The sequence below is a fragment of the Pantoea jilinensis genome, assembly GCF_019104105.1.
Taxonomy (GTDB): Bacteria; Pseudomonadota; Gammaproteobacteria; order Enterobacterales; family Enterobacteriaceae; genus Pantoea; species Pantoea eucalypti.
The window spans coordinates 1-115,343 of record NZ_CP077747.1; the positions used below are offsets into that span (position 1 = coordinate 1).

The 115,343-nt window shown below is 51.8% G+C and carries 98 protein-coding genes and 4 pseudogenes (1 of these 102 running past the window's edge); 43 read left to right on the forward strand and 59 right to left on the reverse strand.

Annotation, left to right across the window (positions count from 1 at the left end):
• The gene (locus tag KTJ90_RS18880) at positions 1–1,074 is read left to right on the forward strand and encodes a RepB family plasmid replication initiator protein (RefSeq protein ID WP_008926788.1); all 1,074 of its coding nucleotides are present in this window, start codon (positions 1–3) and stop codon (positions 1,072–1,074) included.
• Between the two features lie 1,329 nt (positions 1,075–2,403).
• Here KTJ90_RS18880 and KTJ90_RS18885 read toward each other — a convergent pair.
• The 4 genes from KTJ90_RS18885 to KTJ90_RS18900 form a co-directional block, all read right to left on the reverse strand.
• On the reverse strand, positions 2,404–3,591 hold the full coding sequence (locus KTJ90_RS18885; protein ID WP_003850648.1) for a diguanylate phosphodiesterase: 1,188 nt from the start codon (positions 3,589–3,591) through the stop codon (positions 2,404–2,406).
• Positions 3,592–3,842: 251 nt separating this feature from the next.
• Positions 3,843–4,049 carry a DUF1471 domain-containing protein gene (locus tag KTJ90_RS18890; protein ID WP_008926787.1) on the reverse strand — a complete coding sequence of 69 codons (207 nt, stop codon included), beginning with the start codon at positions 4,047–4,049 and terminating at the stop codon, positions 3,843–3,845.
• 197 nt (positions 4,050–4,246) lie between these two features.
• On the reverse strand, positions 4,247–6,031 hold the full coding sequence (locus KTJ90_RS18895) for a GGDEF domain-containing phosphodiesterase (protein ID WP_003850652.1): 1,785 nt from the start codon (positions 6,029–6,031) through the stop codon (positions 4,247–4,249).
• Between the two features lie 542 nt (positions 6,032–6,573).
• A complete protein-coding gene (locus KTJ90_RS18900; protein ID WP_499026665.1) occupies positions 6,574–6,774 on the reverse strand; it encodes a DUF3606 domain-containing protein in 201 nt (66 codons plus the stop codon).
• A 367-nt stretch (positions 6,775–7,141) separates the two neighbouring features.
• Between KTJ90_RS18900 and KTJ90_RS18905 the strand changes: the two genes are divergently transcribed.
• Together KTJ90_RS18905 and KTJ90_RS18910 are read left to right on the forward strand one after the other, a co-directional pair.
• Entirely contained in the window at positions 7,142–7,381 is a 240-nt protein-coding gene (locus KTJ90_RS18905) for a hypothetical protein (RefSeq protein WP_008926786.1), read from the forward strand.
• Between the two features lie 175 nt (positions 7,382–7,556).
• Positions 7,557–8,045 carry an Hsp20 family protein gene (locus KTJ90_RS18910; protein WP_187513449.1) on the forward strand — a complete coding sequence of 163 codons (489 nt, stop codon included), beginning with the start codon at positions 7,557–7,559 and terminating at the stop codon, positions 8,043–8,045.
• 71 nt (positions 8,046–8,116) lie between these two features.
• Here KTJ90_RS18910 and KTJ90_RS18915 read toward each other — a convergent pair whose 3' ends face one another.
• The 3 genes from KTJ90_RS18915 to KTJ90_RS18925 form a co-directional block, all read right to left on the reverse strand.
• Positions 8,117–8,881: a MerR family transcriptional regulator gene (locus KTJ90_RS18915; RefSeq protein WP_499026671.1), complete on the reverse strand. Its 765-nt coding sequence runs from the start codon at positions 8,879–8,881 to the stop codon at positions 8,117–8,119.
• A 198-nt stretch (positions 8,882–9,079) separates the two neighbouring features.
• Positions 9,080–9,289, reverse strand: a complete 210-nt coding sequence (locus KTJ90_RS18920; RefSeq protein WP_003850662.1) for a CsbD family protein — start codon at positions 9,287–9,289, stop codon at positions 9,080–9,082.
• A gap of 174 nt (positions 9,290–9,463) precedes the next feature.
• Positions 9,464–10,681, reverse strand: coding sequence for a diguanylate phosphodiesterase (locus KTJ90_RS18925; protein WP_499026728.1), 1,218 nt, complete (start codon positions 10,679–10,681; stop codon positions 9,464–9,466).
• A 962-nt stretch (positions 10,682–11,643) separates the two neighbouring features.
• Here KTJ90_RS18925 and KTJ90_RS18930 point away from each other — a divergent pair.
• Positions 11,644–11,877: a hypothetical protein gene (locus KTJ90_RS18930; RefSeq protein ID WP_039661933.1), complete on the forward strand. Its 234-nt coding sequence runs from the start codon at positions 11,644–11,646 to the stop codon at positions 11,875–11,877.
• An 82-nt stretch (positions 11,878–11,959) separates the two neighbouring features.
• Here the strand turns inward: KTJ90_RS18930 and KTJ90_RS18935 are convergent, their stop codons facing one another.
• Positions 11,960–12,289, reverse strand: a complete 330-nt coding sequence (locus KTJ90_RS18935) for a hypothetical protein (protein WP_008926782.1) — start codon at positions 12,287–12,289, stop codon at positions 11,960–11,962.
• A gap of 625 nt (positions 12,290–12,914) precedes the next feature.
• Here KTJ90_RS18935 and KTJ90_RS18940 point away from each other — a divergent pair.
• Positions 12,915–14,573 (forward strand): methyl-accepting chemotaxis protein, encoded by a 1,659-nt coding sequence (locus tag KTJ90_RS18940; RefSeq protein WP_008926781.1) that lies wholly within the window; start codon positions 12,915–12,917, stop codon positions 14,571–14,573.
• Positions 14,574–15,162: 589 nt separating this feature from the next.
• Positions 15,163–17,088, forward strand: coding sequence for a methyl-accepting chemotaxis protein (locus KTJ90_RS18945; RefSeq protein ID WP_008926780.1), 1,926 nt, complete (start codon positions 15,163–15,165; stop codon positions 17,086–17,088).
• Between the two features lie 59 nt (positions 17,089–17,147).
• Here the strand turns inward: KTJ90_RS18945 and KTJ90_RS18950 are convergent, their stop codons facing one another.
• The 3 genes from KTJ90_RS18950 to KTJ90_RS18960 form a co-directional block, all read right to left on the reverse strand.
• On the reverse strand, positions 17,148–17,948 hold the full coding sequence (locus KTJ90_RS18950) for an MBL fold metallo-hydrolase (RefSeq protein ID WP_003850675.1): 801 nt from the start codon (positions 17,946–17,948) through the stop codon (positions 17,148–17,150).
• A gap of 77 nt (positions 17,949–18,025) precedes the next feature.
• A complete protein-coding gene (locus tag KTJ90_RS18955; protein WP_499026677.1) occupies positions 18,026–19,141 on the reverse strand; it encodes a metallophosphoesterase in 1,116 nt (371 codons plus the stop codon).
• 242 nt (positions 19,142–19,383) lie between these two features.
• Positions 19,384–21,711, reverse strand: a complete 2,328-nt coding sequence (locus KTJ90_RS18960; RefSeq protein ID WP_499026680.1) for an FdhF/YdeP family oxidoreductase — start codon at positions 21,709–21,711, stop codon at positions 19,384–19,386.
• A gap of 340 nt (positions 21,712–22,051) precedes the next feature.
• On the opposite strand from KTJ90_RS18960, the gene KTJ90_RS18965 reads away from it, so the two are divergent.
• Positions 22,052–22,495 (forward strand): cyclophilin-like fold protein, encoded by a 444-nt coding sequence (locus tag KTJ90_RS18965; RefSeq protein WP_499026684.1) that lies wholly within the window; start codon positions 22,052–22,054, stop codon positions 22,493–22,495.
• A gap of 173 nt (positions 22,496–22,668) precedes the next feature.
• Here the strand turns inward: KTJ90_RS18965 and yajD are convergent, their stop codons facing one another.
• The gene (yajD, locus tag KTJ90_RS18970) at positions 22,669–23,016 is read right to left on the reverse strand and encodes an HNH nuclease YajD (RefSeq protein ID WP_003850685.1); all 348 of its coding nucleotides are present in this window, start codon (positions 23,014–23,016) and stop codon (positions 22,669–22,671) included.
• Positions 23,017–23,512: 496 nt separating this feature from the next.
• Here yajD and KTJ90_RS18975 point away from each other — a divergent pair, with 496 nt between their 5' ends.
• Entirely contained in the window at positions 23,513–26,614 is a 3,102-nt protein-coding gene (locus tag KTJ90_RS18975; protein WP_499026688.1) for an efflux RND transporter permease subunit, read from the forward strand.
• 59 nt (positions 26,615–26,673) lie between these two features.
• Here KTJ90_RS18975 and KTJ90_RS18980 read toward each other — a convergent pair whose 3' ends face one another.
• Entirely contained in the window at positions 26,674–27,699 is a 1,026-nt protein-coding gene (locus KTJ90_RS18980) for an alpha/beta hydrolase (protein ID WP_499026693.1), read from the reverse strand.
• Between the two features lie 65 nt (positions 27,700–27,764).
• Positions 27,765–28,889 carry an MFS transporter gene (locus KTJ90_RS18985; RefSeq protein WP_499026732.1) on the reverse strand — a complete coding sequence of 375 codons (1,125 nt, stop codon included), beginning with the start codon at positions 28,887–28,889 and terminating at the stop codon, positions 27,765–27,767.
• 202 nt (positions 28,890–29,091) lie between these two features.
• Here KTJ90_RS18985 and KTJ90_RS18990 point away from each other — a divergent pair, with 202 nt between their 5' ends.
• Positions 29,092–29,988, forward strand: coding sequence for a LysR family transcriptional regulator (locus tag KTJ90_RS18990; protein ID WP_499026696.1), 897 nt, complete (start codon positions 29,092–29,094; stop codon positions 29,986–29,988).
• A gap of 74 nt (positions 29,989–30,062) precedes the next feature.
• Here KTJ90_RS18990 and KTJ90_RS18995 read toward each other — a convergent pair whose 3' ends face one another.
• A complete protein-coding gene (locus KTJ90_RS18995) occupies positions 30,063–30,239 on the reverse strand; it encodes a con-10 family general stress protein (RefSeq protein WP_008926846.1) in 177 nt (58 codons plus the stop codon).
• A gap of 575 nt (positions 30,240–30,814) precedes the next feature.
• Between KTJ90_RS18995 and KTJ90_RS19000 the strand changes: the two genes are divergently transcribed.
• Positions 30,815–32,788 carry a methyl-accepting chemotaxis protein gene (locus KTJ90_RS19000; protein WP_008926845.1) on the forward strand — a complete coding sequence of 658 codons (1,974 nt, stop codon included), beginning with the start codon at positions 30,815–30,817 and terminating at the stop codon, positions 32,786–32,788.
• Between the two features lie 104 nt (positions 32,789–32,892).
• Complete coding sequence (gene ahr, locus KTJ90_RS19005) at positions 32,893–33,909, forward strand: NADPH-dependent aldehyde reductase Ahr (RefSeq protein WP_039661912.1); 1,017 nt, start codon at positions 32,893–32,895, stop codon at positions 33,907–33,909.
• Between the two features lie 207 nt (positions 33,910–34,116).
• On the opposite strand, the gene KTJ90_RS19010 is transcribed toward ahr, so the two are convergent.
• The 3 genes and pseudogenes from KTJ90_RS19010 to KTJ90_RS19020 form a co-directional block, all read right to left on the reverse strand.
• Positions 34,117–34,584, reverse strand: coding sequence for a hypothetical protein (locus KTJ90_RS19010; RefSeq protein ID WP_033762109.1), 468 nt, complete (start codon positions 34,582–34,584; stop codon positions 34,117–34,119).
• Positions 34,581–34,943, reverse strand: coding sequence for a tlde1 domain-containing protein (locus KTJ90_RS19015; protein WP_072040395.1), 363 nt, complete (start codon positions 34,941–34,943; stop codon positions 34,581–34,583). The genes KTJ90_RS19010 and KTJ90_RS19015 overlap by 4 nt, the downstream gene beginning before the upstream one ends.
• An 11-nt stretch (positions 34,944–34,954) precedes the next feature.
• A pseudogene (locus KTJ90_RS19020) lies at positions 34,955–35,446 on the reverse strand (Hcp family type VI secretion system effector).
• A 459-nt stretch (positions 35,447–35,905) separates the two neighbouring features.
• On the opposite strand from KTJ90_RS19020, the gene KTJ90_RS19025 reads away from it, so the two are divergent.
• Positions 35,906–36,685 (forward strand): MBL fold metallo-hydrolase, encoded by a 780-nt coding sequence (locus KTJ90_RS19025; RefSeq protein WP_033762145.1) that lies wholly within the window; start codon positions 35,906–35,908, stop codon positions 36,683–36,685.
• Between the two features lie 90 nt (positions 36,686–36,775).
• Positions 36,776–37,780: a GlxA family transcriptional regulator gene (locus tag KTJ90_RS19030; RefSeq protein WP_003850525.1), complete on the forward strand. Its 1,005-nt coding sequence runs from the start codon at positions 36,776–36,778 to the stop codon at positions 37,778–37,780.
• 79 nt (positions 37,781–37,859) lie between these two features.
• On the opposite strand, the gene KTJ90_RS19035 is transcribed toward KTJ90_RS19030, so the two are convergent.
• A complete protein-coding gene (locus tag KTJ90_RS19035; protein ID WP_499026701.1) occupies positions 37,860–38,261 on the reverse strand; it encodes an H-NS family histone-like protein in 402 nt (133 codons plus the stop codon).
• A 473-nt stretch (positions 38,262–38,734) separates the two neighbouring features.
• On the opposite strand from KTJ90_RS19035, the gene KTJ90_RS19040 reads away from it, so the two are divergent.
• On the forward strand, positions 38,735–38,878 hold the full coding sequence (locus KTJ90_RS19040; RefSeq protein ID WP_003850528.1) for a hypothetical protein: 144 nt from the start codon (positions 38,735–38,737) through the stop codon (positions 38,876–38,878).
• A 341-nt stretch (positions 38,879–39,219) separates the two neighbouring features.
• Here KTJ90_RS19040 and KTJ90_RS19045 read toward each other — a convergent pair whose 3' ends face one another.
• A complete protein-coding gene (locus KTJ90_RS19045) occupies positions 39,220–39,621 on the reverse strand; it encodes an H-NS family histone-like protein (protein ID WP_003850529.1) in 402 nt (133 codons plus the stop codon).
• Between the two features lie 1,156 nt (positions 39,622–40,777).
• Here KTJ90_RS19045 and KTJ90_RS19050 point away from each other — a divergent pair.
• Positions 40,778–40,966 carry a DUF2256 domain-containing protein gene (locus tag KTJ90_RS19050; protein WP_072040393.1) on the forward strand — a complete coding sequence of 63 codons (189 nt, stop codon included), beginning with the start codon at positions 40,778–40,780 and terminating at the stop codon, positions 40,964–40,966.
• Positions 40,967–41,023: 57 nt separating this feature from the next.
• On the opposite strand, the gene KTJ90_RS19055 is transcribed toward KTJ90_RS19050, so the two are convergent.
• The 4 genes from KTJ90_RS19055 to KTJ90_RS19070 all read right to left on the reverse strand — a co-directional run bounded on the left by KTJ90_RS19055 (position 41,024) and on the right by KTJ90_RS19070 (position 44,303).
• The gene (locus tag KTJ90_RS19055) at positions 41,024–41,329 is read right to left on the reverse strand and encodes a hypothetical protein (protein ID WP_008926834.1); all 306 of its coding nucleotides are present in this window, start codon (positions 41,327–41,329) and stop codon (positions 41,024–41,026) included.
• A 108-nt stretch (positions 41,330–41,437) separates the two neighbouring features.
• Complete coding sequence (locus KTJ90_RS19060; protein ID WP_003850534.1) at positions 41,438–41,980, reverse strand: YfaZ family outer membrane protein; 543 nt, start codon at positions 41,978–41,980, stop codon at positions 41,438–41,440.
• Positions 41,981–42,041: 61 nt separating this feature from the next.
• A complete protein-coding gene (locus tag KTJ90_RS19065) occupies positions 42,042–42,278 on the reverse strand; it encodes a YgdI/YgdR family lipoprotein (RefSeq protein ID WP_003850536.1) in 237 nt (78 codons plus the stop codon).
• A gap of 1,548 nt (positions 42,279–43,826) precedes the next feature.
• Positions 43,827–44,303, reverse strand: coding sequence for a WbuC family cupin fold metalloprotein (locus KTJ90_RS19070; RefSeq protein ID WP_003850539.1), 477 nt, complete (start codon positions 44,301–44,303; stop codon positions 43,827–43,829).
• Positions 44,304–44,626: 323 nt separating this feature from the next.
• Between KTJ90_RS19070 and KTJ90_RS19075 the strand changes: the two genes are divergently transcribed.
• Both KTJ90_RS19075 and feoB read left to right on the forward strand, forming a co-directional pair.
• Complete coding sequence (locus KTJ90_RS19075; RefSeq protein WP_008926832.1) at positions 44,627–44,851, forward strand: FeoA domain-containing protein; 225 nt, start codon at positions 44,627–44,629, stop codon at positions 44,849–44,851.
• Positions 44,851–47,179: pseudogene (feoB, locus tag KTJ90_RS19080) on the forward strand (Fe(2+) transporter permease subunit FeoB). Before KTJ90_RS19075 ends, feoB begins: the two are co-directional and overlap by 1 nt.
• A gap of 435 nt (positions 47,180–47,614) precedes the next feature.
• Here the strand turns inward: feoB and KTJ90_RS19085 are convergent.
• A complete protein-coding gene (locus KTJ90_RS19085) occupies positions 47,615–48,652 on the reverse strand; it encodes a tyrosine-type recombinase/integrase (RefSeq protein WP_008926830.1) in 1,038 nt (345 codons plus the stop codon).
• A gap of 624 nt (positions 48,653–49,276) precedes the next feature.
• Here KTJ90_RS19085 and KTJ90_RS19090 point away from each other — a divergent pair.
• Entirely contained in the window at positions 49,277–49,747 is a 471-nt protein-coding gene (locus KTJ90_RS19090; protein WP_312041309.1) for an SgcJ/EcaC family oxidoreductase, read from the forward strand.
• Positions 49,748–50,043: 296 nt separating this feature from the next.
• Here the strand turns inward: KTJ90_RS19090 and KTJ90_RS19095 are convergent, their stop codons facing one another.
• The 5 genes from KTJ90_RS19095 to ssuD form a co-directional block, all read right to left on the reverse strand.
• Positions 50,044–51,255: an acyl-CoA dehydrogenase family protein gene (locus tag KTJ90_RS19095; RefSeq protein ID WP_499026708.1), complete on the reverse strand. Its 1,212-nt coding sequence runs from the start codon at positions 51,253–51,255 to the stop codon at positions 50,044–50,046.
• On the reverse strand, positions 51,248–52,708 hold the full coding sequence (locus KTJ90_RS19100) for an MFS transporter (RefSeq protein ID WP_499026711.1): 1,461 nt from the start codon (positions 52,706–52,708) through the stop codon (positions 51,248–51,250). Before KTJ90_RS19100 ends, KTJ90_RS19095 begins: the two co-directional genes overlap by 8 nt.
• A 263-nt stretch (positions 52,709–52,971) precedes the next feature.
• Positions 52,972–54,384 (reverse strand): LLM class flavin-dependent oxidoreductase, encoded by a 1,413-nt coding sequence (locus KTJ90_RS19105; RefSeq protein ID WP_003850548.1) that lies wholly within the window; start codon positions 54,382–54,384, stop codon positions 52,972–52,974.
• A 69-nt stretch (positions 54,385–54,453) separates the two neighbouring features.
• Positions 54,454–55,866, reverse strand: a complete 1,413-nt coding sequence (locus KTJ90_RS19110; RefSeq protein ID WP_499026716.1) for an FAD/NAD(P)-binding protein — start codon at positions 55,864–55,866, stop codon at positions 54,454–54,456.
• A gap of 27 nt (positions 55,867–55,893) precedes the next feature.
• Positions 55,894–57,066: an FMNH2-dependent alkanesulfonate monooxygenase gene (ssuD, locus tag KTJ90_RS19115; RefSeq protein ID WP_008926825.1), complete on the reverse strand. Its 1,173-nt coding sequence runs from the start codon at positions 57,064–57,066 to the stop codon at positions 55,894–55,896.
• A 276-nt stretch (positions 57,067–57,342) separates the two neighbouring features.
• Between ssuD and KTJ90_RS19120 the strand changes: the two genes are divergently transcribed.
• From KTJ90_RS19120 to KTJ90_RS19135, 4 genes and pseudogenes are all read left to right on the forward strand, one after another.
• Positions 57,343–59,232 (forward strand): sigma-54-dependent Fis family transcriptional regulator, encoded by a 1,890-nt coding sequence (locus tag KTJ90_RS19120; RefSeq protein ID WP_499026718.1) that lies wholly within the window; start codon positions 57,343–57,345, stop codon positions 59,230–59,232.
• Positions 59,233–59,351: 119 nt separating this feature from the next.
• Positions 59,352–60,278, forward strand: coding sequence for a sulfonate ABC transporter substrate-binding protein (locus tag KTJ90_RS19125; protein WP_262405305.1), 927 nt, complete (start codon positions 59,352–59,354; stop codon positions 60,276–60,278).
• 22 nt (positions 60,279–60,300) lie between these two features.
• A pseudogene (locus KTJ90_RS19130) lies at positions 60,301–60,715 on the forward strand (MDR/zinc-dependent alcohol dehydrogenase-like family protein); the annotation flags it as partial.
• 200 nt (positions 60,716–60,915) lie between these two features.
• The gene (locus KTJ90_RS19135; protein ID WP_008926822.1) at positions 60,916–61,611 is read left to right on the forward strand and encodes a haloacid dehalogenase type II; all 696 of its coding nucleotides are present in this window, start codon (positions 60,916–60,918) and stop codon (positions 61,609–61,611) included.
• Between the two features lie 37 nt (positions 61,612–61,648).
• On the opposite strand, the gene KTJ90_RS19140 is transcribed toward KTJ90_RS19135, so the two are convergent.
• The 8 genes from KTJ90_RS19140 to arnB form a co-directional block, all read right to left on the reverse strand.
• On the reverse strand, positions 61,649–63,178 hold the full coding sequence (locus KTJ90_RS19140) for a Fic family protein (RefSeq protein ID WP_110412136.1): 1,530 nt from the start codon (positions 63,176–63,178) through the stop codon (positions 61,649–61,651).
• Positions 63,179–63,327: 149 nt separating this feature from the next.
• Entirely contained in the window at positions 63,328–63,693 is a 366-nt protein-coding gene (gene arnF / locus KTJ90_RS19145) for a 4-amino-4-deoxy-L-arabinose-phosphoundecaprenol flippase subunit ArnF (RefSeq protein WP_140915796.1), read from the reverse strand.
• Positions 63,690–64,010, reverse strand: a complete 321-nt coding sequence (arnE, locus tag KTJ90_RS19150) for a 4-amino-4-deoxy-L-arabinose-phosphoundecaprenol flippase subunit ArnE (protein ID WP_003850557.1) — start codon at positions 64,008–64,010, stop codon at positions 63,690–63,692. The genes arnF and arnE overlap by 4 nt, the downstream gene beginning before the upstream one ends.
• Positions 64,011–65,678 carry a 4-amino-4-deoxy-L-arabinose lipid A transferase gene (gene arnT, locus KTJ90_RS19155; RefSeq protein ID WP_499026724.1) on the reverse strand — a complete coding sequence of 556 codons (1,668 nt, stop codon included), beginning with the start codon at positions 65,676–65,678 and terminating at the stop codon, positions 64,011–64,013.
• Complete coding sequence (arnD, locus tag KTJ90_RS19160; protein WP_003850559.1) at positions 65,678–66,580, reverse strand: 4-deoxy-4-formamido-L-arabinose-phosphoundecaprenol deformylase; 903 nt, start codon at positions 66,578–66,580, stop codon at positions 65,678–65,680. The genes arnT and arnD overlap by 1 nt, the downstream gene beginning before the upstream one ends.
• Positions 66,580–68,559: a bifunctional UDP-4-amino-4-deoxy-L-arabinose formyltransferase/UDP-glucuronic acid oxidase ArnA gene (gene arnA, locus KTJ90_RS19165; RefSeq protein ID WP_003850560.1), complete on the reverse strand. Its 1,980-nt coding sequence runs from the start codon at positions 68,557–68,559 to the stop codon at positions 66,580–66,582. Before arnA ends, arnD begins: the two co-directional genes overlap by 1 nt.
• Positions 68,556–69,539, reverse strand: coding sequence for an undecaprenyl-phosphate 4-deoxy-4-formamido-L-arabinose transferase (gene arnC, locus KTJ90_RS19170; protein WP_003850561.1), 984 nt, complete (start codon positions 69,537–69,539; stop codon positions 68,556–68,558). The genes arnA and arnC overlap by 4 nt, the downstream gene beginning before the upstream one ends.
• A 1-nt stretch (position 69,540) precedes the next feature.
• The gene (gene arnB / locus KTJ90_RS19175; RefSeq protein WP_003850562.1) at positions 69,541–70,677 is read right to left on the reverse strand and encodes a UDP-4-amino-4-deoxy-L-arabinose aminotransferase; all 1,137 of its coding nucleotides are present in this window, start codon (positions 70,675–70,677) and stop codon (positions 69,541–69,543) included.
• A gap of 687 nt (positions 70,678–71,364) precedes the next feature.
• Between arnB and KTJ90_RS19180 the strand changes: the two genes are divergently transcribed.
• On the forward strand, positions 71,365–71,934 hold the full coding sequence (locus tag KTJ90_RS19180) for a YceI family protein (protein WP_003850563.1): 570 nt from the start codon (positions 71,365–71,367) through the stop codon (positions 71,932–71,934).
• 35 nt (positions 71,935–71,969) lie between these two features.
• Here the strand turns inward: KTJ90_RS19180 and KTJ90_RS19185 are convergent, their stop codons facing one another.
• The 4 genes from KTJ90_RS19185 to KTJ90_RS19200 all read right to left on the reverse strand — a co-directional run bounded on the left by KTJ90_RS19185 (position 71,970) and on the right by KTJ90_RS19200 (position 74,976).
• Positions 71,970–72,749: an anti-sigma factor family protein gene (locus KTJ90_RS19185; RefSeq protein ID WP_499026599.1), complete on the reverse strand. Its 780-nt coding sequence runs from the start codon at positions 72,747–72,749 to the stop codon at positions 71,970–71,972.
• Complete coding sequence (locus KTJ90_RS19190) at positions 72,746–73,195, reverse strand: sigma-70 family RNA polymerase sigma factor (protein ID WP_499026602.1); 450 nt, start codon at positions 73,193–73,195, stop codon at positions 72,746–72,748. Before KTJ90_RS19190 ends, KTJ90_RS19185 begins: the two co-directional genes overlap by 4 nt.
• A gap of 87 nt (positions 73,196–73,282) precedes the next feature.
• Positions 73,283–73,819 (reverse strand): tetratricopeptide repeat protein, encoded by a 537-nt coding sequence (locus KTJ90_RS19195; RefSeq protein WP_499026604.1) that lies wholly within the window; start codon positions 73,817–73,819, stop codon positions 73,283–73,285.
• A 143-nt stretch (positions 73,820–73,962) separates the two neighbouring features.
• Entirely contained in the window at positions 73,963–74,976 is a 1,014-nt protein-coding gene (locus KTJ90_RS19200) for a Gfo/Idh/MocA family oxidoreductase (RefSeq protein ID WP_008926818.1), read from the reverse strand.
• Between the two features lie 104 nt (positions 74,977–75,080).
• Between KTJ90_RS19200 and KTJ90_RS19205 the strand changes: the two genes are divergently transcribed.
• Entirely contained in the window at positions 75,081–75,206 is a 126-nt protein-coding gene (locus KTJ90_RS19205; protein WP_003850568.1) for a LacI family DNA-binding transcriptional regulator, read from the forward strand.
• Positions 75,207–75,454: 248 nt separating this feature from the next.
• Entirely contained in the window at positions 75,455–75,892 is a 438-nt protein-coding gene (locus KTJ90_RS19210) for a PACE efflux transporter (RefSeq protein ID WP_105100072.1), read from the forward strand.
• A 485-nt stretch (positions 75,893–76,377) separates the two neighbouring features.
• On the opposite strand, the gene KTJ90_RS19215 is transcribed toward KTJ90_RS19210, so the two are convergent.
• The 6 genes from KTJ90_RS19215 to KTJ90_RS19240 form a co-directional block, all read right to left on the reverse strand.
• Entirely contained in the window at positions 76,378–76,626 is a 249-nt protein-coding gene (locus KTJ90_RS19215; RefSeq protein ID WP_003850570.1) for a putative hemolysin, read from the reverse strand.
• 239 nt (positions 76,627–76,865) lie between these two features.
• On the reverse strand, positions 76,866–77,501 hold the full coding sequence (locus tag KTJ90_RS19220) for a helix-turn-helix transcriptional regulator (RefSeq protein ID WP_140915801.1): 636 nt from the start codon (positions 77,499–77,501) through the stop codon (positions 76,866–76,868).
• Positions 77,502–77,533: 32 nt separating this feature from the next.
• Positions 77,534–78,124 carry a helix-turn-helix domain-containing protein gene (locus KTJ90_RS19225; RefSeq protein WP_008926814.1) on the reverse strand — a complete coding sequence of 197 codons (591 nt, stop codon included), beginning with the start codon at positions 78,122–78,124 and terminating at the stop codon, positions 77,534–77,536.
• Between the two features lie 712 nt (positions 78,125–78,836).
• A complete protein-coding gene (locus tag KTJ90_RS19230) occupies positions 78,837–79,328 on the reverse strand; it encodes a FidL-like protein (RefSeq protein WP_140915802.1) in 492 nt (163 codons plus the stop codon).
• A 103-nt stretch (positions 79,329–79,431) separates the two neighbouring features.
• A complete protein-coding gene (locus tag KTJ90_RS19235) occupies positions 79,432–79,596 on the reverse strand; it encodes a hypothetical protein (RefSeq protein WP_499026609.1) in 165 nt (54 codons plus the stop codon).
• A complete protein-coding gene (locus KTJ90_RS19240) occupies positions 79,593–80,270 on the reverse strand; it encodes a winged helix-turn-helix domain-containing protein (RefSeq protein WP_499026612.1) in 678 nt (225 codons plus the stop codon). Before KTJ90_RS19240 ends, KTJ90_RS19235 begins: the two co-directional genes overlap by 4 nt.
• 194 nt (positions 80,271–80,464) lie before the next feature.
• Between KTJ90_RS19240 and KTJ90_RS19245 the strand changes: the two genes are divergently transcribed.
• The 3 genes and pseudogenes from KTJ90_RS19245 to KTJ90_RS19255 all read left to right on the forward strand — a co-directional run.
• A complete protein-coding gene (locus KTJ90_RS19245) occupies positions 80,465–81,079 on the forward strand; it encodes a TetR/AcrR family transcriptional regulator (RefSeq protein ID WP_039661988.1) in 615 nt (204 codons plus the stop codon).
• Positions 81,080–81,316: 237 nt separating this feature from the next.
• Positions 81,317–82,600 carry a beta-ketoacyl-[acyl-carrier-protein] synthase II gene (fabF, locus tag KTJ90_RS19250; protein ID WP_499026617.1) on the forward strand — a complete coding sequence of 428 codons (1,284 nt, stop codon included), beginning with the start codon at positions 81,317–81,319 and terminating at the stop codon, positions 82,598–82,600.
• A gap of 164 nt (positions 82,601–82,764) precedes the next feature.
• Positions 82,765–82,932 (forward strand): annotated as a pseudogene (locus tag KTJ90_RS19255) (family 1 glycosylhydrolase); the annotation flags it as partial.
• Between the two features lie 70 nt (positions 82,933–83,002).
• Here the strand turns inward: KTJ90_RS19255 and KTJ90_RS19260 are convergent.
• Entirely contained in the window at positions 83,003–83,125 is a 123-nt protein-coding gene (locus KTJ90_RS19260; protein WP_255348852.1) for a hypothetical protein, read from the reverse strand.
• 8 nt (positions 83,126–83,133) lie between these two features.
• Entirely contained in the window at positions 83,134–83,922 is a 789-nt protein-coding gene (locus KTJ90_RS19265; RefSeq protein WP_003850580.1) for a MipA/OmpV family protein, read from the reverse strand.
• Between the two features lie 128 nt (positions 83,923–84,050).
• Between KTJ90_RS19265 and KTJ90_RS19270 the strand changes: the two genes are divergently transcribed.
• From KTJ90_RS19270 to KTJ90_RS19285, 4 genes are all read left to right on the forward strand, one after another.
• Complete coding sequence (locus tag KTJ90_RS19270) at positions 84,051–84,746, forward strand: response regulator (RefSeq protein WP_008926808.1); 696 nt, start codon at positions 84,051–84,053, stop codon at positions 84,744–84,746.
• Positions 84,743–85,912, forward strand: a complete 1,170-nt coding sequence (locus tag KTJ90_RS19275; protein WP_499026620.1) for a sensor histidine kinase — start codon at positions 84,743–84,745, stop codon at positions 85,910–85,912. The genes KTJ90_RS19270 and KTJ90_RS19275 overlap by 4 nt, the downstream gene beginning before the upstream one ends.
• Before the next feature lie 93 nt (positions 85,913–86,005).
• Positions 86,006–87,139, forward strand: coding sequence for an efflux RND transporter periplasmic adaptor subunit (locus KTJ90_RS19280; protein WP_499026622.1), 1,134 nt, complete (start codon positions 86,006–86,008; stop codon positions 87,137–87,139).
• Positions 87,136–90,180 (forward strand): efflux RND transporter permease subunit, encoded by a 3,045-nt coding sequence (locus tag KTJ90_RS19285; RefSeq protein ID WP_499026626.1) that lies wholly within the window; start codon positions 87,136–87,138, stop codon positions 90,178–90,180. Before KTJ90_RS19280 ends, KTJ90_RS19285 begins: the two co-directional genes overlap by 4 nt.
• Before the next feature lie 59 nt (positions 90,181–90,239).
• Here KTJ90_RS19285 and KTJ90_RS19290 read toward each other — a convergent pair whose 3' ends face one another.
• Positions 90,240–90,485 (reverse strand): hypothetical protein, encoded by a 246-nt coding sequence (locus KTJ90_RS19290; RefSeq protein ID WP_003850587.1) that lies wholly within the window; start codon positions 90,483–90,485, stop codon positions 90,240–90,242.
• An 83-nt stretch (positions 90,486–90,568) separates the two neighbouring features.
• A complete protein-coding gene (locus KTJ90_RS19295; protein ID WP_110412146.1) occupies positions 90,569–91,462 on the reverse strand; it encodes a LysR family transcriptional regulator in 894 nt (297 codons plus the stop codon).
• Between the two features lie 104 nt (positions 91,463–91,566).
• Here KTJ90_RS19295 and budA point away from each other — a divergent pair, with 104 nt between their 5' ends.
• The 7 genes from budA (at position 91,567) to KTJ90_RS19330 (ending at position 98,756) form a co-directional block, all read left to right on the forward strand.
• Positions 91,567–92,349 (forward strand): acetolactate decarboxylase, encoded by a 783-nt coding sequence (gene budA / locus KTJ90_RS19300; protein ID WP_499026629.1) that lies wholly within the window; start codon positions 91,567–91,569, stop codon positions 92,347–92,349.
• A 14-nt stretch (positions 92,350–92,363) separates the two neighbouring features.
• On the forward strand, positions 92,364–94,043 hold the full coding sequence (gene alsS, locus KTJ90_RS19305; protein ID WP_039661976.1) for an acetolactate synthase AlsS: 1,680 nt from the start codon (positions 92,364–92,366) through the stop codon (positions 94,041–94,043).
• A 23-nt stretch (positions 94,044–94,066) separates the two neighbouring features.
• Positions 94,067–94,840, forward strand: a complete 774-nt coding sequence (locus tag KTJ90_RS19310; protein ID WP_003850595.1) for a (S)-acetoin forming diacetyl reductase — start codon at positions 94,067–94,069, stop codon at positions 94,838–94,840.
• 205 nt (positions 94,841–95,045) lie between these two features.
• Positions 95,046–96,497 carry a flagellin family protein gene (locus KTJ90_RS19315; protein ID WP_499026634.1) on the forward strand — a complete coding sequence of 484 codons (1,452 nt, stop codon included), beginning with the start codon at positions 95,046–95,048 and terminating at the stop codon, positions 96,495–96,497.
• A 339-nt stretch (positions 96,498–96,836) separates the two neighbouring features.
• On the forward strand, positions 96,837–98,150 hold the full coding sequence (locus tag KTJ90_RS19320) for a CitMHS family transporter (protein ID WP_033762133.1): 1,314 nt from the start codon (positions 96,837–96,839) through the stop codon (positions 98,148–98,150).
• 103 nt (positions 98,151–98,253) lie between these two features.
• The gene (gene yefM / locus KTJ90_RS19325; protein WP_003850602.1) at positions 98,254–98,505 is read left to right on the forward strand and encodes a YoeB-YefM toxin-antitoxin system antitoxin YefM; all 252 of its coding nucleotides are present in this window, start codon (positions 98,254–98,256) and stop codon (positions 98,503–98,505) included.
• Positions 98,502–98,756 carry a Txe/YoeB family addiction module toxin gene (locus KTJ90_RS19330; protein WP_003850603.1) on the forward strand — a complete coding sequence of 85 codons (255 nt, stop codon included), beginning with the start codon at positions 98,502–98,504 and terminating at the stop codon, positions 98,754–98,756. The genes yefM and KTJ90_RS19330 overlap by 4 nt, the downstream gene beginning before the upstream one ends.
• 117 nt (positions 98,757–98,873) lie before the next feature.
• On the opposite strand, the gene KTJ90_RS19335 is transcribed toward KTJ90_RS19330, so the two are convergent.
• The gene (locus KTJ90_RS19335; protein WP_105100085.1) at positions 98,874–101,408 is read right to left on the reverse strand and encodes an excinuclease ABC subunit UvrA; all 2,535 of its coding nucleotides are present in this window, start codon (positions 101,406–101,408) and stop codon (positions 98,874–98,876) included.
• 743 nt (positions 101,409–102,151) lie between these two features.
• Between KTJ90_RS19335 and KTJ90_RS19340 the strand changes: the two genes are divergently transcribed.
• Both KTJ90_RS19340 and KTJ90_RS19345 read left to right on the forward strand, forming a co-directional pair.
• Positions 102,152–102,355: a hypothetical protein gene (locus KTJ90_RS19340; RefSeq protein ID WP_499026640.1), complete on the forward strand. Its 204-nt coding sequence runs from the start codon at positions 102,152–102,154 to the stop codon at positions 102,353–102,355.
• A gap of 685 nt (positions 102,356–103,040) precedes the next feature.
• Positions 103,041–103,487, forward strand: a complete 447-nt coding sequence (locus KTJ90_RS19345) for an SgcJ/EcaC family oxidoreductase (RefSeq protein ID WP_003850608.1) — start codon at positions 103,041–103,043, stop codon at positions 103,485–103,487.
• Between the two features lie 221 nt (positions 103,488–103,708).
• Here the strand turns inward: KTJ90_RS19345 and KTJ90_RS19350 are convergent, their stop codons facing one another.
• From KTJ90_RS19350 to KTJ90_RS19360, 3 genes are all read right to left on the reverse strand, one after another.
• Positions 103,709–104,305 carry a cyclic nucleotide-binding domain-containing protein gene (locus tag KTJ90_RS19350; protein WP_499026645.1) on the reverse strand — a complete coding sequence of 199 codons (597 nt, stop codon included), beginning with the start codon at positions 104,303–104,305 and terminating at the stop codon, positions 103,709–103,711.
• 502 nt (positions 104,306–104,807) lie between these two features.
• Positions 104,808–106,280 (reverse strand): DUF2382 domain-containing protein, encoded by a 1,473-nt coding sequence (locus KTJ90_RS19355; protein WP_499026647.1) that lies wholly within the window; start codon positions 106,278–106,280, stop codon positions 104,808–104,810.
• 291 nt (positions 106,281–106,571) lie between these two features.
• Positions 106,572–107,141, reverse strand: coding sequence for a pyridoxamine 5'-phosphate oxidase family protein (locus tag KTJ90_RS19360; RefSeq protein ID WP_003850614.1), 570 nt, complete (start codon positions 107,139–107,141; stop codon positions 106,572–106,574).
• A 264-nt stretch (positions 107,142–107,405) separates the two neighbouring features.
• Here KTJ90_RS19360 and KTJ90_RS19365 point away from each other — a divergent pair, with 264 nt between their 5' ends.
• Positions 107,406–107,972 carry a GNAT family N-acetyltransferase gene (locus KTJ90_RS19365; RefSeq protein WP_078805282.1) on the forward strand — a complete coding sequence of 189 codons (567 nt, stop codon included), beginning with the start codon at positions 107,406–107,408 and terminating at the stop codon, positions 107,970–107,972.
• A 61-nt stretch (positions 107,973–108,033) separates the two neighbouring features.
• Here KTJ90_RS19365 and KTJ90_RS19370 read toward each other — a convergent pair whose 3' ends face one another.
• Positions 108,034–110,163: a putative bifunctional diguanylate cyclase/phosphodiesterase gene (locus KTJ90_RS19370; protein ID WP_499026650.1), complete on the reverse strand. Its 2,130-nt coding sequence runs from the start codon at positions 110,161–110,163 to the stop codon at positions 108,034–108,036.
• A 1,080-nt stretch (positions 110,164–111,243) separates the two neighbouring features.
• Positions 111,244–112,626, reverse strand: a complete 1,383-nt coding sequence (locus KTJ90_RS19375) for a methyl-accepting chemotaxis protein (protein ID WP_008926796.1) — start codon at positions 112,624–112,626, stop codon at positions 111,244–111,246.
• 346 nt (positions 112,627–112,972) lie between these two features.
• On the opposite strand from KTJ90_RS19375, the gene KTJ90_RS19380 reads away from it, so the two are divergent.
• Positions 112,973–114,754 (forward strand): sensor domain-containing diguanylate cyclase, encoded by a 1,782-nt coding sequence (locus tag KTJ90_RS19380; RefSeq protein WP_008926795.1) that lies wholly within the window; start codon positions 112,973–112,975, stop codon positions 114,752–114,754.
• Between the two features lie 24 nt (positions 114,755–114,778).
• Here KTJ90_RS19380 and KTJ90_RS19385 read toward each other — a convergent pair whose 3' ends face one another.
• On the reverse strand, positions 114,779–115,343 hold the end of the coding sequence (locus tag KTJ90_RS19385) for a sensor domain-containing diguanylate cyclase (protein ID WP_192378215.1). It continues 1,019 nt past the right edge of the window; the window shows 565 of its 1,584 coding nt (coding positions 1,020–1,584); the start codon falls outside the window, past its right edge — the gene reads right to left on this strand; its stop codon occupies positions 114,779–114,781.

Below are 115,343 nucleotides of genomic sequence, written 5' to 3' on the forward strand. Positions count from 1 at the left end.
ATGCCAAGAAAAGAACCAGATATCCTGAACATAGCCGATGCGTTTAGCGAAACAGACAAACGCACAGGTGAAGTTGTTACTCTTACCCCCAACAGTAACAACACCGTGCAGCCGGTAGCGCTGATGCGGCTCGGCTTATTTGTTCCGACGCTCAAATCTACGGCGCGCAGTCAGAAAAACCAGATGAATGCCATGGATGTGACACAGGATCTTAAGCAGTTATCCCTGGTCAGGTCAGAAGGCTATGACAACATTAAGATTCTGGGTGCCCGGTTGGATATGGATAATGATTTTAAAACCTGGGTCGGGATCATTCGAGCATTCGCCACGCATGAGTGTCTGGGAGACACTGTAACGCTCTCTTTCGTTGAATTCGCAAAACTCTGTGGCATACCTTCGGTACGACTCTCCTCGAAGCTCAGGAGCCGCCTGGACGCGTCCTTGACGCGTATCGCATCGAATACTCTGACCTTTACCAGTAAAGGCGGAGAAAACTACACGACGCATCTGGTGCAGTCGGCTAAATACAGCATCAAGAAAGATACGGTAACGCTGCAGGCTGACCCCAAAATCTTTGAGTTGTATCAGTTCGACAGAAAGGTTTTGCTGCAGCTGAAAGCTATCAATGAGCTGGCCCGCAAAGAATCCGCTCAGGCACTCTACACCTTCATTGAAAGCCTTCCTCCTAAGCCTGCCCCGATATCAATGGCGCGTCTGCGTGCCAGACTAAACCTGACGTCACGCGTGATTACCCAGAATGCGACTGTCAGAAAGGCCATGGAGCAGTTAAAAGAGATTGGTTATCTTGATTACACCGAAACACGGCGGGGCTCGTCAGTCTACTTTTGGGTGCATTATCGTCATCCTAAGCTGCGTCCGGCCGAACTGCCACTCAGCAACTCTGACCTGATCGATGATGAGATCGACGATTATGACGATCTTGATCTTGACCCCGGCGTTATTGATGTCAGCCTGCCTGAACCGATGATCGAAGAGGAGAACAGTGAACTGGTCATGGTGTCTCGTGAGGAAAAAGAATTACTCAACAAAATCAGAAAGCAGAAGAAGCTGTGACAGATTCGCTGTGTCGCTCTCGCCATTTTGCAGGGATAGGCTTCTTTAAAACGGTAACCACTGTAGCGAGTACTGCTACTCGCTACAGTGGTTAGTGAACAGTGATTAACAACAGATATCTTGTCTTAATAGCGTCGCTGCCAGCATGCTCACTTGTCATTTACTCTTTTTCTGAACTGAGTCCGGTGATTTTCATGCTCGCTACAGTGGTTACTCACTGTGTATAGGGACCTGTCTGTTAAAGCCAGATAACCAAACAATGGCCTGTTATTCACTCGTTACAGTGGTTACTACGTCTGCTTCAGACTGGCGATCGCTGGGTTAGAGAGACCAGATGCGCTACCGGGATAAAATTTGAGTTTTTATGTTACTCGCTACAGTGGTTAGTCCCTCCTGATTTCTGCTTAATCCTCTGATTTTCCTCTCCGACGCGCTCAGGCTTTACTCGCTATAATGGTTATCAGGCTAATTTTTCGTAAAAACGGCCAGTTAATGCTCAGATAACAACGATCAATAATGAAATGTTCTCGCTACAGTGGTTATTAATTGGGAGCAGAATTGTTTAGCTTACTCTCCATAGTGGTTGTTATTGTCAGGGACTTTTATGCCTGGCAATGAATCCCTGATTAAAGTGATTACTCACTATCATTTAATGCCTCTCCAGGTAAGGTTTTTGTTAACAGCTTCAATTAAACCTCTCCCTGAATTGTTACTCGTTACAGCCGTTAATAAAGATACCCACCTTTAGAATTTCGCTGACAAAATGCTTTATCGCATCCTTAAAAGCTCTTCTGTAAGGCCGCAGACTGCGACAATTGATGCAATCAAGAGTCAACTTTCATTATTGTGAAGGGGATTCGTCTTTTACTCTCTACAGTGGTTAGGGCATGACTAACGTGCACGGGTGCTGTTGAGGTGTGTTTAAAGCCAGAGTGGTTGAGTTGCCCTGAATGCTTTTTTCATTTACTCGCTATAGTGGTTTCCGAAAATCTGCATGAGGCCTGTCTACTCGCTACAGTGGTTAGCTGATGGATTTTGATACGAAATAAGGATCTGCTATCGCTGATTTCTCAATGCAGATGTTAAAAGGTGAGCTTTTCTCACTACAGTGGTTGCTCTGAGATCTTAGCGAGAATGAATAGTGAGACCAGAGATTTATCAACAATTGCAGTAAGAAGTGGCCGGGTTTCCCGATATCACAACACGGAGGGCAGTGGGGGAGGGCATGTTCAGAGGGATGAGGTTAAAGCGCTGAATGACTCTTTAAAGGACAGTTATCAAAGCGGCCGCACCCGGGCGCACCGCTTGATACTGTTCAGGCAGCTTGCCCTATATCGCTTCCCGATATTCGGGCCAGGCGACAGACTGGGCTTCGTAGCGGCCTGCAGCAGCGAACAGCGTGCCCTGGAAATTAATCACACCTGCGGCCTCCAGCCACATCCACTCTTCAGCCTGTACGATCCCTGCGGCAATCACATTGATCTCCAGTGCTGAACAGCATTTGATGATCGCCTGCACAACGGCCTGCTTTGGCCCACTGCGATGGACGTCACGAGTGATACCAGCATCTATGCGAATGCGGTCGGGCTGAATATGAGTCAGTAATGACAATCCTGCGGAACCGTCACCAAAATTGTCGATGGACAGACTAATTCCAGCCGCTTTTAGCGTGCGTACTGCCTCAGAGAAATCTTCCAGCTGCGAGATAACTGCGGTTTCACTTACGCCGATAACGACCTGCTCAGGAACCAGCCCCGCCTGATGAATGGCGGTTACAATCTGCTCAACAGCCTGAGGTATCACCACCAGTGTCATCGGTAACAGACTGACGTAAAGCGTCATACCGTCCGGGCAGACCAGCCCTGCATGGGCAAATGTCGCTTTAACGGTTTCCAGATCGTTAGCATAAAGCTGGTCCCCTGTTGCGTCATCAGCATGCGCAGGCCTCAGTGTGGTTGCTTCAATGGCCGTGACCTGACGAGCCAGGGGATCGACCACTGGACGGAAACTGACGCCTTCTGTCTCGGGACGGGAGTCAGGTACATCATTGTGTTCGGAAATAAACTCCCAGTAACCTGGCGGGAGAACTTCGTAGTAATTCTCTTTTTCACGTGACTCTACGAACGTGCGCAGGAATTGCAGTGCCCGATCATCATAGGTCAGGCGATATTTTGACGTCCCTTTATCCAGCACAGCCTGCAGCAGTGATGAGCGATCGTGTTCACGCAGGTCAAAGAGCGCCATACCCGCGTTACCAAAGCGGCGGTAAGGTGCATAATCGCGCATCAGCTCGACTACATTATGGTGTCGCCGATCGGCGCAAATTCGCTGATAGACAGCCTGAATGCCCGCTTCCGGACCTTCAAGCAGTTGAAAAAAATGGGTACCATTAAATAATAAAATGCCGGTCACGTCGTGAGCCGTATTTATTCTGTTGGCGTTGTCGACCATCGCGGGAATGGTTCTGATCGGAAAATCATCAGAAATATGGCTGCGATAAATTATGGTAGTCAGCATGTGCAGCTCAGCTTTATATGAATGTTGGGTACACGCTAACATTGTTCAATAAATGTTTCATCACTACTTATTCAGTGTCGCACAGACTGCACCAGAGCAGATGGCAGTAAGCGTAACGGCAAATTGATGGAGCGATTTCAATAATCGCTGACAGTATTAAAGACACGGATACTGAACAGACAACTGCATGCCTGCTACATAGTAAAAAAGGCCGCCATAATGGCAGCCTCGTCGTATTAACCTGATAAACGTTATTTAATCAGCTCAGCAGAGACGTAGGCACGGTTATCAACGCGTGCGCCGGTGATTTTATAAGATGCACCAGCATCTTTGGCCAGCGACGCGACTTTCGCTTCAGCAGCATCCAATGTCGAAGCAGTAGCGGTAATACTCTCTGCAAAACTACTAAAAGAAATCAGTAGTGCGGTAACAGCAACGAAATTTTTGATTGTTTTCATGGGCAGAATCCTCAGCATTTTCATTCAGGGAGAGGCGTTTTGCCTCGATGTAATGAATCATAGGCAAGATCATGCCGGACTAAAATAGCTAATATTTGCTGAAGTAATTCAATTATTTTGAATAAATGAATGTGAGGGTGTTTGAGAGGACCAGATGTGCGAAACGCGATCTGATATCAGATCGCGTTCAGGCCAGTTTAATGGCACTCGCCACGTAGCTTCCAGTGAAGCCAGTGATCGAGAGCTTCTTCGCGTAGCGGCTTTGAATAGAAATACCCCTGAGCCTGATCGCAACCATATTCAGTCAGGGATGACACCGCGTCCGGACACTCTACCCCTTCAGCCACCACGGTATAATCCAGCTCTTTGAGCATCGCGATAATGCTACGGGCAATGATGCGTGAAGCGGTATCTGAGGACAGTTCACTGATCAGGGAGCGATCCAGCTTAATCACATCCAGCGGCATACGGCGCAGATAACTGATGTTACTGTAGCCGGCGCCAAAATCGTCGAGTGAAATTTTGAATCCTCGTTCCCTTAGCATCTCCAGCCCGCGCAGAGCGGTGGGGCTTTCGAGAATACGTTCGGTCTCCAGACATTCGATGCCCAGCAGAGAAGTCGGAAGTTTAGATTTCAGCATCTTGCTTTCCAGCGCTGAAGCGAATCCCTCACGCGCAAAGTCGCGCACACTAACGTTTATGGTCAAGGGCAACTGGATACAGTTATTACGCAGCCTGCTGAGACGTTCGACCGCTTGATCGATAATCCAGATGGTCAATACAGAGAGTAGATCGGTCTGTTCAGCCAGCGGGATAAATGCAGCGGGTGAGAGCTCTCCCCGGCTGGGATGTTGCCAGCGGATAAGTGCTTCCAGACCCACCGGTTTACCACTTTGCAGACAAATTTTCGGCTGATAGACCATGTAAAGCCCGGTATTTTCACGTAACGCCGTTTTAAGATCGGTCATCAGCATGAAATCTTCTGAACGCTGGGTTTCCGATGCAATATTAAAGCACTGAGAAGGCAGCCCACGGCCAACAGCTTCATTCAATGCACTAACCGCGCGACGTAATATTTCTGATGCTGGCAGATGGCCGGCAACAAATCCCGTTTCACCAGTATGGGGAGTCAGTGCGACCGACAGACCTTCATCCATGTCTGCGCTGATACCCTCCAGACGACCGGCTACCCAGGCAGCACTGAGCCGGCTGTCCGCTCGCGTCAGGATAGCAAACCGGCCCGTTGCCACGGTATAGATCATCTCGCCAACTGCCGGGCGCAGGCGCAGCGGTAATAGGGTAGCCATATCTTTTAGCAGACTTTCGACCGGTGTCATTCCCATGGTCCGGGCCAGTTCGTAAGCGCGTGACATATCAATGCAGTCAATCAGAACCAGACGGCGTGGCGTCGTATCGCCGGCCAGGGCCAGATACTGCAAATCCCGTATCAGGCGTTGACGATTGGGCAGTCCGGTCACCGGATCGGTAAAACCCGCCGAGTGCCAGGCTTCCAGGAATGACATCACCAGTGTGGAGAGCAACGTCAATATCGTCACTTGCTCACTCGCAAATGCCTGTGGCTGGGTGTCGGTAACACAGAGTGTGCCCAGAATCATACCGTCGCGGGTTTTCAGTGGCACACCGGCATAAAAGCGAATAAAGGGCGAGCCCGTAATCAGAGGATGGGTGACAAAACGCGCGTCATGATACGTATCAGGCACAATAACGGCACTGTCACTGTCAACCACGTGGCGGCAGAGTGAATCTGCGCGGGTTGAGCGTTGCAGATCAAAATTGTGTGATGCCTGTACTGTTTGAAATTCATCATCCAGCACCGAGATAAAGCTGCCCGGGATACCCAGGGCCTGACTGGCTAGCCGGACAAACTTCCGCAGAACCTCGTCGCGGCTTTCATCTGGGGCGCGCAGAGCCTGTAAAGCGCGTCCTCGGCGCTCGTTGTCGCCGTCTGGATTGTTAAGCATGTGTGTAGAACCCCCGCACCGGCTGATTACAGTGCGAAAAAAAGAAAACTGTCCGGAACGAAATGTGATTCGGGCGGCAGGAAATAGAGTGTGATTTTTATTTTCAACTTAATGATAAGGGACTATGCACTGGGTGTCTCTTAATATTTTCTTTAACGCATTAAAAGCGTGTTTACGATTTGAAAATTTAATCGAAGAGGCATGAGACTATTTGAGATTCTTCATTTTATAAATAAAAAAGGTAATTTTAAGAAGGGCTAATGTTTATCTGTCATCATGAGATGAATAAGCATTCAGGATGGTTAATATTATTTAAAAGGCAATTTTACACCGAAGCACAACGTTTACATGCAGAGCAATGGCAACTTGCGGGTCGAAGGACAGGTAACCGCATAAAAACACTAAGCAAAAGCCAGGATGTGATTTTGAACGGCAGATGTGACCTGTCAGCATAACGCTGTCTGATGCAGGTCAACCCACCGCATGGCTGGCGGAAAACCAGCGCTTCAGTCAGGATTTATTAAACTTTTAGCCCTCTGGGATTATGTTGGACGGCGTGGCGGCGGATTTTGCTCAAGCCAGTCCCGGACCTGTTCTGTCTGCGCCCCCCCCTCCCGGATAGCGCGCGTCAGCCTTTCCTGTGTTGTACCTAATTCCTGGGTCCAGTAAGTGATTTGCCACTGTTCGCGAATTTCCACCTGTGACAAATCATCAGGCGAGCGACGCTGGATAGGATTTTTCATTTATTATCCTCCTCTGGTTTCAATGAAGCAGCCTGAACATAATTCTCAAGCTAAGCATCTATCCTGATGAAGAAAGGCGTAATGAGGTAGCGGATTAATCCCTGAATGGACCTTAAGGCAAATAACAGGATAATTCCTGGCGGGAAGAATAAAGCACTCTAACGAAATAGAAAAATCGCCGATGAGCTGAAATATGCCGCTTCGCTTAAAAAATTTATGTCTGAATCTTAAGTCTGAAAATTTGACATTTATTCAAAATAGTCAATTATTCTCTGGTCTTGTCGTCCTCACCGCTTTCAGATCGCTTCGCTCAGTCAATCGCGAAGCGCTGTGCGTTTTCGTTTCATCGTGTTGAAGGAGTCTTTGTTTGGTTAACCGTCCCCCCCAGTCGCCTGTGGTTGTCCAGAGTAACGTGCGTGAACTTCGTCTTGCCGCCGGCCTGTCGCAGCAGAGTGCTGCTGAGCGTTTTGACCTTAGCCTGAGAGTCTGGCAAACCAAAGAAGCTGCAGGCAATCCAACGTTATTAAGTCAGGGCGAATATGAGTTGCTATTATTATTGGCTGGCCGCCATCCCCATTTCGTTCTTTCACCCCAGAGTAAGAAATAGACGCTGTGTTATCGCCCTTAGTGTTATTCCCTGCAATAACCGGCTGTATGATAACAATAAAAAAATCCAGTTTCTGGCTTGAAAACTGACTTAACAACCCTATTTCGGAAGTTGACTGGGAGTGTGTTACCGGTCAGATGAACTTTTGGATGAACCTGTTCAGGAGATTATCACTATGTCAGTACAACACGTTTCTGTTTTCCCCTCCCTGTCTGATTCAGTTTTTTCAGACCGCTTTAATCGCATCGATAAGTTGTTTAGTCAGCTTACTGGCGACAGTCCGGTAAGCTCTGTTCCTGCTTATGATCTTAAGCATGTTGAGGAAAACCGCTATGCGTTGACCGTTAGCGTACCGGGCTGGAAAGAGCATGAACTGGAGATTGAGTTACGTGGCGATCTGCTTTCAGTCGCGGGGCACAGAGAACAAGCATCTCAGCACGCATCCGATGAGGCCGACAAAGAGAGTGGCCGCTGGATACATCGCGGCATTTCCCGGCACGATTTCCAGCTGAGCTTTTCTATTCCGGAGCATATAAAAGTGACTGAAGCCAGCCTGGCGGAAGGATTGCTCAATATCGATCTGCTCCAGGAAATACCAGAGAGTGAGAAACCGCGACGTATCCCGATTGCAATCGGCGGTCAGCGTACGCTGGAACATCAATAATATGAACAGGGCGGAGACGGCAAAGGCTGTTTCCGCCTTTTAAGTGCCGGCTGGTGAAAAGGTGACGGTGCTCAGGCGCTGGCAAAGATAAGATTATTTTGCGACTGCAAATCGATGTTAGTGCCAGTCAGCATGATGGGTTTACCCGCTTCAAGACTGGTATTGAATGCCGCCTTCATTGAGGCACTAATCCCATCACCACACCACATCAGATGATGTTCAAAACGACATTGTGCCACGGCGGGTTGACCAGAAGCGACTGCGGCCACTTCAACCCGAAAACCCTGTCCATTAAGCCGTATCGCCTCCATCCAGATCTCTGTTTCATCTGTAACGCTGACCGCTTCCAGGAACAAGGGAACCGTGCTGCGTCGACGGGCTGCCAGAGACAGGCGCTCCCATTGCGCGACAACCGCGGCATGAAAGCGTTGCAGACGCATATCCGCTCCATCACTCAGGTCAGCGCGCAGCCAGAGGTTAAGGGGTCGCAGGTAGCAATTAACGTAATCGTCACCACAGTAGTCGGTGTTCATCATTTGAAGTTCGCGATCGATATCAGCATCTGGATTATTGGCCAGCAACTGCAAAATATCCTCTTCGCGACAAGCCCACCCGCCTGACAGTGCCACGTTGGGCCAGTTAATTGCCGTATGGATATCGAACAACGTATGACCTCCTGACGTCATTTCACGCACACATAGCGCACGCGTGAGCTGATTATCTGAGTAGCCAGCAGGACCCGGTGGCGTGATTAGCCCGGCACGGCGCCAGCGACGCAGAGTTTCAGGAAGAACACCGACAAGGCCACATACGGTGTCGGTAGTGTGGTGAGGCATAGGTAATATCCGGACGATTTTGAGGTCCCATGTTCAGGGACGAGAGTCGCAGTATGCGCTTCATCGGCAAATAAAGAAATAATCATTTCCATAATCACTGCCCGCATCAGGCGCAGTTGACATTAAGTCGGGTGAATAAAGATTGAGGGAAATCAAAGCAGGTGCCGGGCGCTGTAACGCCCGGCGATTCAGAACGCATTACCAGTGATACTTATTGGAGTCTTCCCAATCTTTCACTTCTTTTTCAGCACGATCTTTTTCGTAGCCATAGCGTTCCTGAATTTTACCGACCAGTTGATCACGCTTCCCTTCGACAACGGTCATATCATCATCCGTAAGATCACCCCATTTTTCCTTAACCTTACCTTTGAACTGCTTCCAGTTACCGCTGATGCGATCTTCGTTCATGGTGATTCTCCCAATTTCGGTTGTTATCCAGGGACGTGATGAATATCTGTTTTGCCTGTTGGCTGCCAGATGAATAAAGCATGGCACAGCTTTTGCAATTTGCAGCGGGGAGGTGTGAGCCGGGTCAAACTCTGAGTAAAAGAGGAGAGATAAAAGGAACGCTCTCCTCTTTAGTCAGTCCGGGCGGCGCGATGGCCAGCTTACTGCAGGCAGCGCATTCAGGGCCGGGCGGGCAAACAGAAACCCCTGGTAATAGCGAACGCCAGCACCTTCCAGCCAGAGCCACTCTTCAATTTTTTCTACTCCTTCCGCGATGACCGTGATCTCCAGCGCCTGGCAGCATTTAAGAATGGCCAATACTATCGCCTGGCGAGGGCCGCTACGGTGAATATCGGTGATGAGTTTGCGATCAATTTTAACTTTGTCGGGCTGAAAATCGGCTAACAGTGACAGGCCTGCGAAACCGGCGCCAAAATCGTCCAGCGCCAGACTGATTCCGGCAGCTTTAAGTTGCTGTACGGCAGACTGAAACTCGTCAAAGCGCGAAATGATCTCATCTTCCGTCACCTCAATCACGACCTGCTCAGGTCGCAATCCTTGCTGAATGATTTGCTGGATAAGATGGTCTACCGCATGATCGATCACGACCAGCGACATGGGCAGGAGATTGACGGAGAGCGTCAGCTCCCGCAATCCCAGGTGTCTGGCCAACTTGAAAGCGTAGGCTTTAGAGTGCAGATCGGCCTGGTATCGCTCGTTCTCCTGCAATTGTGAAAAATAGTCGGCGGGTGGGGCGCCATGTGGGCCGCGTATCAGGGCTTCACAGGAAACAATCTGACGATTTGTTGCATCGACAATTGGCTGGAGCGCAAATTCACAGCGCTGCCCGGAAGTCTGTTGCCCGGCGGGCTGAACGTCTTGTTTAAGAGGTAAAGTCAGCGTCCATAGACTGGCGGGATCGATCTGAATAAACGTCGCTTTATCACGTCCTTCGACGAAAGAACGCAGGAACTTTACTACCCGGTCTTTTTTGATGCGCTCATCACTCAGAGTCACTCGCTTAAGCAGGGCATCCACCACGGTATGTTGCGGATAGTCACGTAAATCAAACAGGGCCATACCAGCATTTCCAAAGCGACGTGCGGGCGCATAATCTCGCATCAGCTCAATCAGATTAAAGTGTCGATCATCCTGACAGATACGCTGGAAGACAGTCTGGACATTATCGACTTTTCCTTCCAGCACCTGAAAAAAGTACTGCCCATCATAGAGCAGGATTCCAGTGACCTCAGCCTCGGCATTTTTAATACTGGCGCGTTCCACCAGCGCCAGTAATCTCTCTGGCGAGACAGAAGCCACAAGCTGGCTGCGATATATAAGGGTGGAGAGCATAAGCAAACTCATATGGCCAAACATTACTGATTAACCATATCACAGAAAAATTGATGGCTAAGGGCACAACTGTAGCCATTATGACCTTTTGCTTACAGCATTAATCGGGCTATCAATTTATGGCGTGGTCAGGATTGTGAGGAGTGACGTATTGCATCGCTCAGGAGCGGGAAGGTGATAAAGGAATGAGTAAAATAAAAAGCCCCCGCAAAAGCGGGGGCGAATATCGGATATAGCGCATTATTATAACGTTACGACATCCCTGGTGAGGCGCCGGTCAAAACAATAGTAATAGTGACTGATTATTACGCGTTTTTTGTTCTCCTTACCATGGTGATTTGGCGAGCTTTTTTAGCAGATAAGAGTTGTTCTTTAGATATTTCATAAAAAATACCTTTAAATTCAAACAACTGTTTTTAAGTGTTGATAATTTAAGCCCGGCTGATGAATCATCAGGTTACAAATACACCATTTTTCCAGACAGCGCATTAACGTAGTCACCACATTTTCGCTAAATACACGCATATTACCCGTCAGCATAAACTCGCGAATGTCGTCACCTGTGTTATCTGAAAAAGTGCCCCCTGTAAAAGGGGGCAAGGGTAGGAGTCAAATCACTCTGTAAAAGAAGTGGATTTCATTACAGAGCCATTTAAAGATAGGGCAAAACCAACTTTCATGCCGCTGTGTTTAACAGTTTTTTTATTTAGATATCAAATAATTAAAATGCTACTTATGGTACTTGTTTTTTTTATCAATGACTTAATCTGATGTGAAAACGATTTCTAAGATTTGGATTAAAGTCCCCCTCAAACCTGCCGCTTCTGCTAAAAGTGGCCGGAACAGTGATGTCTCACAGTGTCTGAATCAGGCTTTTCACGAAGACTTGACCGCATCAAAAACAAATTGTACTGTTTGTATATACAGTTATTTTGGGCCTGAGCCAGAGCGGGGTAAATGTGATGTCACAGGATGATGAGGTCTGGACAGCATTCAGGGATGCGATGAGGCAGGATGATGTCGGTCAGTGCACAGTAAGCACCCGAGATTTTGTCGCTGAGCTTGAACAGCGAAATGCCTCTTACACATTTCGCGCCGCGAACACCTGGATTGAAATGCATATAACCACTTTCAGCGATATTTCGATTGAGGATGGTGATTGTCGGCTGTTTCAGGTGCCCGCGGCGCGCACTTAAAACGTGCCGCAGAATCGTTATACACAACAGACAAGAGAGCGTTTAAGCCTGCCCGCGTTAACGCTTGCAGGCTGAATAAACATCAGAGCCTTGACGTGTTGTGGCGCAAATCTGACCGATCCTGAAACTTAGGATTGGCGGAATAACTTTTGTCGCACGCCATGCGAGCCAGATTCAAAGCAACTTTGCGTTTTTTAAGCTTTAACTTCGGTAGCCACTCTTTGAACTGGGCTGTCAGTGACGCAGCCTGCTGCTCGTTGGCGACACGGCAGATAAACAGCTTGCTTTTAGTCTGACGGCTGACGTCAATGGCGTAGATTTCAACGCCAGCGCTGCAAAAGTCATATTCAACATCCGTAAACTGCATGTGTGGCCAAAGACCCGTTCTGGTTTCAAATGTGGCTAAATCCATGATCACTACCTTTTTTATTTTAAGCGATATTGCTATCTGACAGACTAAAGCCTGGTCGGGCCAGTGAGCATAGACCAGAATCAGCATTCCGCCAGTCATTTCACTGATTTAATCTGGGCCTGCCACGAATGGCTAAAATCCTATGCCTTCTCCTTTAAGCCTCTTGACAGTCAATAACACATACATCAGTGCCACTGATGATAAACAGAGGTTGTGATTTTGGCTCTCAGTCTTCGCTTAGTAATCCCTTTCCTATTTTTACTGGGTCTGTAGCAAGATTTCTCTGGGGTTGCCCTCCTTCTGACAGATGATTATTGTCAGTCAGGCTGTTGAATTAGCTCGCTAATCATTAGGATCAAATGAATGGCTGATATGTAACAAAGATGACCTTGCTGCATGTAAAAAAACACCATTCTGAAAAAGAGGAAATTATGTAAATACGACTAAATGTAAAACTTTATGTCCTGATGGTAAGCATCATTTTGATAGATAGTGCATTCTCTGAGATTCGCCAGAACAATTAAAAAAATATATTTACCCCAATTAATTAAAGCACTGCTGACCAGAGCCGATAAGAACGATCCAGCTTTCGATATATTCAAATTACTCTTTTTTAAGGGCTCGTATGACTATTACACAGCGTCTCGTACTGATTTTTTCACTGCTGGCAATGTCACTGATTGCGCTGGTTATTATCTCATTGTCTGTGATCTCGGGTTTTCAGTCGCGATTTGAATATGTCCAGGTCAACGCGATACCCAGCATTCGTGATCTCAATAAATCAATCAGCGTGACCAATCAGCTAGGTATTGCACTTTATCGCCATCATAGCACCAGTGATGCGACGAAATTCTCCGCGGCAGAAGAGCGCATTGAGAGTTTGCTTTCGCAGATTAAGTCACTCAATGATTATTATATGGCGAACGACATCTCGAGCGATGAAGATAAAGCGATGACTGAGCAGGCCGATAAAAATCTGGATGCAGTCCGTAACGCATTGCCGGCCTTTATTGCTGCATCACGCGCCCACAATGATGCGGTCACACTGCCGTTATTACAGAGTGAGAATGGGATTGGTGCTGCAGCGCGTAAGATGGAGGCAGATTTCACCCGTCAGATTCAGCTGAACATCGATATTGGCGAACAGCTTAGAACTGAGAATAAGCGTGTTTATAACAAGACGCTGTGGATGATGTCTGGCGGGTCCTTGCTGCTTATTCTGATACTGGCCGCTTTTTCCACGAAGGTGATTCTGGGCATCAAAAAGAGCCTCTCAGGCATGGTGAATACCATGACCCAGGTCAGTCATACGCTTGACCTGACCCACACCGCTGAAGTCCGCAGTAAGGATGAGATCGGTAAAACGGCAATGGCATTTAACCAGCTGCTGGCACGCGTTTCTGGCACGCTTCTGTCGGTCAGTCATGCCGCACAATCGGTCAGTACCGGGTCAACGCAGATTGCCGCAGGCAATGAGGATCTCTCTGCGCGCACGGAAGAACAGGCTGCTTCACTGGAGCAGACGTCTGCCAGTATGGCCACACTGAGTGAAACGGTGCGTCAGAACTCAGAAGGTGCGCATCAGGCCAGCAGCCTGGTGAATAATGCCAATAACATGTCAATCCAGAATGGGTCAGCGGTGAAGCAGATGCTCAGCACTATGGATGAAATCCGCGGCAGCTCTGCCAAAATCTCTGAAATCACCGGCCTGATTGAAGGCATTGCGTTCCAGACCAATATTCTGGCACTGAATGCGGCCGTTGAAGCCGCACGTGCCGGTGAGCATGGCCGCGGCTTCGCCGTTGTCGCCTCAGAAGTGCGTAATCTGGCGCAGCGCTCCTCTTCTGCTGCCCGGGAAATCAAAGATCTTATTTCAACGTCTGTTTCGCAGGTTGAGCACGGTTTAGCGCAGGCCAGCGGCGTTGGTGCAAACAGTGAAAATGTCCGCCAGGCGATTCAGCAGGTGGCCGATCTGGTCAATGAGATTGCCGCAGCAACCTCTGAGCAGAGCAAAGGCATTGAGCAGGTTCATCAGGCAATTGGCCAGATGGATGAAGTGACGCAGCAGAACGCCTCGCTGGTGGAGGAGGCATCATCTGCTTCTAAGTCGCTGCAGGAGCAGGCAGAGACACTGGCAGGGTTGGTGGCGACCTTTACGCTGGAGAGCAATCACCGTGTCGCTCAGCCGCAGCAGGCCGCAGCTCTGCGTCGTCCGGTATTGCAGGCAAAGCAGCCTGAGCGCCAGGCCATCGACATGACGAAGGCGAACTGGGAAAGTTTTTAACAGTTTACCAATAGCATAATGGCCTCCACACTGTGGGGGCTTTTTTTTAGCATTAATCAATAAAATAACTTCTTTTAAATAAAATGAAATCGATTTCATTACTAAAACAAAAGTAACTCTTTAGAGTTATATGATTAGGTTTGTTTTTTTCGTGGTTTTTATATTCGGCTAATAGCGTAATGATAATTAATCAGATAGGGTGCGGATATTTGTTATCGGCGATTTCCGAGTCGACTTTAATTTCTTTATTTTCAAAACAATAATGCTGAAGACACGCTAACGGCTTAAGGTGTCCGCCGAAGGGTTTGTTTTTTATCTTTATGATAAATATGGTTATTTTTAAGTTTGAGTTAGGTTAATCTTGCAGTAAATATCGTCATTTTATTCACTGAAAAATAACGGAACGCAATCTATACTCCTTTCTGTTGTTATATGTATTTCTGAATTTCATACAAAACTCATCTCTTCATACCAATACTGTGCTGCATGAAGCACGTCTGGCTATGTAAAAGAAGAAGTAAAAATAAAATTACAAACCTTATTTTGTCCAGGGCTCACCTGCACGCCTCATACATCAGAGCGGAAAAGAATGAAAAAAATACTCGACCGAATTAATCTGCCAGCGAAATTCCTGTTACTGGGATCTTTTGCGCTGGTCCTGTTTATATTACCTACATTTTTGTTTATTCAGACAGGCAATCAGCTTATCGATACAAAAAAAGTTGAGCTCACCGGTATTCCGGTTGAGAAAAAAGTCCTTCAGTTACTGAACCTGCTACAGCGTCATCGGGCTGAAAGCGCAATCGCAATCGGTCAGAACAAACCGGATAATCCGCCGCGTATGGCGTTGGTGACCCAGATTAACAGTTTGTCTGAGAGCATTGCTGACGATTTGCGTCAAAGCGATGAGCAGGCACAGCCATTAAAGCGACTTGAGAAGGTTAATCAGGAATGGCGTCAGCTGCAAGAGGAGCTCAATGGTGGCCGACTGACGCTGGCGAGCAGCCTGGTGCAGCACACTCATCTGATTCAGGTGCTGCTGGACACTAATCAGGATGTGCTGGATTTCTATCAGCTGTCGCTGGATGCTGACTTAAATACCTATCAACTGATTGTTAGCATTTTTGGCCGACTGCCGCTGCTGACTGAAACGCTGGGTCAGATTCGCGGAAATGGTGCTTCATTGATTGCCAGCGGTAAAGCCTCTGATGCTGATCGCAGCCGGCTGGCATTTCAGATTGATAATGGCAAAACGGTACTGTCGCAGTTCAGCAGTAATATGGATAAGGTGTTTATGATTGAACCTGATCTAAAGGCGACTTTTGGTGACCTTGCGCAGAATGCAAAACAACAGGCCCTGAGTGCATTACAGCTGGCTGAAGGTGCCATCATAACCGGACAGGTCAGTATTACGCCGGTTGAATATGTGAGGGTCTTAACCGAGGCGATTAACCGCTACGCCATGCTGGGCAATCAGAGTAGTGGTCGACTGCAGGAACTACTGCAATCTCAAATTGATGAACGTCGTCAGGCGCAATACCTGCTGCTGGCAGGCCTGCTCACCGTCGCGCTGCTGGCTATTCTGCTGGCTGTCATGATCACCCGTTCAGTCACCCGTCCGGTCAAAGAAGCGGTCGAAGTTGCCAGCCGTGTTGCGGCCGGCGATCTGACGGCAGCGCTGACTGTTTCCGGCAGCAATGAAATGGCTGAACTATTGAATGCGCTGATGCGGATGCAGCAGCGTCTTGCCCAGCTGGTTTCGGATATCAAAGGTAACGCAGCCACTATCGCCAATTCCTCTGAAGAGATTGCTCGTGGCAATGGCGACCTTTCATCACGCACCGAACAGCAGGCTGCATCTCTGGCTGAAACAGCGGCCAGTATGGAACAACTGGCATCAATCATTCAGCAGAATGCGGATAACACCCGCTTTGCCTCTGATCGCGCAGAATCAGCCACTCAGGCGGCACTGTTAAGCGGTGCGGCGATGGATTCCGTGATGCAGACGATGCAGAAAATCCGGGGCAGTTCTGGACAGATTGAAGAGATCACCTCCGTCATTGACAGCATCGCTTTCCAGACCAATATCCTGGCACTGAATGCGGCCGTTGAAGCGGCACGTGCGGGTGAGCAGGGCAAAGGCTTTGCGGTTGTCGCGTCGGAAGTGCGTGCGCTGGCACAACGTTCAGCCAGTGCAGCGAAAGAAATCAAGAGCCTGATCGAGCAGTCGGTGACGCATGCGCATGAAGGGATCGCGATGGCCCAGAACGCAGGCGACAAAGTGAAGCAGAGCGTCAGCGCGATTGAACAGACCTCTCAGCTGATGCGCGATATCTCTGCTTCATCTGAAGAGCAGAGCAGCGGTATTTCGCAGGTTAATATTGCGGTGAACCAGATGGATCAGGTGACGCAGCAGAACGCCGTGCTGGTCGAAGAGTCTGCCTCCTCTGCAGAGGAGCTGGCTTCGCGCGCAGGTCAGTTGCGTACGATGGTCGCGGTATTCCAGACCGCATAAGTGAGTTAAAACAGCCGCCACCTGTGGGCGGCTGTTCTCTTCTCCGTGTTTATCGTCCGCTACGCCTGATGTTCCTGCAGACAGGCCAGATACTTCTCTCCTGACCGCATCACTTTCTCTTTTGCCTGATGATGAATATCCTGACCTTCGAACGCGCCATAAAGCTGTCCGAACGTCACGCCGGAAAGCCGATGCATGATGTCACTCACGGTGGCGGCTGACAGTGGCAGCATATTCGGGTAGCTCCACAAAAACGACACGCCATGCGCACCCGGCGTGACCTGAATAATATCACCCGCCAGCATCACGCCTTCGCCTTCATCCCAGTGCAGCACGCAGCCGCCGGGAAAATGACCGCCCAGCCGTAACAGCGTCACACCGGGCATCAGCGTCAGCGACTCACCCTGCCAGAGCTGGATATGCGGACTCTGCCGCACAATCCATTGCCTGTCGCGGGCATGCAGATGAATAGGCGCGTTAAAGACCTCAGCCCACTCCTGCATGGTGGTGTAGTAATGCGGATGTGAAATCGCGATAGCATCAATGCCACCCAGCGCGGCAATAAGCGTATAAGTTGCATCATCCAGGTTGGCAATACAGTCCCATAGCACGTTGCCATGCGGCGTACGCAGCAGAAAAGCGCGCTGGTTGATGGCAAACTCAGGCACAGTTTTAAGGCTTAATAGCGCATCGCTATGGGCCGTCCACTTATTGGCGTGGCTGCCGCGCAGTTCATCAAATGCGATCCAGCGCTGACCCGCAGCCGGAACATACTGGCGTTCATCCTCACAGATTTTACAGTGCTCATCAGGGGCAGCAGAGGGATAAGCGGTTCCACAGGCGGTACATAACATCGTCATAGTGATCTCCTTTGTTTCACTCAAGCTTATGCACACCTGCGAAAACCGCACTTTCGTGAGGCTATTTCGTCACGCGATTAGGGCTGGCGGCGCAGGGTAATCCGGGTCAGTTCGGAGGGACGACCCAGCCTGACCGCCATGCCTGGCCAGAGCGCCGTGCCGTTATTCACATAGAGCTGCATTCCGTCGACCTGATAAAGCCCGGACACAAAACCGCCATTGGGTTTAGCAAACAGCCGGTCCAGCCCGATAATCAGTCCGCCATGCGTATGGCCGGAGAGCTGCACATCTACCCCCTGCGCCGCGTTCTGGCGGGCATTTCGTGGCTGATGATCCAGCAGAATCACCGGCGCGCTTTCAGGTGCCTGTTCCAGTGCGCGGGCCAGATCCGGACCGGTCGCGTTCCTGCCTGGCGCGGAGGCGTCCGGCAGGCCAGCAATCACCAGCTTTGCGGCTCCGCGCTCAATAACGGTATGGTTGTTGAGCAGAGGCTGTAGCCCCAGTGAGGCCAGATGCGCCGTCCAGATTGCCTGATGGAAGAAATATTCGTGATTGCCGGTGATGGCCCATACGCCGTCGCGCGCGGCCAGCTTCCGCAGCGGCGCGACGTCATGCCGACGATGCTCCAGGCTGCCATCGATCACATCGCCTGTCACCACAATCAGATCGGCTTTAAGAGACATCGCTCTTTCAACCATCCTGGCGGTCCAGGCGGCATTAAATAACCGGGTGATGTGAAGATCGGTCAGCTGAAGCAGCTGATAGCCATCGAACTCTGGAGGTAGGTTGGGTAGCACCAGCGTCACCTCTTTGACCGGGGGCACCCGTATCGCCTGCTGAACACCAAAGGCAGCCAGCGCCATTGCCAGCACGACGGCCAGATAGCGAATACCGGGAACCAGCTCCAGCGGATGCCGTAACAGCAGGGCAATCAGCATGACCGCATCCATCAGCATCTGCAGCAGCGCCAGTAAAAGTACGGTGCTGTATGCCCAGTTAAACAGGATGATGATGATGCGGGGCATTTCGGCGGAAAAAATTCCGCCTGAGGTAAAGCGGCTTACCAGCAGATACTGTGAAGCCAGCAGCACCAGTGTGGAGAGCAGGATCTTGATGGCCAGAGGCATAGATAATGGAATAATGACGCGCGCAATAACATACCAGCTGGGTAAGCTGAAAATCAGGTGAAACATGGCATTTTTCCGGTAGGGCGCTGAATATCCGCGCAGGCAAAAAAGAGACAAGGGTTTATAGAGCCGTTTTCAGCACTGTAGTGTATACGATGCTGCCGTCAGGGTTACTTCACGCCAGGTGCTTTAACGGGGATAAAGCAGAGAGAAAGGATGAGCAAAAATATCTCTGCAGGGCGGAAAAACAAAAAAGCGTGACCGGTGCACCGGCCACGCTGACAACATTCATATTCAGACATGTCCGATTAGCGTAGAACGCCTGAGGTCGTCTGCGTCTCGTCGGTGACGCGCGTCATGGAGATAGGAATGCTTTTATAAGCGGGGATACCGCTTTTGGTATCGTGGCTGTCGAGCGGAACCATCACATTCGCTTCCGGATAGTAAGCGCCAACCGAACCTGAGGCCATATCGATAATCACGATAGTCAGGTTTTTCATCTGGCGAGAAGTGGGATTGCCATCCGGGTCCAGCGCCATCAGATCGACCCGGTCACCCACCCGCAGCCCTCGTTTCTCTGCCTCTTCGGCATTGATAAACAGCACATCGCGTCGGCCTGTCACGCCCCGATAGCGGTCATTCAGGCCGTACAGCGTGGTGTTGTACTGGTCGTGACTGCGCAGGGTGGTGAGTACCAGATCATGGCATTTCAGCGAGCGGGGATCTTCATTGATGCCCTGCATCACCTTAAACTGAGCACGGCCAGATGGCGTCAGCCAGACGCGTTCTGACGCAGCGTTATGAAGCCGGAATCCTCCCGGATGCTTAATCCTCTCATTGAAGTTTTCAAACGCCGGGAACACCGCTTCAATGGCATCACGGATGCGGCTGTAATCGGCCGCCATGGCTGACCAGTCAACCATGCTGTCTGGCAGAGTTGCCCTGGCAAGGGAGGCCACCAGCGCCGGTTCAGATTTGAGATGAGGCGAAGCCGGGTCCAGCGAGCCGCGTGAGGCATGCACCATCGACATTGAATCTTCAACAGTCACGCTTTGAACACCGGTAGCCTGAACATCGCTTTCAGTACGGCCCAGTACTGGTAGCAGATAGTTGTGCTTACCGAGTAACAGGTGTGAGCGGTTGAGTTTGGTGGCCATATGCACCACCAGATCCAGTTTGCGCATCGCCGGGAACGTGACCTGTGGGTCGGAAATCGCCTCTGCCAGATTGCCGCCCAGACAGAGCAGCGCTTTAGCTTTGCCGTCGCGCATCGCCTTAATCGCCTCAACTGCGCCGTGACCATGCTTCTGCGGCGGTTGGAACCCAAACACCTTCTCTATGCCATCCAGCAGCGACTGCGGCGGGATCTCCGTGATGCCCACCGTGCGATCGCCCTGCACATTGGAGTGACCGCGTAACGGACAAATACCTGCGCCAGGCTTACCGATGTTGCCGCGCATCAGCAACAGGTTGGCAATTTGCTGCACGTTCTGGGTGCCATACTGGTGCTGGGTAATCCCCATGCCGTAACAGATGATGGTGCGTTCAGCACTAGCGTAGAGCCGGGCGATATGCTGGATCTCTTCGCGCGCCATGCCAGAGACTTTCAGAATATGCTCCCAGTCGGTACTCTCCAGGTCGGCTTTCAGGGCGTCAAAACCTTCGGTGTGTTCAGTGATAAAGGCTTCATCAATGACGCCGGGTTCGCCTTTGCTCAGCGCCTCCTCGTGCATAGTGAGCAGGATCTTCATCACCCCTTTCAGCATTGCCGCGTCGCCACCCACCCGCACTTTGTAGTAGGTCGAAGCCAGCTCAGTGGAGCTCATTGACAGCATCTCAATCGGGCTCTGCGGTGAAGTAAAACGCTCCAGCCCGCGTTCACGCAGTGGGTTAATCGCCACGATAGTCGCACCGCGCTTAGAGACCTCACGCAGCGTGCCCAGCATGCGCGGATGGTTGGTACCTGGGTTGTGGCCGATACAAAGCACCAGGTCGCAGTGATCAAAATCTTCCAGTTCTACCGTGCCTTTGCCGACACCAATTGATTCCGGCAGCCCGACGCTGGTCGGTTCGTGACACATATTTGAGCAATCGGGGAAGTTATTGGTGCCATATTCGCGGGCGAAAAGCTGCCACAGGAACGCCGCTTCATTCGAGGCGCGACCCGAGGTATAAAACTCCACGCTGTCCGGATCGTCATAGCTGCGCAGATGCTCACCAATTTCCCGGAATGCCGTATCCCATTCAATAGGCTGATAGGTGTCGGTAGCGGCATCGTACTTCATCGGATGGGTCAGCCGTCCTTCGCCCTCCAGATGGAGTGCGCTGCGCTCCCACAGTTCAGTCACGGTATGAGCCGCAAAGAACTCTGGCGTGGTGCGCTTGCTGGTCGCTTCCCACGAGACGGCTTTTGCGCCGTTTTCGCAGAACTCAAAGGAGGAAGCATGTTGCGGGTCGGGCCAGGCGCAGCCCGGACAGTCGAAGCCCTGCGGCTGGTTGACTTTAAACAGGGCAATCACATCCTGCTTCACAGACATCTGGCCACGGATCGCATCCGCAACCGCCTTTAGTGCGCCCCAGCCACCGGCAGCCCCCCCATAAGGGGCGATGCCATTTGTGCGATTTTGCTCTTTCATAATGCTCCACAGTGTCTCTATTGTTATCCGATAAGCCTGGTACAGAAACAGTGGCAACAACGCGGAAACTGGCTGTAATTCAGGGAAATTATTTCTCAAAATGTTTCGACAGCCCGAAACGTAAGCCGCACATCAGATGAAGCGCAGCGCATCCGGGCTGTTGCAGAGTAAGCGGCGCCCGAGTTCCGCCGACAGGATGATGAGGCAGGGAAAGGAGGAAGGATAAATCTTTACCATCAGGCAACGGCGGGTAAGTGAGCCCGTTTATTATGGCTGGACGGCGATTGCAGTAACGCACGCCATGTCTGAATAGATCCACCATAATCCGGAGAGCAACCTTATGAAAAGAGCCTTACTTTTGCTGGTTTTACTTTCCATTTATAGTCTGATGCCCGTTAAAGCCAGTGGCCCGGATCGGGCTGGAGAGCTGCGTCCCATGAAGATTATTATGACGATCAACCATCAGTCGTATGAGATTGCGCTGGCGGATAACCCCACCGCGAAAGCATTTTTACAGCAACTTCCGCTGACCATGACGATGGAGGAGCTGAACGGCAACGAGAAGTTTGCAGACCTGCCTGCTGCCCTTAAAAACGATCCGCATAAACCCGGCACGATCCAGCAGGGCGATGTGATGCTGTATGGCAATAAGACGCTGGTGCTTTTTTACGAGACATTCCAGACCTCCTATAGTTACACGCCGATAGGAAAGATGCTGTCGACAGGTAGCCTCAAAAAGAGTGTCGGTGAGGGGGGGATTGATGTACGGTTCACCCGGTCATGACGGATATCAAAATCTGAAATAACCGGCTGGTACAGGATTCATATCGCGCTGAGTCTGGTGAGGGTGGCATCTGGCATGACGGACTACGGTGCGTTGTGGCCGCGGCCAGACGTTGAGATCCTCTTCGGGAAGCGAGACTGTCGGGCCGATCGGCCAGCCTGACAGTTAAGCCATTACTTCTTCTTATTCAGCATCGACTTCAGGTCAGCAAAGGGGTTGTAGGTAGCCTCACCGACATCTTTTTGTGCATCCTCGCCTGCCACTACGCGGGTGCCATACTGGTCAGCCTCGGTGTACTTTGAGTGCTCATGGTCATGACAATAGAGACACAGCAATTCCCAGTTACTGCCATCTTCCGGATTGTTGGTGTGGTCGTGATCGATATGGTGAACCGTCAGCTCGCGCAGGTTTGAATAGACAAACTCGCGTGAGCAGCGTCCACACACCCATGGATAGATTTTAAGTGCTTTCTCACGATAGCCGCTTTCCAGCCGCGTATAGTTTTTGGGGATCAGAGCCATTGCCGGGAATACCTGTTATTCAGAGTAAATGTCACGAGAGTGCAGCTAATATATCCCACAACGGAACCGAAGGAGAAATCATCGTGTTCCGCGTGAAGGGAAGCGATATAATCCGGTATGACTATGCCACCTGGCTAACGAGGCCTGTTTTTAATCTTTATGCGCTTAAGCTCCACCGCCAGCCTGATAATCATCCCTTTGCATGCGTCTTGCTTTCCTCTCATTCAGCGTCTTACCCGCTGCAGTTCATCATCTCCAGTCCGGGATAAAAGCGACGGTTTTATACGGCTGCTCAGATCAGCTCAGAGAATCACCATCCTGCCAGCGCTAACCTGGCTTGTCAGCAGCAAAGGGGCAGAATATCGCTGCATTCAGCCTGGTGTAAGAAAAGGTAATGTCAGGATGTTTATCCGAAAGGTACAACCTATAATCAACGCAGTTTGTTGGCCCGCAGGAATGCAGGTCTTGCCCCCGCCCAAAGGAAGAGATCCCTCTGATGTTTTCTCGTTTTTTTATTTATCGTCCCGTCTTTGCATGGGTTGTTGCCATTTTAATTATGCTGCTTGGCGCACTCTCTATCACCCTGTTACCGGTGGAACAGTATCCCGATGTTGCACCGCCCTCAGTGAATATCAGCGCAACTTACACCGGGGCGTCAGCGGAAACGCTGGAGAACAGCGTCACGCAGGTGATTGAACAGCAATTGACCGGGCTGGATAACCTGCTCTATTTCACCTCCAGCAGCAGCTCGCAGGGGAACGTGTCAGTCACTGTAACGTTCAGCCAGGGCACTGATCCCGACACCGCTCAGGTGCAGGTACAGAATAAGGTGCAGCAGGCGCTCTCCCGTCTGCCCAGCGAGGTGCAGCAGCTTGGTGTCACCGTGACGAAATCGCAGTCAAATTTTCTGCTGGTGATGGGGCTGTATGACACCACGGGTAAAAGCAACAGCACAGATATCGGTGACTGGCTGGTCAGTAATATGCAGGAGCCGCTGGCCAGGACCGAAGGGGTCGGCGACATCCAGGTGTTCGGCGGTCAGTACGCGATGCGCATCTGGCTCGATCCTTTCAAACTAAACGCTTATGCGTTGCAGCCGTCTGACGTGTCGGCGGCGATACGCTCGCAAAACATTCAGGTCTCAGCCGGTAAAATCGGCGGCCTGCCATCACCCGATAATCAGCAACTCACCGCCACGGTCAGAGCGCAGTCGCGACTGCAGACGCCAGAGCAGTTCCGCAATATCATCGTCAAAAGTGATAAAAGCGGCGCGATCGTGCGGGTGGGTGATGTGGCGCGGGTGGAACTGGGCGGCGAATCCTATGACATGACCACACGACTTAACGGGCATCCTGCGGCCGGGGTCGGGGTGATGCTGGCACCGGGCGCGAATGCGCTGGCCACCGCGACGCTGGTGAAAAACAAAGTTGAAGAGTATCGCCACTCAATGCCGCAAGGCTACGAAGTGGCCTATGCGCTCGACAGCACCGATTTCATCAAAATCTCCGTTGAGGATGTGGTGATCACCCTGATCGAAGCGATCGCGCTGGTCGTGGTAGTGATGTACCTGTTTCTTCAGAATATTCGTGCGACGCTGATCCCGGCGCTGGCGGTGCCGGTCGTGCTGCTCGGCACCTTCGGTGTACTGGCGTTATGCGGCTACACCATCAACACCCTGACGCTTTTTGCCATGGTGCTGGCCATCGGGTTGCTGGTGGACGATGCAATCGTAGTGGTCGAGAACGTCGAACGCATCATGCATGACGAAGGTTTACCGGCACGTGAGGCAACTGAAAAGTCGATGAAAGAGATCTCGGGCGCGCTGGTGGCTATCGCGCTGGTGCTTTCGGCTGTATTTCTGCCGATGGCCTTTTTCGCCGGATCGACCGGTGTGATCTATCGACAGTTTTCTATCACCATCATTGCGGCTATGACCTTCTCCGTGGTGGTGGCGCTGACCCTGACGCCCGCGCTGTGTGGCATGCTGCTAAAGCCGATATCACCGCACAGCAAAGGATTTTTTGGCGGTTTTAACCGCTTTTATGCCGCCACCGAGCGCCAGTATCGCCACAAAGTGGTCAGCACCTTGCGTCGTCCACTAATCATGGTATCGCTTTATGCGGCAATGGGTGTGGTGCTGTTTGTGATGTTTACCCGCCTGCCAGGCAGTTTCCTGCCGACCGAAGATCAGGGCAGTATCATGCTTCAGGCTACATTGCCAGCGGGCGCTACGGCCAGTCGTACAGAGGCCGTCAACCAGCAAATAGTTGACTGGTTTCTGACTGAAGAAAAACAGAATGTTGATGTGATCTTCACCATCAACGGCTTTAACTTCAGCGGTGCTGCGCAGAATGCCGGTATGGCGTTTATCAAGCTTAAAAACTGGGACCAGCGACCCGGCAGTGAGAACTCCGCCGAGGCGATTGCCGGACGCGCGACCTATGCGCTGGCGTCGATTCGGGATGCGCAGATCTTTGCACTGACGCCGCCATCGGTGCCAGGTCTGGGACAGAACAACGGCTTCACCTATGAGCTGCTGGCCAGCGGTGGCACCACGCGTGAGCAACTGGGTAACCTGCGCGATCAGCTATTACAAAACGCCGCGCAAAGCCCGGAGCTGATCGGCGTGCGGGCGAATATCCTGCCGCAGACCCCGCAGTTGCAGGTTGACATTGATACCAGCAAAGCGGTGGCGCTGGGACTGAATTTGGATGATGTGACCGATACGCTAACCAGCGCCTGGGGTGGTGCTTATATCAATGACTTCATCGATCGTGGACGGGTGAAGCGGGTCTATGTGCAGGGCGACAGTCAGTATCGTTCAGCACCGTCAGATCTGAATAAGTGGTACATCCGGAACAGTGAAGGCACCATGACGCCATTCTCGGCCTTTGCCTCGACCCGGTGGACCATGGGACCAGAAAGCCTTGATCGTTATAACGGCTCTGCCGCCTATGAAATTCAGGGTCAGAATGCCGAAGGGTTTAGCTCCGGCGATGCCATGAATACGATTGAGCGGCTGGCTAATCAATTACCTGCAGGCACGACGGGCGCGTGGAGCGGGCTTTCGCTGCAGGAAAAACAGGCGGGCGGGCAATCGACTACGCTTTATGCGATCTCGATTCTGGTGGTTTTCCTCTGTCTGGCTGCGCTGTATGAAAGCTGGTCGGTGCCGTTCTCAGTGCTGCTGGCGGTGCCGCTTGGTGTGTTGGGTACCGTGCTGGCAGTGGCGCTGCGGGGATTGAGCAACGATATCTATTTCCAGGTGGCGTTGCTGACCACGGTCGGACTGACCTCTAAAAACGCGATATTAATCATCGAATTTGCAGAAGATGCAGTGCGCCGGGGCAGTTCGCTGAGTGCAGCTGCATTGCAGGCAGCACGAACCCGCTTGCGGCCGATTATGATGACGTCACTCGCCTTTATTGCCGGCGTGATCCCGCTGGCGGTGGCAACCGGTGCGGGTGCTAATAGCCGCATTGCCATCGGGACCGGCATCATCGGTGGCACGCTGGCAGGCACGGTCCTTGCATTATTCTTTGTTCCGCTGTTCTTTGTGCTGGTGAAACATTATCTGACACGCCATCGCAAAGGCTAATCACGCAGACAGCCCGTCTGCAGTTTTCTGCAGACGGGCTGGAGTCGATGAGCAGAAGATTACAGATTCTGTTTAAAGAAAGCCGTCAGTTTCGCGAACGGGATCAGATCAGTGCGATCATAAAGGTCGACATGACCTGCATCAGGTACGATATACAGCTCTTTGGGCTGAGCTGCGCGCTGGAAAGCATCTTCACTGAACTCGCGTGAGTGCGCTTTATCACCAGTGATGAAGAGCATTGGGCGCGGAGAGATGGTCTCAATATCATTGAATGGATAGAAGTTCATGAACTTCACATTGCTGGTGAGCGTCGAGTGCGTGGTTAGTGCAGCTGACGAGCTTTTTGGGGTGAACTCGCCCCGAGGTGTCCGGTAGAAATCATAAAACTCTTTAGCAACTGGCGGTGAATCAGCATCAATTTTGTGTGGTGTACCGCCTGTGTAAGCGATTTTACCCCCGGTAAATTCCGCATAACGTTGCTGTGCCGCTGCTTCAATGATCTGCTTGCGCTGAGCCAGCGTCTGGCTTTTATTCAGCGCATTACGGTTGGCTGAACCCATGTCATACATGCTGACGGTAGCTATCGCCTTCATGCGGGGATCGATCTTTGCCGCGCTGATGACGAAACTGCCACTTCCACAGATGCCCAGCACACCAATTCGATTGCGGTCGACAAATTCGCGTGTCCCCAGGTAATCGACTGCGGCACTGAAGTCTTCGGCATAGATATCCGGAGAAACCGCATTACGTGGCTGGCCTTCACTTTCGCCCCAGAATGAGAGATCGATTGCCAGGGTAACAAAGCCCTGCTCAGCCATCTTTTGCGCATAGAGACTGGCGCTCTGCTCTTTGACTGCGCCCATCGGATGCCCCACCACTATCGCCGGAAGATGCGCTGTTTTACTCGCTTCTTTAGGTCTGAACAGGGTGCCGGTGACGCCCATCTGATACTGGTTTTTAAACGTCACTTTTTCGCGGGTCACTTTATCGCTTTGATAAAAGTTGTCGGCGCCGCGTGACATATCGGCAGCGCTGGCTGCAAATGAACTGATCAACAGTCCAAACATCAGGGTTAATGCTCTCATGAAAGGATCCTCAGGGTTGACGAGAAGTGGGCAACAGGCTGCCCGGTTAAACAATGAATTTGCTATCAGGCGGCGCTTTCTTTGCGCGCAGTGATCAACGCCAGTCCAGCGGCAGCGATGAGTAATGTGGCGCTGATGGCAAAGGTGATCTGCCAGCCTGCATGGTCAAAGGCCAGACCGCCCAGCGTCGATCCCAGAGCAATCGACAGCTGGACAATGGCAACCATTAATCCGCCACCCGTCTCCGCATTATCCGGGAAGGTTCTGGCGACCCAGGCCCACCATCCGGTGGGTGCGGCAGTTGCCACCAGTCCCCAGATGCCCAGCAACGGTGCCACCAGCCACAGCTGATGACCGAATACCATGAGCAGCCCTGCGACTGACGCCATGATCAGTGGAATAATCATCAGGGTGAGATAAAATCCACGCTGCAGAACAACCCCGACGATCAGTGTTCCGATAAAACCGGCAACGCCAATGGTCAGCAGCACCAGCGATAGCGTAGAAACGTCAACCTGCGTGACGGTTTCCAGAAACGGACGGAGATAGGTAAAGAGGGTGAATTGCCCCATAAAGAGCAGTCCGCAGGCGGCAAGACCTATTGTTACCAGCGGTGAACGCAGCAGCTGCAGGAGGTTTGCGCTTCGCTGCCGTGCTTTATCGACGGGCATTGACGGCAGTGTAAATCCTTGCCAGAGCAGGGCGAGCAAGGCCACCGGCACCAGGCTGAAAAAAGCCCCGCGCCAGCCGATGACAGAACCGAGATAGCTGCCCAGCGGTGCCGCGATAACTGTCGCCAGCGCATTGCCGGCGTTGAAAATAGCCAGCGCGCGCGGTACCTGATCGGTGGGGACCAGACGGATAGCTACCGCCGCGGACATCGACCAGAACCCGCCAATCACCACGCCAATCAGTGCACGGCCCGTCATGTAAGCCAGATAGCTGGAAGCCATCGCCACCATCAATCCGGACAGCGCCATTAGCAGCGTTAGTGTCAGCAACAGAATTTTGCGGTCGAGATTCCCGGCGATGCGGGTTATCGAGAGGCTGGTGATCACTGCGAGCGCGCCAGAGATAGCGATACCCTGTCCGGCCAGACCTTCGCTGACCAACAGATCACGTGATAATGGCGATAACAGGCTGACCGGCATGAATTCAGAGGCGGTCAGCGCGAATACGCAAAGCGTCATCGCCCAGACGCCACCCCAATGAGCGACGTTGTGCTGAGGGGAATATGCTGTTGTTTCCGGAGAAGTCATGCTGAATCCTGTTTCATTGGTGGTGGTCATGATGAACTCAGGAAATTTTACGGTTTAACTTTATATTGACTAGCTAATGAATCCTCAATGGGGTTATAACCAGCGATTATGAATTCATCGACGGGAGCGCAACATGAAGCGCAACATGAATGATCTGCAGGCTTTTATTACCGTAGCGCGTGAGGGCAGCTTTACCCGTGCAGCGGCACTGCTGGGCGTTACGCAGCCCGCGCTGAGTCAGACGATTACTGCCCTGGAAAACCGGATGGAAATTCGGCTGCTGACCCGCACGACGCGAAACGTCTCACCGACCGCAGCAGGTGAACGGTTAATCCTGGCGATTGGCAATCGATTCGATGAAATTGAGGCGGAGCTGGATATGCTGACCGCGATGCGTGACAAGCCCGCCGGCACGGTACGCATCACTTGTGGCCCGCATATTCTCAGTTCACTCCTGCTGCCAAAACTGACGCCACTGCTGGAGGCTTATCCGGATATCCGACTCGAATTCGATGCGAATCATGGCTTGCGAAACATCGTGGCCGATCGGTTTGATGCCGGAGTCAGAATGGGTGACACAATTGATAAAGATATGGTGGCGATGCCCATCACCCCACCGTTACGAATGGCTGCGGTGGCGGCGCCAGACTATTTTCGTCGTCATGCTGCGCCTCAGGTCCCACACGATCTGCTGCATCACAACTGCATTAATATGCGACAGGCAACAGCGGGTGGGTTGTATGTCTGGGATTTTGACGGAGAAGAAGGGCCGGTGAATGTGCGGGTAAATGGACAGTTAACGTTCAACACTTCGGCACACATTGCAGAAGCGGCAGTGGCCGGTTTGGGAATTGCTTTTCTGCCTGAACAGGAAGTCGCAGAAGGGCTGGAGCAGGGCACGCTGATCCGGGTACTGGAGCGCTGGTGCGAACCGTTTCCCGGTTATTATCTCTATTATCCCAGCCGCAAGCAGCATTCACCGGCTTTTAATCTGGTCAGAGAGGCGTTGAGGCTAAAAGAGGGGGAATGATGAACAGATTCAGAGTGTTGATGGAAGAGATGCCACTCCATGGCGTAATACGTCCTAAAGCGCTTTATTCAGAATTACTTAGAAGGACGTCGACTAATCTTGCCTCCTTTCCGACCGGCTTCCCTGGCCTTTTCAGGATCGTTTCTGAAGTTGCCCCCACTGACCTTGCCTCCTGCACTGCCAGCTTCACTCGCTCGTTCTGGATCGTTGGCAAAATTGCCGGCACCACCTCTGTACTTCTGTTGTGTCATAGGAAGACCTCATATCAATGTTCCATTAGATAAAAAGGACTAGCTAGTCACACCAGGAAGCATAGTCGTCCGCTTCGTTTATGCAAATGCACAGACTGAAGTTGTTGATAATGCTGACATTAATTTTTAATAAAGCGCTGTCGTCGGCATGGTAAGGAGAGATGAACTGCGCATAAAGGCCTGACGAAAAAGGAGAATGTTATGAGTAAAGCGACCTTGCTCGACACGCGGGGAGATTGGCGGGGATCTGCCCGCCGTAGCACGCAAACGCTGCGAAAAGCAGAGGCAACAGATGAGTGACAGATAAACAGGAATAGTGCCAGGCCCTCATTCTGGCTTATTTTATGCTACTAAAATGTAACAACTTCATTCATTAAACCAACTACAGCAATTGCTAAAGGTTTTCCCGCTAGTGGCGATAACCCAATGGCGTTGAGCGCGCCGATCAATGATGAACCCGGTACTCAGCGACGAGTTCTGAACGCGAACGGACCTGCATTTAGCCCTCCTTTTAAAAAACACCAGCAAGCGCGAGTTTAAGCGCAACCTACTCTGATAAAAGCGAAAATAATAATATGTCGATCATTAAGACGATCAAAAGTCGCCTGCCTGTTGCCCGTCTCAGGCGTAGCAGCCAGCCAGCGAATGGCACCTGGGATTGTCGTGCGCTGCCGGAATCACTCTCTTCCATCGGGTTAAGCTCGCGCGCGGGCGGGATCCTGATGACTTTTGTTCCGCCTGAAGCCGATTTTCAGCGGGTCAGTCAGGCCTGGCAACGCTTTAATTCCGCCGATTTGACCGTGCTGACACTCTCTTCCAACGGTGCGCTGAGCAGCAGCCGATCGCAAAGTACTTACTGTGATGGCAATGGCCCGGAGGGAAGTTATCTCTGGCTGCCTGACACGCTGATCGCCAGCCATGAGACGCACATTGTCGACCTGCATGTCGCGGACACTCAGACTGCCAGCCAGCGTATTACCGCCATCCAGCAGGAACTGATGCGGTTGCAGGTGCGGATGCCACTTTCGGCAGACCGTACTTTCGCGATGATTTATTGCGACGGATTGTCCGCGTCCGAAGGTTTTCTGATGCAGGCCTGGTACAACTGCGGACGTTTCCCATGCCTGGCGATTGGCGGTTCAGCGGGCGGTAAAATTACCTTTGATGGCACCTGGATCGGTACTGGTGGCAAGGTGCTGCAGGGCAAAGCTGTGATTATGTTCTGTCAGATGGCACCCGGAAAATCATTTGCTCCGTTTAAAAGTCAGAACTTTACGCCACGCGAACAGAGCTGGCTGATTGCCGAAGCCGATCCGGTTGCGCGCACCGTCACCTCTGTGTTTAATCGCCAGGGTCAGCAGCAGCCGTTTGTCGCATCGCTGTGTGAACACCTTAACTGCACTGAAGCGCAGCTGACCGAACGGCTGAAAGGGTTAACCTTTGGCGTTAAAGTCGGCGGGGAATACTTCATTCGCTCGATCGCCAGAATTGAATCGGGTGGCGTGCAGTTTTTTTGTGACCTCGAGTTTGGTGACCGGCTGTTCCTGATGGAGGAGAAAGACTTCAAACAAGCGACGCAGCAGGAGTGGCAGGCTTTTACCGCGCAGCATGGCAAACCGGCGGCGATTCTGATGAACGACTGTATCCTGCGTCGTGTCGGTAATGCTGATAAGCTTCACAGCGCCCACTTTTTTAAAGGCATCGCTGCCGCCGGCTTCTCCAGCTTTGGCGAAATTCTGGGCGTGCCAATCAATCAGACGCTCTCTGCACTGGTGTTCTTTAATCATGACGTTAAAGCGATGAGCCAGTTCCCGGTGGAGTATGCCGGTTACGCCGCACATTACGCGCAGCGTGCGTTGCGTCGCTGGGAAGCGCTAAACAGTATTCAGACGCGGGTCCTTGATCGGGTTATCAACTATCAGCAGGCATTGACGCCGCTGATGGAAGCGTTGCCAGTGCTGGAAACGGCTACCCAGAGCCAGGGTGAAACGTTGAGCCTGGCAGAAAGCAGCATCCGTAATATCAGCAATATCGCCACTGAGAGTCAGCAGGCTCAGGGACGACTGGACGATGGGTTGGACGATCTGGAAAAAATCTCCAACGGCATCAATGAGATTACGCATGGCATCAGCAATATTGCTTTCCAGACCAACATTCTGGCGCTGAATGCCGCAGTAGAAGCAGCTCGTGCGGGCGAGGCTGGCCGCGGATTTGCCGTGGTCGCGGGCGAAGTCCGGCGTCTGGCGCATTCATCGAAAGAGCAGGCTGAAGCCACAGCCAGTAACATTGGTGAGGCGGTCAGCACCATCTCACGCATCCGGCTGGTGGCCAGTGATTCGGCGCAGACCGCCGCGCAGATGGCAGAGCGCAGTATTTCAGCAGCCGATACGCTGGCGGCGATGAACCAGCAGACGCGTCATGAGCGCGCCGACATCGCGAAGCACCTCGGCAGCCTGCGCGAACTGACGCAGGGAATGGATGCGATGCAGGAAGCCGTCGCGCAGCTCAAGGTGTTACAAACTCTTTCAGGTGCGCAGGTTAAAGGCTGAATTATCTGAATAAAAGACAAAAAAGTGCGGTGTAAGCGCAACGGCCAGGCAAGGCCGGCTTTCAGTTGTTACACTTGTCTGTGATTAATCACGCAGAGGTATGAATGAAAATTAAAAGTTATGCAGCCATGCAGGCTGGCCAGGCCCTTGAACTCTATGAGTACGATGCCGCCGAGCTGGCAGCCGAAGAAGTCGAAGTCCAGGTCGAATATTGTGGCGTCTGCCACTCAGACCTGTCGATGATCGATAACGAGTGGGGCATCTCTCAGTTCCCAGTGATTGCAGGACATGAAGTGATTGGTCGGGTTTCTGCCCTGGGCGAAGCGGCCAAAAATAAAGGTCTCTCAATCGGCCAGCGTGTAGGAATCGGCTGGACAGCAAAAAGCTGTCAGCACTGCGATGCCTGTATTAACGGCGAGCAGGTGAACTGTCAGCAGGGCAGCATCCCGACCATCATGAACAAAGGTGGTTTTGCCGAGAAGCTGCGCGCCGACTGGCAATGGGTTATCCCGCTGCCGGAAAAACTGGATGTAGCAAGCGCCGGTCCGCTGCTGTGTGGTGGTATCACCGTGTTTAAACCACTGCTGATGAGTAACATCACGGCGACCAGCCGCGTAGGTGTGATCGGTATCGGTGGGCTGGGTCATATTGCCATCAAAATCCTGCACGCGATGGGTGCAGAAGTCGTGGCATTCAGCTCAACGCCAGATAAGAAGCAGTCAATCCTGGATATGGGCGCAGATGAAGTGGTAAACAGCCGCGATCCTGAAGCCCTGAAGCAGCAGGCGGGTCGCTTTGACCTGATCCTGAGCACTGTGGCGGTCGATCTGGACTGGAAACCTTATTTCGCCGCGCTGGCACCTCAGGGTAAATTCCACACCGTGGGCGCAGTGATGAAGCCGATTGAAGTGAGTGCTTTTGATCTGATTCTGGGCGACAAAGCGGTAACCGGTTCATCAACCGGCTCACCAGGTCAGCTGCGCTCGCTGCTGCGTCTTGCTTCCCGTGCAGATATCGCCCCACAGGTTGAGTTCTTCCCGATGTCGGACATCAATAAAGCGCTGGATCACGTCCGCGCCGGTAAAGCCAATTACCGTGTCGTACTGAAAGCCGATTTCTGATGGGAATCTAAATGATATGCCGCAGCCTGCTGCGGCATTTTTTTTGCCTTTATTTTGTCAGCAGTCCATCAGACAGGCCAGCCGCAATCACGCTGATTGGGTTTAAGGGTCAACAGTTTAAAAAACCACGCTAAGATTATAATGTATTGTTTTTATTAACAAGTATTCGTTCAGAAAACCCGGCAAGCGCCAGGTTTGTTCTGAGGATTAATGTCCTGAATTTTTTGCGGTTTCTTGTCTGACTTCGTCAATCGTGTCACGCATATTGCTCAGACATTTTGCAGCAGCAGCTCCAGCTTTTTCCAGCACGGGTTCTGCCTTCGCGAAATACTCCTCAATTTTCATCTGATTTGCATGTGTGATTAAAGGTATACCGCATACCATTGATGTGCCAAATCGCTGCTTTAAGGCGTCGGTACTTTTGTCCAGCGAGTTGGTTGCGTTAATTACAGATATTGGATCTTTAATTAACGCCATGCTAAGAGCTGTGGTCAATTCCTCTGTATGAGCAGCGTCAAGGGTATCACCAATACTGTCAATTTTTCCCGGAAACGCATGGAGCGTTTTGTTGTCTGCCTGCTCAATCAGTTGGATATAAGCTTTCCATTCATTTGATGATGCTATGCAGGAGGACGGAATAGTGCAGGCGATCAGCAAGATGATTCGCAAAATCATCTCACTACCTCCAGCGTTTTATCTGTTGACTGAATGATTTTTGTGCGAATAACCGGCCCAGGGATTATGCAACCCTCAGAAGCGAATCCAGGTACTTTCGGCGGCTTCCTTTCACCGTGTATACGAAATAAAGAGCGGCCATAACTTTCGCCAGAGGTTTGTGTCAAAATTATGGTAAATGGTCCCTTTGAACTGGTATGTCCGCCAATATGCCAGGTACCGCGAGGAATTGGCCCCATACCTTTAACGTGTTGACGATCCGGGTTGTTTTTGTTGGTCAGGCTCCCTGAATAACCTTTACCCATTAACTTACCGCGGTGCCACAGTTCGCCGATACTCTGGTGATATATCCATGCCATATGTTGTTCTCCTATGCCGCGCTACGCTCTTTCCAGGAATCAGAGTGAATAATATTGCCGTCCAGATATTTCCAGGTGATTTTTTCATACGTCATTTCGAGCACTTCAAGGTGATCGTGACGTTCGTAATCCCGGTCCTTAACATCTTCCATAAAGGGTACGACACAGGTAATGCGGACATTTTCAATAAATACGTTAAAATATTCTTCTTTCTGTCCGGCGTAATTAATGCGATAGAATTTAAGCTCGGCAGACTTTAAAAGCTTTCCAGCGCTGACGAACTGATAAAGGTATGGACTTGAAGAGTCCAGCGCTTTGGTCAGCATAAAGGGCGCATGCTCGCGAGTGGCCGTTATCTTACCGGACAGATTATCCGTAGGGAGTCATATGCCGTGAGCCAGTGCGGTTATTTCTATACTTCCTTCTCGTTGCTGCACATCAACAGAGCCTTTGACGGGATTTCCACCATCATCCTTCAGCCATAAGTAAACAGGTATAGCCATTCTGTGAACTCATGTTTCGTGATTAAAGAGCAGGGATTATCGCCTTCTGTTCCTTTATGGCGGAAATGCCAATTGAGTTTTTATTGATTTAAATCAATGGAATGAATTGCTTTTAATTTTCGTTTCGGACGGAAATATGTGGCGTGGGATATGCCCGTTTTCTCTGCCGCTGTTTTAAATGACTGCCCCGGGCGGATCAATCTCAGTGCTGATAATGTCGCACTATGTGGTTTTCAGCCGAACTTCACAGCGGACTCCCTTGCAGCAGCCCGACCGTCATTGGTCCGCTCTTTGAGACCAGTTCTCACACCTGCCAAAAGATAATTTCACATTTTGGCCCGATCCCATCGAATGCTGACCTTTGGGCCTGTCATGCACACGATGAACAGTGACGTAAAGTAATCGCATAAGCGTCAGTAAAGCTGGCTGATTTTACTGAAACTGTTTATGGAGCCTGGCATGAAGCTAACCCAAATTCGCAACGCTACGCTGTTACTGGAGTATGCAGGAAAAAAATTCCTTATCGATCCTATGCTGGCCGAAAAAGAGGCCTGGCCAGGCTTTGCCGGCAATGCCCGACCTCACCTCAGAAATCCGATGGTAGATCTGCCAGTCCCGCTGGACGAACTGCTGGCAGTAGATGCGGTCATCATCACCCACACCCATGCCGATCACTGGGATGAAGCTGCGCAACAGCAGGTGCCAAAGAATATGATGATTTACAGCCAGAATGAAAGTGATGCTGCGCTGCTTCGTTCACAGGGTTTTGAAAACGTGCGGATGCTGCAGGATGAAAACCGTTTCATCGATGGTCTCATTCTATATAAAACCGATGGGCAGCATGGCAGTAATGCATTGTATGCTGACAAAGCAATGGGCGAGATTCTGGGTGATGCCTGTGGTCTGGTGTTTACTCATCCGGCAGAAAAAACGCTGTATGTTGCTGGCGATACGGTGTGGGTCAAACCTTATGTCAGAAGTCTGCAACGTTTCCAGCCGCAGGTTGTGGTGTTAAATATTGGCAATGCTACCAACGATCTCTATGGTCCGATTATTATGGGCAAAGAGGATACGCTGCGTACCCTGAACATCCTCCCTGGCGTGATAATTGTTGCTTCTCATATGGAAGCCATCAACCACTGCCTGTTGACCCGTGCTGAACTGCGCGCCTATACCTCAGAACAGGGTATTGCTGACAAAGTGCTGATCCCGGAAGATGGTGACTCCATGACGTTCTAATCGACCCTTCACTGAAGCGAAGGCGCTTTGTGAACGGCTTATGCTTTACAATCGGTTTCCACCGGCATGCTTGTACAGTGAGGGAAGATAATGGCTGGGCTCAGAGTCGCAGTGCTGGCAACCGCAGGTTTTAGTCCATTTCACTTTTCAGTTCCCTGCATTTTATTTGGATCGGCTATGCCCCAGCAGGCGCTGTTTCAGGTTGATGTTTTTGCAGAAAAACCTGGCGTGGTTCGTTCCGATATGGGACTGTCAATCACCGTAGAATATGGCCCAGAACTCCTTGATCAGGCTGCGATTATTATAGTTCCCTACTGGCACAATCTGGCTGAACAACCGGCGCAGGTGCTGCTTAATAAGCTGGTAGCGGCCTGGCAGCGTGGTGCGGAAGTCGTTGGACTGTGTCTGGGCACATATGTACTGGCTTATGCAGGTTTACTTGATCAGCGCCGGGCTGCCACACACTGGGAATTTGAGCAGGACTTCAGTTCCCGCTTTCCGGCCGTTCAGCTCGATAGCAACGCGCTCTATGCCCGTGACGATCGTCTGATAACCTCTGCTGGTACCGCTGCAGGGATCGACTGCTGTCTGGATATCATCCGTCATCACTATGGTAGTGCCATTGCCAATCGGGTAGCGAGACGAATGGTGGTGCCGCCCTACCGTGAAGGCGGTCAGGCGCAGTTTATTGAGCGTCCGGTTCCGGAAACAACGCGTGACAGTAAGATTAATGCACTGCTGGCGTCACTGCGGGAGAATCTGCATAAGCCGCAGAATCTTGATTCCCTCTCGCGCAGGCTCAGCATGAGCCGGCGAACGCTGACCCGTCACTTCCAAAGAGCAACGGGTATGTCTCTGGGTGAGTGGTTGACGGCTGAGCGCCTTCAACGCAGCCAGTGGCTATTGGAAACAACCACTATGAATATTGAAAGTGTGGCCGAAAAGGTGGGTTTTGAGTCGCCGGTTTCATTTCGTCAGCGTTTTAAATCGCGGTTTGGTGTTTCACCCAGCGAGTGGCGTCGAACGTTTCGTGGTTCTGAGCCAGTGATGGCCAATGATAACGTGGAAAAGAAGGACGCCAGGACACCAGGATAAATATCTGTGCCATGGGACTCTGCGGACCGGAATATTGCCGCCCATTGGCGGTCAACACTCCGGCAAGAAATTAGCGCGATTAAATCAGGAAATCATCCAGTGACTGGCCATTTTCGATCGCAGTTTTAATGGCTGAAGGGGTTCGGCCCTGACCCGTCCAGTAACGAACCTGACCGTTTTCATCATTGTAACGATATTTAGCCGGACGCTTCGCCCGTTTCTTTTTGCCGGTTACCAAAGGAGAAGCGCTATTTACCAGTTCCAACGGATTAATTCCTTCTTCCATCAGCAACTCCTGATAAAACGCCAGCTTTTCAGCTTTCTCACGGGCTTCTACCTCTCGTGCACTTTCCTCTTCACGACGCTCATTTACCACTGTTTCTAATTTCTGGTGTAGCTCTGCCAGCAGATCCAGCGTCATATTGCGTGCCTCAGCACGCATTGTGCGGATATTATTCAGGCTGCTCAGATTCTTACTCATACCAATCCTCAAATACTCAAGTTAATCAATAAAGTGCAAATTATTCAGCCAGCAAGGGTAACATTTCCGTACGCGGCATTTGAAGGGCCAATGTGGTTTTATTCGCTGTTTATCAGGTGAGAATGGTGGTATCTAATCCAGTAAATCGTACAGTTTAAGCGTAATCTGCTGGCTAATGCCTGGTTTTCGTTATAGAAGCGGCGCTGGGTTTAGAATTTTCTTTTTTATTAACTGTGCGTGAATCAGAAATGAGGTTTTATTCAGGACAGGCATGATGCCTTGCCATGATAGTGGTTGGCCATCGCCAGAAATTCGTCGTGGTTTTGAAGCATTATCCTTTGAGATGTTCTGCTCAACGTGGCGGCAACAGGTTTAAATCTGAGGACGAGGCAAAAACCGGAAGAAGGTCGATAACGCGAAAAATATGGCGACAAAGATCCTGCTCATCATCTTGCAGTGTTGCGCTGGTGCGGGTGCAATCTGACAACAGTAAAGATACGCCGCCGGGTCCCTTTGGTTATATTGGTGTGGCCTTTACCCGTCGTGAAGGGATAGATGTCAACGTTGCCCGCGCACGGCTTGACGGTGTTTTGCCTAAGGGACGCTCAGCAATCTGATGCACCAATGGGTAACCGGGCGTTTTTTCCGACCCTGATGGCAATACGCGTGAACTCTCTTATAGTCAGCAGATCGGCCTGGAAATTATCAGCGCTCGTAACATGTAAGCGCTGAATAAATAAATCAGCTCAGGGGAAGAATGAAGCCGGGTGTCTGTTGCGGAAGATGTTCAGCAACTAAGTGTAGTGAAACGCCTGGGAAGAACTGTAGATTGACGGATGAAACAAATTGCAGAAGGGCGGGGTAAGGGCCGACGGATAATGTCAGAGCTACTACCGGATGTCGATGTGATATAAAACAGCCTGCTTAAAGCAGGCTGTTTTCATGTATGCAGACTGAGTTAAATCAGGAAATCATCCAGTGATTTACCTGCATCAACGGCTGATTTAATAGCTGAGGGTGTACGGCCCTGGCCAGTCCATTGCTTAACTTCACCATTTTCGTCGGTGTACTGATATTTAGCTGGTCGAGGTGCGCGTTTTTTCTTCTCAGCGGGTGCAGTTGGCATACCATTTAACAGTTCATTAGGATCGATACCCTCCTGCAACAGTAACTCGCGATATTTTGCCAGTTTCTCGGCTTTTTCACGATTAGCTGCTTCCGAAGCCTGAGCTTCTTCCCGACGCTCACTCACTACAACTGACAGTTTTTCCAGCATTTCTTCCAGGGCAGCCAGGTCAAGCTCGCGAGCGTTTGCGCGAAGGGTACGGATATTATTCAAGCTGTTGAGAGTGTCACTCATCAAAGTCACCATAGTCATGTTCAGATAATAAAATACAGAGCGGGTTCACGCTGATGCTTTTCGTCAGACCTGCTTTTTTAGAATGCTTGCCTTCGAAGAATCAAAATACAGAACCGATAGTTCAACGCTAACATATTAATCGCTTTCTACAAGAGTTTAAACTGTAATTACCGTATCACCCTTAAATTGAAGCAGAGTTACTCTTTGCGGTGCTCTTAGCTCAAAATGTCAAAAAAAACGACATCTGAAAAGTTAGTTAATTGGGAGCGGGTATAGGGAAATTGTGCTTTAACGCTGTTTTCAGCAAAGTCGCTTCGCAAATCCTGTACACGCATTGCTCTGAAAATTAAAGGTAATGATTCAGGGCAGACAGCTAAAACTGGATAAGATCATGATGTTAATCGTAATTTTGTTGAATGACTGGCACGGTGACGCTTTAAATAATTAGCCCACTGATTAACTGTGGTTATTTGTAACGCCATGATAATGGGTTGTTTTTTTCTTATGCAGCGCATAGGGTTATTTAAGAGCGGGCCGGCCTGCGTTATGGCTGATTTAAGCGTTTGCATCCACCTACAGCCATCAAATAAATGGATACAAACTCGTCAAAACGAGAGCCACCCGTTGTGGGCTAAAGTCAATTATTTACAAGAGTCATGATTTTTGAAGCTCTGTAAAGATTCAAAGAGGGAGGTAGTTTACAACGTAATCATAGACAGCATTATTTCCCCACGTTATTACCCTGTTGTCATTGATGCTGATAACGGAAGCGATAGCATTTTTCATCGATATTCATTCAGCTCAGTCCGTGAACCATGTGATTTTGCAATCACCTCGCCAGCCTGTCCCAAAACACATCGATGGACATGCTGCCAGACACTGAACTGAAAACGGTGTGCCAGGAAGCGGCTATTATTAACCTGGCTAATTAATTCGTCGTCAGCAGCGCATAATGCCAAAAACCTGTAATAGATATTTCACAGTACAATGTCAGAGCAAATGGGGTCGTCGAAGAATAATCATAGAACAAGAGAGTATGAAAAAAAGCAGTCTGCTAACTTTGTCGCCCATTGTCATCAGTTATCCAGTGCGACGGTTAGCTATACTGTATATGGCATAGGCTTTGTCAGTGTCCTGGGTTTTCTGGAGGATTGACGTGTTCAAAGGCAATAAAAAGTCACTACCGGTGCGCTACTGCAAAACGTGTAACAAACCGATGTCATGGCGAAAAAAATGGGAAAGGTGCTGGGAAGAGGTTCTGTATTGCTCGGAACGGTGCCGTCGGCAGCGTACTGCACAGCAGCAGCAGGATGATGCCCGAATAAATTCCGGCCACAATCGATAAAACCTGTCGGGTCAGTGCTGGCCAGGATTTTACCTGGCCTCTGACAGTTCAATGTCGTTAGTGCTGAATCTCAATCTGTTGCCAGCCTTGTTTGAACATACAGTCTTTCACCAATATGTCTCGCTGACTTTCATTAGCATCGCTGGTTGAGTAATTCGTATCAGTTGTCTTGTGTTTCTTGTCTTTTGAGGTGTATTTACCGCTAACGACATTGTCTGGCGGTAAATCCCTGAGTGCCTGAGCTTTACAGGCTGTTTCTGCCACGAACTCCTGCTGCTCAGATGCGTCAGGCTTGACCCATTTATACTGGACACATCCTGTCAGACAAAGGGTAAATAACATCAACATGAGTGGTTTCATCATCTGTTTCTCACTGCTTTCCGTCAGAGTCATAACGAAAAATGGGTAAAGAAACCGATCAGTCAAGCTGGCTGGTTTCCTCACCCTATAGAAGAGGAGCGTTATCTGATATTAAAATGTCAGGCCGCCACCAATGTAAGGCCCATCGATCAGGGTATGGCCCGGGCGTCCATCTTTGCCATCAACACCTGCATAACGGTAGCCGGCTTTCAAGACCAGCGGCCCCAGCGGTGACCAGCTTATGCCGGCGTTCGCTTCCACAAAATTCTTAACGCTGTTAGTCAGTTGTTCCGGAGCAGAATATCCCTCACCATAAATCGCAAAATCAGCGGGCAGATTGATTTTCACACCGCCACCGACAGGAAATGCGACGCCGTTATCCCCTTTCTTGCCACCAAGATAAGTGGCTTTGGCGCCAGCAGTCAGCATTACCGGACCAAGTTCAAGATTATAACCGGTACCCGCCTGACCAATCTGAACACCATCCGCCGTATTTTTGATCCACTGGCTATCCAGATAAATTCCGCTGGATGAGCGGCCAATTTCTGCGTCCAGCGCAGTGGTATTTTTACCTTGCTCCACATTCAAGCCAATGGCCATTGCAGACGAAGAGACGCACAGCAGCATACCCATGCTGATTACAGAAAGTTTCATTGTTCAGTTCCACTGCTTTTAAATTTTAAAATTAATGATTACGATTGCTGGCTGAATTGATTTATTTTTGTACAATTTCTTTAACGTCGTGCTGCTGCAACTGATGCATATTTCCGTCTGCATCTTTATACGAGATCATGCCAGTTTGTTTATCTTTGGCGGGTTTACCATGAGTCGTGATCATGTGCCCGTCATTGGTAGAGATGACATAATTGCTTGAGCAGGCGGTCATGGATATTACTGCAGCCGTCATCACAATAGCGCAGACGAATTTTTTGCCAGAATTGAAAGATGTCATTTCACTGTCCTGTCATTAGTTTTTAAGAAGATGTGGCATTATTAGCTAAAATTGTTAAACGACACGATAACAATTCCAGCCTTCGGAAAATTATCTGCCAAAAGACTGATGCAGATCAATTGTAATGTGTTGGGGTGTATGATGATTAAGCATGTTTTGTTAAAAAGCTGCAATAGAAAATCAAACATGTATTTGCGATAAATGAAACTTTCAATTCAGATAAAGAAAATCCTGAATGTGCATCTGATTATAAAATGAACGACGCACTATTTAAATAAGCTGAACTTAAATTTATAACCGCTTTTCTCAGATGATAAAAAATCGGGATGTGAAGGGAATAAGTGTTAGCCGTTCCACAGGAAAATGGAAAGTATAATTTATATTAAGTGATAAAAGAGCAATAACGCGACAGGTTAGTTACAACACCCTGTTAAATTAGTTTCAATAACACGAGAAGGCCTGCTGATTTTGTGTGTTTATTGACGTACTAAAAACAAAGTTATTCTGGAATTCCGAGTGCCTTTTGACTAGCCGCCCCCGCGCCCCGAAGGGGCGTACATAGACGTGATAGACTTATGTATGATGTAACTAATTTTCTGCAAGATCCTGTTTAAGTGCTATTGTTGGGTTCTGATTTTTCCCTTTAAATTGATGAATGTATTAACTTTTAGCAGCGATCCCGTAACTGTCCTCTAATCCTGAACAGCTACAACATTAAAACTTGCGTAAGGCTCATATCAGCAAACTATAAATACGTTCCAGCTAACTTCAACGGCGGTATAATCAGCCCTTAAACGCATAGGCCGTAGCCTCAAAGGGCATGTTTCGGTTTTGGCTCTGCCGTTTTATCAATGGGAGGATTAAGACTTGCTACATGCCATGATAATCAACCGTAAATGCCCTTGCAGCAAATAAAAGAGGGAAGATCAGTGTGTTTTTTCACTACTCAGAAACGATATCATCTGAATCGACAAAAACCACAGTTTTATAATCGGTAAGATTCTTTTACGAAGTCCAGTGAAGCTGGAGAAGCGTCATTTTTAACAGAGTGTCCGGGAATATTGTAGTGGTTACACATCCGTAATGCGCACTCCCCATAAATCAATACCGTGAACCGCTGGTGTATCCGCCATTTAAACTACGGTTATAGAGGATGAATTATAAAAATAACTTTTCAATAAAGCTCAAAGGTGGTTAAAAGACAAATTCCTCAGCCTTATTTCGAATGTAAGGCTGATGACGTTTATTGCCTCTCTGACCTCAATAGTGCAGTGGAGACGTCTGAAATGGCGCTGCCTGACCTGATAGATGGCTTAATGCTCAATTTACTGCATCATCCGAATGGTCTGTTTCAAATGCTAAGCTACTACCGGAACCTGATTAAGCCTACTTAGTTACTGTGTTCGGATACCCGTTTTTTACATCTCAAGGGTTCGTAAAAGCCAATCTCTGGATTTAGAGATGAGTGCAGGCAACCCTGAAAATTGCCAGATGTCACCTGAAGGACGGCATCGGCCACCATACCGCCCGCTGCAAATAAGCTAAAAATTATCGAGTGAAACTACCATCACCCACCTGCGCCTGTTCGTACCATGCCATCAGTTCCATGGTGCCAGGCTCATTCTCGGCGGGTGCCCATGGGGCAAGATCCTGTTCAGTAACTGGCTGGTAACCGCCATGCTTTACCTCAAAAATAACCCCGCCTTTATCCATGGAGAGTACCGCATGCCAGATGCCGGCATCCGTTTCGAGCACCTTGCACTCTTCACCCAGCATCACCCGCTGGGTCACATAACCATTGTCATCAAAATTTAATACCAGGAAGCGTCCTCGAAGAGGCATCAGCAATTCAAAAGTATGCGGATGGCGGTGTGGGCGCACATAAGTGCCCGGCTCCATAGCGATGGCCAGACGTTGAACCGGATCGCTTAATTCGGGATGTAGATTACGATTAGCTCGCAAGCGAGGAGAGTGTGCAGCCTGTTCGCTTTGTTTCTGGAGGTCACTCAACGTAATTTGTTTCATATAATCCTTATTGATCCAGGGCTGCTCTCTACCCCAAGGTTACCGTAAGATTTTGTGCCATTCATTATGGCCGAATAGCCTCTGTAGTTGCCTGACATTGTCACCGCTTATGATGCAGGTCTGACTCAGTGGCAACAAGCCATGATGTCTCTATTTACACGTATCAGGCCATCTCACCCGTCACCAGGCTCCTGTGAAAGGATACGTTTTCTTCCACATACGCATTGACGACATGTTTTCTCTCGATTGCTCATTCCAGATCAAAAAGCGAAACGCTTATCATTTATAAAATGAGTGCTTCTTACCTTGAGGCAGAGCGTGTTATGGCAATTAACATGGGCAGTACCTATCGAATTCTTGGCTATAAGCCGTCTGTAAATTTCGCCTGGCGTCAGAAATTACTGACGATGGGCATGCTTCCCGGCGCCGTTTTTGAGACGGTTCGCGTGGCGCCAATGGGGGACCCTGTGCAAATTCGCACGCGCCGTATCAGTCTGGCAGTTCGACAGCGGGACCTGTCCTCTATGATCCTGGAGGAAATCGTCTGATGAAAAAGATCACTATCGGGCTGATTGGAAATCCTAACACCGGCAAAACCACGCTATTTAATCAGCTTACCGGAGCCCGGCAGCAGGTCGGTAACTGGGCGGGTGTGACAGTTGAGCGTAAAGAAGGGCAATTTTTTTACTGCACAGTCAGATGTCAGGCTCATCGACCTGCCCGGAACTCGTTCGCTGACGACGCTGTCTGCTGAAAGCGCCATTGATGAGAGCATCGCCTGCCAGTATCTCTATCAGGATCACGCCGATATGGTGATTAACGTGGTCGATGCATCCAGTCTGGAAAGTAATCTGTTCCTGACCCTGCAGCTACTGGAGCTTGGCGTGCCCTGCATTATCGCCCTTAACATGCAGGACGTTGCCGCCAGTCAGAACATCACTACTGATATTCAGGCGTTATCTGCACGTCTTGGCTGTCCGGTTGTTTCCGTGACCTCAACCCGGGGCGATGGTATTGCCCAGCTCAAAACCCTGATCGATCAGGCTCATGTTTACTGCGCTCCGGAACGGGTGCGTTACCCGGCCGCGATTAACTCAGCAATTGAGCAGCTGTGTCTGCAAATGCCCGAAACGATAGCGCCTCAAAAACGTTACTGGCTGGCATTGCAGCTGCTGGAGGGTGATATTAACAGCCAGAAGCTTTGCCCGGAGCTGCTCCCGCATTTGCCTGAGATGATGAAGCAGGCGGGCAACGACACCGGCGTACAGATTGCCGATTACCGTTATCGTGCCATCAACGCACTTTGCGCAGCCGTGAGTAATATTCATCAGGTATTACCTGCCGGTCGGACCCGTCAGATTGATAGTATCGTGCTGAATCGCTGGCTGGGCATTCCGATATTCCTGGCAGTGATGTATGTGATGTTTGTGCTCTCAATTAATATCGGTGCCGCACTGCAGCCACTTTTCGACAGTGGTTCTGTGGCCATATTTATTCATGGCATGCAATGGCTGGGCTATGTCGGCCACTTCCCGGACTGGCTGACCGTTTTTCTGGCCCAGGGCATCGGATCCGGCATAAATACCGTGCTGCCGATCATTCCTCAGATTGGCCTGATGTTCCTGTTCCTTTCTTTTCTGGAGGATTCAGGCTACATGGCGCGCGCTGCTTTTGTGATAGATCGGCTTATGCAGTCGCTGGGCCTGCCGGGTAAATCCTTTGTGCCGCTAATCGTCGGCTTTGGCTGTAATGTACCGTCAGTCATGGGCACCCGGACACTCGACACACCGCGTGAGCGCTTGCTTACGGTCCTGATTGCACCTTTTATGTCGTGCGGGGCGCGGCTGGCGATTTTTGCGGTTTTCGCTGCAGCATTTTTTGACGCGCATAGCTCCAGCCTGGTTTTCTCACTCTATTTGCTGGGCATTGTTGTTGCGATCATCACCGGGTTGGTACTCAGGCACACCCTGCTGAGCGGGGAAGCATCCCCGTTTATCATGGAAATGCCGGTCTATCACCGGCCTCATCTGAAAAGTCTGCTGTTGCAGACCTGGCAGCGGCTGAAAATGTTTGTCGTCCGGGCCGGACAGGTCATCATTTTGGTGAGCATGCTGGTTGGCGTACTGAGCAGCTTTGCATTTAATGGCCAGCTGGTCGAAGACATTAACCATTCTGCACTGGCGGCATCCAGTAAAGCGATTACACCTGCGTTGTTGCCGATTGGTATCACTCAGGATAACTGGCAGGCGACCGTTGGACTGGTGAGTGGCATTATGGCTAAAGAGGTCGTGGTCGGCACACTCAACAGCCTTTACACCACTGAAGCGCTCCAGAACAACGCGTTTGATCCGCAGACTTTTAACCTTAAAGCTGAGCTGACCGATGCGCTGACACAGACCTGGGCGGGGTTAACAGCTGCATTGAGAATTGATGCACTGGCTCATCCCATCGATGCCAGCAAAGGTGATGGTGAGATGGCATCCGGCTCTATGGGCATCATGTCAGCCAAATTTGGCAGTGGCTTCGCCGCATACAGTTACTTAATCTTTGTCCTGCTCTATGTGCCCTGTGTTTCAGTCATGGGCGCTATTGCGCGCGAAGCCGGCAGAAAGTGGATGATGTTCTCATTCTTCTGGGGACTGAATATTGCTTACACCACGGCCACGCTGTTTTATCAGACCGTCACGTTTACCGAGCATCCTGCATTTAGCGCAACCTGCCTGATTGGCATACTGTTGCTTAACATGGTCATTCTGTTTGCACTGCGAAAAGCAGGAAGCCGGGTGCAGGCAATACCAGGCATGATGCAGGAGGGAAAGGGACGTTGTCACGGCTGCCACGGCAGCTGCGATAAACAGAAAGGCTACGCACAATAAAAAGAAACAACAGATTCAATTACTTTATCCGCTGGGTGACGGGCTTTTCAGCGCCACAGCGGATAAGTGACGTTGATGATATTGTTCAGACAGATGTAAGCTGAATTAAAGTTCATCTGGAGTGATGTAAACCGCCTGAGAAGACCTATTAACAACCCCTGTCAGGAGACATGATTTTCCAGTGTGGGAAGCTGATGTTATAGAAGGGTGTGATGCTGGCAGCATCCCTGATCCTGGCTTCTGAAGCGAAATCTTTTTCCAGAACAGATGAGCCTAAAACAGCATACCTGGTGAATAAATGCTTTAAATCAGCGAGATAATGGGAACAAAGGCCAGATAACGACCTATTCAGTACAGGCTTACACACAGGCTGTCCACTTTTTCTGTGGATAACTTTAGCCTGAATATAGCTTCAGATGGCCTTTTTAGAAGCTATCAGTCAGATAAGTCAGTGTCAGCATACTGGTCCATAAACTCTACCATTGCGCCTTTATGTGCATCCACATGACGGATATACCGCATCAGGGTTTCCGGTTTTTTCCATGTGCCTTCCTGCATAATACGGGCAATCGGATAACCATTATCCGCCATATCCTGAGCGGCACCCACCCTGGCACTGTGGCCACTCCAGCCACTGTAGCGATTTTTGTTAGCTTTCACCGCGCCAACGTTCCCAGCGCTGCGCCATGCACGGTTAAAGATCTGTTCCAGAGCCCGGGTACTCATTGGCTTTTCGGCAACCAGTACGCGGCCAGATCGATGAACTGCGGTAAACAGATAAGCATCGGGCTGATTAGAGAGTCCGGAGGCTTCTATCCACTGTTCCAGACGTTGGGTTGAGCGGGTGCCGAGCGCCTTGATTAATCCACCGGTCTGCACAATCGTTTTTGTCCAGGCAACATCCAGAATGATACGGCCATCAACGGCGTGCATCACATCACGCACCCTTAATCGCGACAGTTCACTGATACGGAGTAGCGTGGCATAGGCTACGTGTAAAAAGGCCAAATCGCGCACTAACTGAAGGTTTTCAGCTCCTGACCATTTTCCATCCAGTACCAGCAGGTCAGTAAGCCTGAAGGGAACAGCCTGGCCAGCACGTTCACCGTTCATCACGGCCACGCGATTTATCTTCTTTATGGTACGAAAAACCAAAGGAGATACATTCGGCACCGGCAATCCGGCGTTACGGTGTAACATCGAGATCAGGGCCGCGTGTGAAGTAATCGTTGAAGAAGCCCGACCACTTTGAGCAAGAAACGAGAGATAGTCGCGCAGGTCATCAGCGCTCATCGGCAGGAAGCTGCGCTGGTTATCTTCCGACCAGCGATTACAGATCCGCATGACGCTAATCAGCTGCCGCCAGGTGTTAGGTGAGAAAGCCTCTTTATCCTGGACGAATTGCCTGAGGCGTTCTGTGATGTCGCTGTTCGGATCCACACTCAAATAGGTGACAGGCTCTAACTCATTCATTTTGCTCACTTATCAACCAAAACATGTCCTGACAACGCTACGTGAATTCTGAGAAGTTAGCAGGGGGATTTACCTGCCAGAATTCACGTAGCGTTGTCATCTATCGGTGTGGCATTGTTATAGTTTCCATCATAACCCGGCAGCATCAGCCTGTCATAACTTCGTATAAGAATAATTATACGAAGTAAGAATGTCTGATACCGTTCAACGTATTGTTAGCCCTGCCGGGGGTGGGATCATGGGACGAGGAGATCTGCATCGCCTCATAGAGCAGTAAATCTCATACTCACTGAAGCATTTGTAGGTGCATCAGCTATGCGGCGAAAAATTGATGACTGTAAGTCATTAACGCTAATAAACATTCTGTAATACTGAATATTTAATTAATAACCCTATGAGCCATCATAAAAAAATAGTTGATAAAATTAAGGATGAAAACAGATTACAATTACGCTCTTGATTGAATTTATTTAATTATTCTATTGTCGCGCTAATGTGCAAAATAATTATGCGTTTTTCACATGGACTTGGATATTTCTTTATTACCTCACTTAGCACAGGCGGTGACTCCAGCCAATGGCGTGGTACAGCGATTACGCTGGAAAAAAATGAGGTGTCAAAATAATGAAAAAAAGTTTACTCGCACTGTGCCTGCTGGGCTTTATCACTGCACCAGCGATTACGTTAGCACAGCAACCGGTTACCTGTATAAAAGTGTCTGAACAGGATGTCGCCAGCCTGTTTGATAAATGGAACGATTCTCTGGCAACCGGCGACGCGACAAAAGTCTCTGAGTTATATGTCAGCGATGCCGTTTTACTGCCAACCATTTCAAATAAAGTACGATTAACCGATAAGGAACGTATTGATTATTTCAAAAACTTCCTGAAAAAAGGTCCAATCGGCAAAATCGATTCGCGCACCATCAGAATGGGTTGTAATAAGGCTATTGATACCGGCGTTTATACTTTCACCTTCAAGGACCATACGCACGTCACAGCACGTTATACGTTTACTTATGTCTGGGATGGTCAGGGCTGGAAGATTTCAACTCACCACTCCTCAGCAATGCCAGAGCCTGTGAGCCTGCCTTAACAGCACGTTCGGCAGGATGATAACCAGCTTCGCATTGCGAAGCTGGTTTTTTAACTCCGGCACTGCAGGATTATCATATAACTGCCCCCGTTCCCGGCAGGCAGTTAATTAATGACACAATCCAATTAAATTAATTGGACACCTGAAACTTATAAAAACCATTGGAGCTTAAAATCCTGGTGCGAATCTTTTTTTGCGGATTGCATCTGTAAAGCGAAAATAAACGCCAGATAGCGTTCGAATTAATTATCAGACTGAACGTTACTGCCGCACCCCATTTTCTATCGACAATATATTTAATCGCCGTTACCAATCTGCCAGATAAACGTCGGATCGTTACCGTTTACCTCCCAGTCACCCACGTTACGTATTTTGTAGATCACTGGATTATGTGATGAGACCGTCCGGGCATTGCGCCAGTGCCGGTCCAGCACCTTGCTGACACGGGTGTCGGAAGCGCCAAGGGCATTGAAGAATTCCGTAGCGGCACGCGTCACTAACTCAACCGCGACCACCTGCGCCCGGGCGGACTCCACCTCTGCCTGTACGTTAGCCGCGTGAAGCTCTGCTTCTTCAACACTGCTTTGTTGCAGTTCAAATGCCCGCTGTAATGAGTGGGTCGCCCGATCCACGGCGGTTTCAGCAGCCCAGGTCCAGCTGCTGATCTGACCGACCACCTGTAAAACCTGCACATCCTGTTTGACCTGAGACGCGTTGCCGTGGCTGTAAATCCTCTTACGGTGCGCAACACCCTGAGACACATCACGAACTATGGCCCGACCTATACCCGCCAGCGTGGCTAATAATACATGCTGATAAAATGCGGTCTGGTAACGAAAGCGCTCACTGAAATCATAAACGTGCGGCTGCTCCACATAGGCATGATTAAAGCGTGTTGTGCCGCTACCGGTCAGACGCTGCCCGAAGCCATCCCAGTCGTCATCACATTCCACCTCACTCTGATGGGTGTTTACCAGAGCAATCACGTCACGACCGTTGTCAGTACGCTTTGCATAGACATCAATCCAGTCCGCATAAAGTGTGCCGGTGCTGTAAAACTTTTCGCCACTGATCCGCCATCCTCCCTCTGTGGGTGAGACCTGAGTGTTGACCTCACCCAGCTTAACCGCCCCGATCTCGCTCCAGCCGCTACCCACCAACTCACCATCCACGAAACGTCGAAACCAGCGCCGCCGATCTTCACTTTCTGGCTGGTTCAGACGATCTTCGATAAAGGCAAAGTGCGCGCGCAGGGCCTGCGGCAGATTCGAATCAGCCTCGGCCAGGCCAGTCAGCAGGGAAAAGAGCTGCGGCAATGAAACACCAAAACCACCTTCCTCTTTTGGGATACGCAGGGTGCCGAATCGCGCCGCTTTCAGCCAGCGAATCGGCTCATGCAGCAGAGTGCGATCGGCTTCACGTGCGGCGGCACCCTCAGCAATGCGGATAAACAGTGGCCTGAACTGTTCGGTCAATGCGGCAAATTCAGTGCGACTTAATTCAGACATGATTTTCTCCTGATTCGGGGTGTTCATCAATGTCCTGTCGGGTCGGTTCAAACCGGATAATCAACAGGAAAATAATGGGAATAAGGGCGGCGAGAGATACGATCCAGAACATATTAGTGCCATAACGAGCCTGCAAAACTGGCAGGATAAACAACGCCAGCGCACTTCCGATGCCAGAGAGCGAGCGACTAAAACCAACACCGGTTGCACGAATGTGGGTCGGATAGGAGAGCGCCGGATAGATCATTAACTGCGCGCCAGGTCCAAATCCTTCGGCAAACAGCCAGAGTCCCAGCAACAATACAGCAAACACCACACCGAGGGTGGCCTGCGGATGACCGATCAGTGCCAGCGAAATCAACGCGATAAACTGCAGCGCAAAGCCGGCAATCGCTACATGCCGTGAAGGGAATTTCCAGGCCAGCCGCATGCCAAGCAAACCGCCGGTAAAAGCAAACAACGCATTCAGACCCAGCGAAGCGGAAATCGTCTCAAAGACGCCCGCCCCAAGGAACTGCGCCAGAATGGAGGGCAGGAAGAAAGCAATGGCAGTGTACTCAAACGAGATACAGACGTTCATCACTGCGCTGACGACGGTACGTTCCAGGTAAGGCTTCTGAAACAGTACGCGGATACGCACTTTCGGTGTCGCTTTAATAGTTTCGGCTTTAGCGGGCTGCTCCTCATGCGCAACAATGCCGTAGGAGTCACGCAGAATACGCACGGCACCGCTCAGATCGCCCTGATTAGCTGCCCACAGTGGTGACTCATTCATAAACTTACTGCGCACCGCGATAATCAGCAGCGCCGGTACGGCGCCAAACAGCAGCGAGGCACGCCACAGCCAGTCGATGTGTTCAGCGGGCAGCAGGAAATAGAGTGCAAAAATAATAAAGAAGCAGACTGATGAGGCGGCATACCACATCGGACACCACGCCGCGAGCCGCGACGCTTTGTTTCCCTTGCCGGAGAATTTAGAGAACTCCGCCAGATAAGCCATGGCCACCGGCAGATCGATTCCTACTCCGACTCCCATCAGAAAGCGCGCTCCGATCAACACCCAGACATTGGGTGCCAGGCCCGCAGCTATAGCCGAAACCACAAAGAACAGCATGTCCGCCATAAACACTGAGTAGCGGCCATATTTATCAGTCAGCCAGCCGCCGACCAGATTACCGACGATGGTGCCAATCATAATCGAAGAGGTCACCAGTCCGGTCAGGACTGGGGTTAAGCCAAACTCTTTCACTACATCGTCAATACCATAGGAGAGCGTGGTGAGATCGTAAGCGTCGAGAAACACGCCCCCCAGTGCCAGGAAAACGATCCAGCGGGCATAGCTATTTTTCGCTGTATGACTGTTGATAAGCCGGGCCACATCACTCACCGAACCAACCGGTGAGGAGTGAGGCGGCGGGGCGGTCAGGGTGTCGTCAATATTTAATGTACTCATCGTATCCTCGTTATTATATTCAGCAGGTAACGAGGGTTTTATAGGCATTTGCGGCCCAGCTAACAAGCAACAAATAAAGATAACTATTTCAATATATTCAATAAGTTATTCACTCAAACTAATCACGAAAAAAGCCGGATGAATAGCTGGATTCATCCGGTAAGAAGCAAAGCATTTGTGTTTTTAAAACCTGAAAATCACGGTTTACTGCCAGCCCATAAAGCGTGGGTTCAGGCGTGACACCAGGCAGTGAACGTCCCGTCTCATCCCGACATTTCGGCGCTGTTTATCTGCTGTTCTGTGTCCGCGGTCCGACGATAACCGGCTCCGGGATGCGGCAAGGCCAGTCGTGGCCCCTGTCCAAACAACTTTTCACGCAGCGTGCCGGGCTGATAGTCCTGTTTGTAGACGCCACGCTTTTGCAGTTCCGGCACCAGCAATTCCACCACATCGGTGAAGGTTTCATGGGTCACGGCGTAGGCGAGGTTAAACCCGTCAACGTCGGTTTCTTCAATCCAGCTCTGCAATTCATCAGCCACGGTTTCGGCGCTGCCTGCCAGCAGCGGACCAAAGCCGCCAATGCCCACCCAGTCTGCCAGACCCTGCACCGTCCACTGCCGATGAGGATCGGCAGTAGAGAATGTCTCAACCGCCGACTGAATGGCATTGGTATGGAGATGCTTCAGTACCTGATCCGGCTGATACTGCCCGAAATCGATACCTGTCCAGCCCGAGATCAGCGCCAGCGCGCCTTCGTAACTGACATAGCTTTTGTACTCCTGCCATTTCGCCTGCGCCGCCAGGTCGGTTTCACCCACAATAACCGTCTGCAGATTGAAGATCAGTATTGAACGCGGATCGCGTCCTGCCTCTGCTGCCCTTTGTCGAATATCCGCTACGGTTTTCTTTAGCAGCACTTTTGACGGTGCCGCGACAAATACACATTCAGCATGCTCCGCTGCAAAGGCTTTACCGCGGCTGGAGGCGCCGGCCTGATAAAGCACCGGCGTGCGCTGCGGTGACGGCTCGCAAAGATGAATGCCCGGCACCTGGAAAAACGTGCCCTGATGATTAATCGGATGGATTTTTTTAGGGTCGCTGAAAATTTGACGTTCACGATCACGCAGGACAGCACCGTCTTCCCAGCTACCTTCCAGCAGCTTATAGATGACCTGCAGATACTCATCGGCATAGTCGTAGCGCGCATCGTGGTCGGTCTGAGCCTGATGCCCGATATTGCGCGCACCACTTTCCAGATAGGAGGTCACAATATTCCAGCCAATGCGACCTTTGGTCAGATGATCCAGGGTCGAGATCCGCCGCGCAAACGGGTAGGGATGTTCAAAGGAGAGCGAGGCAGTCAGGCCAAAGCCCAGGTGTTCTGTCACCATGGCCATCGGCGTGATCAACGCCAGCGGATCGTTTACCGGCACCTGCGTAGCCTGACGGATAGCGGCATGGTTATTACCGTTGAGCACGTCATAGACACCCAGCACGTCAGCAATAAACAGCCCATCAAACTTACCGCGCTCCAGCAGCCGCGCTAAATCGGTCCAGTACTCCAGGTCTTTGTACTGCCATGAGCGGTCACGGGGATGCGCCCACAAGCCGGGTGACTGATGACCGACACAGTTCATATCGAAAGCATTCAGGCGAATTTCACGTTGCGATGACATAGCGACTCCTGAGCGGATGCGGCAATCGCTTGCCGCCCACTATTAATAATGTGGTTTAAGGTCGGGGATTTAGTAAGTCAGTGAGCCAGGACATCGCTCGCTGAGCGACAGCGGCGAGGTGCTAAGCAGTTGCCGTGCGACAGATTCAGCATGTTCCGCCACCTGCGGTAATCCCATCAGCTCGCCAAAACGACCCCGAGCGGCAGGCCCGGCGACGTAAAGACTGGAATTCGCTTCACCGTTAACATTCAGCGTCTGTGACAGCGCATTAACATGGATTCCCAGCGCCAGCGGATCGGGCTGAATCACGCCGTCACTCTGCAGCTGTCTCAACAGCGCGTTGCTGTTAAGCAAAGCGTTGTGCGCGGGGCCGGTGGTGACAATCACTTTCTCCACCTCGAGCATATGCGATTGCGCGCCACGCAGGCGCAGCGTCAGCCGGAGCGTTTCGCCACCCGATTCGGCTGCGATCAGGCGCGCCGCCAGCAACGACAGCTGACCGCTGGCCTGCTGCTGGCTGAGAACCTGGCTCACCTGCGGTGCAATCCGGTAGCGATGGACGTCCCACCAGGGGCGAAGATGATGCAGAAAGCGTTGCTGCTCGTGCAGCGACAGACTCTGCCAGATGCGCTGACCGTTACGGCGGATGTCATCCAGTACCAGCTGCCAGGGCAGATTCATCGCCGCCGCATTTCTGACTTCCTGACGCACCCGATGTAACCAACTGCGCGCGGTAGCAGTCTGCGGCTGACTGTAATCCAGCGTGTAGTTCTCTGAACTGCCACTGAGGTTTGCACGCGGAAGCTGTCCACGGCGGGAGAAAGCGGTGATCGCTCCACGATGCTTCTGACGATGTAGCGACGCCACCACATCTGACATCGTCAGACCTGACCCGATGATTGCGACCCGATCGTAAGGGGCGACTTGTGCCAGCGCATCGCTCTGCCACGGATTAGCAATCAATCCCGGATGGTCCTGAAGCGACTTCAGCAGAACAGGAAGGTCCGGCGGTGGATGGCTGATCGCCAGCACGACCTGATCGGCCCGGATCTGCTGCCCTGAAGCCGTGGTCACCACCCCATTCTTAAAAGCGACCGCACTGTCACGAAGATGGTTAAGTTTTACTGGTGAGCGCTGCTGTTGAGACTCAAACTGCGCATTGACCCAGCGACCAAACTCACCACGTTGCGGATAGACGTTATCGTCATGCCAGAGTGCCTGCGGATCGGCGCTAAAAGCCGGTGATGCGCGATAGTCGCGGTCGAATGCGCCCTCGTCATCACCTGCCAGCTGCATTCTGGCGGCTGGCACATTAATGCGGTGAGCTGGATCGGTAGTGCCATATGCCACGCCCTGCGCAAGCTGCGCGCGCGGTTCAATGACCGTTACCTGCAATCCCGACTCACCCAGCCGGGCCAGATGGATCGCCAGCGCGGTACCGGTGAACCCACCGCCGATAATGACAATCTGCTGTTGTAACATACACAAGCCTTCTCTTCTTTTAACTGGCTAACTGGCGCTGGCCTGTTTGTCAGGACGACGGTCACCGCCAATGGTTTCACCAAACGGACCTGTGTTCACGCTGCGCTGTTTCTTTTCGGTGTTGGCGGCCAGCGGCAATAGCGGCATCACCAGTTCAGCAAAGCGGTGTGCCTCTTCGAGATGCGGATAGCCCGAGAAAATAAAGTTCCCGATGCCCAGCGCCTGATACTCCCGGATGCGATCGGCAACCTGCTGCGGATTGCCCACCAGCGCGGTTCCGGCACCGCCGCGCACAAGACCGACGCCTGCCCAGAGATTAGGGGCGATGCGCAGGCTCTCTCGCGAGCCCTGATGTAATGCACTCATCCGTGCCTGTCCGGCTGAATCCATACGCGCAAAGATTTTCTGCGCGGCGGCGATAGTCTCTTCATCCAGATGAGAGATCAGCCGATCCGCAGCCGCCCAGGCCTCCTCTTCGGTTTCACGGACAATGACATGCAACCGGATGCCATAAGAGAGAGTACGGCCGCTCTCCTGCGCCCGTTGACGCACCACCGCCAGCTTTTCCGCCACCTGTTCAACCGGCTCGCCCCATGTCAGATAGGTGTCGATCTGATTCGCTGCAACATCGATTGCCGCATCCGACGATCCACCAAAATAGAGCGGCGGCCCCTTTTCCTGCACCGGCGGGAAGAGAATTTCTGCGCCTTCTACGCGGATATGCTCGCCCGCAAAGTCGACCTTCTCGCCTTTCATCAGGCGGGAGTAAACCTCAAGAAACTCCCGGGTCACTGTATAACGCTCTTCATGGCTCAGAAAGATACCGTCACCTTTGTTCTCCACCGGATCGCCACCTGTAACCACGTTAATCAGCAGACGTCCGCCGGATAGACGATCCAGCGTGGCCGCCATCCGCGCCGCCAGGCTCGGCGGTTGCAGACCAGGGCGAACCGCCACTAAATAGCGCAGCGTTTTGGTGACCGGCGCCAGGGCCGAGGCAACCAGCCATGAATCCTCGCAGCTTTTACCGGTCGGGATTAATACACCGTAGTAGCCCAGATTATCTGCCGCCAGCGCAATCTGCTGTAAATAGGGTAAATCAACCGCTCTGCCGCCTTCTGTGGTGCCCAGATAGCGCCCATCACCGTGGGTGGGCAGAAACCAGAAAAGGTTAAGATTTTCCTTTGTCGCATGGCTCATTAGCAGATTCCTTTATAACGATATTTTAATTTATTACATAGGGACTAACGCTTTGGTTATATCGCTATTTGCAGAATGTGTGCCAGTGTGTATTTTGTTTTTTTATCATTAAAATTCAATTGGTTATAGCAAACAGGAATTGCGCTATCCTGCTGCATTTGCGGCAGATAAAGCTGCAGACTGCTGCAATGGCAACAACCCGGCTCGTTTCGCCCCCTCGTTTCCGCCACTGCCACGCGGTATGGTCATGGCTTTCCTGTTAATCCGGTAAACAAGATGCAGATATCCAGCCCTGAGTTAATTGATCCCGCATCGCGCGCCTTTAAAAGCGTACTGGATCAGCTCGCGCCTACCGATGCAACGGTATTGATCATCGGTGAAACCGGCACCGGCAAAGAGGTGATGGCGCGCTATCTGCATCATCATAGCGCCCGCAGCCGGCAGCCATTTCTGGCGGTCAATTGCGGGGCACTCACCGAGAGCCTGGCGGAGTCAGAGCTGTTCGGTCATGAGAAAGGGGCCTTTACCGGCGCGCAGGATCGCCATCGTGGCTGGTTTGAAGCAGCAGAAGGCGGCACGCTGCTGCTGGATGAAGTCGGTGAACTCAGTCCGTCGCTGCAGGTGAAGCTCCTGCGCGTACTACAGGAGCGCGAGATCACTCGCGTGGGCTCGTCTAAAGCGATAAAGGTCAATGTGCGGGTAATTGCGGCCACCAGCCGGGATCTGGCTGTGGCGATTCGTGAACGGCGGTTCCGGGAAGACCTCTACTACCGTCTCAATGTCGCCAGCGTCACACTGCCGCCGCTGCGCCAGCGCTGCGAAGATATTCCGGTGCTGGCCAGCCATTTTCTGCAACTCTATGCGCGACGTCTGGGACGTCCTCAGTTACGGCTGAGTGAAGATGCTGTCGCCACGCTAATGAACTACAGCTGGCCGGGTAACATCCGTGAGCTGGAGAACACGCTGCACAATGCGGTGCTACTCAGCAGGACCTCGCTGGTCACGCCGCAACAGCTGCGGCTGAACGCCATTGCTGGCAGCGATTTACCCTCCGGAGAAGAGGCGCTCGACCAGTTTTTACGTCAGCAGATGCAGCAGAGTGACACGCCACTCTATCCACGAGTGATCGCCGCGCTGGTAAAAAATGCGCTGGAACTCACGCAGGGTAATCAGTTACAGGCGGCCGCGCTGCTGGGCATCAGCCGTCATACACTGCGTACCCAGCTGGGGCATCTGGGTGTGATTAAACCCCGCCGTACCTCATTGCGTCAGCGCGAGGCCTCTCCTCATCATCAGCCTCAGCAGGAGCGTGAACTGCGTATCGGTTATCAGAAGTTTGGCAACCTTGGCATTCTGAAAGCGCGTCAGTCGCTGGAGCAGCAGCTGAGCGATCAGGGCGTCAGCGTGCTGTGGAGCGAGTTTCCAGCGGGTCCACAGCTCCTCCATGCGCTGAGCAATAAGGAGGTCGATTTCGGGACCACCGGCGAAGTTCCTCCCTTGTTTGCGCAAGCCAGCAACAGCCCGATGGTCTACGTCGCCTGGGAACCTGCCGCTCCGCAGAGCGTGGCGCTGCTGGTACCCACCAGTAGCCCGGTTCAGCAGATTGGCGATCTCAGAGGCAAACGCATCGCCGTGAATCGTGGTTCTAATGTCCACTATCTGCTGCTGCAAATCCTGGATGAGGCGGGATTAGCGCTGGATGAGGTGCGCATTGTCTATGCACCCCCCAAATATCCACTGACGCCCAGCGACCTCAGCGCGGTAGATGCCTGGATGATGTGGGATCCGCTCCTCAGTGATGCGGAGAACAGCGGACAGTTCAGGGTGATAGCGGATGGCACTGGCCGGGTCAATAATCATCAGTTTTACCTTGCCGAACGCGGATTTGCGGCGCAGTCGGGCGATCTGTTGCAGATCCTGCTCACCGCCCTGGAACAGACGGGCCGCTACATTGATGCACACCATACTAAAGCCGCCGCGTTGCTCTCCAGCGAACTCGGCATTTCTGCGACCTCACTAATGCACGCCTTAGCCCGGCGCAGCCATCAGACTCAGCGAATGAACCTGGCCATCATCCGGGAACAGCAAACCATCGCTGACCGCTTTTATGCGCTGGGGTTATTCAGTCGGGCCATTCGCGTACGCGAGTCAGTCTGGCATCCATAGCGTTTTTTTAGCTAAGCATCGAACATTTCCTCGCTAAGCGCTTCAATCCGCGTTTGTTATGTTGCGCTGACAACAAACAAACTCAGGAATGAGAAATGAAAAAAGTTTTATTCAGCGCAATGATTATTGCCGCCCAGGCGGGTTTTGCATTTAACGCCCAGGCAGCTGCAGAGAAACCCGATACAGTGAATATCGGTTTTCAAAAAGCCAATATCTTCGCGCTGCTGAAGTATCGCGGCACGCTGGATCAGGAATTTAAGAAGCAGGGGATTGCGGTGCACTGGATTGAGTTCCCGGCCGGGCCGCAGATGCTGGAGGGCTTAAACATCGGCAGTATCGATCTGGCCGCCACCGGCGATGCGCCACCGACATTTGCCCAGGCCGCACAGGCCGATCTGGTTTATCTGGGACACTCGCCAGCTAACCCTAAAACCGAAGCGATTGTGGTGCCTGCAGACTCCCCGATTAAAAGCGTGGCGGATCTTAAAGGCAAGCGGGTGGCGCTGAATAAAGGCTCTGACGTTAACTATTTGTTGGTCACGGCGCTGGAGAAGGCAGGGCTGAGCTACAAGGACATTACACCCGTCTATCTGCCGCCTGCCGATGCGCGCGCGGCCTTCCAGCGTGGCGCGGTGGATGCCTGGGTTATCTGGGATCCTTACTACGCCGAAGTGGAAACCACCGCTAAAGCCCGGCTGATTAAAAATGCCGAGGGACTGGTGCCGCACTACACCTTCTATCTTGCCAGTCGCAAGTTCGCAGATACTTATCCTCAAATCGCCGCTCAGGTGGTGGATGAGCTGGACACGCTGAGCTCGTGGGCCAATCAGCATCATGAAGAGGCGGCTAAAATAATGTCCTCCTCAACCGGTCTGCCCCAGCCGATCTGGCAGCAGGCGCTGGCAAGGATGCCGTTTGGTGCAGAGCGGATGACGCCTGAAGTCTTTACGCAGCAGCAGGCACTGGCGGATACCTTTACCCGGATTGGTCTGTTACCGGTGAAGGTGGATATCCGCAGCGCGACCTGGTCGCTGGATAAGAAGTAAGTAAGGGCCGGGCGTAGTTTGGGTTGAGCGAATTGAAGTCGGTGATTATGTCTGCTTGCCCTTTATATGCCGGCGGCGGATTCTGCGAAAATTACGAGAAAGGATTAACCGGTTAGGGTCTGACGGCAAATCCGGGTTCGGCTGGTGCCGCCTATGGCTTTGCGGCGATGAGCGAATGAGTGGGGGACTGGCGGAGTGACATCGCGTTCCCTTTGCTGATTTTACCTGTCTGGTATTGCCGCCGGATGCATCAGAAAAGGAGGAAGACGACGTTATGCTTACAGACAAACATAGCCACGAGGATAACGCCATCACGTTGAATAGCCTTGTCGCATCAACTAAAACCACGGGCGGTATTGGTACGGCAGGCGTTTGTTGTTCCTCAGAAACCCGGAAGAGCAATCGATCCGGCTAAAGAAGGTAAAGTGCATTTCGATTAAGAATCGCCCAGCCGGGCATCCTGTTTAACATAATTAGTATTATGCGCATAACTAATTTCCTGAATCGCATCAGGTTTTCTAGTTTGATTTCTAACTATCGCAGCACCCGATATTGAGCAATCCTCATCAGTATTCTACCTTCAGAGAGCGTCTTTAACGCCTCACCTATCACATCCATTAAACCAACCGGAGGCACGATGACCGACAGTCACAACCCCGCACCCTACAGCGGCACCCTGTTTTTTGATGTCAATGAGACCCTGCTGGATACCACTGAGCTGAACCGGGTTGTCGCGCAGCGACTCGGTGACCGACCGGAACGTGCTGAGGCCTGGTTTACCTCGTTGTTACATCATTCACTCGTGGAGTCGGTGACCGGCAGTTGGCATAACTTTGGTGATATTGCCGAAGCAGTGCTGCAGATGACCGCCACACGCTATGGTATTACTCTGCCTGCAGACGCAACACCGCTGGCTGACATTATCGCAGCCATGCCAGCCCATCCTGATGTCGCCGCAGGACTGAGTGCTCTGCAGCAACAGGGATTTACACTGGTCGCGCTGACCAACTCTTCTGCGGCACTGGCCGAAAAGCAGCTCAGTTCTGCCGGACTGGCTCGGCTGTTCACGCGTATTCTCAGTGTGGAACAGGTGCAGGTTTATAAACCCGATCTGAAAGTGTATCAGTGGGCAATGCAGGAAATGGATCAGCCTGCATCACAGTGCATGATGGTGGCCGCTCATGGCTGGGATGTGGGTGGAGCAAAACGCGCAGGAATGAAAACCGCATTTGTTACCCGCAAAGGACAGGCACTTTACCCGCTGGCACCTGCACCGGATTTGATTGTCAGCGATATAGGTGCGCTGGCCACAAAACTTAAACCGCTCTGCTAAATGCAGTGCTCAGCGACCTCACATGACACCTGAATACTTAGTCTGTGTGGGTCTCAAACGCTGACCTGACCGCTTCCACAATCCGTTGTGCAGTAGTTGTATCGTCCAGCAGCGGGAACGTTTTTTTGAGCTTGCCAGAAATCTGCCAGCCATTTTCTTTCAGCGAACGGATAATACGACTGGCGTCCTGATCAGGCATCTCAACGACCTCCTTCAGCTGCTGTTGAGCGCGCTGAAATATCACCAATACGCGCGCTTCATCAGCCATTTCAGTCCGGACCGTGTGCTCGATGACTCTGCAGGTATAGAGCACATGCTCGGTTAAGTCGGGATAACGCCAGGCGAAACGGGCATCCTCATACTCGGTGAAAGTGAAATTGCTCCGCGTGCCATCTTCATAGGTTTTCAACTCGCCAAACCGATAGCAGCCTGCATAGCGCCGCATTAGCCGTTTAGAAAATACGTCCAGCGTGCGATCGTAACCGACCCGAAAATCCATCGAACTGGTAATGGTGGCTGAAACTGGCAGGATCACGCCATCCGGTATCGCCCCATCTCGAATCAATGTGTCATTGATTAAAAAACGGTGGATGCGGCCATTGCCGTCGCGCATCGGATGGATATAGACGAAGCCAAACGCGATAACCCCCGCACGAGCCAGCGGTGCGGCCCCCCGCGTAGCCTGTTCAAAGACTTTAAGCCCATTCATAAAGCGCGGAACGTCATCATAGTGTGGTGCAATATAGTGGACGATATCTTCACGCATGGTCGACTGTCCGACAAACACGGGCGAACGTCGCAGCCCCAATCCCAGCGCATCCTGGCCAAGAATGCCCTGCTGTATGGTATGCAGGCTGGCATCGCTGAGTGGATCCTCAAGCTGGCCGCAATACTGCGCGATAACGTGGGCAAATCGCTGGATACGATCGCCCTGGTCCGCCTCTTTCTCAATCAGGAAACTGGCACGTGACTCTTTAAATGTCAGCCAGCTGGCGGTGCGCATCAGAATATCCGCGCCAAAGGTGTTATCCAGATCATGCAAAGCATCGTTGAGATCGAACGTGAGCGCCTGCTCAATGGCTGCGGTTCTGCGTACCAGTGGGCAGAAATCAGCGGATCCTGGCAGATTATTATTGATGCGCCAGCGCCTGTTACGGTTCACGGTCGTTCGGGTCAGATACGCTTTGGATGAAATCGCCTCAACATAGCCTCCGTTGGTGACGTCCGGTACCTGTAAGGTATTACCAGTCAGCCATTCATAGAGAAAGCCGGCCCGTCGCGCATACTGTCCGAACGGTTCCTGCCGACACCACGCTTCCAAAGGTTGTGGTCCGATGGTCGTAAACAGGCGTGCGAAAAACTCCAGATGGATCTCTTCGTACTTGAGACCAAAGGCAAAGTGACCCGCAAAATCATCTTCCGGCTGATAGCCTGGTGGATAATGATTTTCTACCTGTCCCTGGCCCTCATGATGTGAGCGTACCGTTCCGATAGCTGACTTCACGCGTAAGGGCTGCGCCAGTTTGATAGCATAACGTTCGCACAGTGCGCTAAAGCCAACCAGCATGTCGAATCCTTTATCCGTCGCCCGAAAACGATAACAAAATGGATATTTATCATGAAAACGCTAAACAATCCATCATGACGGCATTAACTACCGCCCGGAAACGTTAATAAAAACGGTGTTCATTGCGGAAATGGTAAAAGACGGAATGTTCAGGGCTTAACAACAATGCACAGTAGCCCGATTAAAATAATCACCACACCAGCTAAGCTACGCCAGCTAAATGCTTCGTGAAATACCGGTAAGCAAACCGCCACCAGCCAGACCAGCACGTAACTCAGGCTGAGCAGTGGATAGACCCGATTAAGCGGAAAATAGTGCAGCGCCCGAATCCAGCAGAGCATGGAAACAGCATAAGCTCCCAACCCGGCCAGCAGCAACAAGGCAGGCAGTATGGCAACTGTTGGCAGCGACGTCAGGCTACTGACATCGGGCAGGCGCGGCATCGCCCAGCGCATCATCAGCTGTGCCGCTGAGACCAGCAGCACGCTGCACGTAACCCATCCATATCCTTTCATAGCTGGCTCGCCATTAGCGCGACGCCCGTCACCACCAGCAGCGTGCCTGCAATCTGACGAAGCGTTAGCCGTTCGCGCCACAAAATGCGTCCGGCCAGCGCAACGAAGATGAAATTAAGGCTCAGCATGGGATACGCCTGGCTGACGGGCACCCGCTGCAGCACCAGCAGCCAGAGGAGCATCGCGATACCCAACAGCAGCACGCTTACGCCAATCCAGCTTAAGCGGATGCGGCCTGATACCGCGTGGGTCGCCTGTTTCTGACACAGCTGCGCGCTGCAGCTGAGCAGACTCACCAGCACAATCAGCAGCAGCATTTACTTCATCTGACCGTAATAAAGGCAGACAAGCCTGCCCTGGCGATAGACCGCATCCGGAACCGGCACATCCTCGCCGATATCACTGTGTGGGGAATCAACCAGTAACAGCAGGGACACGCTTCCCATACGGCGATGATCGGCAAGCCAGCCGCCAAAATCCGCCTGAGAGACAAAGCGGGATTGCGCATCCGGGTAGCTCAGCCCATATTGCAGCTCACCTTTATTATCATAGAAGCCGATATCACTGCGTTGCAGGTGCCAGGCTGCGGCAGATGCCACGCCCGGATTGTCCGCCAGAATAAAATGACTGGATGCCAGACGCTCGCTGATCACAGAGACAAAGTGTTGCGGCTGTTTGGCATCACGGATTTTATCCGGGATAGCTGAGCCAATAAACAGAGCGACCCCCAGCGGGCAAAGCGCGGCCACCAGCCAGCGGCGTTGTGAAAATCGGCAGCTGTATGCGCCCGCCAGTCCCCAGATGAGAAACGCCAGCGCTCCCAGTCCCAGCTTCAGCATCTCATGAGTGGCAAACAGGGGGTGATGCGTTACGCTCCAGGGCGCGAGTACCAATAGCACGGTTGCCAGCGTGAGGATGCCGAAAATCAGGTTGATCCAGCCATTAACGGTTAATGCGCGCCCTGCCCGCTGCGCCGCGTTCAGCCCATAATGGGCCATAAGCAGCGACAGCGGCACAAAACAGGGCAGGATATAGGTCGGCAGCTTGCCTTTTGCCAGACTGAAAAACAACAGCGGCATCACCGTCCAGCTCAACAGATACAGTGCGCCGGGATTCTGCTGACGCTCGCGCCAGCCGATTATCAATGCACCCGGTAACAGCGCCAGCCACGGCAGCGTTCCCAGCAGCAGAACCGGCAGGTAGTACCAGAAAGGGGCTTTGTGCTGTGCATTCTCTTCTGCAAAGCGCTGAATATGCTCAACCCAGAAGAAGTAGTGCCAGAAATCAGGGGCCTGATGATAGATCGCCAGCGCCCAGGGTGCACTGATTGCTGCGGCAGAGAGAATCGCCAGCGGCCCGAAGCAAAGCAGCTCAGGTATTCTCTTTCGCCAGATCACCCATGGCAGAATCGCCAGCACCGGTAGCGCCAGTGCCAGAAATCCTTTGGTCATGAATCCCATGCCGCAGGCGAGACCCAGCAGCAGATAGCCGCCCGCGCGCCCGGCGCGCCCGCTGGCCTCCGTCGCCAGCCAGAAGCTGCACATTGCAGCCGCCAGCCAGAGCATCAGCATCGGATCGAGCACGGCATAGGTGCCAACGCCATAAACCAGCAGTGAACTCAGGAAAATCAGAGAACCCACAGCAGCGGTGCGGACCGAACCAAACATCCGCCGGCCGAGCCAGAAGATCAACGCGGCGGTTATCGCTGTTGAGAATATTGATCCTGCCCGTACACCAAAATTGTTATGGCCGAACAGCCATTGGCCCAGTGAGTTTATCCAGTAACCCGCAATCGGTTTTTCAAAATAGCGAAGACCGAAGAAGTGTGGTGTCACCCAGTTACCGGTTGCCAGCATCTCCCGGCTGATCTCTGCGTAACGTGTCTCATCCGGTTGCCAGAGGTCGCGGAACATCGGCGGCAGAAGGTAATAGAGAATGAAAAAGCTAAAAAAAATGAGCCACTTCGTGTTCTTATGTATCCGCACTAGTTCGCCTCTTTAGTCAGTTTCTGGCAGCCCAGCCACCCTTCCCGTCCGGGAATTTCACCTCTGACGATCCTTCCCACGGGTAAGGTGGTCAGGTCGTCGGGCAATAGCTCGCTTAACGGACAGAACTGAATGCCATTACGGGTTGCTGCATTCAGCAATTTGTCGAAGTCTGGTAAGCCAATAATCCCCTCCACTTCGGCATGCACGGTATAGACAGCGCCATCATCAGAAGCGAGCATTTTCGCCAGAATGTAATCGTTATAGCCTTCTGCGCTGACCTCACGGCCAACCACTTCATCCCATGTGGGTAACGTCACCGGAATCTGTACAGTGCCGATCTGGCCATCTGGCAGTATGGGCCTGAATGGCCCGCTGCCGCGGCAGTCACTGTTGTAGTGAAAGCCAAAATCCTGTTTGGCGGCAACGACCCGACCATCAGCACGCCAGCCTGCAACGGCCGAACAGCTGACAGGATGACCAAGGATCTCACTGAGCGTTTCGGTGCCGCGTGCTATCTGCTCAACCAGTTTATCCTGCGGCCAGACACCCGCCCAGGTCTGCCAGGCAAAGTGGTCCCAGGCATGCAGACCGACTTCATGCTGGCGTGTGGCATCCTGCATAATGTTCCGCAGGCCACGTCCCATCTGCTTTCCCGGCCAGGCCGTTCCGGCGAGCAGAATGTCCCAGCCATAAAGTGATGCGGCGCGGGAGCGCAGCATCTTCATGAGAAACGCCGGTTTCACCAGCCGCCAGAGATGGCGGCCCATGTTGTCCGGTCCCACGCTGAAGAAAAAGCTGGCCCGCACTGCGTGACGCTGGAAGAGCTCAAGCAGCGCCGGCACACCCTGCTTCGTGCCGCGCCAAGTATCTACGTCAATCCGCAGACCGATCTTCTTCATCACTTATCAGCCTGTTGCTCAACGGTACGCAGGAAGAAATCGAGCGTGTTGTCGATAGTGACATCCATCGTGACGGTTGGCGTCCAGCCAAGTAGGCGACGCGCATTGCGGATAGCCGGTTTGCGGTGCTCCACATCCTGATAGCCTTTACCGTAGTAACTGCTGCTTTCCACTTCGCGGAAACCGGCAAACGGCGGGAACTGGCTGCGCAGCGGGTGACGCTCGAAGCTGGCCAGCAACTGCTCCGCGAGTTCTTTGATACTGGCTTCATTGTCCGGATTACCGATGTTGATGATCTGACCATCACAATTCTGCTGCTTGTTTTCGATAATGCGGAACAATGCTTCCACACCATCCTGAATATCGGTAAAGCAGCGCTTTTGTTTGCCGCCGTCGATCAACTTAATCGGTGAACCTTCAACCAGATTGAGGATAAGTTGCGTGATCGCGCGAGAACTGCCGATGCGTGCTGCGTTGAGGTTATCCAGACGCGGTCCCATCCAGTTGAACGGACGGAACAGGGTAAAACGCAGCCCCTCTTTTTCGCCATAAGCCCAGATCACACGGTCCAGCAGCTGTTTCGATACCGAATAAATCCAGCGCTGTTTGTTGATCGGCCCGACCACCAGATTCGAGCTATCCTCATCAAAGCTGGCATCAGTACACATGCCATAGACTTCAGAGGTGGATGGGAAAATAATGCGCTTCTGATACTTCACGCAGTCACGGATGATTTTCAGGTTCTCTTCGAAATCGAGCTCAAAGACGCGCAGCGGATTACGGGTGTATTCAATCGGCGTAGCGATCGCCACCAGCGGCAGGATGACATCACATTTTTTGATGTGATACTCAATCCATTCGGAATGAATAGCGATATCCCCTTCAACGAAATGGAAGCGCGGATGTTCCAGGAAGCGGCTGATGGCGTCTGAGCTGATATCAAGACCATAGACTTCAAAATGCTCATCCTGCAATAAACGCTCGGTGAGATGATTACCAATAAAGCCGTTAACCCCGAGGATGAGCACGCGTGTACGACGTTGCAGCGCCGACTGCGGTTTTGAATAGAGCAGTGCGCCAGGCACCATGCCCAGGCTTTGCGCCAGCTGGCTGCCATTCATGTAAACGCCATGCTCGGACTGTCCGGTCAGAATTTCCAGTGCACCCTCACCACAGGCGATCAGGAATGGCTGCTTAGAAATCACCGTACCTGGCTTCGCCTGATGCGGGTGCGTATGAACCCGGCTCTTCCAGACGATAAATTTAACCGAACCGGCGAAGGCGAAGGCGCCTGGCCACGGATCGGTAACCGCTCTGACCAGATTGTGAATCTTCTCTGCGGGTTGATTCCAGTCGATGCGGCCATCTTCGGCCGTGCGACGGCCAACACAGGTCGCCTGACTCTCATCCTGTGGCGTCTCACTGACCTCACCCGTGCGCAGGCGAGGTAAGACGTCGTTAAGTAACTGCTCTGCAGCCTGGGTCAGTTTACGATGCAGCGTCAGCGCGTTGTCTGCATCCTCAATGGCCACCTTCTGCTGCGCCAGAATATTACCGGCATCCGCACGCTTCACCATGCGATGTAACGTAACGCCGGTTTCCGTCTCACCGTTGACCAGCGCCCAGTTGAGTGGCGCCCGACCGCGGTATTTTGGCAGCAGTGAACCGTGCAGGTTAAAAGCCCCCTTTTCAGCGCATTGCAGGATTTCATCGCTCAGCAGATGGCGATAGTAGAAGGAGAAGATCATTTCTGGCGCCATGGTGCGGATGCGGTCAAGCCAGATTGGGTGATTCGCCTCGTCCGGTGCATAGACCGGAATGCCGTGCTCTGCCGCCAGACGCGCGACTGAGCCGAAAAAGTGATTTTCGGTAGCCACATCGTTGTGCGTAAAAATGGCGGTGATCTCATAGCCTGCGCTAAGCAGTGCATTGATGCCGACACAGCCCAGATCGTGATAGGCGAAAACAACGGTCTTCATGATTGAGTATCCTGTACTGAAGGCTCTTCAGGAGCCTGAACAATGCGTTGAACGAAATAGCGCGGACGCGCCCGAACGTCGTTATAAATTCGCCCGATATACTCCCCGAGCAGTCCCATACCCACAAACTGGGCACCGATAAACATGAACAGCACGGCGAACAGGACGAAAACACCATCTCCCGCCCATGCCGCACCGAAAAAGAGTCGCAATACGATAAGCACCAGCGAGAAAGCGAAGCCGGAGAGTGCAATCAGGCTGCCTACTACGCTGAGCAATCGCAGCGGCGTGGTGGTCAGGCAGGTCACCAGGTCGTACATCAGGTTGATCAGGCGCATAAAGCTGTATTTCGAATCGCCAAAGGCCCGCTCAGCGTGGAGCACCGGCAGTTCAATGGTGTTTCGGGCAAAGGTGTTGGCCAGAATCGGAATGAACGTACTGCGTTCGTGACAATTGAGCATCGCCTCGACGATATGGCGCCGATAGGCACGCAACATACAGCCGTAATCGCCCATCGCTTTGCCGGTGACCCGCTGAATCAGGTGGTTGAGCGTGCGCGAGGCCTTGCGACGGAACCAGGTATCCTGACGCTGCTGGCGGACTGTACCCACCACGTCATAACCCTGACGCGCAGCTTCAACCAGTCGCGGGATCTCTTCCGGAGGGTTCTGCAGATCGGCATCCAGTGTCACAATCAGATCGCCACGGACCTGGCTGAATCCGGCCATAATGGCGGAGTGCTGACCGTAGTTGCGATTGAGCAGTACGCCCGTTATGCGGCTGCCGGGAATAATGGCAGCCTGTTCAATCAGTTCGGCTGAACGGTCACTGCTGCCGTCATCAACCAGCAGAATTTCATACTCAATTTCAATGGCGTCACATGCCGCGCTGGTCCGCTGCAGCAACTCCGGCAGGCTTTCCTGTTCGTTATAGACCGGGATGACCACGGAGAGCATATTGATCGGTTTGATATCGCGCATTTCAGGCTCCGGCAATGTCATGTAAAGCCTGAATCACACGCTCGATATCCTGATCCGTCATTGACGGAAACAGCGGAATCGAACACATCTGCTGGCTATTCAGTTCACTGGCAGGTAAACGTAAATCGGGATAGTGTTCGCGATAATATTTGTGGGTATGCGCCGCACGGAAATGCAATCCGCTGCCTATATCCCGCGACTTCAGTGCCTGCATAAAGGCATCACGCGTCAGACCGCAGCGCTGCTCATCAATGCGAATAATGAACAGGTGCCACGCGTGCTGATGTGGCCAGGCAGGCAGTGACAATGGCGTGAACGGCAGCGTGTGCAGCGCTTCCAGATAGCGCTCAGCTATCTCACGGCGGCGAGCAATAAAACCGGGTAGCTTCTGTAACTGCACCAGCGCAATGGCTGCGCTGATATCAGGCAGATTATATTTAAAGCCCGGCATCATCACTTCTGCCTGTGGCAGACGCCCCTTGGTCTGGCGATCAAAAGCATCAACCGCCAGGCCATGAAACTTGAGGCTGCGAATACGATCGGCGAGAGCAGCGTCATCGGTCACCACCAGGCCGCCTTCCGCACAGGTGATATTCTTGATGGCGTGGAAAGAGAAAATAGCCGTGCCGCGATGCCCGATTGGCTTCTCGTGATAAGTCGTGCCCACCGCGTGAGCCGCATCTTCAATAATGGCGATGCCATGCTGCTCAGCAAGCTGATAGATTGGCGTGAGATCGGCGGGAGCACCAGCGTAATGCACCGGAATAATCGCGCGGGTACGTGAGGTAATCGCCTGAGCTATGAGTTCCGGCGTCACCATCAGGTTGTCAGGATCGACATCAATCATCACCGGCGTGGCGCCCAGCAGCGTGATCAGGTTCAGAGTGGAGACCCAGGTCATGGACGGCGTAATGACCTCATCGCCAGGCCCGATTCCCATCGCCATCAGCGTTACATGCATCCCCGCTGTGGCAGAACTCACCGCAATGGCGTGCTGGTTGCCAGTCAGTTGTACAAAAGCCTGCTCCAGTTCCGCGCATTTAGCGCCTGTTGTTATCCACCCAGAGTCAAATACCGCTTTAACAGCAGCCAGCTCTTCATCACCAAATGAAGGGCGGGAAAATGGCAAAAAATCCATGCTAAAACTCCTGCAGATCAAACTCATTAGCTGTCGCGCATTGTTAATCAGACACAACGCCGGCAAAAGAATTGAAATAGCGAATTATCAACATCCGGTTATGGCGTTATCGACACCTTATTTTCCCGTTCTGGAATTGAGGTTACCGGACTGCTAATACAAACTAACGTATGAAACTTAACTGAACATTAAATGAATAGTGTTCATTGCAATAAAATGAAAGAAGAGTGAGTTAAGGTTTTACGAAAAAGTTCACATTTAAGTTAATAATAATGACTCAGCTCTCAATTTTTGATTTATTGATGTTTTGTTTAAGATCGCAAGGGCTGCCACTTCTCAGATCATAAACCCACCCACCAGAGAAACAATATCTGAGATTCAATACAACTAAATGATTTTACTGAAAATAAATCCAGACACACCAGACAACTCCTGATCAAATCAGTATCCTGTTAATTTCACCGAAAACATCCGCCGATAAAAGCGTCTTAATGTATTCTTAATATTGTTCGTTATTAATGTTCAGCCCTAACAATAATTATTACACTTTGGTGAAACTAAGGTGACAGTCAGTTAATATTTGTAAGATTACCTGTGCCTGAAGGGTGAAAACAGTGCTAAAAAAAGTGAATAAGATCGTGGTTTGAGGCGTTAACGTCTGGTCTGCCTAAAAAAGAGAAAATTGTGATGATGCGTGTCGCCTGTTTATGCACCCTGTTCGCCCTGCTCAGTCCGGTACTTTACGCCGCGCCAGTAACCTATACCATAACACCTGATAAAACATCGATTGGCCTCTCATGGCGTGCCTTTGGTCACGATTTTTCGCAAGCCAGACTACAGGGTGTGTCTGGCACGGTGACACTTAATCCGGATGAAGACCATGACGATCGTATCGAAGTGAATATTCCAGTGGGCACACTGGTGGCATCGAACAGTCTGTTGACCTGGCAATTAAAAAGCGATCTCTTTTTTGATGCGGAGCGTTACCCGCAGATTCACTTTGTGAGCAGTCGTGTTGCCTCACTGGGTGAGGGTAACTACCGTATTTTTGGCGTGCTAACGGTTAAAAATGTCAGCCGGTCAGTGGTGATGCAGGCCTCACTGGACAGTGGTAAAACAATTGATCCGGCGTCACGCTCTCTGGCGCTGCATGCCTCCACCGCGATATCCCGCTCTGCCTTTGGAATGGATCGATTGGTTGGAGTGGTTGATGATCGGGTAAACATTGCGCTGATTATTGCCGCACAGGCCAGATAATCGCTGTTGAAGCAAGCGCTCAGGGACAGACTTTTTTAACTGAGCGTGGTCACCAATGTTTCAGCGATGGCAGCCAACTGAGCAGAGGGATTACGCCCTATCAACACATACTGATAGCCACCGCGCTTCCACCAGGCCAGCTGCATGCCGTGGCGCTGTTCCTGAGTAATCGGGTTCGAATCCTGTGGTGCAGGCGAGATACAGAGCGCCATCGGACCATAATCAGCATGCAGCCAGGCGATCTGTGCAATCGACGTTCGTTCGTAACGCAGGATCCGCACCATTTTCAGTTCAGCACCTGGCAGGCGAAGTTGCTGCGGGTGCAGCTCCAATCCTAAATCCAGCCGTGTACGGTCGAGACCTCTCTGCAGCATTGCGGCGTCATTGGGGGTATCGGCCAGCGTTTCAGCACTGTAAAGCGACATATAGCGCGCCTCCAGATCGCGGATATTCTGACTTTCATCCTTCCCATCATCTGAGGGTCTTGCCAGAAAACCAATGCCGCTGCCCACCAGTAAAAAGCTGACCGATGAGGCAATAAGCGCGCGACGACTATACCCGGTGGCCACCTCGGGTGCCGGAATGGTCGCCAGGCGCTGGGCCATTCTGGCCTGTGGTGCCTGTTCGAGTAGCGGCGAAAAAGCCTGTTCAAAATCGAGACTGGTGTGCTGAAAATGCGCAACCCGCTCGACCAGTTCAGCATCCTCATCCATCGCATGTTCAAACTGCGCAGCTTCTCGCGGCGTCATCTCACCATCCAGCCAGGCGACAATCGCCTCATCGCGCCACGGCGGCGTAAAAGTTTCCCTGTTCATCTCCGTTTCTCCTTCGGTGAGGGCGTGGTCGCCGGCTGTCTGGCTAGCGTGGCGCGTGCGGCGGCCAGACGGCTCATAATGGTGCCAACCGGGACAGCCAGCGTCTCTGCTGCCTCCTGATAGGTGAGTCCTTCCACGTAAACCAGAAACAGCGCATTTCGCTGTGCCTCGGGTAAGGCGTTAACGTGTTGCATAATGCGCTGGAAATGGCGATTGTCGTCGCTGGTGGCGTGATTATCCGCGGCCAGCAGCGCATCGGGATCCACAAATCCTTGCCCCTGCCGCACTTTTCGTGCGCGTAAATCGCTAACCCAGATGGAATGGAGGATGGAAAACAGCCATCGATCAATACGCGTGCCCGGCATGAACTGCGCGCTGCGTTCCAGCGCGCGCGCGCAGGTTGACTGTACCAGCTCTTCTGCCATGTCACGGTTGTGTGACAACACATAGCCATAACGCCAGAGCCGCGTCAGATGTTCCGCAAGGTGCTGACGGATGTCACTGTGAGTGATTTTTCGCTCCTCCCTGCCGCATCAGACCTCAGGATGTCCATTGATCGCGGCTTGCAGATCGCGGTACTCCTCGCAATCTGTACCACAAATCCCGGCAATGGTTTTTAACTGTTCGCGTGCCAGATCAGGACGCCCTTTAATCATCCAGGCTTCGCCCAGATATTCACGCACTTTAGCGTAACGAGGATCAAGCACAATGGCGCGCTGATAATAGCCAATACCCTCGTCGGTACGCCCCAGCTTGCGGGTGGCATAACCACGGTAGTTCCAGGCTTCGCGCGTATCCTGATTTTTCAGTGTATCCAGCAGGTTCAGCGCCGCCTGATATTCGCCCTTTTTTGCCAGATGATAGGCATAGCGCGTTTTATCATCGTCACTCAACTTGCTGGTTTTTTCGGGCACACAGCTTTTCGTATGACTGTCATAGACCTGACCTTTTGGACAGTCGGGCGTTTTTTTATCACTGTCATTATCACCCATCGCCATACTCAGCGGAGAGTGCAGCATCAGCAATAGAGCCGGAACAGCAAGCAGAGAAATACCAGAACGCGTTGTCATAATTTATCCTTATCGGGTCTGTGAGGCAGGCAATAAAGTCCGCCGGATGCAGTCCGCTATCGCGGCGCTGTACGGTAAACACCTCAGCGCCGGTTTCTATTCGATAAAAATAAAATTATTTTTTATCAGCCTGCCATGCCTGATCAAATCAGCAGTTTTTCCACCTGGCAAAAGCGCCCTTCTGCCAGCGAAATTACGGCGGCTTCCGCAATTGCCTGTGCTTTCAGACCATCCTCAAGGTTCGGCAGATCGTCAATCTGCTCACCATTCAGCGAGCGGATAAACGCATCCAGATGGGCATAGTAAGTGGGCTGCACCCGGCTAAACCAGTCGGGTAGCAGCCCCGGCTGCAGAATCTGCGCACTCTGATAGCAGCTGACTCCCCGCTGTGGCTGAGAAGCCGATTCGAGCATCCCGAGCGGTCCCATCACACTGATACGTTCATCGTAGCCATAACCAGTGCGGCGAGCATTGTCCAGCTGTGCCAGCGCCCCGCCGTGCAGCCGCAATAGCAACGTGCTGGTATCCACATCGTCAAATTCGCTGATCGCGGGTAACGCCAGCGCTGCCCCCATAGCAGCAACCTCCGTGACCTCATCTTCAGTCAGCCAGCGCAGCAGGTCAAAAAAGTGGATAGCCTGATCGCGCATCTGGCCACCGGAAGCTTTCAGATAACTCAGCGGCGGCATGGCCGAAGAGCGGCAGACCATTTGTATCAGTTCTGCCGGCCCAATCCGCCCCAGGCGGAGTTGCTGTTTAAGCTGCTGATGACTGACATCGAAACGGCGATTAAACCCCACAGTGACTGGTACGTTGTAAGGGAGGACATTAGCCACAGCTGAGCGTGCACGCTCAAGAGAGAGATCGATCGGTTTTTCACAGTAGATTGCTTTACCGGCACGGGCGGCGGTTTCCAGCAAATCGGCATGAGTCGGCGTTGCGCTGGCGATTAACACCATATCGATCTCTGCATCATTGATCGCCTCACTCACGGATGCTGCACGGGTCGAAAAGCGCGTCGCGAACGCGTCAGCGCGTGCAGGTTCTGCATCGGCCACCCAAACCAGTTCAACCTCAGGATGCGCCTGAAGATTCGTGGCATGAACTTCGCCAATAAAGCCACATCCCAACAGGGCAACACGTTGCTTTTTATTCATTTTGAACTCCGTCATAGTCCAGCAGAAAGCTGAACCAGCAGGATAACGCGGCGTCTTAAACTCATCGCATGGTGTTTTGAGGTGTTTACCTCAAAGGAGCGGACATGTCGCTGAAAGACGTTGCCCTAAGGGCAGGGGTTGGGCTGGCAACCGTGGTTCGGGTGCTCAATGAATGTTTCAGAAAGATTGGCACCCCTGTTAAACAGACCTCAAAACTGACATTTTTATAAAAATTAAAATATAAATCTATTTAGGATTCATTTGGCATTTTAATAGTTTACCCCGCTCAAGAGTTGTTATCATCACAGCGAATATGGAACGCAGTCATGCCGAAACAAAAGCCGAAGCAACATAGTTGCTCTGAAACCGACAACGGGGCACCCTGCAGAACGTTTTAGCATTCAGATACTGATGGCAGGATAGTCCTGCATTTTTCCTGCACCCATTACGGTGCCTGACTAATCAATGAGAGTTTGCTTTGGAACACTATTTATCCCCGGTGCGCACCACCAAAGAGAGAGTGCTGCACGCGGTTGTTTTCGAAGTTGCTGCCAATGTGCTGGTATTCATTATCCTGATGATTTGGGCCTCAGCTGCCCCCGCACAATCGGCACTGTTGACGATCGTCTCATCAACGCTGGCAATGGGATGGAACTACCTGTTCAATCTGATGTTTGACAGCATCCAGCTCCGAACAGGATTTAAAAAAGACTGGCGAATGAGATGCCTCCATGCCGTTTTGTTTGAGGCTGGACTGTTAGTGGTGCTGATACCTTTTGCAGCATGGTGGCTGAATATTACGCTACTCGCAGCGCTGAAACTGGAATGCGGGCTGGTGCTGTTTTTTCTGGTCTATGCTTACCTGTTTAATCTGATTTGGGATTACGCTAGTGCTGCTCGTAAAAAGAACAGTTAAATTAATTTCAGATAGCACAATGAATAAATCCTTTTATCTGAACAAATTAAACAAACTTTCTTCTTTCGAAATTTTTAGCATCCCGAAATTTAGATATGCAGAAATAAATTATAAACATAACTTTTCTTTCAGCGAAAAAACACATCAAAAAAACAGGATAATAACGAAAGAGACCTGCAGAAAAGTGCGTCCAGAAACAGGAATCGGAGTGTGTTGTTCCGTTAATTTGTTAAGATTTTTTAATTGCACACCCTGTAAAGAAACTCATAAAAAAAATTATTTTCAGCGACTGCACTTAATAAAAAAATTTAGCCACATTTCCTTTGACAGGAATGAGGCCAGAAACGTTAATCATTCCAGTTGAAAAGAAAACTCATTGAATAACGGAACGGTAATTAATAAATATTCATTACAAAACCAGGCAAAACTATTTATAATACAATACAGTTAAGCATCATCATGCTGACTATTGAATAATCCAGGAACTATTTAGAATGATCACGATGAAATAACGCCCACTGCTCAATCTTTTCTCCTGATGGCAAAACGCAATAGAGCGCACTGCCGCTGGATGATGCCTCTTGCACCAGCTTTCCACCGCGCTGAAGACACCATTCGCTGGCGGGATTACGCATTATCAGGCGCTGTGGTTCAGCATTGTGAGACGTGCAGCCACTCATTTGCACGGTAGCCAGCATCAGAGAACAGATTGCTATTTTATTGGCGACTTCCATTTAACTCTCTCAACATTAATTTCAGGCACACTCTTAATTAACAGGCTAATTCTCACATACTTTTTATTATTCGAAAAATGAAGTTGTTTAGGTATTTTCAGCATTCTGAAACGTGTATTAATTTTTATAACGATAGCATCTTCTCATTAAACTCTTTCATAACGATGTCATAAGTTTGTCACTCCTCTCACCCAACAAAAAAAGAACAACCGAACCACATCAAAAAGAGACATTGTCGATTAAGGCTCTGGGGTATCAATAATTCCTTTATAAAGCTCAAACAGAGAAAGATCATTGATAAATGCGTTAAATTGCCTGTCACCGTTGAGTGAAAACTTTTTCATTACATTATACTTATGTGTGTAAATAGTTTTAACTGAAAGATTAAGATGCTTAGCTGTTTGCCCGACATTATACCCTTTTTTTAAAAAACTCAGCACCTGCAACTGGACTATCGTCACACGTGCAAAAACACAGCCTGTGCAATCTGACGGTAGAAAACCTTGTCTGTTTCCCTGATGACCGACCCAGAAGCGAATGATTTTCTCGTGAATATCCCGAATGGAATCATTGCGCGAAATAATAATAATAGAGCGATAGCATACAGGAAGTTGCTCAAGTGTGATGTCTTCAACATCGTCAGTGAACACTATAATAATGCTACCGGGCTTCCGAGCACGGTAGGCCGGCTGACACATATAAAGACGCCACTGAGCAGCATTAATGAGTATAAAATCGGCCAGGCCCAGACGTTGTGAACTGTCAGTTCGTAAAAACTCCACAGATGAATCAGATAGTAATGCCTCCTCAATTATTTTTGAGATGCCCAACCGAAAGAAGTAGTTTTCATTTGTACAAACAACTTTAAAATCCATTTTTTCCTTAAGCATCTCAAAAGTTAAAATAATCAGGTAAACTTGCCATTAACCAGGGTGAGCTCACCTTTCTCTTTCAATTCTTTCAGCACTCTGCAAATTGAGCTTTTTGAAAGATGTGAACTACTTTGAATCAGACAAAGTGCTGAAAATCGTTTTTTAAGATGCGGTGGTAGCTTTTCCCAATGCCGGATTAAGGAAACCACTTCATCATAGGAATTATTTTTAGATAACTGTATATAGTTCATCAGGTCAGAATATTGGCCAGATAAAATAGACATAGCGTCATTGAAAAGGTCTTTCTCGAAGATCAGTTGCCAGAATAGATCGTAATCAATAAAACTGACTTTTCCATAATCAATCCTTTCCAGATAAACGGGAGGTTCATCGAGTGCTGGCGTAACGCCGACAACAAAGGGAGCCGATAAGACATTCAACACCTTATGATCGCCCTTTAACTTGAGTAAGAAATCACCATCAAGAATGAACATAATTCGGCGTAGATTATCTTTAGTAAGATGATAGCGACGCTTCCCACGCGAAATCTCATCTGGATTTGCAGCCTGGGTATATCCGGCTAATGCATCAATGACCCGCTCATGATTTTCGGTTACTCTAAACATAATAATTAACTCAATCTGACTAACACAAGGTTAGTGATTAGTAGAAAAATCAGTAAATATCATTACACCACTTAAATGCTTGTAAATTAGCAGACAAAAGCACACGTCAGAATTTTAACGAAGTAAATGATAGCGTTGTCGTTTTCTCAGGAAATCATAATCACCTGAGCATACAGGTTATCGATTCGTCATATCAGGCATACAAAAAAGCCTTACAGTGTTGAGATATAGCCAAAGTTGAGAATAAAAATATTCAGCCATCATTGTGAAGTCCTGTATTGATAAAATAACAAAACATCCGTCAGGCTTAATTAGGACACACCGCTCCCAAAATGGACATTTAAATCCACAACAATCTAATAATTAGGTTTTTATTCTATTTTAATGCCTCAATATAGGTTAAAGCTCCAAAAGGAGATTTTGCACCCAGCACCCTATCTTACCTGCAGGTGTACATAGTGTAAGTTCTGCACTCTCTATTTTGGTAAGATCCGCTTTTGTCCTCGCATTGAAATCTTGATGGCAGAATGCATACCATCCGTATTATCAACACTCTGGCAAACGGGATTTTAAAAACCAAAAAAACGCTCATCTGAACGCCTATATTTATTACCAACCGGGGATTTACGTTGCGCCTGAAAAATGGCATCAGAAAAATACCCGTAAGAGCATTCTATCTTACGGGTATAATTCCCACTAAAAACTGACGGGTTTAATACCGCTGGCAGGTAAATAAACTTGAAAGGGGACCACTTATAAGATAAGCATTCCCATTTAGCCGGGTGATGTCCAGCTGTAAATAATTGGGGTCGAGTGCAATCTCAGCCAGCAAAATATTAAAAACATCGTCTGGTGTTGAATCATTCGTAGAAGTGATCATCTTTGTGATTTTATAACGGTATGTATCACTGTCTATTTTCCGGCCCTGACTTAACGCAATACGCCGATTAAGTCCTGTAATCTTATCATCAACTGTAACCTGACCATTTAATAACAGATATCCTGTATCAGAATCGATAAAACGCAGATCCTGTGTTACAGCAAACTCAATTCTAGTAGCATCATGACGGCTTAGCTCGTAGCGACTGAATGCTGAGCAGCGGAAAGGCAGATCGTTAGCCCGGGATTTGAAAAAGTTAAATCCTGTAAAAATCACCAGTAAAAGTGCAGCCAGGGATATTGTCAGCGTGGCATTTCGTTTCAAGACGTTCTCCAGTCCAGATAATAGAAGTTGTCACAGGAAACGATATGACCACTACTGTTAAGATTGCATGCAGAGAGCATCGTTCTGCCATAATTAGTCGTCGTTAATGAGGTTTTTTTATCAAATAGATACGGCGTCCTGGTATACAGGATTGATTATTTTCTTTCAGGATTTCTGTAATTTCTTTATTAAGTGATTTTTTTTCAAAAACATTGAGCCCTTGCAATATCACAGCTTCGCAGCCGCCTTCCAGTTTGATGGTACTCATAGAGTAACTCTTTTCATCAAAGCCAGACCCCGCGTAATACCAGAGAGAACTGCCCAGTAACACCAATATAATAATGAAAAAAAAATCATCTTACTGAAGTTGAGGAGCGGTTTTTTGACACTTACATCCTGATTAACAGACTCAGTTAATAGAGTGTGGCTTTTCTCCACTGAACCAGAATCTTCAGCGTTCACCTCATCCGTTTGGGCATCTGTCACATCCGTAGCCTGTGGGCTTTCACGTTCAATGCTGATGTCAGTGTTGAGTCTGATGCCAATTTTCGGAATGGTGATAATTAAATTTTCACAGCCATAAGCGGCGAGCGCTCTGCGCAGCATACTTAGATACTGATTCAGATTACTGTTTGAGCCGCGCAGGCCATATTTATCCCAGACTTCAGTCAGCAGGATTTCGCGTGCCAGGACTTCTCCCTGAGAATTCAGTAGCTGCTCAAAAAGACGACCAGAAGAAATACTCAGACTCAGCGTTTCCTGGGTAGGCATGTGCGTGAGGGTACAGTCGTCAGAATTGTAGGTGATCTGGCCATCAATAATGTAAATCATTAAAAAACCACTGAATTTTCCTTCATTCCCGACAGTATAATTCAGCTCAATTAAAGAAGCACTCAAGAAACCTGAATCTGACATTTCACTAAGATGATGTTTAGCTGGCACTACTATGGCGTATCCAGAGGAGATTCGATTGTTTGATCCTTCTCACCGATGAGGTACTGAGTCGCATAAACAGTGCCAGACTCTCTCCATCTTATCCGGACTGTAGATTTTCACCGCAGCTCAGCCTAACATGTGACCATTAATAACAGTGGTCACTGAGTTTTCATCCACCTTTACTCTGTCAGGTTTTAACAATGATCCAGTCTGTAACAGAAAATGCGACACGTGGTCCGGCCGGGCACAACGTTCGTGACCAGATTGTTGATGCTGCCATGCAACACTTTGCACATTATGGCTATGAAAAAACGACGGTTTCTGATCTCGCAAGAGCTATTGGTTTTTCGAAAGCATATATCTATAAATTTTTTGAATCTAAACAGGCGATTGGAGAAGTAATATGTGCCAATCGGCTGGCAATGATTATGCAGCGTGTCGAAGAAGCGATGGTTGATGCACCTGGGGCATCAGAACAACTGCGACGGCTGTTTCGCACGCTTTCTGCCACCGGCACTGAATTGTTTTTTCATGAACGCAAACTCTACGATATTGCCGCTGTGGCATCTCGCGATCGCTGGCCATCAGCCTCAGCTCATGAAGAGCGACTGCTTAACCTGATTCTGCAAATACTGCGCCTGGGGCGCGAAACGGGTGAGTTTGAGCGTAAAACACCGGCTGATGAAGCAGCAGAAGCGATCTATCGGGTTCTTAAACCTTATGCCAGTCCGGTATTGCTCCAGTACAGTCTTGACGACGCTGAGGAAGCCTCTGCGCAGCTGGCAGCGCTGGTATTACGCAGCCTGGCGCCCTGAGCATTCCGCATAATGTGACTATTGACTTAATTAGTCACCAGATCAAATATAGCGACTTGTTTTGTCATCGCTCTGGATTCTGATGCTACTTCGCTTATCTCAGCCTGTGATGTTCCATCTCTGCGCGCGTCCATCGCACTATCCTGTGCTGGGCCTCGCTATTTGCGCTTCAGGCGCGTTTCACCTCTCCGCGTCAGCATGTCAATCGCTGCCCGGACAGCTTACGGGAGCAACCTCATGAGTCACTCATCCTCATCACAACGCATCGTCATTACCGGCGCGGGCGTCGTTTCGCCATTAGGTTGTGGCGTTAACAACGTCTGGCAGCGATTAACGGCGGGTGAGTCCGGTATCCGCACGCTGCCCGACACACTCACTGCCGGCACCGGGATTTCAGTAGGTGGCCTTGTGCCAGGCATTGATGAAGATCCGCTGGCGGGATATGACCCGGAGTCATTCATTGCGCCGAAAGAGCGTAAGAAAATGTCGCGATTTATTGAATTTGCGCTGCTTGCGGCAGAAGAAGCGCTGGCTCAGGCGGGCTGGCATCCTGAAGATGAGGCCGCGCGTGAACGCACCGCGACCATTATTGCCTCCGGCGTCGGCGGTTTTGGCGCAATTGCTGACGCCGTGCGCACCACGGATGGGCGCGGTCCGCGCAGACTTTCGCCCTTCACTGCCCCCTCGTTTCTGGCCAATATGGCCGCGGGTCATGTCTCTATTAAATACGGTTTTACCGGCCCGCTGGGCGCACCGGTTACAGCCTGTGCCGCAGGCGTGCAGGCTATTGGTGATGCAGCAAGGTTAATCAGAAGCGGCGAAGCGGACATTGCGATTTGTGGCGGGACCGAAGCGGCGCTGGATCGCGTAACGCTGGGCTGTTTCGCGGCAGCGCGTGCCCTATGCACGGGCTATGAGGAGCATCCGCATCTCGCATCACGTCCGTTTGATCGCGACAGAAACGGCTTTGTGATGGCCGAAGGTGCTGGTTTGCTGGTGATCGAGTCGCTTGCCCATGCCCAGGCTCGGGGTGCGACGCCACTGGCGGAAATTATCAGTTATGGCACCAGCGCCGATGCTTACCATCTTACCGCAGGTCCGGAAGATGGCAGTGGCGCTGCGCGGGCAATGAGAACCGCTCTGCGCCAGGCGTGTATCAGCGCGGATGACGTTCATCACATCAATGCTCATGCAACCTCAACACAGGTTGGCGATCACGGCGAGCTGGCCGCTATTCGAGCTGTATTTGGCGATAATTCACAGGTCGCGATCTCTTCAACCAAATCTGCCACCGGCCATCTGCTGGGTGCAGCGGGCGGCGTTGAGGCGATATTTACCCTGATGGCGCTGCGTCAGCAGCTTATCCCGCCGACACTGAACCTTCATCATCCCGATGACGCAGCAGGCAATCTTGACCTGGTGGCGCTCACTGCACGCCCGGCGGAGTTGACTTATGCCATGTCGAACGGTTTCGGCTTTGGCGGCGTCAACGCCAGCCTCCTGCTTCGTAAGTGGCATTGACGTCATCGTGAAGACTCAACCTGCGCCACCAGACATCCTGGTCGCGCAGGGTTTAAGTCTCCAGAAGATCACGCTTTGCTGGATAATTCCAGAGGCTCTCCGTCAGCAATAGCGTCATAAACCTGAACCCTTCCTGACTTCCCGATCCTCTCCTTTTTTTCAACAATGGCACCGACTACGTCAGTCAGGAGGCTGTTGTCTTCTGTAACCAGCGCATTGATGAACTGCTGGCACAGGGTATGACTCCCTTTATTACGCTGTTTCACTTCGATATGCCGATGGCAATGCCGGAACAGGAAGACAGGAAAAATCATCAGGTCGTTGCAGCATTTTCACCCACCTGCGGCTGAATGATTATAATCCTCGCTGCGCCTCACACCAACTCATAGCCGCTGCAGTGCCCTATCCCTGTACCGGCGCATCGAACAGACTCAACGCCACAACAATCACTGCATAAACCAGCAGATACAACAGAATCAGCGCAGCAAGCAAACGACGGTGGCTGCGCATCCCGTTTTTCTTCATGGTGCCATTCAGAAGGTATAACTCAATGCCAGGGTTGCCGATGCGCCATTGTGCCGCGCGACAATCGGGCTATCTGAGGCATGTTTATCCAGCCATGTGTAATCACCGATGACACTGGCAGCCCAGGCGGGCGTAAATTGATGGCTCCAGGTCAGGCTGGCGTCGGTGCCATAAAATCCACCCGCAGCGTCATAACGTTCATAACCGCTACGCGCGCTTTGCTCGCGGTTAACACCGTACCAGGTGTTCATGTAACGTCCGTCGCCAAACAGACCTGCCACCTGCAGTGCCACCGTATCATCGCTGGTCTGCCAGGGAATCAACGTTACGGATGTCCGATACTGCACGCCCTGACTGTCACTTAGTGGCAGCGTCGCTTTGCCCTCCAGCACAAACCATGGTGTGACTGACCATCCCACCGCAAGCGCGGTGTTCACCGTGGCATCGATCTTTCCCATGCCCCTGAGCCGGTCATCACCGTCACGCCATGAGGAATTGCGGTCAGATCGGCCTAACCCATAGCCCAGGGTATGTTCCAGATACAACCCATTATCTGCCTGTAGATCGTAGCCAATCCCTTTTTGCGAATCGAGAAAGAAAGCCCCGTCGCGCGCCTGAATAATCGGCGTCAGCTGCCAGTGCTGCTTATCTGCGCCGCTGTAACGCGGTGCATTGATGCCTGCAATGCCCACCGTCACACTGGACGAAGGCGTGGCACTGTCATCCGCTCTTGCGGCAGCCGCGCTTAATGCCAGTGAAAAACAGACCATGTGAAGCGTTATTTTTCCGGTTATCATCTCGTTTCCTCATTATCACATCAGGTGCGGAGCTGAGGGATTCAGGGCCGCGTCACTGGCCGGAGTATGCGGGGCGAGTGTCAATGAACGACCAGGGATTTATGAAGAAACAGTCAAGGTGATCTGAAATGCAGCTAAAACGTATCCTGATTATTGAAGATGATGCTGACGCGGCCGGCGTCCTTGAGGCCTATCTGAAACGTGAAAATTATGAGGTTATGATTGTCGGTGACGGACCTGGCGGGCTGGATGCCGCCAGACGCTGGCAGCCCGATCTGATCCTGCTGGATATCATGTTGCCTGGCATGAACGGCACCGAAGTGCTGGCCGCACTGCGACGTCGCGACGATACGCCGGTGATCATGGTGACGGCGATGAGCGATGCGCCGGACCGCATCGGTGCACTCCGCTATGGCGCTGATGACTATGTGGTCAAGCCCTATCATCCAGGCGAAGTCGTGGCGCGCGTGCAGGCGGTGTTGCGCCGCAGTCAGAATAGCGCGCCGGTCACCGAAATCCTGCGCTGGGCCGGTCTGGTCGTTGATCCGATCGCCCTCACAGCCGTAATTGAATGCGACAGTGGCACATCGCGCCGTCTCGATCTGACACCCACTGAATTTTCCCTGCTGGTCACCCTGATGCGCGCACCAACCCGTCCGTTTACCCGTCTGTTTCTGCTGGAGCACTGTCTGCCGGAAAGCGATGCGCTGGAGCGGGTGGTGGATACACACGTCTACAACCTGCGCCGTAAACTGGAAGCTGCAGGCATCTCTGACGTGTTACCTGCGGTGCGTAGCGTGGGTTACCGGTTCAGACAGCCATGAATAAAAACATCTACAACTCTCTGTGGCGCTGGATCTGCGTCAGGGTCATGTTTCTGGCGATTGGCAGTGTCATTCTGATCGCCTTCTGTATGTGGTTGCGCTTCGCGGTGCAGGCGTACTGGGTCTATTACCGTATGCCACCCGCACTGCTGGAGGAGTTTTCACAGCTACGGCGCCATCCTGCCAGCGACCCGGCACGCTTTCACCAGATCGTGGATCAATGGTGGGGGCTCACTTTTTCTGATCCGTCGCTGGCCTCGTCGGACTGGTTTACTGTGATTGCGCTGGTGGTCGTCACCATCCCGTTTATGGTGTTTATGGCACTGCGTTTCGCGCGCCCACTCTCCACGCAGTTCAGTCAGCTGGCGGCCGCGGCGCGCGCGGTATCAAAAGGGGAATTTGGCCGAACAGCCGCAGTGGTAAAAGAAGCTCCGCAGGAGCTGGTGCGCTTTACCGAAGATTTTAATCAGATGACGCAGCAACTGGCGCGTTACGAGCGCGAGCTGCGCACCTCGCATGTGGCGATGGCACATGAACTTCGCTCACCCCTGACGGCGGCGATGGGCCGGTTGCAGGGTATTCTGGATGGCGTCTTTCCAGCGGAGCCGCAGCAACTGGCAATGATCATGAAGCAACTGACGCAGCTCAGCCGACTGATCGATGAACTGCATTTGTTGTCACTGGCGGATGCCGGTCAGCTGGTCCTGAACCGGGAACGGTTTAATCTCAGTGAGTTACTGCGCGAGCGTACGGGCTGGCTGCTGCCGCAGGCAGAACAGGCAGGTGTGACCATCAGCGTCATCGCACCAGAGGCTCTGATGCTCAATGCCGATGCATTCCGCCTGGGCCAGGTGGTGACGATCCTTTGTGAGAATGCGCTGCGCTACGCGGCGGACGGGGGTGCGTTGCTGATCTCCGCCAGCCAGAACGATCGGGCGGTTACCCTGACTTTTCGCGATTATGGTCAGGGTGTAGAGCCGGACTTTCTGCCGCAGCTGTTTGATCGCTTTACCCGGGCTGACTCCTCTCGTGCTCGCCACTCTGGCGGGAGCGGTCTGGGATTGTCGATCGCCAAAGCTATCATCGAGGCGCACGGCGGATCACTTCGCGCCACGTTACCCGCTGACGGCGGCCTGTTAATCGGGATAACGCTGCCGGGGAGATAAATTGTTCTGGCTTGACCATTTCTTGATGGTTCATGCAACGTTTCTGGACACAAGCCGGGTTCAATGAGCACAACTCATTAAAGGAACCCGGCTATGACTGATTTAATCCCGGATGCTGCCCGCCAGGTGTGGCGTCACCTTTTTAGTGTTCAGATCTTTGCACCAGCCATGTTTGTGCTGCTTGGCGTGCTCATCATGACTGGCTGCCGGGACAATAATTCTGCCCCGCCCGCTGCCCCGCCGCGACCAGTTAAAACGGTGATTGTTCCGCCGCTCGGAAGTGATGCTTCACTGGTGCTGACCGGAGAAATCCGCGCCCATGAAGAGGTCGCGCTTGCTTTCAGGCTGGATGGCCGGGTCGTGAGTCGTGCGGCTGAACTGGGCGATCGCGTCAGCGCCGGACAACCGCTTGCAGCGCTGGAAAATGATCAGTCACGTAATCAGCTCAGTAGCGCACAGGCCGATCTCGACAGCGCTCGCGCCGCCGAACGGGTCGCCGCACTTAATCTTCATCGAATGCGGCTGTTGATGCCCGGTGGCGCCATCGCCCGCAGCCAGCTTGACAGCGCCCAGGCAGACTGGCAAAGCGCGCAGTCACGCCGTCTCAGCAGCGAAGCAGCGCTAAAAAATGCCCAGGACACTCTCAGCTGGACTCAACTCACTGCACCCACCGCAGGCCGGATCACCGCCATCACGGTTCAGCCTGGCCAGGTGGTCAGCGCTGGACAAAATGTGATGACGCTGGCAGCGGGAGATGCACGCGATGCGGTGTTTGACCTGACCACACCAGCGCTTTTGCGTCCTGACGACCAAATACCACTAAAGGTGACGCTGCTCGCCGATCACACCGTGCAGGCCAGCGGCACGGTGCGTGACATCAGCCCACAAGCCGATCCGCAGACCCGCACGTGGCGACTGCGCATCTCGTTGATAAATCCACCTGAGGCGATGGCACCCGGTGCCACGGTCACCGTCAGCCTGCCCGATGCACAACCGCCAGTGATCGCCCTGCCCGCCAGCGCTCTGACCCGTTTCTCAGACAAACCCGCGCTGCTGGTTGTTGATGCAGCGTCACGCTTGCAGCTTCGTCCGGTAGTCCTGGCCCGCTTTAACGCGCAGCAAATCTTTGTAACTGCCGGGATCCAGCCGGGCGAGCGCGTTGTGACGGCCGGCGTTAATACCCTGCAGCCCGGCGAAAAGGTCTCGCTGATGCAGGAGGCGCCATGAAAAAACCGGCTGGCTTTAACCTCTCTGGCTGGGCGCTGGCGCATCAGCAACTGGTCATCTTTTTCATGCTGCTGGTGATGGCGGCAGGTGTACTGAGCTATGAACGTCTCTCCCGCAATGAAGATCCGGCGTTTACCATCAAAACTGCCGTCATCTCGGCCCAATGGCCGGGCGCGGACGTGGACAATATGGTGCAACTGGTCACTGACGTACTGGAACAGAAGGTACAGGAGATCCCGTCGCTGGACGCCGTTGAGAGCGAAACCCGCGCCGGGCAAACGGTGATATATGTCAACCTGCGTGATGACACACCACCCTCTCAGGTGGCTGGCACCTGGTATCAGTTACGTAAAAAGATGAAAGACGTTGCCGCTTCACTGCCTCAGGGCGTGCAGGGTCCGGCAGTGAACGATGAGTTTGATGACACCTTCGGCACAATTTATGGGTTTACGGCTGATGGTTTTACCGCCAGAGAGTTGCGCGATCGGGTCGATAACCTGCGGCGAAGTCTGACGAGTCTGCCCGACATCGGAAAAACCACCCTGCTGGGTGTGCAGGAGCAGCAGGTGGTTATCGCCTTTTCCCCGCGCAAGCTAAATGGCATGGGACTCGATTTACAGCAGGTCAGCGACGCCATCAAAGCGCAGAACGACGTGGTACCCGCGGGCAGCCTGCGAACCGACCGCGAGAACATTGCGCTGCGGGTCAGTGGCACCCTGACCTCGGTCGAAAACCTGCGGGCAATTACCCTGCATATCGGAGAGCGTTTCATCCCGCTGACTGAACTGGCTACCATCACTCTTCAACCTGCCGATCCCCCGGCACCCACGTTTCGGGTTAACGGCGTTCCGGCTATCGGGCTGGCGATTTCCATGGCCCCAGGCGGCAACATGCTCGATTTCGGCAAGCAGCTTAACCAGCGCATGCAGACACTGGCCAGTCAGTTACCGCACGGCATCACCCTGACCCGCGTGGCTGACCAGTCATCCGTGGTGAAAAATGCGGTCAGCGGCTTTGTCCGGATACTGGGCGAAGCGGTCGTCATCGTGTTAGCCGTCTCTTTCGTCTCGCTGGGACTGCGTGCTGGTCTGGTGGTGGCAGCGGCCATTCCGCTGGTGCTGGCCATGACCTTTACCGGCATGTTGCTGGCGGGTATCGGCCTGCAACGAATTTCACTGGGTGCGCTGATCATTGCGCTGGGGCTGCTGGTGGATGACGCGATGATCACTGTCGAAGCGATGGTGGCGCGGCTGGAAGCAGGCGACAGTAAGTGGCAGGCCGCGACGTATGCGTTCAAAACCACCGCATTCCCAATGCTGACCGGCACGCTGGTGATGATTGCGGGTTTTATTCCGGTCGGGTTCGCTGCCTCCAGTGCCGGAGAGTACTGCTATTCGCTGTTTGTGGTGATTGCGCTTGCATTGCTTTGCTCGTGGGTGGTCGCAGTAATCTTTTCTCCACTCACCGGCTGCTGGCTGCTGTCTGTAAAGCACATAACAGCCCACCCGTCGCCGGGCGTGCTTGCACGCACTTATCACCGACTTCTGGACGTGATTCTGCGTAACCGACTGGTGACAATGGGCGTGGCAATGGCAGTGCTGTTAGTCAGCCTTTATGCCACCACCTTTATGCAGGGTGAGTTTTTCCCGGCGTCAGACCGCCCCGAATTGCTGGTCAGCCTGACGCTGCCCGCCAATGCCGCGCAGGCCGAAACCCTGCGTCGTACCGTACAACTTGAAAAAATGCTCCAGAATGATCGGGATGTGGCGAACTTCACCAGCTACGTTGGCTCAGGTGCAATCCGCTTCTATCTACCGATGGATGTGCTGCTGGATAATGAAAACATCGCGCAGGTGGTGGTGGTGGCAAAACATCTCACCGTGCGCGATCGGCTGCGCAGCCGGCTGGAACGAAAACTGGCAGCAGATTTTAACGATATCAGTACTCGCGTCTCACCGCTTGAGCTGGGGCCGCCGGTTGGCTGGCCACTGAAATATCGCATCACCGGTCCGGACAATGCACAGGTTCGGCAGGTCGCCGATCGGCTGGCGGCACAGCTTGCTCGCTCACCGCTGACCCGGGGTGTCAATCTCACCGCCGGAGAGCCAGAACGCGTTATCAGGCTGGCAGTAAACCAGACAGCGGCCCGCGCGGCTGGACTCTCATCAGACACGATAGCCACCGCGCTGAATACGCTGATGTCCGGCAGCGTGGTGACCACGCTGCGCGATCGCAACCGCCTGATCGATGTGGTGCTGCGCGGCGATGACAAGGCGCGCCAGGACACTGACTTGCTGGCAGGATTGATGATTACCAATGCCAGCGGACAAAAAATTCCGCTGCGGCAGGTCGCGACGCTGAACTGGGGGGTGGACGACCCGGTGATCTGGCGCCGTCAGCGGCTGGCTTACATCACCGTACAGACTGATATCGCACCCGGTCAGCGGGCTGAACAGGTTTCGCAACAGCTCGCACCAGGTGTCGCTGCTCTGCGTGCTTCACTGCCTGCCGGATATGGTATTGAAGAAGGTGGCGTGGCGGCAGAATCAGACAAAGGCAACGGTTCTGTGTTTGCTCTGTTGCCGGTGACGATCTGCGCCATGCTGATCCTGCTGATGATTCAGCTGCAACGTTTCTCAGGCATGCTGCTGGCGCTAAGCATGGCACCGTTTGGTTTGCCAGGCATCATATCCGCAATGCTGCCGGCGGGTACTCCGCTGGGGTTTGTGGCGCTGCTGGGAATTATTGCACTGGCGGGAATCATCATCCGCAACGCCGTGATTATGATCAGTGAAGTGGATACGAACAGCCGCGCCGGACTTGCCGCTGGGGAAGCTATCCGGCAGGCCGCCCATCACCGGGCGCGTCCAATCGTGCTGACCGCGTGTGCCGCAATCCTGGGCATGATCCCTATTTCTCATCAGGTTTTCTGGGGGCCGATGGCACTGGCGATTATTGGTGGTCTGGTGAGCGGTACGCTGGTGACACTTACGGTATTGCCCGCTGCGTTAAGTCTGATGATGGAACGCCGTTCACGTTAAATCCGTTCAAAAAAAGTCCGGCGATTCTGTACCAGGAACAGCAGAATCGCCGGACGTCCTCAGTTCATCACCTCGACCAGAATCAGTGGGCACTTTCTGACTTTGCAGGCCTGACTGTAGGCCAGCGAGCAGACCGAACAAAGGTCACGCACGTCAGACTGGTACTCATACTCCATGAAATAGCGGAACTGGCCGCCTGCCGAATCTGTTCTCCAGAATCGCTGCGGCTCCAGAATTTCATCCAGTTGCCTGAATGTCAGGGCTGACGGGTTATGAAACCCGACTCTTACGCGATATATAGTCATGCACCGATTATTGGCATCCCGGCTTCGTGCCGCCAGTTGGTTATTGTTTTCATTACAATAGCTGGCGCTTATCAACCCATCTCTTAGTGTGGCGCAGGCAGTTCTGCCAGCATTGCCAGCAGATGCAGCACCGCTTTTGACGGATGAAGCCGACGCCAGGCAAAGGCCACGTCGGTAAACAGCGTGTTGTTTTCGATATCGCAGAAACTCACGTCGGGGTTATCGACGCAGCGCATCGACTCCGGCACCAGCGCAATCCCGCAGCCGGCCGCAACCATACCCAACGACGTGGTGATTTGCGGCGCCTGCTGGAAGGTGTGGCGCGAAAAGCCCGCCCGCAGACAGGCAGTGACAATCAGCTCATACAGGCTCGGCGAGACGTCACGCGGGAAAATGATCAGGGTTTCATCCGCCAGCGCGGAGAGCGGCACAGTGGGTGTACCGCTTAAGGGATGAGAACGCGGCAGCGCAATCAGCATTTTTTCGGTGGAAATGACACGCAGATTAAACGCTTTGCTGCTTTCGCACGGCAGCCGGATAAAGGCCGCATCCAGTAATCCCTCCTGTAAATCCTGCATCAGCAACGCCATATTCTCTTCACGCGTCAGAAACGTCATCGCGGGATAACGTTCCTTAAACTTATGGATTAGCGTGAAGATGCGCGAATTAAACGCCACCGAACTGGCAAATCCCAGCGACAACTGACCGCTGATCCCGCGCGCAATGCCACGCGCGTTTTCCAGCGCCTGATCGGCCAGCTGCACAATCTGTCGGGCATCCGCCAGAAACGCTTCTCCCGCTTCAGTGAGTTCAACCCCGCGCGTCAGCCGCTTCAACAATGGCGTGCCGATCTCCTGCTCCAGCCGCAATATCTGCTGACTCAGTGGCGGCTGCGATATCCCCAGCAATTCAGCGGCTCGGGTAAAGTGAAGCGTCTCGGCTACGGCAACAAAATAACGCAGATGGCGAAGTTCCATATCAAAAACGTCTCAAAGTTAACAGGTTTCGCTATTGGACCCACCGACTGAATCGGTTCACCATTAGGTTAACACGGCTTAACGGTTAATCGACGAGGCATCAAATGAGCAATTGTGTAACTGATTGTTCCTGCGAGGATCAACTAAAACATACTGTCTTAACGCTTTCCCAGGATGCGCCAGAAAGTGTTATCTATCAGACCTCTTTAATGAGTGCGCTGCTGAGCGGCGTCTATGACGGTAATGTCCGCATTGCCGACCTGCTGCGCAAAGGGGATTTCGGCCTGGGCACCTTCAACCGGCTGGATGGCGAGATGATCGCGTTTGACAGCAAAGTCTATCAGTTGCACGCCGACGGCAGCGCGCATCCAGCCGATCCGGCGCAGAAAACTCCGTTTGCGGTCATGACCTTTTTCAAGCCGCAGCACCTGTTTGAGTTTGACCGGCCGATGTCACGCGAGGACATCCATCGGGTGATCGACAGCGAAATCACCTCCGATAACCAGTTCTGTGCGCTACGCATCAGCGGTCGTTTCAGCCGCGTCGATACCCGCACCGTGCCGTGCCAGTGCCGCCCGTATCGATCCATGCCGGAAGTGCTGGGCGATCAGCCTACCTTTTCCTTTAGCCAGCGTGCGGGGGAACTGATTGGATTCCGCACGCCGCAATATATGCAGGGCATTAACGTTGCGGGCTATCACGAACATTTTATTACCGACGACCGCGAAGGCGGCGGCCACATTCTCGATTACGCGCTGGAACAGGGCACCCTGACCTTTGGTGCCATCAGCAAGCTGGTCGTGGATCTGCCGCAGGACAGTGACTTTCTCAATGCCGACCTGAACCCCGCCAATCTTGACGCCGCGATCCGAGCGGTAGAAAGCTAATCAGAGGAATGACGATGAAAACTTCAACCGATACCACGCTCTGGACCTGTGGCGCTGACCTGGTGGTCGCGCAACTTGAGGCACAGGGTGTCCAGCATGTCTTTGGCATCCCTGGCGCAAAGATCGATAAGGTTTTTGACTCGCTGCTGGACTCATCCATTCAGACCATACCGGTTCGCCACGAAGCTAACGCCGCGTTTATGGCCGCCGCAGTTGGCCGTCTCACCGGCAACGCGGGTGTGGCGCTGGTTACCTCAGGGCCGGGCTGCTCTAACCTGATCACCGGTATGGCTACCGCCACCAGCGAAGGTGATCCGGTGGTCGCTATCGGCGGCCAGGTGAAACGTTCCGACAGTGCAAAGCAGGTTCATCAGAGCATGGACACCGTTTCGATGTTTCGCCCGATCACCAAATATGCGGTTGAAGTGACCGATCCCTCTGCGCTTTCTGAATGCCTGTCAAATGCGTTTCGCCATGCGGAACATGGCCGCGGCGGCGGTGCCTTTATCAGCCTGCCACAGGATATTGTCGATCAGCCGGTGACCGGCAAAGCGCTGAGCAGTAAAGGCCGTCCGGTGTTAGGTGCCGCGCCAGACGCGATGATTGAGGCAGTCAGCAGGGCGATTGCCGGGGCTAAAAATCCGGTTATCCTGCTGGGATTGATGGCGAGCCAGACGGAGAACAGCGAAGCCATCGACGAGCTGCTGACCCGTAGTCATATTCCGGTCACCAGCACCTATCAGGCAGCCGGGGCCGTCAGACAGGATCACTTCTCACGTTTTGCCGGGCGTGTCGGGCTGTTTAATAACCAGGCAGGCGACCGGCTGCTGCAACAGGCTGACCTGATCATTACCATCGGCTACAGCCCGGTAGAATATGAACCTGCGATGTGGAACAGCGGCAATGCCACGTTGATTCATATCGACGTGATACCCGCAGAGACCGACAACCGCTATCTGCCCGATGCGGAGCTGGTGGGGGATATCGCGGCCACGGTGCGTAAACTGGCTGCGCGTATTACTGCGCCACGGCAACTGACTGCAGAAACTGCCTCTATTCTTGACGATCGCCAGCAGCAACGAAAATTACTGGCAATGCAGGGTGCCAGCCTCAATCAGTTTGCCCTGCATCCGCTGCGCATCGTGCGCGCCATGCAGGACATTATTAACAGCGATGTCAGCCTCACCGTTGATATGGGTAGCTTCCACATCTGGATCGCCCGCTATCTCTACAGCTTCCGCGCCCGCCAGATCATGATCTCCAATGGTCAGCAGACCATGGGCGTGGCCCTGCCGTGGGCGATTGGCGCCTGGCTGGTCGATCCGCAACGCAAAGTGGTGTCGGTTTCAGGTGATGGCGGCTTCCTGCAGTCCAGCATGGAGCTGGAAACCGCCGTCCGGTTAAAAGCAAATATTCTGCACATCGTCTGGGTTGATAACGCCTACAACATGGTGGCGATGCAGGAAGAGAAGAAATATCACCGTGTCTCTGGTGTTCATTTTGGCCCGATTGATTTTAAAGCCTACGCAGAAGCATTTGGGGCTGCGGGCTTTGCGGTGACTAGTGCAGCAGAACTGGAGCCTACGCTGCGAAAAGCGATGGATGTTCAGGGACCTGCAGTTGTGGCTGTGCCTGTTGATTACGCTGACAACCCGTTACTGATGGGCCAGCTGCATCTGAGTCAGCTTCTTTAAGTTCATGTAAAAAGGAAATCATGATGAAAAACAGAGTGGCATTTGTGACTGGCGCAGGCCAGGGCATTGGTGAAGCGATCGCCCTGCGTCTGGCGAAAGATGGACTGGCGGTCGCGGTGGCCGATTTCAATCAGGAGACCGCCCGCCAGGTCGCAGACAAGATCAACCAGTTGGGCGGAAAAGCGATAGCCCTGAAGGTCGATGTCTCGCAGCGCGATCAGGTGTTGGCCGCAGTCGAAGAGGCTCGTCTCGCACTGGGTGGTTTTGACGTCATCGTTAACAACGCAGGTATTGCGCCCTCCACGCCAATTGCGGAGATTACCGAAGCGGTGGTCGACAAGGTCTACAACGTCAATGTCAAAGGGGTGATCTGGGGTATGCAGGCCGCGATTAAAGCGTTTGCTGCAGAAGGTCACGGTGGCAAAATCATCAACGCCTGCTCCCAGGCGGGTCACGTTGGTAATCCGGAGCTGGCGGTTTACAGCTCAAGCAAGTTCGCCGTGCGCGGCCTGACACAGACCGCCGCGCGTGATCTGGCGCCTGCCGGGATCACGGTAAATGCCTTTTGCCCGGGTATTGTCAGAACGCCAATGTGGCAAGAGATCGACAGACAGATTTCCGAAGCAGCTGGAAAGCCCGCCGGTTACGGCACGGAGGAATTTGCGAAACGTATTACGCTGGGACGTCTTTCTGAACCGGAAGATGTTGCCGCCTGCGTCGCCTACCTCGCCAGTCCCGACTCCGATTACATGACTGGCCAGTCACTTTTGATTGATGGCGGCATGGTGTTTAACTGATCTGCCCTCGCCTGCTTCGTTCCGGCGCAGCAGGCTCTGCTTCTGCACCCATTAAAACATTAGTTTCTTTTATCTCAAAAACGGTTAGCCATCAGCCTGTTGACCGTTTAATCGCGCCAGACCTGCGTTTTTGTCGCCTGAGAGATTAAAGCTGCTTATTATCCTGCCGATAAAACAGAGACTCCTCTCCCTGTTCAAAGCGACCATGTTAACGATCAACCATAACGAGCCCGCCGCCATCACGAACAAAATGCGGTACAGCACTGACTCTGTTCTGGGACGAACGGTTGAAAGGTTATCATCAGGGATGCGGATTAACAGTGCGAAAGACGATGCGGCAGGTCAGGCGATTGCCAACCGCATGACGGCCAATATCAACGCCGATGCGGTGGTAGCGCGCGGCCTCAATGACGCTATCAGCTATTCCCAGACCGCCAGCGGCGGCCTGGGCAGCATTGTCGATCTGCTGATCCAGGCCCGCACGCTTTCGGTTCAGGCAGCCAACGGCACGCTATCGGATGCGGACAGGCAGAGCGTCAACGGTGCATATCAGCAGATTCTGGCAGGCATCAATGACATCGCGGATCACACCGAGATTTTCGGGCGTTATCCGCTGGCGACCAATAATCCCGATCTGCCTCCTGCGAAACTGGGTAACGTTGACCCTATCAACACGAAGTTCCCGGTTCCAGGCAAGAATTACTCTTTTACCTCCGGCGTGATCCCGCTGGCCTATATTCCGGCAGGCTCGACAGCGATAAGCATCACCATCGACTCGCTGGGTATGGATGACGATCTCCAGCTCTTTACCCGCGACGGTAAGCATCTGGTCGGTACACCGCTGGATGGCAGTGCGCCCGATTACACCTGGGCCAGCAAAGGCATCACCAATGCGGCTACCGCAGATACCCGCCTGCTGACCAGCAAAAACGGTTTTGGCAGCGGTGCGGCATATGACAGTTCGCAACTGCTCGAGGGCGGTACAAGCTGGGCGCTGGCGGGCAGCAACAGCAGCACTTATAACGGCATGAACATCACATATAGCGGTGATGGCGATCGTTATGAAGATGTCGCCAGCGGCGATTTCAATAACGGGACCATCACCAGTAACCGGCTTGAGCGCATCACGCTGGATACTGTAAACGAAGATTTGATTGTGGTGGTGGTGGGCAATGGCTCTTTCACGGGTAATCTGACCTGGGGAAAACTGCCCGAACCTAAAGGCGTGCCTGAAACGCCGCCACATGAGAGTCGTCCTCTGGAAGTGGTCACCAGCGCAGATTATGGTCAGCCAGTGCAATCGGATACCATCCCGTCTACACCGTCAGATACCAAAACCCTGGGGCTGAACAACACAACACTGCTGAACAGTCAGGACATCTCCAGCACCATGAAAGCGCTGGAGCGCGCGCTGGCGAAGATCAGCGGCTATCAGTCGACTTATGGCGCGAAGATTAACCGTTACGAATCAAACCGTAATGTGCTGGCGCAGCAGGGCGTGGATACCTCAGCAGCTCGCAGCCGCATACAGGATGCGGACTATGCAGAAGAAGCCAGTCAGCTGGCTCGTAACCAGATTATTCAGCAGGGCCAGACTGCCGTCAGTAAAATGGCGAACAAAACACCTGAAATGATTATTCAGCTGTTAGGCAGCTAATACTTTTAACCGGCAGGGCGTCCTGCCTCAGCCGTTTTCCCTGTTTCTTCTCCATTAACATCGCCTGATTCGGCCCTCTGCTGGCCCGAAATCCCCGGTTACCCCTCGTCACGCTTTGATCCCAGTCACACAAACTCGTTTAAGATTCGTTTAAGAATGGTCGTCATCACCTTTTTTTGTTAAATAAATGCTAAATGCTGATAACAATTTAATATCACCATCCTGCGCAGGATTAACTAAAACAACAGGTTAATCATTACCAGACTAAGTAATTACCTGAATTTTCCTGCGGTCATAAGCACTTTTCATTACTTTTACGCCATTGCGAGGGCTGTTATTTTGCTGACAATACTGGGTTTTACCATGGTTGTTTGCTTCATGTATCTGATCATGACCAAACGCATGTCAGCCTTGATTGCGCTGATTCTGATACCAACCGTATTTGCGCTGATTGGCGGTTTTTACGCGGGCCTGGGTGACATGATGCTGGACGGCGTCAAGAAGCTGGCCCCTACCGGCGTCATGCTGACTTTCTCCATTCTCTATTTTGGTCTGATGATTGATGCCGGACTGTTTGATCCGCTGGTGCGCTTTATTCTCCGGATGGTGCGCGGCGATCCCCTGAAAGTGCTGGTCGGCACGGCGGTGCTGACCCTGCTGGTTTCACTGGATGGTGACAGCTCCACGACGTATATGATCGCTATCGCCGCGTTCCTGCCGCTCTATCACCGGCTGGGTATGAATGTGCTGATGATGACCTGTCTGGTCAACCTCGCCAGCGGTATCATGAACCTCTCGCCATGGGGTGGCCCGACAGCCCGTGCCGCAGCGGCACTGCGCATTGATGCCCTCGACATCTTTATTCCGATGCTTCCGGCCATGTTGCTGGCCTGCGTTAGCCTTGTGGCCATGGCAGTGCTGTTTGGTCTTCGTGAACGTAAGCGTTTAGGCGTGATGACCATGAAAGATCACCATCTCGACAATATTGAACTGGGTCTGGGGGATGCCGAAGAGTGCGCCGCCAATCGCCGGCCAAAAATGTTCTGGCCTAACTTCATCCTGACCACTGTGCTACTGGTGCTGCTGGTGGTTGGGTTAATGCCGATTCAGATCCTGTTTATGCTGGCATTTGCGATAGCGGTGATGCTCAACTATCCCACGCTGGAAGAGCAGAAAGCACGCATCAGCTCCCATGCCGGTAACGTTCTGGCGGTAACCGCGCTGATTTTTGCCGCCGGTATTTTCACCGGTATCCTTTCCGGCACCGGTATGGTTGATGCAATGGCGAAAAGTTTGCTGGCGGTCATCCCGCACAGCTTTGGCCCTTACCTGGCGGTATTTACCGCGCTTGTCAGCCTGCCGTTCACCTTCTTTATGTCGAATGATGCGTTTTACTTTGGCATTCTGCCCGTTATTGCTCAGACAGCGGCCAGCTATGGCATTACCGCTGAAGAGATTGCTCGCGCTTCCATTGTCGGCCAGCCATTCCACCTGCTGAGCCCGCTGGTACCGTCAGTCTACCTGCTGGTGGGTCTGGCGAAGGTCGACATCGGCGACCATCAGCGCTTTGCAATCAAGTGGGGAATTCTGGTGAGTCTGGTATTGATGGCTGGCGGTCTGCTGACCGGTGCTTTCCCGTTGTTCCACCGTTAATCCTCTGCTTTCGGGTGGATAGCCGGCAATGTTCCCGGTTATTCGCTTCCCGAACTACAACAGTCATTGTACAATGACTTGTATTGTTCATTACGGAGGTTTTATGAGAGCAATCAGTTACAGCGAAGCCAGACAGAATCTTTCTGCCACGATGGTTCAGACAGTTGAAGATAAGGCACCGGTGTTAATCACTCGCCAGAACGGCGAATCCTGCGTGCTGATGTCGCTTGATGAATATAACTCACTGGAAGAGACGGCCTATCTGCTGCGTTCGCCTAAGAATGCTCGCAGATTGATGGATGCTATCGAAAGCCTGCAAAGCGGTAAAGGGACTGACAGGGATATTATTGAGTGAAACTGACCTGGTCCGCAGAAGCCTGGGAAGATTATCTGTACTGGCAGGATACTGATAAAAAAACCGTCAAAAAGATTAACGAACTCCTTAAAGATGCCAGCAGGACGCCTTTTGAAGGCAAGGGAAAACCCGAGCCCCTGAAGCATAATCTTGCGGGATTCTGGTCCCGCAGGATTACGGCGGAACATCGACTGGTCTACGCCGTCACTGAGGAGGCATTATTAATCGCCTCATGCCGTTATCACTACTGACCAGAAGTCGCCTTCCTGACATTGACGATCAACCGAGTGATTCGGTACAGGAAGCATCACACGGTTCCTGCACCCAGACACGGCCCCCATCCCGCAACAGATCGCTATGCCACCCGATTAATCCGGATCGCCTGCCCTCTTTTTCAGCTGCGCCGAAAGCCAGGGAGCTGTCAGACTTTCTGCAGAGAGACTCACCTCTTCCGGTAAGCCGGATGAAACAATCTTTCCTCCCCTGAGCCCCGAGCCGGGCCCCAGATCAATCACCCAGTCCGCTTCAGCCACAATGCGCATAGTATGTTCCGCCATAATCACCGTGTGGCCGCGCTTTACCAGTTCATCGAGCACAATCAGCAGCTTATCCATATCAGACGGGTGCAAACCAGTTGAGGGTTCATCAAGCAGATAGAGTGTAGGCGTACGCTGTAAACGCTGCAGTTCCCAGGCGAGTTTGATGCGCTGGCACTCGCCGCCAGACAACTCAGTGGCGGGTTGACCCAGCGTCAGATATCCCAGTCCCAGTGACGTCAAAGCTTTTAACGAACGCTGAATACCGTCATACGCGTGAAAGAGCGCAGTGGCGTCGTCCACGGTCAGAGCAAGCACATCCGCAATCGTCAGGTTGTTCCACTTCACTTCCAGCGTGTCGGGATTATAACGGCCTCCCGCACAGACTGAGCAGGTTGCGGTGGCGCTGGGCATAAACAGCAGCTCAATTGAAATCTGCCCCTGCCCTTCACATGCAGGACAGCGTCCGGCGGGTAAATTGAATGAGAAACGGCTGGCGCTGAAGCCTTTGGCTTTCGCTGCAGGGGTTTCTGCAAACAACCTGCGGATAATGTCGAAAAATCCGGTGTAAGTGGCCAGATTTGATCGAGGCGTTCTGCCAATAGGACGCTGATCGATTCTCACCAGTCGGCCGATGGCGTCACTTCCGCTCACCACCTGTCCTCTGACGTCTGCCACCAGATCCTCTTCCTCGCCCTCGTCGCTGTCAGCGATTTTATCAAAACGTCCGAGCATTTCCGGGAGCACGCGATTCAACAGTGTTGATTTACCGGAACCAGAAACCCCGGTGACAGCTGTCATTCTTGCCAGCGGAATAGCGATATCCATTGCGGAAATATTGTTGCAATGGACCTGCTCAAACCTGAGCCAGCTCTCTGCAGGCCGGCGCTGGCGCAGTCCGGTATAGCTCCGCGAGAAGAGATAGTCAGACGTGGGTGAAGCGATGTTTTTAAGTCCTGCGGGTTCGCCGTTATAAACGATCTCACCGCCATGCGTTCCCGGACCCGGGCCAACCTCAATGAGCCAGTCAGCCTCGGCGATGAGGTCCATATTATGTTCGACAACCACCAGCGAATTACCGGCGCGCACCAGGTTTTTCAGGGAAGTGAGCAGCGCTTTAACATCATCGGGATGCAGGCCGGCAGAAGGCTCATCCAGTACGTAAAGCACGCCAAACAATCGTGATATCAACTGGGTTGCCAGACGCACGCGCTGCAACTCGCCGGATGAGAGCTGGGTGGTCCGGCGGCCCGGTGCCAGATGGCCCAGCCCCAGCGTGTCCAGTTGCTGAAGCCGCATACTGATATCAGACGTCATCCGGATAACCGCCTCCCGCAGGGCAGCCTCTACAGGCAGGTTGGATGAGGTGCCATCAGCATAAGGCTTCAGCAGTTCTGCGAGCGCCGAGACAGAAAGCTCACTCAGGCTGGCAATGTCATAACCCGCAAAGGTGACGGATAAGGCATCCCGATTCAGTCTTTTACCGTGGCACGCTGAACAGGGCGTGACCGTGACATAACGGGCAAGCCGTTTCTTCGTCGTCTCACTGCCACCCGAATAACTCTGTAGTACGATTTTTGCGGCACTGGTGTAGGTCCCGGTATAAGCGGGCTCTTCACCCGCAGCCAACGCTTCTTCACGTTGTTCAGCATTCAGACCGATAAAAATCGGCACCGAAGGCTGTTCGTCCGTCAGCAATATCCACTGCTGGTCACGGGATGAAAGCGTATGCCAGGGCGCATCGACATCGTAACCGAGTGTCTCAAGGATGCTTCGCAGATTTTTGTTATGCCAGCCTCGGGGCCATGACGCGATGGCGCCCTGGCGGATACTCAGTGAGTCATCCGGCACCATTGAGTCGGTTTTGACGGTGTGTACGCTTCCCAGTCCCTGGCAATGCGGACAGGCTCCTTCTGGATTGTTAGGCGAGAAATAATCGGCGGTCATAAAAGGTACACCGTCGGGTCGTGCACCTGCCCGGGAAAACAGCAGACGCAGCGTAACGGAAATTCGGGTGAGGCTGCCCACCGTTGAGCGCTCCTGAGCACCCGCCCGGCTCTGTTGCAGAGCCACCGCAGGCGGAAGTCCATCAATATTATCTACATCCGGTGCCGCGGCCTGATCGATCAGTCTGCGGGCATGGGGCGAAACCGACTCAATAAACCGGCGCTGGGCTTCTGCGTAAAGCGTATCAAAGGCAAGTGACGATTTACCGGAACCTGACACGCCGGTAAACACCACCATGGCGTTGCGGGGAAACCGAAACGAGACATCTTTAAGATTATGCGTTCTTGCACCCTGTACCGAAACATAAGGGTCGATATGCTCATCAGCGCGGTTACGTTCAGCATTGCGTTGGTCTGTCATGATTTCCCTGTTTAAAAATGCATGGCAGCCTGACATTCGCCTGCCATTAATGATTGAAACATTTCAGATGCTCATCGGGTCTTCAGGCTATCCGGCCCGTTTGAGAATTGAAGCAACAGCAAGGGTAGTCACGGATTTCTATCTTCACAACGCAACAGGTCGTTGAATGACTCCTGATAAATTCTGCTACGCACTCCTGAATCAGTACATCCCGACCATTTACTACCTGAACCTAATAGTCTGAACCAGAGGCGAAATAGTGCATGACTTTGGTAAATAGAAGTAAAGAGAAGTAAACATAATTTTGCTGATCAGGTGCTGATGCAGGTCTTTAATGGAACCGTGATTTAAAAAACAATCGTTATTTAAATATGAACCCCATACATCTTGTTAGCATTTCCCTCGATAATTTAACGGCAGACTTTAGCTGAGCACCACTGGTTTATTTTACCTATTCAGAACTCATTATTTCCCGCAAACCAAAATAATCATTCAATCAAATGCCAAAAATTAAATAGATCAATATATTCAATTAGTTAAAAGGTAATTATCTGGTTTTCCATTGGTGATAACTATGGATGATTTGATTTAAAATCACTTTACCTATCAATCGCGTTAGCCGACCTCCGTTGACTATCACTCCCCGAAATATAAAGATGTTTCACATCGGGCAAGACGGATATCAATATTAAATTAAGAAAAGTTTATCTCGTCAGTATTATTCAGCATTAAGGATTCATTGAATGCGGACAGACCTTATCATTTCTGAAAATGTCTGCGATGAATATCCTGATGAAATCGATCTTATCTGGATGTATGGGAAAGTTAATCAGCGCATCGGATCAAATGATAATGGAAATGAAAATGGTTACTTTTACAGATCTGAGCGCCTGATGACCGATGTTGAAGGTGCATTGCTTGATGATACAGGAATATTAAACCATTAATCAGCAGATGTTATATTATGAATATTCAATTACATAACAGCGCTTAATTATCGCTGAAAAATTCACCGACAGCGGTGGCGCTTACTATATTACTGGCTACTTCAGTAACGCTTATTGCCAATGACCAAACTTAAATTTTGCAAAAAATTTGAGCACCAGTTCATGCTGATTAAAATTATCGCTTACACCTATGAGCCTCAGCAGCAAAATAGCCAGAAATTGAATAAAAACGCACTTATCAAAATCAGAATGAAATTTTAATTATATATACCAGGTAATAGATAGCGTCATTATCAGATTTTTTAATTTTCATTAAACAGAGACTATATCTCTGAGCTTATCTAAACTCAAAATGTGAGGTGTTCACTATGCGTAAAAACATTCTTTTATTATCAACGTTTTTAGTTTTATTTAACGTATCAGCCGGTGCGATGGCTTCATGAATGCTCAGCCACCGGACTGAGCATTCATGAAGCGGAAAAATCCCTCGCGAAAAAAGCGGAAGCAAAAGGGGTTAACTATAAAATAATCGGCGCACACTATGGTAATTATGTGTATCTGATTGCCAAAACGGAGCCGTAATTTTCAGTAATGGTTAATAGCTAAAACGACTTACCGGCTGTGAAGTATATAAAATTGATATTTCAGTGCCTGTTTCTTAACACACTTCATAAAAGGATAGATTATGAAAAAAAGTATGTTGCTTTTACTGACTGCCTTCTCAGTCAATGCTTTTGCACAGACTACGCAGGATTGTGTAAAAACGGATCAACAAGAGATTGCAGGATTATTTGACCGCTGGAACAACTCTCTGCAGACCGGCGATGCCCACAAAGTAGCTGAAAACTATCTAAGCGATGCGGTTCTTCTGCCCACCCTCTCAAACAAAGTAAGAAAGAGTGATGCGGAGCGTGTGGATTATTTTGAGCATTTTCTGGAGAAAAAACCTGTCGGTAAAATTGAGAGCCGGACCATTCGCACCGGTTGCAACAAGGCAACCGACAGCGGGGTCTATACCTTTACCTTTGCAGATAAGTCTTCAGTAAAAGCGCGCTACACCTTTACCTATGTCTGGGATGGGAAAGCGTGGAAAATCTCGTCGCATCACTCCTCCGCAATGCCGGAAGGCTGAATCTTTGCTGATGCTCAGGCCGGCCTGAGAGATAACTAAAGCGGTAATGGCTTCTTATTACAGCCAGTCAGGCTGGATGTTCAGTGACCCTGCCCGGTGCCCTTTCTCATTCAGGTAAAGGCACCGGGCAAGTGACGCAGGGAATGTCTTAGTGACTGACGAGGATAAAAGGTGATGCTCAGCGCACTGGTCAGCCTTTTGCGAAACGAAAGTGCGCTTTACTAATCAATCAGTTTGCCTTTGTCCAGTTGAACCGCGCCCGTTTCCCGGAGCTTCTTCAATACCCGTGATGCCGTGCTTTTGGATAAAAAAGTGCTATTGGTCAGAAAGTAAAGTACTGAAAATCGCTTTTTTATATGACACGGAAACGAACTCCACCGGCTGATTGCATTAGTGACCTGCACTTCCGAATTGGCATAATGTGACTGAAGGCAGTTCAGCAGATCGGTGTGATAGCCTGACATGATTTTCATAACGTCCGGAAACAGCCCTTTATGGTTTACGAGGCTCCAGAACTGGTTATATTCAATGCTGTAGATTTTTCCGTAGTCGACTTTCTCAATGAATATCGGCGGTGCTTCCAGTGCCGGCATGGCGCCGATGACAAACGGCCCCGTAATGATATTGATGATTTTATTTCCATTTTTTGAACGGATAATAAAATCCCCTTCCTTAATCAGGTATACCTTTCTCTCCTGACCAGTGAAAAAATCGAAGAACTGCTTCCCCCGTGAAAGTCGATCGAATCTTGCCGGTTTAATGTAAGGCTCCATATTATGGATGATATTAAGATGACTTTCCGCAACATGCCTGGACATAAAAAACTTCCTTTTTATTGCTCCTTAACGAATGAAGATAGTATTTAAAAATAATTCAGCTTATGTATAAGCTGGAAATAAAAATAGTCTCAAATGCATACGCTTGTATATATGACTGATTTGTTTTTAGTCACGCCCTGATTTCGTAAACTTCACAAGATTTTAACTTGCTGGCTCGTATGCTACTTATGTGAATAACAATACAGCACTAATCTATTTTTCATATCCACAACCTTTAAAAGAAAAAATTGTGTCGTGATTATCATGTAGAAAAAAACCTTTAATCCAGGCTTAGGGGATGGCAGTTAATAACAAGATCAAACTGCAATATGAATCACTGTATTCGTGTCTTGAGAGGGTGCGTCTTTTAAAGATGAATTCTTAAAACCATGACATCACCTATCTTTTACGCTTCAGCTGCGGCAAACCGGGCTGGCAATGCCCGACCCGATAAACCGCTGTAATCGTATTTACTCAAAATGTTGCATCCACCGTCATGGCATTACGGTTTTTTGAATTTGTCTTCAACCTTCTCTTTCGCTTCCGCGATTTTCTCCCCAGTTTTTTCTGTAAAGCTGTCTTTATGAGCTGGCCCACTTCCTGGTGTTACCGGACGGGTGTTGTAGCCATGGTCAGCGCGAGCCTGACCCGTGCTCTCAACCAGCGGATCGGTCGCAGTGTGATTGCCGGTCACCGGGTCTGCACTTAACGGATCTCTGCTGGCATGGTCAATATCTACTTCCTGACGGCGTACAGAATCATTAATGGTTTCGACACGATCGCTGGCCTCTTTACGCAGCACCACTTCTTCAATAATTTCCGCAGTCTTATTAATGACAGGCTGCTCATGCGACTCTTCCACTTCAACCGTTTTTTCAGACCAATCGACATTGCCCGGTGAGCCTGTTCCGCTGACCGGACGACGGAAGATTTCGGCATGTTGCTCACGCAGCGAAATATTTTCTGATACGGGTTCCGTGACAGTGTAGCGACGAACGCGGGTTGAGCCTTCACTGACCAGACGTTTGCCTACTTCCAGACGTTCTTCTGCCAGCCGCAGCACGTCTTCGTTACTTTCATCACCGGTTAATGGAGTACGACCCGCGACACGATGAGCCGGTTCAGTATGAAGTAGTTCGACTGCTGCGCTATCCTGAAACGTTCCGCTAGCGGGTGCAGTCAGGCCATCATTTGTTACGTCGTCGTCAGGTAACGCAGCACGACGTTCTGTCAGTTCTTCATGCGCATCAAGGATACCTAACGCTCGCGGTAGCTCATCTTCATCCGCCCGAAGCGACAGCACTACACCGCCAGTACGCATCGCGTCTTCATAGACTTCGGCCTGATCTTCTTCCAGCGTATTGCCAAACAGGCGCTGCCAGAAACCAGGGTGACGGGCTTCGTGTCCTTCAGTACGCAAGCGATCGCCGGAAATGATGTCAATGTCATCATCCAGGAAACCGGCCTTAATAAGGTTACGCTTTGCACCCTCAGCCAGTGAGAGACTGCTGAACATTGTGACGATTGTTTCACGTGCCATGTTGTGTTCCTCGATGATGGATTTGGACGGCTCTGAGTGGGATGTTCGGGTCAGATAAGCGTGCTGTTTACGCAGGGTGACGATCTCTTCTGTCTCTTCCATGCTGACAACCTTGCGGATATGCCACTCCTCTTTCAGCACCAGATGACGAACAATCTCGATTTCCTCTTCGACGATTGGAATGATCAGCACACCATTCTCTTCACGGATCTCCGGCATCGCCGTCAGCCGCTCCGACTTAGTAATGCGGTCAATCTCCGCTGTCTGATGCCGGAGCATCAGCGCAATTTTTTGCTGATGTTCGGTGACCTGTCGGGTAACTCTGACATGGCCATCAGTGACCCGCTGTCTGGAAATCTCAATGACTTCTTCCGCCAGTCTTATTACCTGGTCGTTACCCTCTGACCCTGGTTCTTCAGGAGGTTGATTGTTCATGGTTAACCTGCCTGTGATACAGAGCGATCATTTGTACTTTTCCTGACCTTGAGCATAAGTGACTGCTTTCCGGCTGATTAAAGCCTGGCACAAAGAACTACAAAAGATAGAAAAACACAGAAAAATGCAGGCAATTTAAGTAAAAGTGTCGCTAAAAGACGCTAAGCGATGCGGCAGATTAAATCACTAATCGCAGCGGGAAACAGTCAAATCTGTTTTGCTGCTTCCCGGGGAGAATAAAGAGATAGGATCAGGGATTAACCGGGTATGACGTAAATCAGCTACCTCACATCACGGGTTGAGCCATTCGCTTTCCTGCAAGCTTCCATGAGGAGAGTAATGAAACAGGGCACGCTGATTATCATTTCGCTGAAGCTGATAAGCGTCCAGTACGCTGACCCGCACGATCACCACGCCAAAGCGAGACGCTCCCGACTCCACGGCTGTCGCTTCACGTCTCTCATCAGCGGCTACCCGTACTTCACCCGGTGGTCCACCGGTGTAAGTCTGCTGCGTATGCTGCGGTAACTCACGCCACGCTGACCGGGCAACATCACTCCCTGCCGCATAGCACTCAACCCGACCCACCATCCGCAACTGCAGGCGCCGCTGATGACAATATCCCAGCACGCTAACCTGCGGGTTAGCCGCCATCTCCTGCCACTTCGGGCTGCGGACATCGGTATGAAATGTCAGCATCCGGTGGCTGTCATCACACTGGCGCAGCACCACGATGCGCGCCTGTGGTTGCTGCGCACTATCTACGGTACAGAGCGTCAGATAACGAAACCCGCTCTGTGGATCGGCTGCGCCAGCCACCAGTTCCGCCCAGGCGGTTGCTTCAAACGTTTTCAGATCCATTGGATATTATTCTCATCAGTGTCGGCTTTCAGCCATCTGGCTAAAAGCGTAGCAACGAAGTGGGCAGATGAACGTTCATCGCAGCGATATCGGCAAATGCGCCCAGCGAAGACAGGCGGTCAACACTCAGGATTGTGCAGAGAATGAACTAAATTCAGAATGACGAGAACGCGTGAAGAGCAGCAAAAAGTGAATGCCATCGGTCAGCGATGCTGTGCTATTTTGCACCATTGATTGCAGATTCGACATGCAGGGAGTTGTATCATGTCTGGTGAATTCACGTCAGAAATGCCACCGCAAATCACGTCGCCACGCCTGACCTATCGCCCGCTGCGCGAGGAAGACTGGCCATTCTATCTGGCGGTCAGTCAGGATCGAACGGTAATGAAGTACATTAGCGATCCGCGCAGCGCAGACGCGATCAGAAGTCTCTCTTTTGATGTCCGCCTGCCCGCCTGGTATCCGGGCTGTAATCACTGGCTGTGTCTGGTAATTGAGGAAAAAACAACCGGTTCAATGGCTGGCTTCTGCGGGTTCATCGATCGCGGAGAAGGCATTGCCGAGTTTGGATTTATTCTTGCGGCCAACGCGCAGGGCAAAGGCTATGGCAGCGAGTCACTGCATGCCACTATCGCCTTTTGCTTTGAGCAACTGGACTATCGCAAGCTGACCGCCACGGTGACCGCAGGCAATGAGGCCTCATGCCGGACTTTGCTTTCTGCGGGCTTTGTTCATGAAGGGACAATACGGCAGAATTTCTTTCTCGACGGCAAGTGGCAGGATGACTGGCTATTTGGCCTGCTGAAACAGGAATACCGGCCAGCAGGCTGACCTGACACGGTAACGGACTGGCGTCGCTCATCCTGCACTTTGCCTGTCACGGGCGCATCAACTAATGGGGCATGACGTCGTGTCCGCTGGCGACAACTGGCGGATAGTGTTCTTCACCGCACAGCATCGTCTCAAAGTCCGCTGGCGTCATTGGCCGGCAAAGGCCATTGCCCTGCATAATGTCGCATCCGGCAGTAGTCACAAAAGCGACCTGCTCTTTGTCTTCCACGCCTTCTGCCGCCACACGAATCCCCAGGCTTTTGCCGAGCGCGGTAATCGATCGGAACATCATCCGCACCCGCATGCTTGAACTCAGCTCGTGCGTCAGCGACTTATCAATTTTAAAGCCTGCTACAAAGCTATAACGAAGCAGGTTAATCGCCCCTAGCGTACGTCCGTAATGATCGATAATGAATGAAGCGCCTGTCCGGCGTACCGCCTCAACCTGAACAGGCAAATCCTGCACCAGTACAGCAAGCAATGGCTCATCCACCTCCAGCTCAACAAAACCGGCATCACCGCCCGCACTCTCGCGTATCACCGCCTCCAGGCTATTACCGGCTAACTGACGCGGAAAAAGGTTGATACTGACACGAAGCTGAGGCGCGCGAACCTGCCACTGCCGGACCTGTGCCAGCGCACTGCGAATGATCCACTCTCCCAGTGTCACGGAAAGCGGACTCTTTACCAGCATGCCGATAAATTCGGCGGGCAACAGCAGCCCGCGAGTCGGATGCTGCCAGCGTACCAGTGTCTCGCAGCCAACAAGCTTTCCGCTTTCAACGTCGTAGCGGGGCTGGTAATAAAGCGTAAACTGCTGCTGCCGCACCGCCGTTTCCAGCTCGCGCTCAAAGCGGCGGCGTTGCTGTTCCGCTTCGCGAAACGCGGGCATAAATAGCATACTGCAGCCTTTCCCAGATGCTTTGGCGCGATAAAGTGCAAGGTCAGCCGCGGACATGACAGATGAGGGATCACGCCCATGCTCCGGATAAGAGGCGATGCCGGTGCTGGCACCCACGACTACCGGCGAGTCGTGATAGCGGAACGGCGTCTGTACGGCTGCAATCAGCCTTTCCGCCGTGATTGCCGCTTCTGCGCTGCCGCCAGCTAGCAGGATCACAAATTCGTCACCGCCCAGCCGGGCAGCCGTCACCGCACTGGCGCAGACCGCACGAATCTGTTCCGCCACATGGCACAGCAACGCATCCCCGGCAGCATGCCCCAGCGTATCGTTAACTTCTTTGAAACCATCAAGATCGGTCATCAGTAATGTATAAGGCACGGCTGCTTTAGTCAGTTGCCCGACCTGGTCCATAAACGCGCTACGGCTGGCGAGACGCGTTAGCATATCTATTGAGGCCAGCTCACAAAGCCGCGCTTCACTCTCATAGCGAGCCGTCACATCACGGATAATCATGCCTACCAGCCGATCGCCTTCTTCACGCCAGCCAGAAAAAGAGACCTCTGCCGGGAATTCACGACCGTCGCGCGTCACACCCCATATCTGCAACGAACGAGGATGCGAAATAGCGGCTTCGTCAGAGGTAATCCTGGCCAGTTCGTTTCGGTAGTCAGTCTGGCAGCGGGCCGGAATCAACTCGCTGACGTACTGACCACGCATCTCCTCTGCGCTGTAACCGAACAGCGCGGTAGCAGCCGGATTCCAGAAGGTAATGCCGCGACGCAGGTCTGTACAGACAATGGCGTCGGGAGAGGTGGAAGAGATCGCCTGAAGCCGCTGCTGACTGGTATAGCGCAATAATTCCAGACGATGCATTTCCATGCGATCCATGACCAGCGCGGCAATGTCAGCCAGATGCTTTCGATCCTCTGCAGTCAGCGGCTCACGAGGATGAGTGTCGGTCAGGCAGACCGTACCAATGTGGTGACCATCCGGAGTCGAGAGCGGAATCCCCGCATAAAAGCGGATAAAGGGGTAACCGTGAACCAGCGGACTGCCGCGAAAGCGCGGATCTTTCAACGTATCGGGCACGCAGAGAATCTCGCCCTGCGCCAGGGTATGATGGCAGAAAGCAACGTTTCGCGATGTACCTGAGATATTTAAACCGTAGCGGGAGGCAAAAAACTGCCGCTTCTCGTCGATAAGCGACACAAAAGCGACCGGCACCCGGAACAGCCTGGCAGCAAGCGTGGTCAGACGATCCAGCGCATCGGTCGGCGGTGAATCCATCAGGTTGTACTGCTTAAGTGCGTTGAGGCGAGCCGCCTCGGCATCATGATAAACTGGACGTTTCAGCGTAACTCTCCTCTGATGTTATCTGCTGCAGTCGGCACGACACAGCGTAAAGAGGACTCGTTCAATCAGACAGGACACGCAGAATTTGCTATCGACCCGTTGCCAGAAGAAAGGCCCACCAGTGAACTCTGCAACAAAAGATCGCCGCGATGAGCCCGATGAAGCTGGCACCGCAGATAAAGGGACGCCAGTTAATACGTTATGCCTGGCAGAGGAATTGCAGTGGATCAGCAGCTTATGGCGGACCACGCCAGGAAACTCTGGCCAGGGCTTATCAGACGAGCGCTAAAAGCGCTTCGCTTGACTCACTATATCGGCCTGGAATAGCTTTACTTAAGTGTTAATACAGGCTGAAAACCTGACTTTACCAGCTTTGACAGGTGCTCATAATGCAGATGTCCTTCGGCCAGCAACATCAGCACTTCATACTTTTCCTGGCAAACCTGCGCCGGCTTTGTGATGCTTTCATGCCCTGCCAGATGCGCTGACTAACGTCAAAATTGTTCTGTTACCCTTTCCTGAGAAAAAATCAGCAGCCTCGCGCAGTTCATACCCATTACGCTGTACGGACACAGGCGGTCTTAAACGCTGATTTCCCGGATGAGTGACTCCCTGTTCAGTGCCCCGGTGACGAAACCACTGGGGATGAAAGGGTGGCAGCGGAAATATGAATTTGAGTTAAGTTTAGAGTGCCAGGCAATCCGCAGCTGTCAGAAAGCGTCAGACATGCATAAAACTGAATAAATTAACTGAAGTTTTATCTTATTTTCCTGCCGCATAAAGATTACGCGACTGAGAATAACAATCGCCATTACTAAGGGTGATGTTGACCAGGTGATGATTAACGTCGATCACGCGCTCCGTAAAGTGAGGCATTCATTCAATTATTAAATAAAAATCATCGTGAATTTTTATTTCGACACCTAAAGCCATTGTTTACCGGTCTGATTGTTATCTGGCCGGGCGATACCTGATCGGCACTCGCCCAGCCAGCTTTTCAACGGCCGTAACATACTAATTAACCGTGGCAACAGCTTGATTCGGCAAAGTGAAACGCGTAATCACACTGCCCAGCGTCTGGGTCTGTCCACTGAGACTGCCTGCCGTCACGGAAACCTGCTGAACCAGTGTCGCATTCTGCTGAGTAACGCGGTCAAGTTCAGCAACGGCCACGGTGACCTGGGCAATACCTTTGCTCTGCTCATCCGATGCCAGCGCAATCTGTCCAATCAGTTCATTGACCCCATCGACGCCACGCAGCACGGCTCCCATGGTGGTTCCCGCACTCTCGGCTGCCCGGCGGCCATCCTCAACGCGCGTCACGGTATCGGCAATCAGTTCTTCAATCTCTTTTGAGGCAGCTGCGCTTCGCTGTGCCAGTGAACGAACTTCACTAGCGACCACCGCAAAACCCCTGCCCTGCTCGCCCGCACGGGCGGCCTCTACGGCGGCATTGAGCGCCAGAATGTTGGTCTGAAACGCAATGCCATTAATGGTTGTAGTGAACTGCCGGATTTTTTCAGACCCCTGCGCGATGCTGGTGATGGCTGCCGATACTAACTGAACCAGTTCCACGCCCTGATGAGTGGTATTCGTGGTCGTGGCAGCCAGTTCACGTGCTTCACGCGCATTTTGTGCATTATGACGCACGGTGACCGTGATCTCCTCCATGCTGGCTGCGGTCTGCTCCAGTGCAGCGGCCTGTGTCGATGTCCGATCGGAAAGGTCGGCGTTACCCGCGGCAATGTCACCCGCTTCACGATGAAGAATGGCGGCGTTGTCGCGGATAGCACTGACCGTCTGCAACAGACTGTATTGCATCTCTTTGATCAGCGGCACCAGTTGCCCGACACAGTTACGCCCCAGATCGTCCGGCTCACGCGTAAGATCACCGCCAGCAATGATGTTTAAATGAGCGCGAATTTTACCGACAGGACGTACCAGATGAACAACCAGATAACGGTCACAAAACAACAGCAAGGCCAGAACAGCCACCAGCGCTGCCAGTAATACGCTCTCCAGCCGATGTCGATCAGTTTTCAGTGGGGCCTGATTCCGGGCTAACTGTTGCGTGATTTTATCCAGCTGGGCGCGGGCAACAGATGCGAATTCAGAAGGTGTGGCTGTGAGTGCATTACGGAAGTTATCCCAGCCAGCATCGGCTGGGGTTAAAGCGACGAGAGCACTCTTCTCGGCTGCCGTACCGCTTTGCATAATAATAGCGCTGTTCGTCAGAAAACGTAGTTGTTGCGTCAGTTCCTCAGAACGATCAGTTTGTCGATAGATGTCGCGCACGAAATGGCTGCTGAAGCCGCCAGCTAATGCCACCACGCCCAGTGAGACGATCATCATCCACAGTACTACGCGGCGAATAGTGAAATGCCTGAGTGAATTCATGAGTTTTCCCCGATGTTGTCATTGGTGTAGATAAAGAAAGTAAAAGTAAATTATGCCATTTGATTTATCGCGTTATTATATAGCGCGCTATGTTTATAGTGGGTATACTGGCAGGATATTTAAGAAATTAATAGTTTTTGACGACGAAATAATAGAATCAGCAATACGAAAATATTTCGTTAAAGAAAAAATATTTGCTTACCTGGCCAGTGATGGCGTGCGGTGCGATAAAAAATAAATCATTAAACTTCTTCTTTTTTTACAGAAATAGCCTATATTCATGTCGTCAAAACCTTTAGTTTTTCTGTTTAATTCCACTCCGTAACCAGCCGATGCAGAGGAATCCATGCTTATGAGCCTAAGCGGCGGCGATGAATGCCGTACGCAGACCCTGCACGCGTTGCGCAGTAACGATGAAAGCCGTGACGATGTGCTGCGACAATTCGTTCGGCTGTCGAGCCAGGCACTCGGTATTCCCGGCAGCTTTATCTCGGTGCTGGATGATGAGATGCAGTATGTTAAAGCAGCGCATAATTTCACCCTTACACAATCCTCCAGACAGGACTCACTCTGCAGACACGTAGTGGATAATGACAGTATTGTCGTGGTGCCCGATACGCTGCTTGATGTCCGCTTTGCTGAACATCCACTGATTACCGGTGCGCCTTTTATTCGTTTCTATGCAGGTGTGCCACTGAAAAGCAGCACCGGTCTGATACTGGGCACGATGTGTGTGACCGATACCGCACCTCACCCCTTTAGTCGCGATCAGGCGGCGATGCTTAAAATGCTGGCAGCACTGGTGATCTCTTTTCTTGATGCCTGGTACTCGGCTGGCTTTTCCGACCCCGTCACAGGATTGCCCAACCGTCAGCGTTTGATTCGTGATCTGCAATTCCTGGCTGCTTCTGGAGACACCACCCCACGGCGGCTGGTACTGATTGACTGTATCGATATGCCACGCGCTTATGAACTTGCGCGTTCAATGGGAATGGGACCAGTTGAAAGCCTGCTGAAGGATGTGGCCACGCTATTGCCGCTGCGCCTGCGTCCTGCACCTTGTGAAATGCTCTATACCATAGCAACCGGGCGCTTTGCCCTGCTGACTCGTCAGGAGAGCAGGCTCACAGCTAACTGGGTGGCAACGAAGCTGGCTGGGATCAGTGCCGATATCGGTGATGGGCTATCGGTTGCATTAATGACCCACACCGGGGAAGCGAGTTTCAAAACCGGAGAGTTGCCCGCTAAGGAGATCCTGCGGCGCGCACTCAGTGCGCTGCACGAAGCCATTACCCGAGACATTGCTTCGATGCCTTTTAGTGAGGCCACCGATACGCGCCACACGCAGGATTTCACCCTGATGCATGATCTGGCTACGGCAATACGCCAGGACAAAGGATTATGGCTCGCTTATCAGCCTAAAATCTGTCTGCACAGCGGCAAACCGATTGGACTGGAAGCCCTGATCCGCTGGCAGCATCCGCAGCGCGGCGAACTGTCGCCTGCACAGTTTTTACCTTTTGCCGGGCAAACCGAGCTGCTCAGCGAGTTAACGACGTGGGTCACAGAGCACGTGATCGCCCGGCTATCGCGGCTTCGTAACAGCTATATACAGTTGCCGATCACAATTAATGTCAGCAGTAGCGATTTTTCCCGTGTAGGATTTGCAGACGAGCTGGAAGAACGGATGATCAGCGCAAAGCTGCCGGTTTCGCTGCTGGGCGTTGAGTGTCTGGAAACAGAACGGATTCTGGAAAGCCCGGCCGCAATACAGGGTCTGGAGATGCTTAAACTTCGTGGATTTGATATTTCACTGGATGACTTTGGCACCGGCTACAGCAACATCAGCTATCTCCGACGCATGCCTCTGGACGTAATCAAACTTGACCGTTCACTGATCAGCGAAATTGCGTCTGATACCGCATCGCGTGTCATCGCTCGCAGTATTATTGCCATGCTTAAGGATCTCGATTACAGGGTGCTGGCTGAAGGTGTGGAGAATGCGGAAACTGTTACGGCGCTGACCGAATTTGGTTGTGATCAGGCTCAGGGATTTTTCTACTCCAGACCACTGCCGGAAGCGGCACTGGATGAGTGGCTGGGCTGGCGATTACGCAGTCAGTGCTAAGCCTGACTCACCCGCCCCACCCTCTTATTTTTCCGACCCAAATGCGCTGAAGCCGCCTGGCCCGGCAATCCTGACAGTGTTACGCCCGGCGGCTTTTGCCTCGTAGAGCGCTTCATCAGCACGCCGTAGCACAGCCTCGCGATTGCCAGCCAGTTCAGCGCCTGAAGCCACGCCTGCTGATATTGTCACTGTTCCGGCAAACGGGAAGGTGGTGATGCTGACGACCTCACGAATTCGTTCTGCGGTGCGGGCCGCATCCTCCAGCGTAGTGTGGGGCAGCAGCAGGATAAACTCCTCTCCGCCAAACCGGCTAACGATATCGCCGATCCGACTGAGCTGACGCAGCAACGCCGCCAGATTCACCAGCACCGCATCACCTGCGTCATGCCCATACCAGTCGTTTATCTTCTTAAAATGGTCGATATCAATGGCGATGACACTCTGTTCATGCTCACTGTCTGACCGCGCTGCCAGTACAGAGAATCCACGCCGGTTACAAAGACTGGTCAGGGGATCGGTCATCACTTCATCGTTCAGCGCGGCCAGATGACCCGCCACGGCGTGACGATGAGCCTGTACCGCTTCTTTA

Coding starts and splice junctions, on each gene's coding strand:
- KTJ90_RS18880 (WP_008926788.1), top strand. CDS start 1: ATGCCAAGAAAAGAACCAGATATCCTGAACATAGCCGATGCGTTTAGC.
- KTJ90_RS18885 (WP_003850648.1), bottom strand. CDS start 3,591: ATGCTGACTACCATAATTTATCGCAGCCATATTTCTGATGATTTTCCG.
- KTJ90_RS18890 (WP_008926787.1), bottom strand. CDS start 4,049: ATGAAAACAATCAAAAATTTCGTTGCTGTTACCGCACTACTGATTTCT.
- KTJ90_RS18895 (WP_003850652.1), bottom strand. CDS start 6,031: ATGCTTAACAATCCAGACGGCGACAACGAGCGCCGAGGACGCGCTTTA.
- KTJ90_RS18900 (WP_499026665.1), bottom strand. CDS start 6,774: ATGAAAAATCCTATCCAGCGTCGCTCGCCTGATGATTTGTCACAGGTG.
- KTJ90_RS18910 (WP_187513449.1), top strand. CDS start 7,557: ATGTCAGTACAACACGTTTCTGTTTTCCCCTCCCTGTCTGATTCAGTT.
- KTJ90_RS18915 (WP_499026671.1), bottom strand. CDS start 8,881: ATGCCTCACCACACTACCGACACCGTATGTGGCCTTGTCGGTGTTCTT.
- KTJ90_RS18920 (WP_003850662.1), bottom strand. CDS start 9,289: ATGAACGAAGATCGCATCAGCGGTAACTGGAAGCAGTTCAAAGGTAAG.
- KTJ90_RS18925 (WP_499026728.1), bottom strand. CDS start 10,681: ATGCTCTCCACCCTTATATATCGCAGCCAGCTTGTGGCTTCTGTCTCG.
- KTJ90_RS18930 (WP_039661933.1), top strand. CDS start 11,644: ATGTCACAGGATGATGAGGTCTGGACAGCATTCAGGGATGCGATGAGG.
- KTJ90_RS18935 (WP_008926782.1), bottom strand. CDS start 12,289: ATGGATTTAGCCACATTTGAAACCAGAACGGGTCTTTGGCCACACATG.
- KTJ90_RS18940 (WP_008926781.1), top strand. CDS start 12,915: ATGACTATTACACAGCGTCTCGTACTGATTTTTTCACTGCTGGCAATG.
- KTJ90_RS18945 (WP_008926780.1), top strand. CDS start 15,163: ATGAAAAAAATACTCGACCGAATTAATCTGCCAGCGAAATTCCTGTTA.
- KTJ90_RS18950 (WP_003850675.1), bottom strand. CDS start 17,948: ATGACGATGTTATGTACCGCCTGTGGAACCGCTTATCCCTCTGCTGCC.
- KTJ90_RS18955 (WP_499026677.1), bottom strand. CDS start 19,141: ATGTTTCACCTGATTTTCAGCTTACCCAGCTGGTATGTTATTGCGCGC.
- KTJ90_RS18960 (WP_499026680.1), bottom strand. CDS start 21,711: ATGAAAGAGCAAAATCGCACAAATGGCATCGCCCCTTATGGGGGGGCT.
- KTJ90_RS18965 (WP_499026684.1), top strand. CDS start 22,052: ATGAAAAGAGCCTTACTTTTGCTGGTTTTACTTTCCATTTATAGTCTG.
- yajD (WP_003850685.1), bottom strand. CDS start 23,016: ATGGCTCTGATCCCCAAAAACTATACGCGGCTGGAAAGCGGCTATCGT.
- KTJ90_RS18975 (WP_499026688.1), top strand. CDS start 23,513: ATGTTTTCTCGTTTTTTTATTTATCGTCCCGTCTTTGCATGGGTTGTT.
- KTJ90_RS18980 (WP_499026693.1), bottom strand. CDS start 27,699: ATGAGAGCATTAACCCTGATGTTTGGACTGTTGATCAGTTCATTTGCA.
- KTJ90_RS18985 (WP_499026732.1), bottom strand. CDS start 28,889: ATGACGCTTTGCGTATTCGCGCTGACCGCCTCTGAATTCATGCCGGTC.
- KTJ90_RS18990 (WP_499026696.1), top strand. CDS start 29,092: ATGAAGCGCAACATGAATGATCTGCAGGCTTTTATTACCGTAGCGCGT.
- KTJ90_RS18995 (WP_008926846.1), bottom strand. CDS start 30,239: ATGACACAACAGAAGTACAGAGGTGGTGCCGGCAATTTTGCCAACGAT.
- KTJ90_RS19000 (WP_008926845.1), top strand. CDS start 30,815: ATGTCGATCATTAAGACGATCAAAAGTCGCCTGCCTGTTGCCCGTCTC.
- ahr (WP_039661912.1), top strand. CDS start 32,893: ATGAAAATTAAAAGTTATGCAGCCATGCAGGCTGGCCAGGCCCTTGAA.
- KTJ90_RS19010 (WP_033762109.1), bottom strand. CDS start 34,584: ATGATTTTGCGAATCATCTTGCTGATCGCCTGCACTATTCCGTCCTCC.
- KTJ90_RS19015 (WP_072040395.1), bottom strand. CDS start 34,943: ATGGCATGGATATATCACCAGAGTATCGGCGAACTGTGGCACCGCGGT.
- KTJ90_RS19025 (WP_033762145.1), top strand. CDS start 35,906: ATGAAGCTAACCCAAATTCGCAACGCTACGCTGTTACTGGAGTATGCA.
- KTJ90_RS19030 (WP_003850525.1), top strand. CDS start 36,776: ATGGCTGGGCTCAGAGTCGCAGTGCTGGCAACCGCAGGTTTTAGTCCA.
- KTJ90_RS19035 (WP_499026701.1), bottom strand. CDS start 38,261: ATGAGTAAGAATCTGAGCAGCCTGAATAATATCCGCACAATGCGTGCT.
- KTJ90_RS19045 (WP_003850529.1), bottom strand. CDS start 39,621: ATGAGTGACACTCTCAACAGCTTGAATAATATCCGTACCCTTCGCGCA.
- KTJ90_RS19055 (WP_008926834.1), bottom strand. CDS start 41,329: ATGATGAAACCACTCATGTTGATGTTATTTACCCTTTGTCTGACAGGA.
- KTJ90_RS19060 (WP_003850534.1), bottom strand. CDS start 41,980: ATGAAACTTTCTGTAATCAGCATGGGTATGCTGCTGTGCGTCTCTTCG.
- KTJ90_RS19065 (WP_003850536.1), bottom strand. CDS start 42,278: ATGACATCTTTCAATTCTGGCAAAAAATTCGTCTGCGCTATTGTGATG.
- KTJ90_RS19070 (WP_003850539.1), bottom strand. CDS start 44,303: ATGAAACAAATTACGTTGAGTGACCTCCAGAAACAAAGCGAACAGGCT.
- KTJ90_RS19075 (WP_008926832.1), top strand. CDS start 44,627: ATGGCAATTAACATGGGCAGTACCTATCGAATTCTTGGCTATAAGCCG.
- KTJ90_RS19085 (WP_008926830.1), bottom strand. CDS start 48,652: ATGAATGAGTTAGAGCCTGTCACCTATTTGAGTGTGGATCCGAACAGC.
- KTJ90_RS19090 (WP_312041309.1), top strand. CDS start 49,277: ATGAAAAAAAGTTTACTCGCACTGTGCCTGCTGGGCTTTATCACTGCA.
- KTJ90_RS19095 (WP_499026708.1), bottom strand. CDS start 51,255: ATGTCTGAATTAAGTCGCACTGAATTTGCCGCATTGACCGAACAGTTC.
- KTJ90_RS19100 (WP_499026711.1), bottom strand. CDS start 52,708: ATGAGTACATTAAATATTGACGACACCCTGACCGCCCCGCCGCCTCAC.
- KTJ90_RS19105 (WP_003850548.1), bottom strand. CDS start 54,384: ATGTCATCGCAACGTGAAATTCGCCTGAATGCTTTCGATATGAACTGT.
- KTJ90_RS19110 (WP_499026716.1), bottom strand. CDS start 55,866: ATGTTACAACAGCAGATTGTCATTATCGGCGGTGGGTTCACCGGTACC.
- ssuD (WP_008926825.1), bottom strand. CDS start 57,066: ATGAGCCATGCGACAAAGGAAAATCTTAACCTTTTCTGGTTTCTGCCC.
- KTJ90_RS19120 (WP_499026718.1), top strand. CDS start 57,343: ATGCAGATATCCAGCCCTGAGTTAATTGATCCCGCATCGCGCGCCTTT.
- KTJ90_RS19125 (WP_262405305.1), top strand. CDS start 59,352: ATGATTATTGCCGCCCAGGCGGGTTTTGCATTTAACGCCCAGGCAGCT.
- KTJ90_RS19135 (WP_008926822.1), top strand. CDS start 60,916: ATGACCGACAGTCACAACCCCGCACCCTACAGCGGCACCCTGTTTTTT.
- KTJ90_RS19140 (WP_110412136.1), bottom strand. CDS start 63,178: ATGCTGGTTGGCTTTAGCGCACTGTGCGAACGTTATGCTATCAAACTG.
- arnF (WP_140915796.1), bottom strand. CDS start 63,693: ATGAAAGGATATGGATGGGTTACGTGCAGCGTGCTGCTGGTCTCAGCG.
- arnE (WP_003850557.1), bottom strand. CDS start 64,010: ATGCTGCTGCTGATTGTGCTGGTGAGTCTGCTCAGCTGCAGCGCGCAG.
- arnD (WP_003850559.1), bottom strand. CDS start 66,580: ATGAAGAAGATCGGTCTGCGGATTGACGTAGATACTTGGCGCGGCACG.
- arnA (WP_003850560.1), bottom strand. CDS start 68,559: ATGAAGACCGTTGTTTTCGCCTATCACGATCTGGGCTGTGTCGGCATC.
- arnC (WP_003850561.1), bottom strand. CDS start 69,539: ATGCGCGATATCAAACCGATCAATATGCTCTCCGTGGTCATCCCGGTC.
- arnB (WP_003850562.1), bottom strand. CDS start 70,677: ATGGATTTTTTGCCATTTTCCCGCCCTTCATTTGGTGATGAAGAGCTG.
- KTJ90_RS19180 (WP_003850563.1), top strand. CDS start 71,365: ATGATGCGTGTCGCCTGTTTATGCACCCTGTTCGCCCTGCTCAGTCCG.
- KTJ90_RS19185 (WP_499026599.1), bottom strand. CDS start 72,749: ATGAACAGGGAAACTTTTACGCCGCCGTGGCGCGATGAGGCGATTGTC.
- KTJ90_RS19195 (WP_499026604.1), bottom strand. CDS start 73,819: ATGACAACGCGTTCTGGTATTTCTCTGCTTGCTGTTCCGGCTCTATTG.
- KTJ90_RS19200 (WP_008926818.1), bottom strand. CDS start 74,976: ATGAATAAAAAGCAACGTGTTGCCCTGTTGGGATGTGGCTTTATTGGC.
- KTJ90_RS19205 (WP_003850568.1), top strand. CDS start 75,081: ATGTCGCTGAAAGACGTTGCCCTAAGGGCAGGGGTTGGGCTGGCAACC.
- KTJ90_RS19215 (WP_003850570.1), bottom strand. CDS start 76,626: ATGGAAGTCGCCAATAAAATAGCAATCTGTTCTCTGATGCTGGCTACC.
- KTJ90_RS19220 (WP_140915801.1), bottom strand. CDS start 77,501: ATGGATTTTAAAGTTGTTTGTACAAATGAAAACTACTTCTTTCGGTTG.
- KTJ90_RS19225 (WP_008926814.1), bottom strand. CDS start 78,124: ATGTTTAGAGTAACCGAAAATCATGAGCGGGTCATTGATGCATTAGCC.
- KTJ90_RS19235 (WP_499026609.1), bottom strand. CDS start 79,596: ATGAGTACCATCAAACTGGAAGGCGGCTGCGAAGCTGTGATATTGCAA.
- KTJ90_RS19245 (WP_039661988.1), top strand. CDS start 80,465: ATGATCCAGTCTGTAACAGAAAATGCGACACGTGGTCCGGCCGGGCAC.
- fabF (WP_499026617.1), top strand. CDS start 81,317: ATGAGTCACTCATCCTCATCACAACGCATCGTCATTACCGGCGCGGGC.
- KTJ90_RS19260 (WP_255348852.1), bottom strand. CDS start 83,125: ATGAAGAAAAACGGGATGCGCAGCCACCGTCGTTTGCTTGCTGCGCTG.
- KTJ90_RS19265 (WP_003850580.1), bottom strand. CDS start 83,922: ATGATAACCGGAAAAATAACGCTTCACATGGTCTGTTTTTCACTGGCA.
- KTJ90_RS19270 (WP_008926808.1), top strand. CDS start 84,051: ATGCAGCTAAAACGTATCCTGATTATTGAAGATGATGCTGACGCGGCC.
- KTJ90_RS19275 (WP_499026620.1), top strand. CDS start 84,743: ATGAATAAAAACATCTACAACTCTCTGTGGCGCTGGATCTGCGTCAGG.
- KTJ90_RS19280 (WP_499026622.1), top strand. CDS start 86,006: ATGACTGATTTAATCCCGGATGCTGCCCGCCAGGTGTGGCGTCACCTT.
- KTJ90_RS19285 (WP_499026626.1), top strand. CDS start 87,136: ATGAAAAAACCGGCTGGCTTTAACCTCTCTGGCTGGGCGCTGGCGCAT.
- KTJ90_RS19290 (WP_003850587.1), bottom strand. CDS start 90,485: ATGACTATATATCGCGTAAGAGTCGGGTTTCATAACCCGTCAGCCCTG.
- KTJ90_RS19295 (WP_110412146.1), bottom strand. CDS start 91,462: ATGGAACTTCGCCATCTGCGTTATTTTGTTGCCGTAGCCGAGACGCTT.
- budA (WP_499026629.1), top strand. CDS start 91,567: ATGAGCAATTGTGTAACTGATTGTTCCTGCGAGGATCAACTAAAACAT.
- alsS (WP_039661976.1), top strand. CDS start 92,364: ATGAAAACTTCAACCGATACCACGCTCTGGACCTGTGGCGCTGACCTG.
- KTJ90_RS19310 (WP_003850595.1), top strand. CDS start 94,067: ATGAAAAACAGAGTGGCATTTGTGACTGGCGCAGGCCAGGGCATTGGT.
- KTJ90_RS19315 (WP_499026634.1), top strand. CDS start 95,046: ATGTTAACGATCAACCATAACGAGCCCGCCGCCATCACGAACAAAATG.
- yefM (WP_003850602.1), top strand. CDS start 98,254: ATGAGAGCAATCAGTTACAGCGAAGCCAGACAGAATCTTTCTGCCACG.
- KTJ90_RS19335 (WP_105100085.1), bottom strand. CDS start 101,408: ATGACAGACCAACGCAATGCTGAACGTAACCGCGCTGATGAGCATATC.
- KTJ90_RS19340 (WP_499026640.1), top strand. CDS start 102,152: ATGCGGACAGACCTTATCATTTCTGAAAATGTCTGCGATGAATATCCT.
- KTJ90_RS19345 (WP_003850608.1), top strand. CDS start 103,041: ATGAAAAAAAGTATGTTGCTTTTACTGACTGCCTTCTCAGTCAATGCT.
- KTJ90_RS19350 (WP_499026645.1), bottom strand. CDS start 104,305: ATGTCCAGGCATGTTGCGGAAAGTCATCTTAATATCATCCATAATATG.
- KTJ90_RS19355 (WP_499026647.1), bottom strand. CDS start 106,280: ATGAACAATCAACCTCCTGAAGAACCAGGGTCAGAGGGTAACGACCAG.
- KTJ90_RS19360 (WP_003850614.1), bottom strand. CDS start 107,141: ATGGATCTGAAAACGTTTGAAGCAACCGCCTGGGCGGAACTGGTGGCT.
- KTJ90_RS19365 (WP_078805282.1), top strand. CDS start 107,406: ATGTCTGGTGAATTCACGTCAGAAATGCCACCGCAAATCACGTCGCCA.
- KTJ90_RS19370 (WP_499026650.1), bottom strand. CDS start 110,163: ATGGATTCACCGCCGACCGATGCGCTGGATCGTCTGACCACGCTTGCT.
- KTJ90_RS19375 (WP_008926796.1), bottom strand. CDS start 112,626: ATGAATTCACTCAGGCATTTCACTATTCGCCGCGTAGTACTGTGGATG.
- KTJ90_RS19380 (WP_008926795.1), top strand. CDS start 112,973: ATGCTTATGAGCCTAAGCGGCGGCGATGAATGCCGTACGCAGACCCTG.